The sequence below is a fragment of the Methylocystis suflitae genome (assembly GCF_024448135.1).
GTDB classification, from domain to species: domain Bacteria; phylum Pseudomonadota; class Alphaproteobacteria; order Rhizobiales; family Beijerinckiaceae; genus Methylocystis; species Methylocystis suflitae.
This window is the reverse complement of sequence record NZ_JAMRYX010000041.1, coordinates 1-81,421: the sequence shown is the minus strand read 5'-3', so window position 1 is coordinate 81,421 and position 81,421 is coordinate 1. Positions and strand designations below refer to the sequence as shown.

Sequence of the window (81,421 nt, the reverse complement as noted above, 5' to 3'; positions counted from 1 at the left end):
CTTCCCGCGCGCCGCCGCGGCGCAGAGCCTGGATGAGCGCACTTTCATCGCCTCAATCTGACCCGTTCGTGGGCGCCAGCACGAACGCGTCCTTTGCGCGATCCAGTTGTATTCGTGGCAGGTAATATGATGAACGCGCGGTCTTGCGCCTATCTGTCGATATTGCGCGAATGTGGTAGCGGTTTCGTAGTGAAATGTCGCGCCGCATCGCAGAAGGGCATTCTATAAGTAACTGAAATTTCTATGAAAGATCGTTCGTGGTAGCGGAGGAGGGACTCGAACCCCCGACACAAGGATTATGATTCCTCTGCTCTAGCCGACTGAGCTACTCCGCCCCGACCCGCTTTAGCGGTCTGGAAGAATTTGCGATATAGGTCGGCGTCCCCGCGCAAGTCAAGGCCGCGAATTACAGCGTTACAAATCACATTTGTCGTCCGAGGCAGACTGACGATACGCGTATCGCTCGACCATCACGAAACCGCCGGCCCCATGAAAAATTCGCGGACCCAACTGCTGGAAACCTGCGATCGATGGCCTTCGCTGGCTGGCTTGGAATAATTTTGATCTGACCATCGCTTCGCGCGCCTGGGCGCCGAGATCGAGCGCATCGAGCCCGGCCATCCTCAGCAGAACGGCCGTCCGAGTGGAGCAGACAATGCGTCAGTGGCGGAGAGGGAGGGATTTGAACCCCCGATACGGTTGCCCGTATGCCGCATTTCGAGTGCGGTGCTTTCAACCACTCAGCCACCTCTCCGCAGCGCATGCGTGGCGAGCCGCAGATAGCACGCGCTCGCCCAAGGGATCAAGCGCGCGCCCTATGCGTGGAAGCAACTAAATTCGTCGGCCCGCCGCAGTTTGGCGCGGCGTTATTTTTCGGATTCGCCGTTGGCTTGGCGCGGTCGCCGGGCTCAGACGGGACCCTGAGCGATCCCGTTCAGTGGCGGCTATTCTGTGAAGGGACGTATATACTCAGATTGACAGAATGCGGCCGCCTTGACAGACTGATGTCATGAGCTCCACGCGCATTTTCAAATCGGGCAATAGTCTTGCGGTCAGAATTCCGCGCGGAATCGCTTTCGACGAGGGCGCCGAGGTCGTTGTGCGGCGGCAAGGCGGAAGTCTCGTGGTGACGCCGGCGCGGCTCGATATGGCAGAACTTGTTGCGCGGCTCAAAGCCGCGCCGCCGCCGGCCTCGATCGCGCGCCCCGAGTTCAAGCCGCCCAAGCGGCTGTTCGACGCCCGCTAGCGCATGGCGCGCTACCTCCTCGACACCAATATCGTCATCGCCGCGGCGCTCGGCCTTCCCGGCGTTCTCGATCGGCTCGCCGCGCTCGAGATCGGCGACGTGGCGGTCTCGGCGATCAGTCTCGCCGAAACGCTTGGCGCAGCCGCCGCCGAAAATAACGGACGGCTTGCGGACAATATCGCGCTGCTCTCCGAGAATCTGGATGTGCTGCCCTTCGACCGCGGCGGCGCCGACGCCTATGGCGCGCTGCTTCGAAAAGTGGACCCGAAGCGCCGCCGCACGCTTGATCGAATGATCGCCGCGCAGGCGCTCGATCTCGGCCTTACGCTGGTCGTGGCGAACAGTGAGGATTTCGATGATATTCCCGGCCTGGCGATCGAGAAATGGGCGTGAGCGCAGCTACTCGACGTCCTCAACCTTCTCGGGACCGCCATATATACGCTGCGCCAGAGAGGCCTGCATGAAGTCGTCCAGCTCGCCGTCGAGAACGTCCGAAGGCGTCCCCGAGGTGAAGCCGGAGCGCAGATCCTTCACCAGCTGATAGGGCTGCAGCACATAGCTGCGGATCTGATGGCCCCAGCCGATTTCGGTCTTCGACGCCGCCACCTTATTGGCTTCGGCCTCGCGCTTTTCGAGCTCCAGCTCATAGAGCCGCGCGCGCAGCATGTTCCACGCGGTCGCCCGATTCTTGTGCTGCGAGCGCTCCGCCTGACAGGCGACGACGATGCCGGTCGGAATATGGGTGATGCGGATCGCCGAGTCGGTCGTATTGACGTGCTGGCCGCCGGCCCCTGACGATCTATACGTGTCTATACGGCAATCGGATTCATTAACATTCACCTCGATCCGGTCATCGACCACCGGATAGACCCAGACCGAGGCGAAGCTGGTATGGCGGCGAGCGTTGGAGTCGAACGGCGAAATCCGCACCAAGCGATGCACGCCCGATTCTGTCTTCGCCCAGCCATGAGCATTGTGGCCCTTGACGAGCAGCGTGCCCGACTTGATGCCGGCCTCTTCGCCCGGCGTCTCCTCGATCACCTCGACCTGGAATTTGTGACGCTCGCCCCAGCGCGCATACATGCGAAACAGCATGCGCGCCCAATCCTGGCTCTCGGTGCCGCCAGCGCCCGAATGGACCTCGATATAGGTGTCGTTGGCGTCGGCTTCGCCGGCGAACAGCGCCTCGGTCTGCCGGGCGCGCGCCTGCTTCAGGATGCTTTTGAGCGCGTCGACGCCCTCTTTTTCAGTCGCCGCGTCGCCCTCGGCTTCGCCGAGTTCGACGAGCGTCAGCGCGTCTTCGAGCTCGCGCTCGAGGCTTGAGAGCGCCCCCACCTGATCTTCGAGCTGGGTGCGCTCGCGCATCAGCTTTTGCGCAGTTTCAGGGTCGTTCCAAAGCTCGGGATCTTCCGCCCGGACGTTCAGTTCGGCGAGACGCCGTTGGGAGGCGTCAACGTCAAAGATGCCTCCTCAGCAGTCCGATGGACTGCTCAATGTCGGCTTTCAGCGCAAGCGGTTCGGCGCGCATGGATTTCCCAGGTTGTACTCGGAGGGCGTCTTGCCCCATTCGGCGCGGAAACTAGGCGGCCGCCGCGCGCCTGTAAACCCCGCAACTCACTCGGCCAATGTCAAAAACTTCTGTCGGCTGGCCGGTCGTGCCGACGCTCCGGCGCGGCCGGCCGCTGATCCTCGCTCTCGGGCGCGCCGGCAAGTCCCCAGCGACGCATCAGGAAAAGCGCCGTCGCCGAGGCCAGGACACAGAGAATTGTTGCGTAGAGCGTGCCATTGTCGTCTTCCGCGAACAGCAGATTCTTGGTGTTCATGCCGAAATAGCCGGTGACGAAGGTCGCCGGCAGCAGCAGCATCGTCGTCAACGTCAACACGTAAAGCCGGTCATTGGTCTCCAAGCTCAGAAGCGCGTTGAGTTCATCTTGCAGGAGACGGGCGCGCTCCTGAAGGCTCGTCACGTCCTGCGTCAGCGCGCCGGCGTGTTGAACCAGCCTTGCCGCGGCGTCGCGCAGGTCATTGTCCCGCTGTTCGTCGGCCTCCTCCTCAATCGTTTCGAGGCGCGCGACCGTCGACGACAGGCCGCTGATCTGGCGCGCCAGACGCACGGCGTCGCGCCGTGCGGCGCTAAGCGCCGGCCGCGCCTGGCGGCCATGCTGATCGATGATGCGGTCCTCGACGCGATCGAACGCCGCGCCGAGTTCGGCGGCCTTGCGCGCCAGCCCGTCGATCAGCGCATCGGTCAGCAGTTCGAACAGGTGGATCGGCGAGGTCAGGCGGACGCCGCGATTAATGGCGATGTGCGTCGCCTCGACGCTGTCCATCGGCAGCCGTCGCGCGCTGATGAAAAAGCTCGCCCCCGAAGCGAAGCGGACATAGTCGGTGCGCGAGGTCGGTCCGCCGAGGTCGCGCTCGTAATCGAGCAGCGCGCCGCTGACAATTCCTTCCGAATATTCCAGATGCTGGTGGTCTATGGGGTCGCAGAGCGAGTCGCGCGCGTCTTCGGAAAGCGCCGGGATTCGCGCCAGCAACGGGCGCGAACGCACGTCGGCGAGATCCATGTGCAGCCACAAGAATCCCTCGCGCGGCGCGCCGAGGTTTGCGAAATCTTCGGCCGTTCCGGGCTCGGCTTCGCCGGCGCCGTTGAACCGCACGAACCATAGACATCCGGGAATTCCGGCGGATGGCGGCTGTGCGAGGCGGTCTGGGATCATAGCGGCGCTCACGGGAAGGATCGAAAAGAGAGCCCGGCGAAATATAACAGGCTCACGACAAGCGCGGCGTCAATCCTCGGAGAGCCGGGTCTTTCCCGGCCCGTGCGGTTCGACCAGCGCGCCGAAATCATGCGGCTCCTTGCGGGCGCGTCGCAGCGCCGCGTCGAGAAACGCGGTGAAGGCGTCGATGTCGCGCTCTTCGGTCCGGTGGTTGATGATCGCGGCGCGGATCGCCGGAACCCCGTCGAGAATGGTCAGCGACGGCGCCGCCTCGCCGCGCTCGTGCAGCTCCATGACGATTTCGCGCGCCAGCGAACCGTCCTCATCGTCCTTGACGCCGAAGCAGACGATGTTGAGCGTCACCGGCGCGCGCAGCGCGAAGGCGTCCGATTGCGCGATCCACGCCTCGAGCCGCTTCGCCATGCGGCAGGTCTGCTCGATGCATTGGCCCAAACGCTTGGCGCCGAAGGTTTCGATGGTGAACCAGGCTTTGAGCGCGCGGAAGCTGCGCGACAGGTCGGGGCCGAGATCGCAGGGCCAGGTGTCGCCCGCCGCGAGGCCGCGCGGCGCCCGCGTCAGATAGGCGGCGTTGGCCGCGAAGGCGCGCTTATGGGCCGCCTTGTCGCGCACCAGAAAGAAGCCGGCGTCATAGGGGACGTGCAGCCATTTATGGAAGTCGAAGGCGACGCTGTCGGCGCGCTCCAGTCCCTTGACCAACGGCTTGAGCGCCGGCGAGAGCGCCGCCAGCGCGCCGAAGGCCCCATCGACATGGAACCATAGATCCTCGGTGTGCGCGACGTCGGCGAGCCGGTCGAGCGGATCGATGGCGCCGGTATCGACCGTTCCCGCCGTGCCGACGATCAGAAACGGCCTGAACCCCGCCGCGCGGTCGGCGGCGATGGCGCGACGGAGATCATGCACCTTCATCGCGCGCCGCTCGTCCGAAGGAATGAGGCGCAGATGCCGCGCGCCGAGACCCGCAAGCTCCATCGCCTGGCGCACGCAATTATGCGCCTCTCGCGACGCATAGGCGATGAGCTGGCCCGGAAGCGCGCAGAGCCCGTTAAGCCGAACATCCTTCTCGCCATAGGCCTGGTCGCGCGCGACGAGCAGGCAGAGGAAGTTGGCGATCGACGTTCCGGTGACGAAGACGCCGCTCGCGTCGAGCGGAAAGCCGAAAGCCTGCGCCATCCAGGCGGCGATCTGCCGCTCGACGTCGATGGCGATATGATTGCGTCCGCCGCAGTTGGAGTTCATGCCGGCGGCGAGCATTTCGGCGATCATGCCGGCCGGCGTGCCCGCGCCCTGGGCCCAGCCCATGAACATCGGATGCGTGTTGCCGGTGGCGAACGGCTTGATGTAGCGGTCGAAATCCTCGAGCACGGCGGAGAGGGCGCGGCCCTCTTGCGGAAGGTCGCGTTTGAAGCGCGCCCGCGCCTCGTCGCTTGGCTCGGTCCAGACGGGGCGCTCGCGGATTTCGCGCAGATAATCGAGCATCATGTCGAGCGCGCGATGGCTCTCGGCGCGAAATTCGTCCCAGTCTTCGGGGTCGAGATTTACCGGCATGTCTAGAGCCTCGGGCGCCGGCGGCTCAGTGGAGGCGCAACCACGGTTGCGAAAGATCGCGCGAAGGCGTTTCACGCCTGTGCAAATAGCCGGGTTTCCCTGCTTGGCGCAACCTGGCTTATTTTCCGATGCTTACGGCCACAGACCCGACGCGCTCGACCTCGCCTTCGACCCGGTCGCCGGGAAGGAGCGGTCCAACGCCCGAGGGCGTGCCGGTGAAGATGAGGTCGCCGGGCGCAAGCGCGACATTTCGCGACAGCGCCGCGATGATGTCCGGAACGCTCCAGATAAGATCGCTGAGGTCGCCCGTCTGTCGCAGCACGCCATTGACGGAGAGCGCGATGCGCCCCCGCGTCGGATGGCCGATGGCGGCGACGGGGGTTATCGCGCCGATGGGCGCGGAATGGTCGAAGCCTTTGGACATGTCCCACGGCCAGCCGGCGCTGCGCGCCGCGGTTTGCAGGTCGCGCCGGGTCAGGTCAATGCCGGCGGCATAGCCGAAGACGCAGTCGAGCGCCCGCTCCGCGGGAATGTCTGCGCCCCCCTTGCCCAGCGCCGCAACCAATTCGATCTCGTGGTGAAGATTATGCGTCAGCGTCGGATAGGGAATGGCCGCGCCGCTCTCGACCACCGCGTCGGCGGGCTTGGAGAAGAACACCGGCGGCTCCGCGTCGCCGCCCTTAGCGGGGTCCTTTCCCATTTCCCGGGCGTGCGCGGCGTAGTTCAGCGCAATGCAGAAGATCCGCCGCACGGGAAATCGCCGCGCGTCTTGCGCGATGGCGACGCTTGGGAAGGGCGGCGGCGGAAAAATAAACTCAGCGGACATTCTGTTGGCTTCGCGCTTGGCGGCGGATCAGTCGAAATCGGCGGGATCGAAGCTGCGTAGCGTCCCGCAGAATTCGCAGGTGACGCCAATGTGGCCGTCGTCGCCGATCATATCGCTGCGCTCTTGCGGCGAGAAGCTCCTCAACAGTTTGTCGATGCGCTCGTTCGAACAGCGGCAGAATTCCTCAAGGGCGCGTTCGGTGAAAACCTTGACGCCCCGCTCGTGGAATAGGCGATAGAGCAGTCGCTCGCCCGAAAGCGCCGGATCGACAAGCTCGTGGTCTTCAAGAGTGGCGGCAAGCGCTTGGCCTTCGGTCCAATGATCGCTTTCGTTCTCGGAAGAGTCCTCCGCGCCCTCGGGCGCGTCGCCGGGCGGAAGATCGCGGGCGCGGGCGCCGCCGGGCGGCAAATATTGCAGCAGCAGTCCGCCGGCGCGCCAGCTGGCGCCCTGCGGCGTGACGCTTTCGGCGACGGCGAGTCTGACGAATGACGGGATCTGCTCCGATTGCCGGAAATAGATATGCGCCGCCTCGGCGAGGCTCTCGCCCTCCAGCGGCACCACGCCCTGGTAGCGCGCGGCGTCTTCCTCGCGTTCGATCGTGAGCGCCAGATGACCGCGTCCGAACAGCGCCGCCGGCGAGGCGTCGCGCATTTGGGCGACGCGCTCAGCGTCGAAACGGGCGAAGCCGCGCAGCTTCCCCGGCGCGTCATAGTCGACGACGAGCATATCGACGGGCCCGTCGCTGCGCGTCTGCAGCTGGAAGCGCCCGTGCGATTCGAGAATAGAGCCGAGCAGCGCGGCGAGCGCCACCGCTTCGCCGAGCAGACGCGCGACCTGCGGCGGATAGGCGTAATGGCTCAGGATGGAATCGACCGTGGGTCCGAGACGCACGACGCGGCCGCGCAGGTCGAGCGCTTCGACCGCGAAAGGCAGCACCCGGTCATCCTGGGCATGAAGCGCGACTGGCCGGCTCGGCGCCGAAGCGCCGCCTTGCGGCATTAGAACTGTCCCGGCGCGAGACACCAGCACAGCACGCCTTTTTGGGCGTGAAGGCGGTTCTCCGCTTCGTCGAAAACGACCGACTGCGGTCCGTCGATCACTTCCTCGGTGACCTCCTCGCCGCGATGCGCCGGCAGGCAATGCATGAAGACGGCGTGCTTGGCGGCCGCGCGCATCAGTTTCGAGTCGACCTGATAGGGCGCGAGCGCCGCGCGGCGCTGGTCCTCGTCCGCGTCGCCCATCGACACCCAGCAATCGGTGATGACGGCGTCGGCGCCGGCCACCGCCTCATAGGCGTCGCGGGTCAGATTCATCTTCGCGCCATTGGCTTTCGCCCAGCTGACGAGTTCTTCCGAAGGCGCAAAGTTCGCCGGCGTCGCCACATTGATCGTGAAGCCCAGGCGGGCAGCGGCGTGCACCCAGCTGGTGAGCACATTGTTGGCGTCGCCGCTCCAGGCCACCGTGCGCCCTTCGATCGGACCGAGATGCTCCTCGAAGGTCAGCACGTCCGCCATCACCTGGCAGGGATGCGACTGTTTGGTGAGGCCGTTGATGACCGGCAGATTGCCGAAACGCGCCAGCTCCATGAGATCGGGATGCGACAGAATGCGCACCATGATTGCGTCGAGAAACCGCGCGAGCACGCGCGCCGTGTCGGCGATCGTCTCGCCGCGGCCAAGCTGCATTTCGGCGCCGGTGAGCATGATCGTCTCGCCGCCGAGTTCGCGCATCGCGATGTCGAAGGAGACGCGCGTGCGGGTCGACGGCTTGTCGAACACCATGCCGAGATATTTGCCGGCGAGCGGTCGTTCGGTCGGCGCCACGCCTTTGACGCGGCGCGCCTTGAGCGACGTCGCGAGATTGAGAATGCGGCGCAGCTCTTCGCCGGAGTGATCGGAAAGATCGAGAAAGCTGCGCGGCCGCGTCAGCGAATGGACGGTCATCACGCGGCTCCGAGCTTTTCTGCGGGCGCGGCGAGCCGGGCGCAGGCGTCGGAAAGCCGCGCCGCCGCCGCAGCGATGTCGGCCTCGTCAATGATGAGCGGCGGCAAAAGGCGCACGACATTGTCGCCGGCGAGCACCGTCAACAGCCCTTCGGCGCGGGCGGCGGCGGCGAAGTCGCCGTTCGGAATCCGCGTCTTGACGCCAAACATCAGCCCTTCGCCGCGGATCTCTTCGATGAGCGAGGGATAGCGGTCCTCGATCTCCGCCAGTCGCTGGCGCAACAGCGCGCCAAGCCGCGCGACGCGCGCCATGAAGCCCGCCGCGAGCACGACGTCGAGAACGGCGCCGCCCACGGCCGTGGCCAGCGGATTGCCGCCGAAGGTCGAGCCATGCGCGCCCAGCGTCATGCCTTTGGCCGCCTCGCGCGTCGCGAGGCACGCGCCGATCGGAAAGCCGCCGCCCAGCCCCTTGGCGAGCGCCGCGATATCGGGCGCGACGCCGGCATGTTCGCAGGCGAGGAACTTGCCCGTGCGGCCGACGCCGCATTGGACTTCGTCGAACACCAGCAGCAGCCCGCGCGCGTCGCAAAGCGCGCGCAGCTGCGCAAGGAACGACGGCGAAAAGACTCGCAGCCCGCCTTCTCCCTGAATCGGTTCGAGCAGGACGCCCGCCGTTTCTTGCGTGATCGCCGCCTCGACGGCGTCAAGATCGCCGAACGGGACCTGATCGAAGCCCTCGACGGGCGGGCCGAACCCTTCAAGATATTTCGTATTGCCGCCTGCGGCGATCGTCGCGAGCGTGCGGCCATGGAAGGCGCCTTCGAAAGTGATCAGCCGATAGCGTTCCGGCTGCCCGTTGACCGCATGGAATTTGCGCGCGGTCTTGATCGCGCACTCCACGGCTTCCGCGCCGGAATTGGTGAAAAAGACCAGATCAGCGAATGTGGCGTCGCAGAGCCGCTCGGCGAGCCGCTCGGCTTGCGGGATACGAAAGAGATTGGAGACATGCCACGGTTCTTCCGCCGCGCGCTTTAAGGTCTCGACGAGGTGCGGATGATTGTGGCCGAGCGACAGTACGGCGACGCCCGCGCTGAAATCGAGATAGCGGTCGCCGTTTTCCGCAATCAACCACGCGCCTTCGCCATGTTTGAATGCAAGATCGGCGCGCGGATAGGTCGGATAAAGCGCTGACGTCAAAAGCCCTGCTCCATGCTCCCGTCGCTGGCTCCGGCCAGAGGAAGCTCGAAAAACAAAGCGCCGCCCTTTTCGGGCGGCAGTTCAGGTCGGGATTTTAAGCGCGCCGCCCGACGCGGTCAAATCCATGGCGCGGTTCGATATTGGCGTCAAAACGGCTGGCGGGGGTGCGCAAGGGTGAGTCCTGCGCGCAACAGTCTCGCCGAAAGCCTGTTGAGAACGCCAGCGCGCGCTTGCCAGCGCGACTCGCGCATGATTCAAAGTAAACAGAAAGTTTCTAGTCGGCGCCCGCGTAATTCGTTTGGGCGTGTTCTCTCGAGTGTTGATGCGCAATCACATCGCCGCAGGGCTTCAGGCCTGCGCTGCGGTCGGAAGAAAATCCGACCCGCGCTCGACCCGAAAGAATGGAGAAGCCTAATGTCATGGACCGACGAACGCGTCGAACTGCTCCGCAAGCTTTGGACCGATGGTCTCAGCGCCAGCCAAGTGGCGGCTGAACTTGGACCGGGCATCACCCGCAACGCTGTGATCGGAAAGATCCATCGTCTCGGACTCGCCGAACGCGCCAAGACGGCGAGCGCGCAGCGGCCGCGCGCGGCCAAAGCCCCTCGCCCGACGCACCCGCGCATGAACGGCGTCTCCTCGCACGGCAATCTGGCGCTCGCTTTCGCGCCGCATGCGCTGGCGGCGCCGCGGCTTGCGCCAGAAGAAGAAGTGGTGATCCCGATGTCGGAGCGCGTCACAATCATGGAGCTCCGCGAATCCATGTGCCGCTGGCCGATGGGCGACCCAACGTCGGCGGAGTTCCGCTTCTGCGGCGGCAAGTCATCCGTCGGCGGTGGGCCGTATTGCGCTTATCATGCGCGCGTCGCCTATCAGCCGGCCCAGGATCGCCGCCGCGCCCGCGATCAGTTGCGCACGCAGCGCTACGCATAATCCGCGTTAGCGGACGCGTCACTCGTGTCCGAACGTTTCGTCGAAAGAATAGCCCGCGCCGCGCACCGTGCGGATCGGATCCTTCTCGCGGCCGCGGATCAGCGCCTTGCGGAGTCGCCCGACATGGACGTCGACCGTGCGCTCGTCGATTTCCGCCGACATGCCCCAAACGCTGTCGAGCAGCTGCGCGCGCGTGAACACGCGTCCGGGCTTCTCCATAAAATATTCGAGCAGCCGGAATTCGGTCGGACCGAGGTGGATTTCGCGGGCGGATCGACGCACGCGGCGGGTGTCGCGATCGAGATCGATATCGCCGAGAGTCAGCCGTGAGGCGACGCGCTCGGGGCGCGCCCGGCGCAGCAGCGCGCGGACCCGCGCCATCAGCTCCGGAGTCGAAAACGGCTTGACGACATAATCGTCGGCGCCGACCGAAAGACCGCGCACGCGCTCGCCTTCCTCGCCGCGCGCGGTCAGCATGATCACCGGCATGTCTCTCGCGCTGTCCCGGGCGCGCAGGCGTCGGCAGATTTCAAGTCCGGAAACGCCCGGCAGCATCCAGTCGAGAATGACGAGATCCGGCGGCGACTCCGCGAGCCGCAGCTCGGCTTCATCGCCATTGTCGACATGCTCGACCTGATAGCCTTCGGCTTCGAGATTATACACAAGCAGCGTCGCGAGCGACGTCTCGTCCTCGACGACGAGGATTCGCGGCGCCCGATCGCTTTTCCCGCTGCGCTGTAGGACGGCGGAAGTCACTTCGCTCATTGCGCCGCCTCTTCCTTCCCGAAGTCGGCGACGCGCGATTTTGGCCGCTCCGTAGGCATCGCCTCGCCGGTCACCAGATAGACGACCGTCTCCGATATGTTGGTTGTGTGATCGCCGATCCGCTCAAGGTTCTTGGAGCAGAACAGGAGATGCGTGCAGAAGGATATGTTGCGCGGATCCTCCATCATGAAAGTGAGGAGATCGCGAAATACCGAATCCTCCAGCGCGTCGAGATCGGAATCGTTCTGCCACACCGCGCGCGCCCGTTCGGTGTCGCGCAAGGCGTAGGCGTCCAGCGCGTCCTTAAGCTGCATCGCGGCGATTTCGTGCATCGACTTCAGACCGACGATCGCGCGCGGGACGCGGGCTTCCGACACGATCTTGAGCGTTCGCTTGGCGATGTTCTTGGCGAGATCGCCGACGCGCTCGATGTCGCCGGAAATGCGGATCGCGGCGATGCATTCGCGCAGATCGACCGCGAGCGGCTGTCGGCGCGCGATGGTGAGAATGGCGTTCTCCTCGATTTCCCGCTGCAGCGCGTCGAGCCGCGGATCGCTGGAGACGACCCGATGGGCGAGATCGACGTCGAAGGCCGACAAAGCGTCCATCGCCTCCGCCAGCATTTTCTCGGCGACGCCGCCCATTTCTGCGATGCGACGGCCGAGCGCCTCAAGGTCGCGGTCGTAGGATTTAACAATATGATCGCTCATGAGCGCCGTCCTTGAATCGCTGGTTTAGCCAAAGCGGCCGGTGATGTAATCAAGCGTCCGCTTTTCCTTCGGCTTGTTGAAGACGTCGTCCGTTTCGCCGAATTCGACGAGCTCGCCGAGATACATGAAGGCGGTGTAATCGGAGATGCGCACTGCCTGCTGCATATTGTGGGTGACGATTGCGATCGTGTAGCGGTGGGTGAGCTCGTCGATGAGTTCCTCGACTTTCGCCGTCGAGATCGGATCGAGCGCCGAACACGGCTCGTCGAACAGGATGACTTCCGGCTGCACCGCGACGCTGCGCGCGATGCAGAGGCGCTGCTGCTGTCCGCCCGAGAGGCCGAGACCGCTCGTATGGAGCTTGTCTTTCACCTCGTCCCAAAGGGCTGCGCCGCGGAGCGCGCCTTCGACGCGCGCGTCCATGTCGGCGCGCGACAGCTTCTCATACAGCCGAATGCCGAACGCGATGTTCTCATAGATCGACATCGGGAAAGGCGTCGGCTTCTGGAAAATCATGCCGACGCGCGAGCGCAGGGCGTTGAGATCGATCGCCGGGTCGAGGATGTTCTCGCCGTCGAGCAGCACCTCGCCCTCTGCGCGCTGTCCCGGATAAAGATCGTACATCCGGTTCAACACGCGCAGCAAGGTCGACTTGCCGCAGCCCGAAGGCCCGATAAAGGCCGTCACCTTGTTCGTGCGCAGCGGCAGGCTGATGTTCTTAAGCGAACGATCCGCGCCGTAGTAGAAATCGAGGCTGCGGACTGAAACTTTCGTCGGCGGCTCTTTTGTGGCTTGGACAGCGGCGTTCATTTCGATTTCCTCCGGCCGGCGCTCAATGCGCGCGCGGCGATCGATAGGGCAAGAACAGCGACGGTGATGAGCAGCGCGCCTGTCCAGGCAAGTTGCTGCCAGTCTTTGTAGGGCGATAGCGCGAACTGGAAGATGACGACCGGCAGACTTGCCATCGGCGCGGCAAGATCGGTGCTCCAGAATTGGTTATTGAGCGCCGTGAAAAGCAGCGGCGCCGTCTCGCCAGAGACGCGCGCCACGGCGAGCAGCACGCCGGTGATGAGACCGGCTTTTGCGGCGCGGTAGGCGACCTTCCCGACGACATGCGCACGCGGGGCGCCAAGCGCGGTCGCCGCTTCGCGCATCGAACCCGGCACGAGCAGCAGCATGTCCTCGGTGGTTCGCACGACGACAGGGACAACCAACAGCGCCAGCGCCACGGCGCCGGAGATCGCCGAGAAGTGGCCCATCGGATGCACCAGGATGGTGTAGACGAAGAGGCCGACGACGATCGACGGGGCGCTGAGCAGGATGTCGTTGATGAAGCGCACGACCATGGTCAGCTTCGTATAGCGTCCATATTCCGCCATGTATGTGCCGGCCAGCATGCCGAGCGGCGTGCCGACCGCGACGCCGATTGCGGTCATGACCAGCGAGCCGGCAATGGCGTTGAGCAATCCTCCAGCGCTGCCGGGGGGCGGCGTCATTTCGGAAAAGACCGCCGGCGACAGGCCGCGAACGCCCTCATAAAGAAGCACCCCAAGGATCACAAAAAGCCAAGCCAGCCCGAAAATCGCCGCGACCCAGCAGAGCGTCGTGGCGACGGAGTTGGCGCTGCGTCGAGATGCATAAAGAGACATGAAGCGCCTCCCTTACGCCGACTTCTGTTCGATGCGCATCAGCATGTAACGCGCGATCGCCAGAACGACGAAGGTGATGAAGAAGAGGATGAGGCCGAGTTCGATCAGCGCCGAGGTGTAGAGATCGCCGACCGCCTCGGTGAACTCATTGGCGATCGTCGCCGAAATCGTGGTGCCGGGCGCGAGCAACGACCCGGAAATCTTGTGCGCATTGCCGATGACGAAAGTGACCGCCATCGTCTCGCCCAGCGCGCGTCCCAGTCCAAGCATAACGCCGCCAATCACCCCGACGCGCGTGTAAGGGATCACAACATAGCGCGTCACTTCCCATGTCGTGGCGCCAATGCCCCAAGCGGCTTCTTTCAGCACCAGCGGCACCGTTTCGAAGACGTCGCGCGAGATCGAGGCGATGAAGGGCAGCACCATGATGGCGAGAATGAAGCCCGCGGTCAGCATGCCAATGCCGTAAGGCGGGCCGGCGAAAAGCGTCGAGAACACCGGGATATCGCCAAAGGCGGCGATCAGCGCAGGCTGGACATGCGACTGGAGAAACGGCGCCAGAACGAAGAGGCCCCAGATTCCGTAGATGATCGAAGGGATGCCGGCCAGGAGCTCGATCGCGGTGCCGATCGGCCGACGCAGAACATAGGGGCAAAGCTCCGTGAGGAAAATCGCAATGCCGAGGCCGACGGGCACGGCGATCAGCATGGCGATGATCGAGGTCATCACCGTGCCGTAGATCGCGGGCAGCGCGCCGAAATTCTCTGTGACTGGATTCCACGACTGCGAGAAGAGAAAGCCGAAACCGAAAGCCTTCATCGCCGGCCAGGAGCCGTAAACGAGCGAGACGATGACGCCGCCCAGAATGACCAACACGATCACGGCCGCCGCGCGCGTGACCTGGCGAAACAGACTGTCGACGAGCGCCAGCCGACTGAGAACGCGCGTTCGATCGGCAGCGACTGAGAGCGGCGCCGCCTGCTGCAAGACTACTTCCGACATGTCTGAACCCGCCTCCCCGCCGGCTCCGTTCGCGCTTCGCGGGCTCGGCTCGATCGAGAACATTCGCTCATCTCCCAGCGCCGTTCCTGGCGCCAATGCCAATCACAACCGACGGCCGCACTGAACGGCCGTCGGTTCAACCAAAAGGTCAGTTCGGCCGGGTCGCAAGCGACAGCGGCTTGCCGTCCGCTCCCTTGACGCTCGTCCACGTCTTCTTGATGAGCTCGACGACCGGCTTCGGCATCGGAATATAGTCGAGTTCTTCAGCCATCTTCCCGCCGCTGGCGAAAGCCCAGGAGAAGAATTTCAAGGCCTCGGCCGCGGCGGCTTCGTCCTTGGACTCCTTGGGGAGAAGGATAAAGGTCGCTGCGGTGATCGGCCAGGACTTCGCGCCAGGCTCATTCGTCAGGATCTCATAGAATCCCTCGGCATGGGCCCAATCCGCGCCAGCTGCAGCCGCCTGGAACGACTCCATGTTCGGCGCGACGGTCTTGCCGTCCTTGTTGATCATTTTCGTGTGAGTCAACTTGTTCTGCTTGGCGTAGGCGTATTCGACGTAGCCGATCGATCCCTTGGTGTTGGCGACGTTGTTCGCGACGCCTTCATTCCCTTTGGCGCCGATGCCCACGGGCCATTCGACCGAAGCATTCGCGCCGACTTTGGACGCCCAGTCGGGCGAGACCTTCGAGAGGTAATTGGTGTAGTTGAAGGTCGTTCCAGATCCGTCGGAGCGATGAACGACGACGATCGGCGTCGAAGGAAGCTTCGCCTTCGGATTGAGCTTCTTGATCGCCGGATCGTCCCATTTGGTGATCTCGCCGAGGTAGATTTTGGCCAGCGTCTCGCCACTGAGCGTGAGGTCGCCGCCCGCCATGCCGGGATGGTTGACCACGGGCACGATGCCGCCGATCACCTGCGGCCATTGAATCAGACCCGCCGCCTCGAGCTCTTCGGGTTTCAGCGGCTGGTCGCTGGCGCCGAACGTGACCGTTCGCGCCTTGATCTGCTTGATGCCGCCGCCCGAGCCGATCGATTGATAATTGAGTCCGCTGCCGGTCTCTTTCTTATAGGCCTCGGCCCATTTGGCGTAGATCGGATAGGGGAAGGTCGCGCCGGCGCCGGAAATGTCTATGGCGGCAGCCCCGCCGCACATGACGGCGAGCGCCAACGCCGCGCCAGCGCCGCGCCTGAAAATCGTCGAGATCATTTGAGGGTCTCTTTTGCTCGAGAACGGACTTGCGATGCGCCCCGCGTCATCGCGCCGCGGAAACTACTCGTCCGACAACAGCTTTTTGTGACAAAAAGATTACAGTATGATGACAGTTAATATGCTTGTATTTTAAATACTTACCTATTTTAGGCTGAATCGCTCGCCGGCAGAATGACGCGAAACAGCGTTCCCTCGCCAAGCGCGGATTCAATTCCGAGCCGGCCGCGGTGGCGCAGAACGATATGTTTGACGATGGCGAGGCCAAGTCCGGTGCCGCCTTTGGCGCGGCTCTTGCCGGCGTCGACCCGATAAAAACGCTCCGTTAGACGCGGAATATGCTCCGGCGCGACGCCGGGACCATAGTCGCGCACCGAGAGAATGACGAGCGCCCCCTTGCGGACCAGCGAGATGTCGATGGGCTTGCAGCCGCCGTCGTCGCCGCACCCGTATTTCAGGGCGTTCTCGACGAGATTCTCGATGACCCGGGCAAGCTCGTCCCGATCTCCAGGCGCGACGACGTTCGGCTGCAGATCGAGATTGATGGCGACGCCCCTGTCTTCCGCCATCTGTGACAGCGTGTCGACGATATGCGCGACGAGCAGCGTGAGATCGACGGGCGTGGCGGGCCGCAGATGCATGTGTTGCTCGATGCGCGACAGCGACAGCAGATCATCGACGAGGCGCGCCATCCGCTGCGCCTGCTCGCGCATGATGCCGAGAAATTTGTTGCGGGTGACGGCGTCCTCGCGCGCCGGGCCTTGCAAGGTTTCGACAAAACCCAGCAGCGAGGCAAGCGGCGTGCGCAGCTCGTGGCTGGCGTTGGCGACGAAGTCGACGCGCATGCGCTCGACGCGCCGGGATTCAGTCAGATCGCGCAGGCTCACGACGGCGGCCGGCTCGAACCCTTCGATTTGCATCGGCGCAACATGCGCTTCAAACCAGCATTCCACCGGCAGACGTTCGACCCAGACGGTCTTCTCCGTCTCGCCTCCGGCAAGCACGCGCGACACAGCGTCGAGCATGTCGGGCGAGCGAAGGCTGCGGGAGAGCGGTTCGCCCTGCCGAATGGCCGGCGAGAGCGCCTGCGCCGCGGCATTGACGGCGGCGACATGGGTTTCGGAGTCGATAACGAAGATCGGCTCCGGGAGCGCGTTGATGACTGGCGCCAGGAGATCTATCGCCTGGTCCCGCCATTTGAGCCGCTGCGTCGACAATGTCGTGGCGGCTGGTCCGGCGCCGTTCAATTCGAGCGCTCCTCCACAATGCGCGCGATCGCATCTCGCAACGTCGCCCAGCGGCGCGCGCCCTCATCGGCGCCGAGAAGCGCAAGCGCGACAACGAATGGAATAAAATAATAGATCATGCGAAACAGAAGCAGCGACGCCAGAATGCTTTCATGCGAAGCCGCCGGGATGGCGTGCAGCATCGTCGCCTCGAAGACGCCGATGCCGCCCGGCGCATGGCTGATCACGCCGAGGATGCAGGCGACGACATAGACCGCGACGAATGGCGCAAAGTCCAGCGGGACGCCCTCGGGAAGCAGCACATAGAGCGCGCCTGAGGCGCAGCACAGGTCCGCGACCCCAAGCGCAAACTGCGCAACAGTCGGGATGAAACCCGGCAACTCCAAAGCGTGGCCGCGAAGTCGAATCGTCCGGCGTTCAACCGTCACCCAGGCAAAATAAAAGAGTACGCCTGCAAGTATGAGAACGCCGGGAATGATGTGAAGGAAGGCCGGCAAGCCGTCGAGCGCCTCGAGCGCATCCGCGCCGTAGATAAAGCCTATCCCCATCACCAGCGTCATCCCGAGCCAGAACGTGACGCCGGCGAAAACCGTTATGTTCGCGACTTGCAGCGCGCTCAAGGCGACGCGAGAGTAGATCCAGTAGCGCACGGCCGCGCTGGTGATGATGGGAAATCCAAGGTTAAAAGAAATGGCGTAGCTTGCGAAGGACGCGAGCGCAGCGACCCTGTAGGGCGCGCGCGTTCTCATATGATAGAGGGCGACGACGTCATAACCGGTCAAAAACAGATAGGAGAGCGCGGAGAGGGCCAAGGACGCCAAAATCTGCGCGCCGCTCGTCGCGCGAAAAGCATTCAGCAGATCGGCGTAGCTGAGACTTGAGAGCGTTCGACCCAGAATATAAGCAGCGAGCGCAAAGACGGCGAGACTGGCCGCCACGCCGAGCACGCTGAGCACGCCTCTCGGCAGCCGTTCGCGCAGCGACTCGAAAAATCCGCCGCTTGCTTGTGGCCTCGCGACGGGCAACCCCGGCGTTGTGGCTTCGAATACGTCGTTATCGCGCGGGGTCACGCCACCCTCGCCCAACGCCCGGATCTCGGAGCCTTCAATGCACAACCCTCGTATTCGTCATATCGCTTGAAGCTTGCCTTTGTCTTCTTGCAAGCGCCATCCGCTTCAATCCCTCGATCATGTCATGGCGATGACTGGCGTTGCGACGACTAGCATGGCGATGACTAGCACGATCTCAGTCGCTCGCGCCTCTCAAAAGGTTGGCGCTCGGCGATGCGACGTCAAGTCCGCGCCTGCAGGCATCATGCTCCCCAGAACGTCGAGCACGTGTTTCCAGGCGTCTGGCGCCGAGCGCACGATCGCTGCCGCGTCGACGAGATCGCGCAGCAGGAAATCTCTCCGCTCTTGATGTAATCGACAATGTCGGGGCAGGCTTGCGAAGTTGCGTTGGCCTTGAACCCAAGCCTCACGACGTTACGATACCCGGCCCACCCTACGCGCTCGCTTTGTCTCAAAGGGCGCTGACGTCGGTGGGGTCTGCGGCTCCAATTGGCCCCAGCCCGGCGGCGCTGTCAAAAGGGCGCACGCGACCGCGAATATCGAGAGATTGGCGCTCGTTCTTAAGGGAAAATCAAATAGGGAGTGGACGGCGAGGAGCGCGATCGAGACCGTCGCCGCGCGGGGTAGCAAAACGTCGATCGGGGCGACCCCTCCTTCTATATTCTGGCGCCAGACGTCGACTGAGCGGCGAAAAATCCAGACCAACATGACCCCGACGAGGATGAGGCCGATGACGCCTGTTTCCGCCCAGATCTCTGCAAGGTCGTTATGGGCGTGGTTGATGTAAACATTCGCGATGAGGTCCTTTGGACGCGCGAACATCGCGAACAATGGCACAAAAGCGCCGGCTCCCGCGCCGAGCGGCGCGACCGTCAACCCCGCCGTTATGGTTTTTCCTGCAAGGGCTACACGTTCGAGGACGTGTAGGTTCCCCCCAAAACGGGAAGCCAGCCGACTAATCGCAAAATCGGAGATGAGAAGCGTTGCGATTGCGCCGATGACGGCGACGACTAGGCCAGCGCCCGAGGCTATTCCCGCTGACCGCCTCTCACGCCATAGGAGCAATGAGGCCCCGACCAGAGCGACAAAAGTCAACGCTATACCCGCACGCGAGCGGGCCATGACTTCGGCTATTAACAAGATGATAGAGACGCAAGCGCCAAACATGAGCGCCAAGAACGCGTTCAACTGCCTCTCGGACGACGTTCTTCTCAGGGAACCGTGGCTAAGGCTCAGGACCCAAGCGCCCACGAATGGCACGGAGGCATAAAGCAGGGCCGCGAAGTGATCGCGATTGGCAAAAAATCCTACCGCTTCGGTGCTGTTCCCTTCATAGAATCTCAGCGGACTGTCGGGCCCGCCGCTGATTTGGGCGAGCCCTAAAAGCGCGTTCAACAACGCGCCGGCGAGTGCGACCAGCGTCAGAAGACGACGCTCCTTTGCGCCAAGAGCGAGCGCGCACAGGAAAACCGACAGAGCAGGAATGAGAGAAAGCGCCCCCAGCCATGAGGCGTCCGGCGTCAGGCTAACGCTCTGCCATGCGGATTCGCCTCCAATGAGCTTTAAGGCGGAAACCGCCGCTGCTCTCCCCGGTAGATGGGTCCAAATGATCGCGGGAAGCGGAACCAACTCAAGCAAAGCTAATACGACGACCGCCACGCAGAAAAAGAGAGGCCCTCGGTGGAGTCGAAGGGCATTCCGGTCCAACTGCATCCATAATCCCGCGAAGATTAGGGGTAGGCAGAGAACTTCGAGAATGATTTCGGATAAAAGGCTAGGGCCCGCGCCCCCCCAAGCACCAAACATGCAAAAAGGCCAACGGCGCAAAAATAAAAGAGCGGGCGAACCCGCTCTTTCTCAACTGGATAGGCGACCATTCCAGCAACGGCCATCTTTTACTGACAGATCACGCCCGCGCTGCGGCTCACCGGAATTACCGCTGCGGTGCATCCGTCGCCGCCGCCCGAAAGCGCGACTGCAGCCGCGACGCCGCCGCCAAAGAGCAGCGCCGTGCCGCCGGCCAAGAGGTAAGGATTGGTGTCGCCAGCGCCCCCGTCGTTCCGTTTTATCTACGTAGGCGGCTCGGCGTCTCTGAAGCTCTGGCGGCCCCAAAAATAATTGCCCACGCACAAAAAGCGGCCGCGAACCACATCGCTATGACCGGATGGCCAAGCGCAAAAATCCGCAGAACGATAGCCACTAAAGTCGCAAATGCTGTCGCGACGAAAGCCAGCCTGCCGACTTCCAGCGTCCGACCTCGTGGAAAGGCGGGCCTTGTTGCGAGGAGGAACCTTTCTGCGAGCGCCATTTTCTTCTTTCCTTGTCGGCCTCTTGCGAGCGGCTCCCGCGTCAATCGGCGCATTATACGACCAGCAACTTGTGCCTTGCTGAAAACGCGCGACAGGCCTCAAGGTTCCCGCTGCGCTCCAGGGGCGGGAGACCGATGTCCCTGCCCCTTGCGCGTTTCGTTCGCCCTGTAGCAGGGGCCGTTTCTTAAGAACCATTGCAATCCCGTTATTGCACTGCACTCGGTCCAAGACTCTGGCGTGGAAGCCTAGTCGCTTGCGGATATTGAGCAGATTGGCCGGCCGGCGCCGGGAGAAGCTTTTGAAAATCCGAGGAAATCGCCACTTGGGCAGGACCCGACATGTGTAATTGCGGGGGCAATCCAAGCCCTGCTCCATTTCAAGGAGCGCGGTCCGCTGCCGAGCTCTGTCACCGGCGGCAGCAGCGTTAGCGGTCACGGAAAAACCATTGCTGCGCACCCGAAATAGCTATAGCTTGGCCATTGTCTCCCTTTGCGCTGCGGATGCGGACGGCCGCGTAGCCTCACTTATGGGCGGCGCAACACCGCTAAGGTCACGCCTGTGCCACCCGGAAACGCCGTAGCAATTCCAACCAAGGATGATATCCGCGCGAGATTACAGGATGTAGAAAAGACATTTACCCCAGGAACGCCTGTTTCTTCCCTGACCGAACTGGTTGGCCGCGAAGCCAGCCTGCGTGAACTGCTCAGTGTCGTTGCGAGTCCAGGAAGGCATGCATTTATCGCCGGCGGACGGGGAACCGGTAAAACGTCGATGGTCAGCTGCTTTTTAGACTGCGCGAGCAGAGCAGCCCCTCACATCACATGCGTTCGCACGAACTGTGAAAACTCAAGTTTTAAGGCAATCTGGAGTAAAGTTTTAAGAAGAACCCTAGCACTCTTGGGAATGGCGTCGACGCAATTTGATAACGTAGATCTCTCGTGCCTTGACGTGGAATTCGAACTGGCGCGCATGAAAACGCCTCTATTGATTGTATTCGATAACTTTGAAGAAATATTAAATCCATCAGACATAGTACAGTTTGCTAACTTGATGAAAGTAATATCCGATAATGCTGTGGACACTAAGCTCATATTGGTAGGCTCGCCGGGAGCTGCAACACAATTTAAGAGAGCGCATATATCTGTTCAAAGACATTTGCAGATAATACCTTTAGCCGGTCTTCCCCCGGTGAAAGTACAGGAATTCCTAGTGGGTCGCTGGAGGCGGTGCGGACTCGAGATCATGGACGATGCTCTCTCGCTCGCTATGGAACTAAGCTGCGGGCTCCCTTACTCCTGCCAGGTTGTCGGTAAGCATGCCGCTCTTTTGGCTTTGTCTCAGAAAAGGAGTGTCATAACCGTAGCGGACGTCGCCGAGGCTATGAAGCAGGTGGACGAACATTTCCTTCTGGTGAGCGCAATCAACCCGGCCTTTAACAAGCGTAATGATTAGAGCGATTCATTATAGATCGGCCCGCAACCAGCGTGCGCCGCACAATTATCTAGTAAGCAATGCTGACGCCAATGGCAGCTTCATCCCAATCAAGGCCTGTTCCGGCGACAGCGGGTATATGCAGCTTCATTGCCGGGCGCTTGCGCGAGCCTTGCTATGATTTCGTAGTTGGTCTGCTGTGCGGCATCCGCTCGGCTCACAAAAACGGCCAGCGTTGACAGGAGGATTAGGCTCGTTCGCATGAGAGCTCCGGGACGGCTTTGGACGTCAGCGGATTCCATCCTGTCGAATGTTACAGGGCGCATGATGCTTGCTCATGGCGCCATTAATGGACTCGATACAAAAAGCATTGGGGAAGCGCGCGTTTGATCTGCGGCCGTGTCCCGATGTGACTGGGGCGCACGCGCGAAACATGATGGCCGCGTCGCCGTCTAAGCGCGAGAACCTCGGTGACCATGCGAGACTTTCCTCTCCGCTGTAAGACTGACGTCGTGATGGAGAACGTAGGCTGGGTGCGTAGCCCCTCTGGAAGGGCGCTTGATCCAGGCGCTCGCCGCCCACAGAGCCGCGGCTGTGTAGAAAAGTCCGGCCGGAACCCACATGATCAGGCCGGCGAGTTGTTGGTCTTCGATCGGTGTTAGCTCCCATGCGCCGGCGTTCGCGCTTTGAGCGGGGACCCAAAGACGTTCCGACAACGTCAACAGAACGCCGAGAAAGCCGCTTTGGACGACGGTGAAAAACAAGCAGAAAAGAACCAAACCTTTCTGCGGCGATAGAAGCATCGCGCGCCAGAAAATCAGCGCCGACACGAGCAAGCAGGCATGTTGCCAGAAATGCGTGGTCGGATCGCGAAGCGCCAGCTCGTAGAGGTTGGAAGCGTGCCAAGCCCAAACTGTCAGGGCATGCTGAAATGTTGCAAAGAGCGGCTGCGTCGCCGCCCTCCACGCTGTTTGGAGCCACTGCCGCAGCCCCGTCACAGCCGCCAGCAGTGGACGCGGTAAAGCCCACGCAAAGGCTGCGAAGGGCTTTCCCAAGATAAGCAAGGGCGCGACAATCAGCATCGCCCATTCATGTTCGATCATATGCGCGGCGAATAGGCCGGCCGAAAGTTCGCGCAGGGACGGCAGATAGAGCAAGGCGAGCGCTGCGCAGCCCGCCGCGAACATGATCGCTCGATCGCGGGCAACGCCGCGGATGCAGCCGACGCGCCGCCACAGCAATGTAACCCCGAACGCGTAAATTGCCGCAAACGCCAGCAGAAGAATGAGACTGGAAACCTCTGCGGCATTGTAAACCGCCCCGCTATGCGCGGCTGCGGGCGTGCAAAGCGACACCAAGACCGCAAGCAGACTGGAGCGCTTCAAAGCGCGCATCCAAGCAAGAAGACGGCCGCGCCTTGTAGCAGGATGACCGTTGCGAAGAGCGCGCCAAGGGCGGCCGCCACGCCAGCCAGCAAGGCGTGCGGCGCGCCATCGCGATCAGCGGCGAGCGCTCTGTAAGACAGCGCCGAGACGCCCGCGCCGCAGAGCGCCAAAACGGCGAGCGCCGCCGCCAACCACGACAACGCCGCCGGATAACGGCCGCAGAGCGTGGACACGAGCGCGTAGCCAACCAAGGTGTTAGCGCCCCACGCTCCCGGGCCCAACGCGAGGCCCGCCCAGCTGAACTGTTCCGCAGCGCGCTCGCGCATGCGCTCATCCCTTCTGAAACCAATAGATCACGAAATAGAGCGGGACCCATGCGCCGACGACGAAATACCAATAAAACGCGTTGTCGCTTACGTCGCTGAAGCGTTTGCCGCGCGCGTGTTTGGTGAACATGAGCGCGGTGAGAACGAGCGTCTCGCCAACGTCGGTGATGAGATGCGCCGCATGCAGGCCCAGCAAGAACCATAACATCGAGCCGTAGGCGTTGACGTACCATCTCACGGGCAAGTTGTAGAACTCATAAAAACGAATGCCGATGGCGAGGAGCCCGATGGCGGACATCAGCAACAGCCCTGCTTGCACGGCTTTCAGGTTCTCCGCTCTCGCGAGGCGCTCGATGCGCAGATTTGGCCAAAGACTCGCGAGGAGAAAAATCAACATGAGCGAACCCGGCCAGTGATCGGGGAGAGGGCCAAGCGGCCATCGTTCGGCGAGCGTCGACAGATAAAAATAGCCGCCCACGGCCATGGCGAAGACCGAGCCTTCGATCGACACATAGGCGAGCGTCCCCCACCACGTAAGAGCTTTTGCGCCGAAGCCATATGTCGGCAACGCGCGCAGGCTCAGGGCGAGACGCGTCTTCGTGTCCTCCGAAACTTTTTTCGGCCAGAACCAGCCAATCAGTGGCGCGGCGACAAGCGCGCCGCCCCAGACGACCGCCCAAGGCGTAAATATCGAGCCCACGAATGCGATGGTCACGGCGACGGCGGTGACGAGCGGCCAAATTGAAGGATCGGGCGATCGTTCGCGCAGTTGCGGCGTCGCTTCCGATAGCGACGTGACGGCCAGCTCGCGATAACTGACCGAGAGTCCTGCGGCGACGGGCAAAGGATCGTCGCGCCACAATGGCGTAAGCCGATCAACGACCGGAATGTGATCGAAATTTTGGGGCGGCGGCGGCGAAGCCGACGCCCATTCCAGCGTCGATGCGTTCCAGGGGTTTGCTGGAGCCGGCCCGCGGTTGCGCCAACTCGTCCCGACATTCCACAGAAAGATCAGGAAGCTTATAAAAAATAGCAGCGCGCCGACGCTTGAGAGCTGATTGAGCCCTTCCCACCCAAGTTCGGGTTGATAGGTGTAGATGCGTCTTGGCATTCCGATCAGTCCGAGAATATGCATTGGAAAGAAGGCGACGTTGAAGCCAAAGAAGGCGGTCCAGAAATGCCACCGCGCCAAACGCTCGCTCAGCGTTACGCCGAAGATTTTTGGAGCCCAATAATAGATGCCGCCGAGCAGCGGAAAGACCGCGCCGCCGATGAGCACATAATGGAAATGCGCGACGACGAAATAGGCGTCATGCACTTGCGTGTCGATCGGAACCGATGCGACCATGACGCCCGTCATGCCGCCGATGACGAAAATGAAGAAGAAGCCGAGCACGAACAAAAGCGGCGACGACAGGCGCGGACGGCCAAGCCAGAGCGTCGCGATCCAGCAGAAGATTTGGATTCCATTCGGGATCGCAATCAGCATGCTTGACGCGGTAAAGAAACTTGCGCCGAGCGGCGGCAGGCCCGTCGTGAACATGTGATGGACCCAAAGCCCGAACGACAAAAAGCCGACGGCGATCAGCGACAGCACCAGCGCGAGATAGCCGACCATCGCTCGGCCCGAGAATGTCTCGACGATCGCCGACACCATGCCGGCCGCGGGCAGAAAGATGATGTAAACTTCGGGATGGCCGAAGATCCAAAACAGATGCTGCCAGAGCACCGCGTCGCCGCCACCGTTCGGATCGAAGAAATGCGTTCCGATGAGACGATCCATGATCAGCATGGTCGAGGCCGTCACAACGGCAGGCATTGAGAACAGCACAAGAAAGGACATGACGAGCATCGACCAGACGAACAATGGTATGCGATCGAGCGTCATGCCGGGCGCGCGCTGCTTGAAGACGGTGACGATGATTTCGACGGCCACGGCAAGCGCGGCGACTTCCGTGAAGGTGATCGTCTGCGCCCAGACGTCGCTGCGCTTGCCCGGCGTAAATTGCGGGCCAGAGAGCGGAACGTAAGCGAACCAGCCGACGTCCGGGCCGACATTCATAACAAACGCAATCCAAAGAAAGGCGCCGCCGCCGAGATAGACCCAGTAGCTGAAGGCGTTGAGACGCGGAAAGGCGATGTTGCGCGTGCCGACCATCAGCGGGACGAGGTAGACGGCAAAGGCCTCCATCACCGGCACGGCGAAGAGAAACATCATTGTCGTGCCGTGCATGGTGAAAATTTGATTGTAGGCTTCGGGTCCAATGAAGCCCGCCTCCGCGCGCGATAGCTGCAAGCGGATCAGAACGGCGAGAAGTCCGCCAAGAAACAAAAATGCCAAGGCCGTGATGATGTAGCGCCGCCCGACGATTTTGTGATCAACGGCTGATAGGGCGCCCCATAGACCCTTCGGCGTCGACCAGACCCGCGCAAGACGCGACGTCAGCGCCTCTCCTTCGAGGTCTTCATCGCGCAAGTCGCGTTTTTCCAATTCGGCGAGGCTCACTCCAAGCTCTCCAAATAAGCGACGACGGCGTTGAGCTCCTTCGGCGATAGAGCGAGACGCGGCATATGCGCCCCCGGCTTGAGTTGCTGCGGGTCGGCGATCCAACCCGCGGTCGCGCCCGTCGTTCTCGGCAAAAGCGCGGCGGCGAGCGTCCTGCGGCTCGCGAAATGGGTCAGATCGGGACCCGCCAAGCCGTCGGCCTTGGTCCCGCGGATGGCGTGGCACATGAAGCAGGCGCGGGTCAGAAAGACGTCCTGCCCGAACCTTTGCTCTTCAGTCTGCGGCGCGCGGCCGGAGGTGGCCTGGCCCACGCGCCATTCCTCGAAGCGGTCGGGATTTTCGACGACAACGTCGAGGCCCATATGGGCGTGCTGCAATCCACAAAACTCGGCGCATTGCGCGCGGTAGACGCCCGCCAAAGGCGCGCGAATTTTCAGCTCGTTCACTCGGCCGGGGATCAGGTCTTTTTTCCCCGCAAGGTTTGGCGCCCAGAAGCTATGGATGACGTCGGCGGACTCCAAATTCAAAACAACGTCGCGGCCGGCGGGAAGACGAAGCTCATTCGCCGTGACGAAAGACGAATTTGGACCATCGTCGGCGTAGCGCAACTCCCACCACCACTGATGTCCGATGATGCGGACGAGAAGAGGCGACTCGCGGCGTTGCATCTCGCGCTGTCCAGCGAAGCTTACGACGGTGAGACCGATGACGATGAGACCCGTCAGGCCGGCGCAAATAGAAATGACGACGCTCGCGACGCGCTCACTTGGTTTCGCGTTGTCGTCTCGACGGCGCAACATGGCGATCGCCAATGCGATCATGACGATCAGCCAGATCGCGCCGAGGAGGACGATGAACAACACAGTGAGCCAGAGCAAATCTTGCGCTTCGGCGGCATGGGGCGCGAGCGCCGACTGCCGATCGCTGCAGCCGGCGAGAGCGCCGGATATGCCGACGACAAATAAGCTGCGCGCCGCTGGCATGGCGATATTACCCCAGGCCCATCAAGGCTAAGATCACGCTGGCGCCCATATGGATTCGTCAAAGTGTTATGGTTTGCGAGTGAGTAACGCAGCTGCAACGGCTATGTTCCCGCGTCTGCGGTTGTCATCGGCGCCAATGAAGGGCGACGCTTGCCCCGCTTGTCGCCGGCTCTACCTCCGATACCGTTGCGAATGCGGGGCGAACCATGTCGCCATTGCCTCCCTCAAAGTTTGTGCATCGTCCAACGTGTTATCAGGCGTCTCGGCGTTGGGGCTCTTTGCGCTTCGGATTCTTGCTGTGCCTTTTTGCGCCCCTCGCCGCTTCGGCGCAGCCCAATCTTTCTGAGCTCGCAGCCGATCAAAAGAACTGGCCGATCGCCTCGCGCGACTACGCCAATACGCGTTACAGCGCTCTCGACCAGATCAACGCCGAGAACGTCGCTCAATTGAAACTTGCGTGGTCGTTTTCGGTTGGCGTTGATCGCGGACAGGAGGCGGCGCCGCTTATCATAGATGGCGTTCTCTATGTCGCGGCGCCCTATGACGGCCCGCGTCCCAATCAGGTCTTTGCGCTCGACGCCGCGACGGGCGAACTCAAATGGTCCTATGCGCCGAAGCCTGATCTCGCGGCGAAGGGCGTCGCCTGCTGCGATGTGGTGACGCGCGGCCTCGCCTACGATAATGGCAAGATCTTTCTCAACACGCTCGACAATCACATGGTCGCGCTTGACGCGCGCACGGGCGTCGAATTGTGGGTGACAAAGCTCGGCGACATCAATCTTGGCGAGACGATCACCATGGCGCCGCTCGCGATCAAAGGAAAAGTGCTCGCGGGCAACAGCGGCGGCGAAATGGGCGTTCGAGGTTGGTTGACCGCAATCGATCAGAACACTGGCAAGATCGTCTGGCGCGCCCACTCGACTGGCCCTGATTCCGAGGTGCTGATTGGCCCGGACTTCAAGCCCTTTTACGATTGGATGAAAGGAAAGGATCGCGGCGTCGATACCTGGCCGTCCGATCGGTGGAAGACTGGCGGCGGCACGGTCTGGGGCTGGCTTTCATACGATCCCACCCTCAATCTCGTTTATTACGGCACGGCGAATCCGGGCCCCTGGAACTCCAATCAGCGGCCCGGCGACAATCTCTGGACAAGCACCATTTTCGCACGCGACGCCGACACCGGCATGGCGAAATGGGCTTATCAGGTCAGTCCGCACGATCTTTGGGACCATGACGAGATCAACGAGAATGTGCTTGTCGATTTGGAGATCAATGGCGCGCAGCGTAAAGCGCTCATTCATCCCGGCCGCAACGGCTACATGTATGTCATGGATCGCGAGACCGGCGAGGTTCTCTCAGCCGATCCATACGAGACGATCACGGTCTATAAGGGTGTTGACCTGAAGACAGGCCGCATCGAACCTAACGAGGCGTTCAAACCCGCACTCAACAAGACGATCGAGAATATCTGTCCCGCGCCGCCGGGCGCCAAGGACTGGCAACCCACTGCCTGGTCGCCGCGAACCAAGCTTCTCTATGTGCCGCACCAACATCTTTGCGCGAATTTCAAGACGAGCGAAGTGAGCTACATCGCCGGCACGCCCTTCGTTGGCGCCACGGTCGATATGTACGCGGGCCCTGGAGGCCACCGCGGCGAGTTCATGGCCTGGGACCCGGTCAAACGCGCCAAGGTCTGGTCCATAACGGAAAATCAGCTCGTCTGGAGCGGCGCGCTGGTCACGGCGGGCGACGTCGCCTTCTACGGCACGATGGACAGGATGTTTAAAGCCGTCGATGCGCGATCGGGCAAATTGCTTTGGCAAATTCGCGCGCCGTCAGGCATCATTGGACAGCCGGTCACCTTCGTCGGCAATGACGGCGTCCAATATGTCGCCATCCTTTCTGGCGTCGGCGGCTGGCCTGGGGTCGTCGCCAACGCCGAAGTCGATCCCCGCGTGCGCAATGGCGCATTAGGCTTCACCGGCGCGTCGCAGGATTTGCCGCTCTACACTGTCGGCGGCGGAACGCTGCTGGTTTTCTCTCTCGGCAAAGAGGCGACGCAGCGGTTTGATGGCGTTCCTGCGAAGTCCGGAGGCCCACCGTGAAGCGCCATCCGGCCGGACGCCTCCTCACCCTTGCTTTTGCAGTCTGCGCGGGGCTGGGCGCACGCGCCGATGATCTGCGAGTCTGCGCCGATCCAAACAATTTGCCTTTCTCGGATTCGCAGGAGCGTGGATTTGAAAACAAGCTTGCCCAGCTCGTTGCGCGCGAACTCGGAAAATCGGTTTCCTATTTCTGGTGGGCGCAGCGGCGCGGCTTCGTCCGCAACACGCTAAAGTCTGGCCTTTGTGACGTGATCATCGGCGTGCCTGCGCAATATGACCTCGTCGAAACGACACATCCCTATTACCGATCGAGCTATGTCTTCGTGTCGCGCGCCGACCGGGGCATCGCCATCTCGTCGCTGGAAGACCCCACTCTGCGCACATTGAAGATCGGCGTGCACCTGATTGGCGACGATGGGATGAACACGCCGCCTGCGCATGCGCTTGGCGAGCTCGGCATCGTCGAGAACGTCGTCGGCTTCACGCTCTATGGCGATTATCGCCAGGATTCGCCGCCGGCCCGTCTGATCGAGGCGGTTGCAAAAGGCGATGTCGACGTCGCCGCCGCATGGGGACCCCTCGCCGGCTACGCCGCTCTTAACTCCCCCGTGCCGCTGCGCGTGACTCCGATCGCGGAGACGCGGCAATTTGCGCCTCTCAAATTCACTTTCGCCATCGCCATGGGCGTGCGCAAAGGCGACGATGCGCTCAAGCGGAAACTCGATGAGGTTCTCCAACGCAAAGGCGCTGAGATCGCGGCGCTGCTTGCCAGCTTCGGCGTCCCTTCCGTGCGAGAGCCCGCAGATTAGGACAACGCCGATGCGCTTGCGACCCTACGCCGCCGTTGCGCTAACTCTGACGTTGGGCTGCGTATCGGTCGAATCCGCATTCGCGCGAACGCATCATCCTGTCGGGCGCACAGCGCCGCCGCGAAAGCAACCGGAGCCTGCGCCACCACCATCCGCTCGGCCAGCGCCAACGCCGACGCCGCAATCGCCAGAGATATCCGACACACAATCGACCAAAGAGAAACCCGCGCCCGCGATCGGCTTTTATCCGGCAAGCGAGAAATATCTTCGCGCGCCTGTGACGACGCTCCTGCCCGGCGATCCGCCGGCGCCTCCCGCGATCGTCAATCCTGTCGAGGGAGACCCGCAAGCGCTGCAGCGCGGCATGTCCTATTTCAACACCTTCAACTGCGTCGGCTGCCACGCGGCGAATGGGGGCGGCGGGATGGGTCCCGCGCTGAGCAATCGCATCTTCATTTACGGCGGCGCGCCGGTGAACATTTATCTCAGCATCTATCATGGTCGACCCAATGGCATGCCAGCCTGGGGCGGGACGCTGTCCGACGAAATTATCTGGGACCTCGTCAGCTATATCGAGAGCATCAGTCAGTCGCCGAGCAAAGGTTGGGGGCAAACGATCTCGCGCGACGCGCTGAAGATTGAACAAACCCCCGCCGAATTTGTCGAAACCGCGAAGCCATGGGGCTTCACGCAGCAGTTCAAATTCGGCCAGAAGCCAGGCGGAAATCCCCCATGAGCGCTATGCGCGCGCCAGCGCTCTGTGGCCTTAACAACGCCCCGAAGCCGGCAAACTGAGAACGACAGCCGTCGCGGCCTGATCCACGTTAGTAGCGCGGCAGCAATCGTTGACGGCCTTGAAATTGGGCGTGAAATATGCATATATCGCCTATCTCATGCACAGGACCGTTCCGGGATGCTCAGCGCCTTCCTTGACCAAGTGACTGACCGGCGCGGCGGTTTCATTTCGCCGCAGCGCGTGAGCGAGGCTCTGCATGTGCCGCTCGCCAAGATCGCCCGCTTGGCCAAGGTCCACCGCAACACCCTCGCCCAACATCCCGATTCGCCGGTGGTGCAAGAACGCCTCGGCGACATCGCCCGTATTATTACCACTGCAACCGAACTTCTCGGCGGCGAACAGGGCCGCGCGATCGTCTGGTTCAAGCACCAACCGTTGGCCGGTTTCGATGGGCAAACCGCCGAGGAACTGGTCGCCGCCGGCCATAGCGACGCCGTTCTCACTCATCTCGACCTCTTGCGCGAGGGTGCCTACGCGTGACGGCCAAGCGCGTGCGGACGATTGCGATCGCCCGCCGCTATTGGCGAATGCTCGCGCCTAAATGGGCGCACGACCCCTTGAGCGGCGCCGGAGCGGCATTGCGCGGCGGACGATTCAATTCTCCCGGCATGCCAGCTCTCTATATGTCGGAAGAGTTTTCGACGGCGGTCGCCGAATATGAGCAGGATCTCGGCATCCGACCGGGAACCCTCTGCGCTTACGACGTACAAAGCGAGCGGATCGCCGACCTCGCCGACGCGCGAACCCTTCTAACATTGGGCGTCGACGCCGCAGCCTTGCGCGCGCCATGGCAATATATCGCCTTTGTCGAGAAACGGGCGCCTCCGACATGGGCGATCGCCGAACGCTTGCTGCGAGAAAATGTCGATGGGATTCGCGTTCCCTCAATTCAGGCCGCAGGTTTCAACCTGGTCCTGTGGTGCTGGAATATCGAAGGAAAGACGAGAGTCGCGGCGCTCGATCCGCTTCGTGACCTTCCCGCGGATCAATCCTCGTGGACGTCGTGACGGCTATGGCTCTCGACATTTGGCGCCGTATCCTGGATTGGCGACCGTGTTGAAAGTCATCAAAGCGCTCGGCCTCAAGCTGACGCTGGCGCCGGCGTCACGGATATGTCAATCCTGAAGCTGCTACGTCGCCCCATATCGATCCGCCAATGTTAGCCCGACGGCGTGAACGCATCCGATCGGATGTTCTTCATGCTGACTCCGCGCATGAAGAAATCACGCTTCAACCGTCTCACCAGATTTTCGCCGCCACACAGAAAAATTGCGCAGTCCTTGACGTCTTGCTCGGCGTGCAGGGCTGTCGCCGCAACGTCTCCTCCAGCCGGAGCATCTGGATCAAGCAGGCATGGTCGGTAATCGACATGCGCTAGCGTCCGGCTCAACGCTTTCAGCTCTTCATCGAGATAGAGACCATCACGGCTGCGTGCGCCGTGGTAAAGACGGATTGGACCGAGATGGCCCCGCTTCAGAGCGTCTCGCAACACGCCATAGAGCGGCGCGAGACCCGTCCCGGCGCCGATCAGCAGCAGGCGCTGGTCCGCGTGAACGCCTTCGTAAAAGCATGTCCCGGATGGACCCGCGACATGCAAGCGATCGCCCGGCTTGAATTCTCCAAGCCGTCGGCTCATTCGGCCATTTTCATGTAGTCGGATATGCATCTCGAGAAATGGATCCTCCTCGGGATGGCTCGCGAGCGAGTAATGACGTCTTAAATCGCCATCCACGACAAGTTCGAGAAACTGACCTGGCCGATACGCGAAATCATCCGCATCAACACGCAGTCGGATCACATTCGGCGCAAGCGGCTCAATCGCTCGAATGACGGCGTCCCGACGCGCGCCGACGTTGTCTGGTCGCGTAATCGTCAGCGGCGACGTCGGCAAACAGACACAGGGCAGAAAAAAGCCGAGCGCCTTCTGACCCTGTGTCAATCCAACTTGAGACTCTGGCGGAGGAACGCCTTCCACCGCGCGATGCAGACACGTCTGACAATTGCCGGACCGGCACGACGAAGGCGCGTCGATGCCGGCGCGCTCCAGCGCTTCAAGCACAGTTTCACCCGGCCTGAGTTCGACCAAACGATCCTCGAACTTCAGCATCGGATCAACGGTTCAAGACGTCATCACGAACGGAATGTGCAATCGCCGCGACTTCCTTAACCTCTTTTTCCGGCACGCCAAGGTCACGGAGCGTGTAGTTCAGATTTTCGATGACCGCGTCGACATGGGAATCATTGAGGCCCTTCGCGACGAGACGCTTGTGCGCATTGCGCATGTCGGCTCCCGTGTAATTATTTGGCCCCCCAAACGCCATGGTAAGGAATGATTTCTGTTTGGCGATTTGCTGATCGATGTCGACGCCATCAAAAAACTGCGCGATGCGACCGTCCGCGAGAACCTTGCGATAAAAAAGCTCAACTGCGGCATTAACGGCGTTCTCGCCCCCTAGGCGCTCGTAGAGATTTGACATGCCTTGCGTTCTCCCAGTTGCCGACCTTAGCGAGCCAACTTTTCGGCTCGGACGTCTCTTAGACGCCGCGGCGCGGAGAATCTTACCTCGACCGGCGGGATTTTTTTTGCTTGGGAGAAATGCGCCCCGCGGGAAATTCAAATCATATAAGAAAAGCGTGATGAAATTCGTTCTGTTGCCACTGACTCCACCGATAACCCCGGAACGATCGCGCCCCCTCACGCGCCATCCGCCGCCTTTTCGGCGCGCACTAGCGCCAGCAAGCCGAGATACACCTCTTCGCATTCGGGACATTGATGCATGTGGTGACGAACCTCGGGGAGAGTGGCGGCGGCGTCCAAGCCGGAGGCTTCCAGCTCGACGTAGCGCGGTAGACTATCGAAATAATCCGTGCACGACATCTCTTCCCCGCTTTTGGCGGCGAAGATCGTATCGAGCAGGCGGGCAAATTCCTTTTGTTTCATTCCTAGCTTCCGGACTCAACCGTATTTGAGACGCTCTGAGACGGGAAAATCTTACCATCATCACTGAGATAAGTTTTGCGCCGGGACGAGTCGAACGTAGCTATGATATCCTGATGCGTAACGCCTTCGGAAAGCAGCGCGGCCTTAAGGCGTTTTCGTGCATCATGAATAAGCTTGTATATGCTATTGCGATTGCCGCCGAGCCACTCGGCGACAAGATCAAGCGGCATGCCCTGAAAAGCGTGAGCGACAAGCGCTTTTCGCTGGAGCGGCGTCAAAGAGTTCTCAATAAGGCGGACCAGCAAGGCCCACGCTTCTCGCCGTTCCAGACTGCGCTCGGGTTCTGGAGCATCAGTCGGCCAGACCGGCACATCTTCGCCAAGACGCGCACGATTCACTGCCGCCTTTTGCCAGCGCCGTCGTCGAAGCTCCCCAAGAGTGACGCGAACAGCGATCGAATAGGCCCATGTCGTAAATTTGCTCTCGCCACGAAATTGTTCGAGTTTCGACTGAATGAGGATAATGGCCTCCTGGGCGCAGTCCTCCGCCGTTTGATGCAAATCGTGGCCGAGCGACGAGCCTCCGGGCGTTTCATTTCGCGAAAGAAATTTGATGATCGCACCGAGCACGAGCTCACGCAGCTCAGCCAGCGCAACGGCCTGATTCTGGTCGCCTGCCCTTAGGGCCAATAACCACTCTGAGTTTGATCGTTGTCTCATTTCGCGGTACGGGTGACAGACGGAAAAACGGCTTGCACGCAAAGGTTAGCATCAACATCGAAGCGACGCTATCCATCGGGCCTCCGCGTTTGGAGGGCCCTCTCCGGTCGGAAGAGATTTGGATCGGCGCTAGACAAAAGCGCACAACGGCTGACGCAGTCCAGCACGCCGAGCGGATGAGCCTCGTCTGACTCACGATCAGATCGGCGAGGCCTCCCATATCTTTCCGAAGCGCAAACTTAGCGCGTCTGCGTCGACGATGATTTTGATACGAGTTGTTCCGGTGCTGGAACATCACAATCGGGTTCGTCGGACAGCGCCAGATGGGCGGGCAATTGCGGCTCGCGGTCGATAAGATCGGCGAAATGCGCTTCAAAGGTCCGTCCGGCAAGCGCCGCGTCAAGGCCCGCTAGCGCGGCCGCGATCAGAGCGGCTTCCTCTTCCTCAAGCACGCGCATCGCCGTACCGAGATGGACGAGCACATGCGCGCCGGGAGGCTGCGCGCCGATAAGCAGCATGGAAATGCGCTCAGACCGGCCGGCGCCTTCGCACAGCGCCGACATCTCGTCGCCGTCGATCACGCGCATCGGAACGCCAAGGCACATGGGAATCCGTCCGTCCGATGCCTCAGTCGTCCGCGCGCAAAACCTTGCGGCTCGCATAGGCGACGCCAAGCGCGCCCAACGCGACGATGGAAATCCAGCCGAAAACGACGGCAAGCGCGAGAAGGTGATCAGGCTGCATGGCGATATGCGTGAGGCTCTCGGCGAGCCCATACGGATGCGCGCCCGGATGCGCCTCAGCCATGACAGGCGCGAGCGCCGCCGCGACGACGATCATTCGCAGGAAGCTCATGTCAATCCCGCCATTCGCCGGCGGCGTCCGCGCCTCTACGGCTCTCATAGCTCTGATGATCGATGTCATGCTTTAGCAGCGCCAGTTCCGGCGCCAGCGGTTCGGCGCGCAGGACGCAATCGACGCCCCATTCCAGCAGGATGTCATGCGCCGCCGTAACAGCGGCGGCGATCGCGCCGCGCACCGGCTCGGTGAGCGGACCGCCCCAGTTTTCGAGATCGAGCGGCTGGCACCCGATAAGCGCGAGGCGCGACGGATAATCGCCAAGGAGATCGGCGGCGCTCAGCACTTCTTGGAAGCCGGTCTGATGCAGGCTCATCTTTTTCGAGCCGGTGAATTTCGGCACGTCGCCATCACGCACAATTTTCAGCGTTCCGGGCGCAAGGCCGTAATCGATGGCGTCGAAGACAAGAAGATCGTCAGCCTCGCGCACATATTGCACGAGATAAAGTCCCTGCGTGCCGCCATCGAGCAGGGTGACGTGTTCCGGAAGGGCGTAGCGACGGTGAAACGCCTCTACCGCGCGCACGCCAAAACCTTCGTCGCCCCAAAGGATGTTGCCGATGCCAAGGACAAGCACGCGCCGCGCCACGGATCAGGCTCCATCCTTGAAATGACGTTCGCCCGAGATCATCGAGGAGATGATGCTCTGGCGCGACATGATGTCTTCGCGCACGGCCGCATAGATGTGGATGAGGATGAACGTGACGATCACATACATGCCGAGGTGATGCCAGGTGTGCACTTCCTGGCTGTTGGGCCAGATGTAGAAGACCCAGCCGAAGAGCTTCGCCTCCCAGCTGTCGGCGCCCTCTCCTTCCGAATAAAGCGCGAAACCCGTGATGATCATGAACGCCGACATTAGCGTATACATGACGAACATCGCCGTCTGCGCCAGCGGATTATGGCCGACATATTTCATCGGCGCCTTCTCCAGAAAGGCATACCAGCGGATTTCGTGCGCAAGCTCTTTCCAGAAAGACGCGCGCCAGACCGGCACGTAATAGATCTGCCGCGAATGCTCGTTTCCCATGAAAGCCCAATAGCCGCGCAGCAGAAAGCCGACGGCCATGATCTGGCCGGCAGCGAAATGGGCGAAGCGGATGTAGCCCATGACGAAATGCTGCGACGCCTCGCCGGCGACGGTCGGCAGGGGAGAGCCGATCAGATAGCCGGTGATGATCAGGACGAGGATGGCGAGCGCGTTGACCCAATGCCAGAGCCGCACGGGCGCCTCGTAGACATAGACGGTCGGCTGCGCCACCACCTTCTCGCCGTGAGAATCGGCGACATCGATTCGCGAAATGTCGGTCATGAGCCTCTCCTCAGCGCACCTGCACCGTCGCCATCTCTTGTCCGTCCTCGCTCATCACATGCGTCGAACAGGCGAGACAGGGATCGAAGGAGTGGATCGTGCGCAGGATTTCGAGCGGCTGCGCGGGATCGACCATCGGCGTATTCATCAGCGACGCCTCGAAGGCGCCGATATTGCCGGCGGGATCGCGCGGCGAGCCGTTCCATGTGGTCGGCACGACGCATTGGTAATTATCGATCTTCCCGTCCTTGATTTTGATCCAATGCGCCAACGCGCCACGCGGCGCCTCGGTGAAGCCGACGCCCTTCGTCTCCTTTGGCCAGCTTTTGGGCTCCCACTTCTCGACATTGGCGGTCGCAAGATCGCCGGCCTTGATATTGGCGACGAGCTTGTCGAAGAAATGCCGCATCTGATAGCCGGCCCACTGGCTCTCGAGCGCGCGCGCCGCCGTGCGGCCGAGCGTCGAGAAGAGCGCCGAAGTCGGCAAGCCGAGATCGTGCAGCACTTTCTCCACGGGCTCTTTGAATTGCGGCTTGCCCTGCGCATAGCCGATGACCCAGCGCGCCAGCGGGCCGACCTCCATCGCGTGACCGCGCCAGCGCGGCGCCTTGATCCAGGAATATTTGCCGCCTTCGTCGAGCTCGATGATATTGGTTTTCGTGCCTTTGGCGTTCGGCCCGAGTTCGTAATGCGGCTCGGTGACGCCGTCCCAGGGATGCAGACCCCTGGTTTCATCACCGTATTTATACCAGGAGTGCGTCACGAACTCCTGTATCTCCTCTGGATCGCGATGATCGACGGGATGGATCTCGTCGAGTCTGCCGTTGATGATCGCGCCGCGCGGCAAGAGCAGGTTCTTGTCGGTATAGTCGTTGGCGTGCTCCGGCACGTCGCCATAGGCGAGCACGGATTTCCCGGAGAGGCCGCCGCCATAGAGCCAGTCCTTATATAAGGAGCCGATGGCCATGATGTCGGGGATATAGACCTTGTCGTTGAATTCAATCAGTTGATCGATGATGCTATCGACGAGGTTCAGGCGTTCCATGTTGATGGCGCCGACCGCGCCGGTTCCGTCGATGTTGATCGCGCAAGGAACGCCGCCGACGAGCCAATTGGGATGCGGATTCTTGCCGCCGAAGATCGTGTGGATTTTCACGATCTCCTTTTGGAAGTCGAGCGCCTCGAGATAATGCGCGACCGCCATCAGATTGGCTTCGGGCGGTAGCCGATAGGCCTTGCTGCCCCAATAGCCGTTCTTGAAGGGACCGAGCTGGCCGGACTCGACAAACTTTTTCAGGCGCGTTTGCAAGTCCTTGTAATAGCCGGGGGAGGACAACGGCCAGCTCGAAATCGATTGCGCGAGAGCGGAAGTGGCTTTGGGATCGGCGCTCAGCGCCGAAACCACATCGACCCAGTCGAGCGCGTGAAGATGATAGAAATGCACGATGTGATCATGCACCTGCAGCGCGAGCTGCATGAGATTGCGGATCGAATTGGCGTTCTCCGGGATGGCGATGCCCAGCGCGTCTTCGACGGCGCGCACCGAAGTGAGCGCATGGGTGCCGGTGCAAACGCCGCAAATCCGTTCCGTAAAGGCCCAGGCGTCGCGCGGATCGCGATTCTTCAGGATCACTTCAATGCCGCGCCACATGGTTCCGGTCGATACCGCGTTGCGGATGACGTTGTCGGAGTCGACATTCACTTCGACGCGCAGATGGCCTTCGATGCGCGTCACGGGATCCACGACGACGCGCTTGCCGCTGTTGTCGAGCCTGAAACCGTTGGGCGTGTCGACGCCGGCGGAAGCCGTTGCGGCGACGGCGGGCGCGGCGGCTTGAGCTACTTCGGCCGCGCCATTTTGCAAGATGCGCTGTTGCGTCATGATCGTTGTCCTGGAGATGCGGCGTCAGGCCGAGTGATCGTTATTCTTCGAGACGATGCGCTTGACGGCCGTCGCCGCAGCATGCGTCGCGACCGCCGCGCCGACGACGCCGGCAGCCGCAAGCCCGATCTCGTCCGCGTTCTTCTCGACGCCGAATTGATGGATGTTCGTCAGCCGTTCGTAGAACGGGCCCTTGTCCCAGAACCCCTCTTCCGAGCAGCCTATGCAGCCATGGCCCGACTGGATGGGGAAGGACACGCCGCCGTTCCAGCGCACTGTCGAACAGGCGTTATAGGTCGTCGGCCCCTTACAGCCCATTTTGTAAAGGCAGTGGCCCTTTCGCGCGCTTTCGTCGTCCCATTGCTCGACGAACTGGCCGGCGTCGAAATGCGGTCGGCGGTAGCATTTGTCGTGGATGCGCTGCGAGTAGAACATGTTCGGCCGGCCTTGCCGGTCGAGTTCGGGCAATCTGCCGAAGGTCGTAATATAAGTAACGACGCCGGTCATGACTTCTGCGATAGGCGGGCATCCCGGCACCTTGATGATCGGCTTGTCGTGGATGACCTTGTCGATCGGCGTCGCCTGCGTCGGATTGGGCTTGGCCGCCTGCACGCACCCCCATGAGGCGCAGGCGCCCCAGGCGATGATCGCCATGGCGTCGTCAGCCATCCATTTCAGCTTTTCGACGAAAGGCTTGCCGCCGTCGATGCAGAACATGCCGCCTTCGTTGAGCGGCGGATTGCCCTCGACGGCGAGAATATATTTGCCTTTGTATTTCTCTTTCGTCTCTTGGAGGATCGCTTCGGCCTGATGGCCGGCGGCGGCCATGATCGTATCGTCGTAATCGAGCGAGATCATCGACAGAACGACGTCTTTGACCAGCGGATGCGCCGAGCGGATGAAGCTTTCCGAACAGCAGGTGCATTCGAGCCCATGCATCCAGATGACGGGCGTGCGTTCCTTGGTTTCGAGCGCATTGGCGATCTTCGCGGCGCCGATTGGACCCATGCCGAGACTGGCGGCGGTCAGGCTGCAAAACTTCGTGAAGCTTCTGCGCGTCACCCCCTGTCGGCGGATGACGTCGTAAAAAGTCTCGATTGCGGCCATTCCCGCTCCTCCTGATGGCGTTCTTCGTCCCTTTGTCGCGATCTCGCGTCGCGCTTTGTTTTTAAGGGGTGAGCAAGGTCCGGGCCAAGCGCCGCCCGTTGATTGAAATTGATTTAATTCCAATAAGCTAGGAGAGTTCGAGGAGCGTCTCGATGAGAATTTTCGCGCGCGAGCGGCTAGTCGATTTTCATTCGCCGGAAAGGCGCTTGCCAGCCCTTGGTTCAATGCGCCGTGCAGACCATGCAGGGATCAAAGGAGCGGATCACATGCTGCACGGAAGCGGCGCTCGCGCCATGGCCTTCGAGCGGCGCGCCGACGAGCGCCTGCTCGACCGGACCGGCCACGCCGGAAGCGTCGCGCGGCGAGAAATTCCACGTCGTCGGCGCGATGATCTGATAGGCGCGGATCTTTCCCTTCTGTGCGCCAAGCCAATGGCCGAGCGAGCCGCGAGCGGCTTCGACGAGGCCAACGCCCTCGCCGTCGCCATCGTGCGGCGCCACAACGCAGAAGGGCTCGTTCAACGCCAGCGCCTTCGCCCAGCTTTCCGCCGCCTCCGCCACCATCGCAAGCTCGATGAGGCGCGCGACGACGCGAACGAAAACATTAGAGCCACGCGAACGCTCAAGCAGGGCGCGCACAAGCGGATGGCCATGGACCGCCAACCGCGCGAGCGCGCCAACCTCCGTCGGACGCCCGTGAAAACGTGGCGCCTTGGCAAAAGAATATGCGTTGGGCTTATCGACAAAGGGCTCGGTACGCGCGAGTGACGGCTCTTCCGGGCCGTCACGCATATAGGCGTGCGACACGTCTTCGCGGATCGCACGCGCGTCAAGCGGCGACAGCGCGCTCGCAACGGGATCGAACACGCCCGCGTTCAGAAAGGCGCCTGTCTCGTCGCGATAGGCGCCATAGCTCATCAAAGGATTGGCGGCGCGGCCCAGATTTTCGAGATCGAGCGCGCGCGCGATGCGGCAAAAGGCGGCGAAATCGCCATCCGCGCCCCGCCCTTCGCAAAAGCGTTCCAGCTCCTGCGGCGTCTTGAGGCCAAGCGGCGCCTCAAGCGGGGCCGCGAACACCGCGGATTCAAGAAAGCGGCGAAAGTCGCGCGCGATCGCGACGAGCTGCGCCTTCTGCCCAAGATCGACAGCGCAGGTCGTTCCGCCCGGCTGAAAGGCGAGGCTGTGCGGCCATTTGCCGGCGAGTATCCCCATGATCTCGAGAAGGCGCCGGCGCGCCTGCAGAGCCTCGTTCGCCGCCGCGCCTTCGATTGCCTTGAACCGGCGCGTCGTCGCGTCATGCCAGCTTCGGCCGGCATATTGCGCGCGCGCGAAATCCGGCATGAAGAAAATGTAAAAATGCGTGAGATGATCGGCCATGTTCTCGGCGGCATGCGCGAGATTGGCCGCGATTATCCCATTACGCGCCGGCGCGACGCCATAAAGCGCGCGCAGCGCCGTAGCCGCCGCCAGGGATTGCGAGACCGAGCAAATGCCGCAAATGCGCGGCGCGATGGCGAGCGCGTCCGCCGCCGGCCGGCCGATGAGAATTTGCTCGAAGCCGCGATAGAGCGGCGTCGTCACGCGCGCTGAAGCGACGGCGTCATCTTCGATGTCGAGCGACACTTCGAGATCGCCCTCGACGCGATTGAACGGGCCGACGAGAAGGCGCGTCATTCCTTCGGCTTTCTCGCGCCGCGCGGCGGCACGACGACATGATCGGCCGTGGCGTTCTTACGCACGCGTTGCGGCGTCGCCGATTTCGACAGCGCGGCGAGCGCCATGAACCAGGCCTTTGGCATGTCGAGCGGCAGCCCTATGGGCACGCCGCCGATCTTAGGCGTGCGGTGATAGTCGCGAATATCCTCGAAGCCGGGAGACGTGCAGGCGATGCAGGCGAACCCGCCCTTTGTGCAGGAGCCTGAACCGTTCCAGCCGCGCTGATTGCAGTCGCCTGCAGCCTGCGTCGCCTTGCAGCCAAGATGCTCCATGAGACAGCCGCGCTGCGACAACGTCTCCGCGCTCGCCTTGAATTCATAAAATTCGTTGCGGCTGCATCCGTGATGCGCGAGATGATCGACATAGAATTTCGGCCGGCCGAGCGCGTCGAGATCGTCCGCCGTCAGCACGTCCAGCGCCAGCGCCGCGAGCGTCTCCATGATCCAGCCGGGATGCGGCGCGCAGCCCGCCACATTAATGACGGGCAGGCCGCGCCGCGAACGATAATCGGCGCCGAGCGCGCCGCCCGCCACGCCCTTGCGATATTGCAGACCGACGGCGTCCGTGGGATCGGGATCCGCCGCGGGAACGCCCCCAAATGTCGCGCAGGAGCCAATGGCGACGCAATAATCCGCCTTGGCGGCGAGAGCCCGCGCCCAATCGAGCATGGCGCGTCCCGTGCCGGCGAGACGATTGAAGAAACCCGTTCCGTCGGGTCCGCACAGAATCGCGCCTTCGATGCAAAGCGCGTGAAGCGGCGTTTCCCCGGCCTCGACGCGCTCCAGAACGACGCGCGCTTCCGTTCCGGTCTCCTCACTGACGCTTGGATGCCAGAGGAGGTTGACGCCGAGCGTGCCCAGCTCGCTAAACCATCCGCCCGAGCCATGTTCAAGCATGGACATGGTGCAGCCGCCGCAACTTCCGGCCTGAAGCCATAGTATGTTGAAGGCGCCCGCGCTCATCCGCGTTCATCCGCGCGCAACTGCTGCTGCGCACTATTCATCGGAAACTGCACCGTGAAAATCGCGCCCCCGCCTGGATGATTGGCGACGACAATGGAGCCGCCATGTTCCTTGACGATGGAATAGCTGATCCAAAGGCCAAGGCCCGTCCCTTCGCCTACCACCTTGGTGGTGAAAAAAGGCTCGAACACCTTGTCGAGCACGACATCTGACATTCCGCGCCCATTATCCTCCACGATGATTTCTGCGTGCGCGCTCGTCTTGCGAATCGCGACGCGAATGCGAGGCGTAGCGACATCCCTTGTCGCGTCGAAGGCATTATCGATCAGATTGACGAGCACTTGATGAATCTGCCCCTCATGCGCATCGACAACGACGCTCTCGTCACAATCGAAAACGATTTCCGCGCGCGTCTTCTTGCTGCGCGCCGCCCAATTTGCCGCCGTGCGCGCGATGCGTTCAAGATCGACGCGCTGGGTTTCGGCGGGCCGGCTGAAGGACAGACGCCGCAAATTCCTTACAATGTCGCTGATGCGAACGGCGCCGTCCATCGTCCCTTCGATGAGCGATGGAAGATCGGCAAGAATGGCGTCGATCCTGTAGCGGCGCCGTAACTCGTCATTCTGCGCCTTCACGCTAGACTTCTCGAAATATTCAGCGAGCGCCCCGCGATATTTGTCGAGCGTATGGATATTTCCATAAATGAAACTGATGGGATTGTTGAGCTCATGCGCGACGCCCGCGACGAGCCGACCCAGGCTCGCCATTTTTTCCTGCTCGACGAGTTTGCGCTGCGCCTGCTGCAATTCACGATGCGCGCGGTGCAGCGCCTCATAAGCGCGTTTCAACTCACCGATCGGGCGCCCCGTGAGCACGGCGCCGACGCGCCGACCCGTATGATCGAACCGAGCAGAGCAATTGATCGCCATGAGATCGGACGCGCCGTCCGCCGCCAGAAAACGCAGTTCGCATTCCGTGACCTTGCCAGCGACGCCTTCGGCGATCTTCTGCAACGCGCTCGCGCGGTCCTCCTCGACCAGGAAATCCGCAAGGCTCGCGCCGAGCAAGTCCTTCTGGCTCAAGCCGGTGATGCGCTGAAAGGCGGGATTGACCTGAAGGATGCGGCCCTTCTCGTCGCATACGACAAGAATATCGGAAACGGAGGCGATGACGCTTGAAATGAACTGCTGCGCTTCCTCAAGCTCGGCATTCTTGATTTCGAGATCTGACTCATAACGAATGAGATCTGAATAAACCTCATCGACCCTATGAATGACTTCGAGCCACATATTCTCCGTCTGCGCGTCGTCCGGCAGCCCCGCGCTCTCCGAGAGGAGATCGAGCATATTGGTCGGACGGCAGATTTTACTCTTCGTCATCGCGCAGATCCCGCTCGACGCCATAGCGTTCGATCTTGTTGCGCATTCCGACACGGGAAAGGCCAAGCTCTTCCGACGCGCGGCTGATATTGCCGTCGAAGCGGCGCAACGCGTCCTCGATCATCTCGCGTTCGAGCGCCTCGACGCGGGTCTTGAGCATACGGGCCGCGCTTGCAGCCCCGTTCGTCAGTCGCGGGGAGAGAATGCGCGGCGACAATAGGCTTGCAGGCAGCAGTCCGTCATTTTCCGAGAGCGTCACCATGCGCTGAATTTCATTATGCAACTCGCGCACGTTTCCTGGCCAATCGTAACTTGCAAGACGCGTGAGCGTCTCGACCGTGAAGCCTTTGACGCCGCGCCTGAAGCTGCGATTGACGTCCGCGAGGATGCGCATCGCGATCAATTCGATATCCTGCGGCCGCTCGCAGAGCGGCGGCAGATGGATCGGAAAAGCGGCGACGCGATAATAAAGGTCGCGCCGGAACCGTCCCACCGCGACTTCGTCTTCGAGACTTCGGTTCGTCGCCGCGATCAGGCGCACATTGACCTTGCGCTGCCGTTGCGCGCCGAGCGGGCGAATTTCGCCCTCCTGCAACACGCGCAGCAGTCGCACCTGAAAGGCGGCGGAGGTTTCGCCGATTTCGTCGAGAAAGATCGAACCGCCATTGGCGAGTTCGAACAGACCGACGCGATCCTGATAGGCGCCGGTGTAAGCGCCCTTTTTGCAGCCGAAGAGTTCGCTCTCCAGCAGTTCGTCGGGTAAAGCGCCGCAATTCTGCACGACAAAAGGCTTGTCGGCGCGATCGGAGCCGTAATGGATCGCGCGCGCGAGAAGCTCCTTGCCGGTTCCCGACGCGCCGGTGATGAGCACCGAGATGTCATATTCCGTCGCCTTGCGCGCGAGCGCCACAACGGGCGCCACGGGACTTTCGGGATGGTGAATGATGCGGCTGAATTCAAAGAGCCGCTTCTCCTTGCGACGCCGAGTCGCGATCTGCTCTTTGAGCAACTCCGCAGCGGGCTTATTGTCGAGACCGGCGCCGACCTCCTTCTGGTAGCGATAGAGCTGCGCCGCGTCGCGCACGCTGGCGATCAGCTTCTCCGGCTCCCATGGCTTGGTGATATATTGATAGATGCCAGCTTCATTGACGCCGGCGATGATATCTTCGGACTCGGTATAGCCGGAGATGATGATGCGAATCGGATCGGGCCAGGAGATGCGTGCGCGTTTTAGGAAATCGACGCCTGATTCGCCCGCCATTCTGTGATCGCAGAGAATGACCTGCACGAGTTCCCCGTCGAGGACGCTTTCCGCCTCCTTCGCTCTTGAGACGCAAATCACGTCGAATTCATCGGAAAGGACGCGTTGCAGCGCCTCGCGCGAGCGAAGCTCGTCGTCGATCACCAGCACGGTCGAAGAAAAAGTCATCGCGTCATCCGGTCCGCAGGTCTCGCGGTTTAACATATGCGAGGAAGCTGTTCTCCCGACAGCCAATCGACGATGCGCCCGCCGCCAAAGCGCGTCGTCATCTCGACGAAATTTCGCTCGTCTTCGACGACATGGCCGATCAGCGCGGCTTCGCGTCCGAGCGGATGTGCGCGCATGGCGTCGAGCAGCGCATCAGCGGCCTCAGGCGCGCATATCGCCATGAGTTTTCCCTCATTGGCGACATAGAGGGGATCGAGTCCTAGGAATTCGCAAGCGGCGGCGACCTGCGGCTTCACCGGGACTGATTCCTCGGCGATCGTGAAGCCAACGTTCGACTGATGCGCGATTTCGTTGAGCGCCGCGGCGAGGCCGCCCCGCGTCGGATCGCGCATCACGCGCAAAGCGTCGCCCGCCGCCCCGACCATGGCGGCGGTCAGTCCGTGCAGCGCTGCGGAGTCGGACATGATCTCGACGCTGAATTCGAGATTTTCACGTCGCGACATGATGGCGACGCCATGATCGCCCATGGAGCCGGAGATAAGCACCGCGTCGCCGGGGCGCGCTTTGTCGCTCGACAGCGACAGGCCGTCCGGCAAGACGCCGACGCCCGCGGTCGAGATGAAAACGCCATCCGCCTTGCCGCGCTCGACGACCTTGGTGTCGCCCGTGACGATCGGCACGCCGGCGGCGCGCGAAGCATCGCCCATGCTTTGAGCGATGCGCTTCAAATCGAGGAGCGCAAAACCCTCCTCGATGATGAAACTCGCGGAAAGATATTTCGGCGTCGCGCCAGCCATCGCGATATCGTTGATCGTGCCATGGACGGATAATGAACCGATATCGCCGCCCGGGAAAAACAGCGGCGAAACCACATATCCGTCGGTCGTCATCACGAGACGGCCTTCCTGCGCGTCGAGCGAGGCCTGATCGTCGTTGCGGCGCAGCCAGTCATTGTCGAAGGCGTCGTGAAAAATATCGGCGATGAGCTGCGCCATGGCGCGCCCGCCCGAGCCATGCGAGAGATCGACGCGGCCCTCTCTCATATCGAGTTTTCGTCGAACTGGTTTCATGACGAGACTCATGAGGCCGCCCTTTCGATGCGCGCGCGGCTGCGGTCGCGAAACCGCCCATAGGCGTAATGCGCGGCGCAGGAGCCCTCCGACGACACCATGCAAGACCCCATCGGCGTCTCAGGCGTGCAAAGAGCGCCGAAGAGTTTGCAGTCTGTCGGCTTCTTCGCGCCGCGTAGAATCGCGCCGCATTCGCAAGCGGGATTGTCGGCGGCCGCGACCGTGCGAATATCGAAGCGCTTTTCCGCGTCGAAATCGGCGAACGCCTCGGCAAGGCGCAGCGCGCTTCGCGGGACGAGACCGAGCCCGCGCCACTCGAAGCTTTCGCGCAATGCAAAGACTTCATCCATCTCCTTCTGCGCTCTGAGGTTGCCGTCGTGCGTCACGGCGCGCACATATTGGTTTTCGATGGCGCAGCGGCCCTCATTGATCTGCCGGATCAACATAAGGATCGACTGCATGACGTCGAGCGGCTCGAAGCCGGAAATCACGACGGGCTTGCGATAGTCGCTCGCGACGAATTCATAAGGCCGCGCGCCGATCACGGTGCTGACATGGGCGGGACCGACGATTCCGTCGAGCCGCGTCGCCTCATCCCCTTCGCCCGTCAATATGGCGCGCATGGCGATGGGAGTCAGCACATGATTGCAGAAGACGGAAAAATTGCGCAGCCCTTTCTGCTTCGCTTGTTTGATCGCGAGCGCCGTCGGCGGCGTCGTGGTCTCGAAACCGATGGCGAGAAAAACCACTTCGCGCTCGGGTTCCGCCTCGGCAATGCGCAGAGCGTCGAGCGTCGAATAGACCATGCGGATGTCGGCTCCCGCCGCGCGCGCTTTCAACAGACTCGCGCCGCGAGACGCCGGCACGCGCATCAGATCGGCGTAAGTGCAAAGCGTCACGCGCGGATCGGCCGCGAGCCTGATCGCGTCGTCAATGCGCCCCACCGGCAAAACGCAGACCGGGCATCCAGGACCGTGGATCATCTCCACATTCCGCGGCAGCATGTCTTCGACGCCATAGCGCGAAATCGCATGCGTGTGCCCGCCACAAAATTCCATGAAACGGTAGTTCCTGCCGGGATCGACTTCCGCGGCGATCGTCGCCGCGACGCCCTTCGCGAGTTCGGGATCGCGATATTCGTCCACATATTTCATGACGGCGTCTCCATCGCCGCAAGGTCGCGCAACAGCGCCAAGGTGCGCTCGGCCTCTTCGGCGTCGATCTTCGATAGAGCGTAGCCGACGTGAACGACGACAAAGTCGCCGACCGCGACATCATCCACGAGCGCGACGCTGATCGCCTTGGACACGCCGCCCATGTCGATGCGGGCCATGCCGTCGCCGAGAAGTTTCGTCACTTGAGCGGGGATCGCTAGACACATAGAGCAAGTTCCTTGGGAATTGGAGATTGCGCGAAGGCGCGCGCCATCGCCGCCTGGCCAAGCGAAAGACCGCCGTCGTTGGGCGGCAGCTTTCGTGCGAGCATAGGCCGCAAACCAAGGCTTTTCAGCCGTTCCATCAGCCCTTCGGCAAGAACGCGATTCATCATGCAGCCGCCGCCGAGCACAACGATATCGAGCCGCTGCTCTGTCGCGGCCCTCGCGACGAATTGCGCGAGCCCTTCGATAAGCGCGCCGTGAAAAAGCTCCGCGCCTTCGCGAGGGCTCATGCGCCGGTCGGCGAGCGCGCCAAGAATCGGCAGAAAGTCGAGTTCATCGCCGTTCATGCGAAAGCTGTTTTCCATCGCGCGCGGCGTGACGACCAGCGCTTCCATCTCAATAGCCGCCTGCGCTTCATAATGCTGGCGCGTCGAAAGACCGAGAAGCGCCGCGGCGGCGTCGAAGAGGCGGCCCATGCTGCTCGTAACAGGCGGCGCATATCCTTGCCCAATGAGCCGCGCCATCTCTAACGCGCGCGGCTCATCGGCAAAAAGCTGCGCCGCCGCGTTGAGCCGCCCGAGCTTTGCGAGCGCGCCGACGCCCATTCGCCAGGGCTCGCGCGCGGCGCGGTCGCCACCCGGCGCTGGCAGCGGCGCGAGTCCACCCAATCGTCGCCATGACGCGCCGTCGAGGCGCATCACTTCGCCGCCCCAGGATTGTCCGGCGTCGCCAAGCCCATGTCCGTCGAGCGCGAGGCCGAGCGCCGGCCCCTCGATGCGATGCTCCGCGAGAACGGCGGCAAGATGCGCCGCGTGATGTTGCGCGCGAAAGAGCTGGAGGCCCAGCTCCTCGGCCCAGCGTGTGGAAAAATAGTCGGGGTGGAGATCGCAGGCGACAAGCTCCGGCGTCACGTCGAGAATATCGACGAGCCGTTGCGCCGTCTCGCGATACAAACGCGCGGTCGCGGCGTTTGAGAGATCGCCGATATGTTGCGAGACGAAAGCCTCGCGGCCGCGCGTCACAGTTATCGTCGCCTTGAGATGCGCGCCGGCGGCGACGACGCAAGGGCCGTCCGCCGCAAGCTCGATCGGCTCGGGCGCGAATCCGCGCGCGCGGCGCAAAAAGACCGGCGCGCCGGCGACGACGTTCATCACCGAATCGTCAATACGCGTCACGATCTCGCGATCATGCGTCACGATCAGATCGGCGATGGCGGCGAGGCGCTCCTGCGCCTCCTCATTGTCCTTCACCAGCGGATCGCCGCCGAGATTGGCGCTCGTCGCGACGAGAATCAATTCTTGCGGCGCGTCGCGCCACGCGCGCGCCACGGGCGCGCTCGCCGCCTCCTGAAAGATGAGATGATGGAGCGGCGTATAGGGCAACATGACGCCGATGCGATTCAAGCGCGGCGCGACGGCATCGGCGAGGACGCCTCTACTTTGCGTCAGCACGACGGGCCGCGTCACATCCTGGAGCAGAGCGAGTTCCTGTTCAGTCGCGCGAGCGATCGTGGCGACGGAGGAGATATTGGCCGCCATGACGGCGAAGGGCTTCGCGTCCCGCGCCTTGCGACGGCGTAATTCTTCCACCGCCGCTCGGTTATGCGCATCACACATCAAATGAAAGCCGCCCACGCCCTTCGTCGCGACGATCTTGCCGGCGCGTAGCGCCACCACGATCTCCGCCGGCGAAGACGAGAGCTTTGGTCCGCAGGCCGGACAGCAGAGGGGTTCCGCGTGGAAGCGCCGGTCTGCCGGATCGCGATAGTCGCGCGCGCAATCGGGGCACATGGCGAAGGGCGCCATGGAGGTCCGCGCGCGATCATAAGGGAGCCGCCGCGTAAGCGTATAGCGCGGGCCGCAATGCGTGCAGGTGACGAAGGGATAGAGATAAAAGCGGCTCGTAGGATCGAAGAGGTCGTCGAGACATTCTTCGCAAACGTCCGCATCTGGAATGATGCGGGTCTCGCTCTTGCCGTCAACCGAGTCGAGAATGACAAAGCTCGAAGAGTCGCGCACCACGAGTTCTTCGACCTCGATCGCATCGACGCGCGCGAGCGGCGGCGGATGGCGCGATAGCGCATCGAGGAAAGCGTCGATGCGCTCCCCCTGAACTTCGAGGAGGACGCCAGCCGCATCATTCTTGACGAACCCGCTTAGCCGCATGCGCGTTGCAAGAACATAGATGAAAGGCCGGAAGCCGACGCCCTGCACGGCGCCGCGCACGCGCACCCGCAGACGCTGCGTGGCGGCTTGCACGGCGTCCGCAGGAGCCATCCGCCTTACTCCGCGATCGCCATGCGCGCGGCGCGCGCTTCGATCCAAGCATAGAACGCCTGCATGCCCTCGCCGCTTCGCGCCGAAACGACAAGCGTCTGCAGATCAGGATTAACCGTGAGCGCCGCCGCCATGCAGGCGCCGACATCGAAATCGAGATGCGGCAGAAGATCGGCCTTGTTGAGCAGCATCAGATCGGCGGCGGCGAACATGTCTGGATATTTGAGCGGCTTGTCCTCGCCTTCCGTCACCGACAGCACGACGACCTTATGCGCTTCGCCAAGATCGAAGGCGGACGGACAGACGAGATTTCCGACATTCTCGATGAAGAGCAGCGCATTCTTTTCCGGCGCGAGCGTATCGATCGCATGTCCAACCATATGCGCGTCGAGGTGGCAGCCCTTGCCGGTGTTGATCTGCAGCGCGCGCGCGCCGGTCGCGCGAATGCGCTCCGCGTCGTTCGAGGTCTGCTGGTCGCCCTCGATCACGACGATCTCGCGTCGCGCCTTCAAATCCTCGATCGCGCGCACGAGAAGACTGGTTTTTCCCGAACCGGGACTCGAAACGAAATTCAGCGCGAAATTGCCGTTCGCCACGAGACGATGACGGTTTTCGCGCGCATAGGCGTCGTTCTTCGACAGAATGTCGCGCTCGATCTTGATGATGCGCTCCTGGCTGAGGCCGGGCGCATGAACACCGGCTAATCCTGCGCCGTAATGGATCGAGTCGTCGCCATGGCTCTCCACGCCATGTTGGTGATGATGGTCATGATCGTGATGTTCATGGTCAGGTTGATGATCGTGGTCGTGTCCATGATGATGATGATGGCCATGGCGATGATGACGGCCATGATCGTGGTCATGCCCATGCGCGTCGCGCTTTTGGGCCTTGTCCTTGTCTTCGACGACGCTCATCCCGCAACCGCAGACGGTGCACATCAGGAGACCTCCAGTTCGATGAGGCGAAAATCGTCGCCGCGCGTCATTTGAACGCGATGGCGTCCGCATTCGGGGCAAGCGCCGAAGCGCTCGGCCAACGCGACTTCCTTGCTGCAGTCGAGACACCAGCCGGCGCCCGGAACATCCAGCAAATCCAGGGCGGCGCCCTCGCACATCGAGCCGCGAACCACGGCCTCAAAGCAAAAGCGCAAGGCGTGCGGATCGACATGGCTCAGCGCGCCGACGGCGACGCGCAGGACGGCGACGCGTCGCGCGTCGGCCTTGCGCGCTTCCTCTTCGGCAAGATCGACGAGCGCTTCCATCAGCGACATTTCATGCATGCTGCGCCTCGCGAAGTCTGATATCGCAGGATGCGCAGGGATCGAACAAGGCCGCAAGCGTCGCGACAAACCGCCGGGGCTCGGCGACGTCGAGCTTAGCCGCCGCAAGCGCTTGGGCGAAAGGCCCGGCGGGATGGAAGTTCCACTCCGTCGGCGCGAGAATGTCATAACTCGTCACGACGCCCGATGCGTCGATTTCGACGCGATGGAACAAAAATCCGCGTGGCGAGTCCACCATGGCGAAGCCTTCGCCGCGCCGGCTCGAACGGGCGACAAGGAGATCTTCTTCGCCCGCCAAGGGTTCCCTGCTCGCCAGCACGTCTAATGCGTAAGCGATGTCGCAGAAGCGCGCCTGAAGCCTTGCCGCCAGCAGCCCGATATTGCGACTAAGGCAGGAAAAATGGCGCGCGAAAGCTCCCGTTTCGACGACGCGTCCCGGCAGATGCGGGCGGGCGAGAAAATCAGCGTTTCGCTCACAGAGTGCGCGATGCACGGACTCTATGTCGTCAATCGCCAGAAAGTCGACGCCGCTTAACCAAGGCGCGATCTGCGCATATTGCAAGGCGTCTCGCCATAACTCAGCGAACCAGGCTGTAGGATTCCGACCCGCTTCAAGCGGCGCGCCGACTTCCCATGCCGCCTCCTTCAAAGCAGCGTGGAGAGAATTGTCATTCACTTCGCCAGCCGCGCGGGCGGCCCCCAGCGCCTTGCGCAAGGCCGGCAGATGCGCAAGACGACGGGGATCGCTTTTCTCGCCGGGCCAATCCAGTAGGCTGGCGCGCAAATGTTCGGCGATGCGCTCGGCGTGGAGCATGCGTCTCCAACGCCAATGCAAGCCGTCAGGCGTGGGTCGCGACTGCGCCGCAGCCACCGCCGCTTCGCTTGCGATGCGCTGCGAGCCGGCGCAGAGGGTGAAGACCGAACCGATCAGGCAAGGCGCGTCGCTCGCCGCCTTCCCGTAGAGAATTCGCGTGGCGTCGACTTGTCGTCGCGGCGTGACCTTCGCCTCTTCCACCCTATCCTCGATACGCGTCACCTCGACGCCGATGCTCGACGACATCTCCCGTAACGCGCTCATGACGCGAGATTGGGTGCGTCGCGCTTCGCGCCGAAAGTGAGCGAACGGCGATCCAGCAACGCGGGTCTCCGCGCCGCCGCGGCGCGCGCCTCCGCAAAAGCGGGATCGAATAATTCGTCGAGCGCGGCGACAGCGACGGCGCGCGCCGCGGCGTGATCAGCAAAATCGTCCATCGGAGAAAAGAGCGAGCAGCTGTCGACGCGGCCGAAGCCTTCGAGCCGTCCAACGACAAAGTCCACGCGCCCTGCAGTCAGCGGCCAACAGGCCGTTTCGCCTGGAGCCTTCGGCGGGAGCTCCTCGGCGTCCGCTGCGCAGATCATGAGGTTCATGAACCAGGGCGTGAGAATGACGCCGAGCGCTTGGGCCCCATAGGGCCGAAAGCCGATCGCCTCTATCTCCAGCGCCGGATTGCAGATCGGCAGATCGCGCATCGCTTCATGAACGCGCCGGTAGTGATCGGCGAGCCGCGCGCCGGCGCATGCCGCCGCCGCTTCGCGCGCGGGATCAACCTTCGCGCTCATCGGCGAGCCTCATGAATTTCGCCTGCGGCGCGTCGCAATTCGGACAGCGCCAATCCGCGGGCAATGCGCTGAAGGATACGCCCGGCGGAATCTGCCAGACGTCATCGCCAAGCGCGGGATCATAGACATGCCAGCACACGCCGCATTCCATTTTTGTAGTGGCGCTCACGTCGCGAGGCGCGCTGAAATTCTCGAAGCTCATTGGAAATAGGCCTCGTAGATCTCGCGAAGCCGTTCGCTCGAATCGCGGAAATCCTCGGTCGCCGCCAAGGCGACGACAGGCACGCCGCCGATTTCGAGCGTATCGAGAATGATCTCGTCCATGGCGTTGAAATATTGCACGGACCAGACGTGGCGCGTCGCCGTCGCGTGAATGCGGCACTTGCCGTAGCCGCGCGACAGGAGGCCGACAGGCCCCTCTCCGAGCGACGCCTGCAGGAAGCGCATGTCTTCCGTCGCCATCGGAAACAGCATGAAATTGACCATGTGGGACTTGGCGCCCGGCGCGAAGGCTGCGACGCGCGCGCGAATTTCCGCGAGCAGCGGCATGACGTTCATGGCGCCTTCGGGCGCTTCGCCAAAGGAAACGTCGCGCGCATTGACGATCGACGCGCGCTTAACGATCTCGGGAATGTCGCCGACCTCAAGATAATCGCCGACAAGCCGATCGTCGGCGTCGCTGAAGCGCACGCGCCAAAGGCCGGCCATGGTCGATTCCGCGATTTGCGCCGTGACGCCGTCCGGCAACGCGACGACGCCGCTCACCTCGCCCGCGCCGAGCGCTTGGTCCAGGAGTTCGCGCTCGTCCGCGGTGCGATCGGTAATGTCGAAGAGACGGCCCTGCTCTTCCGCCTGCTGAAGGGCGAGCGCCTCCGCGAGTTCGAGGAGAAGGCTTCCAACGCCGGCGCAACGACGAATGAGGTCTTCCGACTCCTTATGCGCGAGACTGCCGAGACGTAGACTGGCGCCCGCGGCAAAAACGTCGTCGAGGCCAATCGGCGCCACCGGCATCGCCTCATCCGCGCCTTCGGGCGCCGTCCAAAATCCTGCTTTCACGGGTCAGGCTCCCGCGCTGAATGAAATCTCGACCTGCGGCCTTTTCGGTCCGGCGAGCACAGGCGCGCAAGGATCGAGAAAACTCTCGATCTTCGCGATGTAATCGGCCCAGTCCCAGATTTTCGGCATGACGCCGACTGGCTCGCGTCCTCGCATGACGACGAGACTTGGCGACACGTAAGCGTGAAGCCGCGGACGCAGTCTTTCTTCGGCGTCGGGCGCGATCACGGCGCCGCGCAGGCGATCCGAAAAATGCGACAGCAGTTCGGGCAGCACGACCGCGACATCGCCGGTCTCGGGACGATTCGCGCCATCGCCGGAAAGAAATAATAGGGCCTGCGCGCCCTCCTGATGCACGCCATCGAGAAAGGCTTCGAGGCTCAACTCATCCACGAGCGGCAGCTGCGCCCGTTCAATCAGGCGCCGAAGCAAAGGCGACATCGGCAACTCCTCCCAGCTTTCTTTCTGGAGAAATTGCAATGAGGGCGCCAAGGCCGGCGCCCCACCGCATTTATTTATTACACATTGAAATCAATAGATTTCTAAGGATTCTTAATTCATGCGCCGCTATTGGGCTGGAATCTTACTTTCCTTTTTGAGAAGGAAGTTTCCAAGTGAACAAGGTTCAAAAATAGGCGGGCTCGATCAAATATCAGCCCGCCATCGTCGACCCGCCGCCTTCAAGTCGAGTCCGCCCGCCAAGGCGACAATGAAAGGACCCGGTCGTCGGCCGCCCGCTTCCCTTGGCAAAGCTCGACCAGAAAACCCCTTGTGACAGATGGCTCCGCGTCCGCCCCCTCCTATCTTTGATTTCAACTTAAGTCTTCTCCAAGGCAGCCTAGAGCTTGCTCGATCGGAGCCAAATGCGGGTAAATTATGCTGCTTACGCCGTGGCGTCCTTAGCTGTCGGGCTGTCGGCGCTGATGGGATGGTTCGTGCAAGATTGGCTGGTCGAGGGCTTGCCAGTCGTTGCATTTTTGCCAGCGATTGTCGTAGCCGCCGCCCTTGGCGGTTCTGCGCCAGGGCTATTCGCTGTGGCCCTCTCTGCGGCCATAGCTCGGCTGCTGTTTTTAAATTCTCCTTCTCTGCAGGCGTTGGGCCCTCGTGTAGCTGGGTCGTTGCTTTTTTTCGTGCTGGTGTCGCTCGCAATAGTGACGGCTGTCGCCCTACTCAAGATTGCGATTGAACGCGTGGCGGTTGAAGCCCAAAAGGAGCGCTCACTTATTGAGACGGCCCCAAACGGCATAATCGTTGTTGGCAGGGCCGGCAAAATGCTCGCAGCGAATTCGAGCGCGGAGAGGCTTTTTGGGTATCCGCGCGAGGAGCTGCTCGGGCAGTCGGTTGAAATGCTCGTCCCGAAAAGAGCATCAGTGACGCACAAAGGCATGCGGGAGGCGTTTCAACGATCGCCAGAGACTCGCGCCATGGGCGCAGGCCGTGATCTGCGGGCGCGCAGAAAGGACGGAAGCGAATTTCCAGTGGAAATCGGCCTTAACCCTATGGAATGGAACCAAGAGCCGGCCGTGCTGGCGACAATCACAGATATAACTGAGCGGAAGCAGCACGAGGAGAGGCAGAGGATACTTGCAAGGGAGCTCGAGCACCGAGTTGGCAATTTCTTCGCGCTTATTTTAGCTATTATTCGAAGGACCCTGACAACGGACCGGAGCATATCGGAAGCGGAACAAATCCTTACGGGGCGGGTGCAATCCCTGGCAAAGGTTCACGCTGTCGCCTCCGAAGCAATGTTTCAAAAAGTCTCAATGGATAAGTTACTCGAGACGGATATTTCCAGCTTCAAAGATCAGATCGAAACAAAAGGCCCAGATGTTTCGCTGTCCGCAAAAGCCGCTCAAGCATTTGCCCTCGTTGTTAATGAGCTTGTCACCAACGCGGTGAAACATGGCGCGCTCTCGACCCCCAGTGGGCGAGTGCTGATAGACAAGCGAATCGAACTTATCGAAGGAGAGCCGTGCCTAACCTTTGAGTGGAAGGAAAGAGGCGGTCCTCCTGCGACAGCCGCGTCCAGGAAAGGATTTGGCAGCTTCATCATTGAGGAATGGCCGAAGCAATTTGGTGGCAGGACGACCATCACCTACCAACCAAGCGGTCTATCCTACCAGCTCCATCTGCCGCTTGCCTCTGTCACCGACATCGCGGGCGTAGACAGTGCGTAGCTTATACGAGGAGAGAAGCGCACCGCGCGCTTCTAGAGCACCGCTATGTAAGCGTCCTCTGCAGCTTGTGCAGGCTTGCTGATCCGACCCACGCAAGGCGCATGCAGTTGGCGCGCCATGGCGCCGACGTTATCTATACGAACTTGGGCTGCTCCGACGTAAGCAGGCCAATTTGAGCCATGGCGACCATGCACGAGCGCTCCATTGTCGTGTTCGGCGGAACCGGGTTTCTCGGTCGCCGCGTCGTTTGGCGCCTCCGCAAGGCTGGGTTTTCTGTTCGGGTTGCCTCGAGGCATCCGGATCGGGCGCATAGGCTATTTGGTTTTGATGATCCGCAACTTCGCTCGGTCGAGGCCAACATTCACGACGAGCAGTCAATCGCTGATGCGCTTGCTGGCGCTTATGGCGTTGTGAATGCGGTAAGCCTATACGTCGAGCATGGCCGCGAGACTTTTCATTCCGTCCACGTTGAAGCTGCTCGGCGATTAGCAAATCAAGCGCGTCGAGCCCAAGTTGAGCAGTTCGCGCACGTCTCGGGAATCGGCTCCGACGCCGGCTCATCATCGCTTTACATCCGCAAGCGTGGCGAAGGCGAATTGGCGGTTCGCGCCGCCTTCGCAGATACAATTCTCATTCGTCCTGCGGTGATGTTCGGACCTGACGATTCATTTCTCACCTCCATCCTCAAACTCCTCAGGCGGCTTCCAATCTATCCGATGTTTGGGCGCGGCCGCACGAGACTGCAGCCCGCATATGTGGAGGATGTGGCGGAAGCAATCGCCAGGGCGCTGGATCGGAAGGACGTGCATGCGACCACTTTCGAGTTTGGCGGACCTCGCGTCTATTCTTATGAAGAATTGCTCAGGGTCATTGCCCACGAAGCCAACCTTAAGCCTATGTTAGTTCCTATTCCCTTTGCCGTTTGGCGCACGCTGGCGTGGTTCGCGGAAATGCTCCCGAGCCCGCCCATCACTCGCAATCAAGTAGAGCTGATGCAGGTCGACAATGTGTGGTCCCCAGGTATGCCAGGATTTGAAGATCTCGGCATTTCGCCGCACTCGGTCGAGGAAATACTCCAGGAGATATTACGGGATCAGTGATCAAGGAGATTCTTCGGCAGATACGCCTCGAAAACGGTCGTCTGTCTTGCGAGGGCAAAACCGCACGAAGCCGCCGAGGCGGATGGCTAATTGGCCCCTGAAGGAGCGAATGCTAGCCTGGGATATGCAAACGGGCTACTCGGCGAATATAACGATGCGCATTATCAGCTATGGAATGCTCGGAGTGTCTGATGACGGTAGTTGTGAAAGACAGCAATGGCGTAGAACTCAAGGACGGCGATTCCGTGACCTTGATAAAGGACTTGAAAGTTAAGGGCTCGTCCGTCGTCCTGAAACGCGGCGCCCTGATCAAAAATATCCGGCTCACTGATGATCCGGCCGAGATCGATTGCCGCGCTGAGAAAGTAAAAGGGCTCGTGCTGCGGACGGAGTTCGTCAAGAAAGCCTAGCCGCCATCGAATGGCGCGCAGGACGAGCGAACCCCATCGACATCCTCGACCTGCGCACCAGGCGATTTAGCAAGTCCGGTTCGTCAAGAAACTTTGGCCCCGGCAGTTGAACGACGCTCCAACTCGTCTTTCTTGGCGTGCGGGCTATGCCGCGCGCCCTCCGTGATTAGGGGCGTATCCGAAATCACTTCAGTCCTGTCGACGCGTTTCCTCGCCGTGGCCAGCAATATATCGCTCCGCTGGGACATTTGGGTTTGGATTTCCTGCCGTGCTCGATTGGCTGACACCTGAAGGCCCTCACGCCATCGGAGGTTCTGCGCCAGGCTTTCCCGCTGTTCAGATTGATCACGTAACGTTCGAAGTCGCCCATCTCCGCGAATATGAAGGTGAGCACGTCGCCAGATATTTTCGATCTGAATTCGTAGGCGCGCCCGCCTTTCTCCAGCCTCACGGACGGCTCGATAGGAGTGACAGCAACGCCTAAAGAGAAAAGATCGAAAGGCTCGTCCGCTTTACAATCCCAATAAACAAAACGCTCCGCCGCCGCGCAAGGCGACGCGGCCAGCGTAACGAGAGCGACGAGATTGAACAGAAGCGGTTTTGGCATCGAGCGGCGAAGCAGCGGTTTTAGCGAGCATGCACATCCTGGGGCGGGCCGCCGCAAGTCTGCGCCCTATAGGAGGTGTACCAAGAACCGGATATCTCGCCGGTGTCCGGCTCCCGATAGGTGAATTCGACCGAACTTGGGCACCCCGGTTGATGGCTGGCTGCAATAGTGGTCCAGTACCATAGGCCTCCATGGCCGTCACAATTCCCCCAAGTGGTCGAAGATTGTCCCACACGCAAGCATGTGTCACTCACGCTGCGCGGCGCAGCAGCTGACTGCCGATGCAGTCGTGCGCGGGCGCCGGCTTGGTCATCGGAGTTCGTCCTTGCTTGCTGTCGCATGGCCGCAGCTCTCTTTTGCATTCGGTCGACGTCGTAGATGTCGTTATCTGAAGTTCCTTCATATAATTTCGCTGCCTCATTATAGCAGTTAGCGGCGGCGATGTGGTTCGAACTCATTGCAAGGTCATTACACTCGCCTTCTTTTTGATGCGCCCGATCCCACGCTTCAATTACTTCTGGCGGAGGGCTTGGCATGGGCATCGGCGTTAGCGCCAAACTTGAGTCGTCAGACTCGAGCGGCGATGATGCCCCTTCCTGGCGATCGATGTCAGCCAACCCGCTCTTGCCTTGCTGTGTGTCGGTGTCTCTGTTGGTTCGGGGACAGGGAATGATTTTATATGGTTTCGCGCCATTGGCGAGATCGCTATGAGAGATTGTCTGCGAACCGCATTCATTGCTGAAGGTCGCAACGTCTCTCGCGTGATCGATCACGGTATGGACGCGCGTGCCGTCGATGATCTGATCTCCTTCTTCCGCATAAGCGGATGACGCCCACTACGCGAAGGCAAACGCAATCGACACGATTGAAAGCGCCAGGCTTCGCTTATTTGAGAACACGGAATTTCTCCTCGGGGAGAGCTTCAGATAATTTAGCAGGCGCTGCGTCCAGGTGACGAGATGGGACAGGGGCGGCTTCGGCGCGTTCCGTTTTCTCAATTCCCGGTCGGGCCGGGACAGTATTCTCGCAGGACGGCCCAATGCCTCCTGAAATGCGCCTGATTGGGGATCTTGAGGACGTGATCGCCATTCACCCCGAACAGTGTCTGGTTCGGGCGGGCATTCAACGCAGTCCGTTTTTCGGTATAATAACTCTCATATTTCTTACGGCACTTCGTCGCATCGAGGGCATGACCATCAGGCGTTCTCCCTCGGTAAAGGCGAATGCAGATAAGATCGTCCTCCCCATCGATGACGATGCCGGGTACTGGTTCCCCCTCCCCGTATACGGGCACCTTCCGAAACTCCAAGGTTCTCGCCTTGCCGAAGTCGAAGATCGCGTCCTTTCCCCCGCCGTGCCCGGGATGCTCAGGATCCGATTCTGTGTAGTGGTGCACTATGTAACGGCAGTCATCTATCCTCTTGAACGAACTCTCCGAGAAGCAGCCGCTCTTGCCGTTCCTGCATTCCACCGGCTCGCTTTTGAAATATGTCCCGGAGGGTGGCGTAGGCTCGTAATCCCCTTGGTTCCGGAGCAGCGCATACGCCGCTTCGATCGCGGACTCAGCGAATACCGGCGTGCTTTGAGCAAGAAGAGCAAGAAGGGCGACCGCCAATAGCCTCTCCATGTCGATATCCCCTAGGTGAGGCCGAATCCTCGCATCCGAAGAAGTAAATTCGTGACAATCGTAACCTTGATGCGGCCAGACGAACGAGCTCACCGCGGGAAGGCGCGTCATATCTTCTTCTTGATCCTTGCGATAGCCGCGATTGCATCGCTGGCGCCCGGCGTGATTTCGAGTGACTTGCGGTAATCTGCAAGGGCGTTACGTAGCTTGTTTTCGGCTTCGTAGGCCGCTCCGCGATTGTAGTAGGCGTCGAAATTCTGGGGATTGAGCCGGATCGCTTCACTATAGTCCGCGATTGCGCGGTCGCGCTCGCCTCTCGATTGATAGACGAGGCCGCGATTGTAATGGGCCTCTGACTCCATCGGGTTGAGCCGGATCGCTTCGTTGAGGTCTTTGATCGCGCGGTCGAATTGGTTCTTGTCAGCGTAGGCCTTGCCACGGGCGTTATAGAGTTCGGCTCGTGCGGTTGCCGTGAATGGTCGCGCGAGCAGTTCCGTGCATCCGGCAATCACACGGTTCGGGTCGGCTCCAGTGCAATTCGTCAACGCCTGATCGTTGGCGCGGGTGGCCGAAGTGACGCCCGCGAGCAGGACGAGCGAAACAGCGGCTGACTTCCACATTGCCATACCCCCTTCGTCAAAGCGTGCATGTTAGTTCCTCGACCGCCGTCCACGCTTGGTCAGCGCACAATACGGCGGCGATCATTCTTAAGACTTCCTCGGACTCATGGTCGGCGTGACAGATCCGAATTGTCCTCGGACGTGGTTCATCGACATACAAAGCTGTACACTATGCCTGCCGGCGCCGTCGTTCCGAGCGTAAAGTTCTCAAATTTGGCTTTGGGCTTATCAATCTTATAGGTTGGTTTCCCCGCAGCCATTGCCGACCCAAAGTAGACTTCGGTATAGAGGAGTCTTATCTTCTTATTTTTGCAATCGAACTCGCTCCGGCTTGCGTGAGACGAAAGCTTGGCGCCCTCCGACTTGATATCGCTTAAGTGCCACACTTGGACAAGATCGCCCTTTTTAGCGATCGTTCCCGGATCTACGTAAACGTCCACCGTTCCGGATTGTGCGTTAATCCTGTGCAGATGCGTCCAACTGTGTTCCGCCCTGGCATGTCCGCTAACAACTGAAAATGATGCAATGAGTGTGATAGCGGTCGCGATTTCCCGCACGGTCGAACGCTGGCGATTTTTGCTGGAAGCTCTCATCTTGCAGTAGCCTTCTCGAGATAGGTTACAGCGTCTCCGACAGTGCGAATGCGCTTTCCGGCGGCGTCAGGAATTTCGAAATTTACGGAAACTTAAAAGAAGAACGCCCGCATCACCCCATGGGGTGAAATTCACTTCGGCACGCACCTTTTTTCCGAATTGGACCTGTTTGCACGACCCTTTTGCGGCCCCAACGAGGGGGCGTTGATCAGGAACCCGGCTGCGGTTAGGCTTTCGCCAGCGGGAGCCGTTGCGCCCGCGAAGCATTGGGATTGATCTCCTTTTCTCCGGCGAGCCAGAAAGTGAAACCTTCCGGTAATTGTCACCAAATCCACGACGCGGGCCTTCGCGCCGGAGCGGCAGCCGCCGATCTTGGATTCTCTTTCGAAATCGGCCGGCGAGGATGGCGTTAATCCTGTTCGCGTTCCTGGACGGCTCCCAAAACGGGTCGGCCTTAGCGCGAGCCGACGCCGATGCTCGGGAATATGCCACGGAAGGCTATCCAGCAGGCGCCGACCACCCGCAGCGGCTCTTCGCCACGCGCCGCGGTGATGTCCCGCCGATCGAGGGCTGGCCCCGATGACCGACTATGAATCCCTCGTCGACCAGATTTACGAAGCCGCCGCCAACCCCGATCTCTGGCCGCAGGCGCTACGCGATCTCGGCGGCGCGGTGGATGCGGCGGGCGGCATTATCACAACCCGCCGCGCCGACGCCTGGACCGGCTGGCGCTGTTCTGGCGCGCTGGAGCCGGGAGCCGATGCATATTGGCGAAAGGGCAGCCAAGCTAATGTTCGCCTCTTAGCCTTCACCCCAGCAGGTTCCGGCTTTGTCACAGAACAAGACGTGTTGACGGATGAAGAATATCTCGCCGATCCCATTATGACGGATTATTGCACGCCGGCCGGTCTCCACCATGCCGCAGCGACCGTCATTCATGTGCCGAACGGCGACCTCGTCGGCGTGCAAGTGAGCCGTCGCATCGGAGAGCCGCAGTTCGACCGTGAGGACATCGCCCGTCTCGACGCCTTCCGGCCGCATCTCGCGCGCGCCGGATTCTTGGCGGCGCGCTGGCGACTGCAACGGCTGCGCGCCGCGACGGAAGCACTCGCCATGATTGGGCTTCCCGCCGCAATCCTCGACGCGCGCGGCAAGGCGCTAGCGGCAAATGCGCTGATCGACGCGCTGAACGCGCATATTGTCTGGCTGCCAAAAGACCGCATCGCCCTTGTCGATCCCGCCGCCGACGCCCTGTTGCGCCGCGCCGTCGCGGAGATTGCCGACCCGGCCGCGACATCGGTGCGTTCTTTTCCCTCGAAAGGAGCGGCCGCCAATCCCGCGATCGTTCACCTCATCCCCGCCACGGGTGAAGCGCGCGATCTGTTCGGCGGCGGTTTCGGCCTGCTGATCGTGACGGCGGTGACCGCTTCCGCAGCTCCCGACGCCGCGCTCATTCAAGGCCTCTTCGACTTGACGCCGGCCGAGGCGCGCGTCGCGCGCGCTTTCGCGCAGCGGAAAACAATCGACGGAATTGCCGCGGAGTTTGGGGTCTCTCGCGAGACGATCCGCACTCAAGTGAAATCCGTGCTGGCGAAGACGGGATGCGCAAGGCAGTCGGATTTGGCGGCTATCTTGGTAAGAACAACCCTAATAGGTTGAGCAGCGAAGTTCCTTTCACCCTTTAGGGTGATGCAGGCGTTTCTCTGCAGGCATATGTTAATTCGCATCGTTTCCCCGCTCGATGCCGAAGACCCTTCTATTCTATCTTGCCGCAGTTTTTGCGTTGGCGTCGCCGTCGCGCCGCGTCAGACTTTGAGCATGGCGGCAGCGGACTTGAAATGAGACCGAAAATGACTGGCGAACGCATCGACTTCATTTTCATCTAGGCGGGCGACTTCAGTCGCCTAGGGCTGCAGGATGGCCTGCAGGTCAAGGAAATAGTGGCGAGCCGAGCCATGACCATCAACGACGCCACACAAGAAACTACGCTATCCACTTCATCTTCCTCGGCTACGCAAGTGACGCCGATCTGGATCGCGGTTTTGGGAGTTGTCGCGGGTCTCGGCGCGATCCCAGCGTCAATTGTCACGGCGAAAACTCTCGAGAAACCTCAGGCGACGCCAACATCCGCGGTGTCATTTGCGGGCGCATGGACGACTAAGCGTTCGCACTGCGCTGATCGAGAGGACGTCAATCGGCTCGAAATCGACCGCCAGAAACTGCTCTTTTGGGAGTCGACATGCCGCATTGCCTCATCGCGCGCGGCGCTCGCCGAGCAGACCATCGAAACGAAATGCACGGGCGAAGGCGAAAAGTGGCAGGAAACTTTCACGCTTCGAATGGACGGCGACAAGATGATCCTGAGGTCGAGCCGCGACGAGTTTCGCAGCAGCACAACCTACGTCCACTGCCGGTAGACGCACGGCCGAATCCGAACCGGAAAGACGCGTTGCAAATGAAATACATTGGATGGGACGCGCGCATGCTGCGAATCATAGCATTCTGGCTTTGGCTGTTCATTGGCGCAACAGCGGCACTGGCGGGTGCGGCGGAGGATTGCAGCGAGAAGAGTGGCTCGATCGCCATCGAGGGCTGCACCGACCTCATCCGTCGCAATCCAGGGAACGCCGACGCGTACTACAACCGCGGCATTGAGCACCTCATCAAGGGCGATCAGGACCGCGCCCTCGCCGACTACGATAAGGCGATCGCGCTCAATCCGAAGTTTGCCGTCGCCTACAACGGCCGCGGCAACGCCTATCACGACAAGGGGAACCTCGACCGCGCCATCGCTGACTACGATAAGGCGATCGCGCTTAATCCGAAGCTTGCCGTCGCCTACAACGGCCGCGGCAACGCCTACTACGACAAGGGGAGCTTCGACCGCGCTATCGCCGATTACGACAAGGCGATGGCGCTCGATCCGAAATCTGCCCACGCCTACAACGGCCGCGGAAACGCCTACCAAGGCAAGGGGAACTTCGACCGCGCCATCGCCGACTACGACACGGCGATCGCGCTCGATCCAAAATATGCTCAGTGCTACAACGGCCGCGGCAGCGCCTATCACGACAAGGGGAACCTCGACCGCGCCATCGCCGACTACGACACGGCGATTGCGGTCAATCCGAAGTTTGCTTTCGCTTACAACGGCCGCGGCAATGTCTACCACGACAAGGGGAACTTCGACCGCGCCATCGCCGACTACGATAAGGCGATCGCGCTCGATCCAACGTTCGTCTTTCCCTACAACGGCCGCGGCAACACCTACCGCGCCAAGGGGAACTTCGACCGCGCCATCGTCGATTACGACAAGGCGATCGCGCTCGATCCGAAATCCGCCCACGCCTACAACGGCCGCGGCAACGCCTACCGTCGCAAGGGCGACCTCGACCGCGCCATCGCCGACTATGGCAAAGCGATCGCGCTTGATCCCAAGAATTCGGCTTATGCACGCTCGTCTGGAATAGCCAAATACGACCATGCTGATTTCAAGGCCGCGGCCACTGATCTGTTGCGTGCGGTCGAATTGAGCGACGACCTTTACGCCATGCTGTTCCGTTATCTGGCCAGAGCGCGAGTCGGCGAGACCCCAGCAGCCGAGCTCGAGGCGAACGCCAGCCGACTAAAGACTAAAGAATGGCCTTATGCGGTCGCTGAGATTTATCTTGGCAAGCGCTCGCCGGCCGCCGCTCTCGATGCCGCCGACAAGCCGAATAATCGCTGCGAGGCCCAGTTTTACATCGGGCAATGGCAGGTTCTGAAAGGCGCCAAGGCTGAAGCCGAGGCCGCGCTAAAGGCGGCCGTCGACACCTGCCCGAAGGACTTTATCGAATACATGTCAGCAGTCGCGGAACTGAAGCGATTGAAGCCATAACTTGTGCGCCGACACATCAAATCGTGGAGACGTCGTCCACGTTGCAGAAATGGAGCCATTATCGCGCCTATCCGACTCTCTGGAATTTTATAAGGATGCATCATCGCAACCTGTTGGCTAGGACGAGAATGGCGGCATCTCAATTTTTCTTTCGGGGTCCAGTTCGGTTTGCCTCAATCGCAGAGAATTGACGACGACGCTGACTGATGACAGCGCCATCGCCGCGGCGGCGATCGTCGGGGATAAGAGTAGCCCGAAGATCGGATAGAGCGCGCCAGCCGCGATGGGCACGCCCGCGGCGTTATAAATGAATGCAAAGAAAAGATTCTCGCGGATGTTGCGCATCGTTGTCTTGGAGAGGCGTCGGCCACGCACGATGCCTCCAAGATCGCCCTTCAGCAAAGTCACCCCCGCGCTTTCGATCGCGACATCGGTTCCGGTTCCCATGGCGATGCCGACATCGGCGGCGGCCAAGGCAGGGGCGTCATTCACGCCGTCTCCCGCCATGGCGACGATTCGACCCGCCTCACGCAAGCGGGTCACGACTTTGCTCTTGTCCTCGGGGAGGATCTCAGCTTCGATCTCGCCGATCCCCAAGCGTTTGGCGACGGCGCGCGCCGTTGTCCAGTTATCGCCGGTGAGCATCACCACGGCGACGCCGTCGTCGCGCAGCGATTGCAGCGCGGCTTCGGTCGTCGCTTTGATGGGGTCGGCGATGCCGATGACGCCGGAAAGTTTTCCGTCTATGGCGACAAAGATAGCTGTCGCGCCGTCTTCCCGCAGGCGTTCGGCCTCGCTATCGAGCGGCGCCGCATCGACGCCGAGCTCCACGAGATATCGACGATTGCCGATCGCGACCGCATTGCCGTCGACCCGGCCGATGACGCCCTTGCCCACGGGGGAATCGAAATCCGTCGCGCCCTCGAGCGTGAGCCCGCGCTCGGCTGCCGCCTGAACGATCGCCAGCGCCAGCGGATGCTCGCTGGCGCGTTCAAGACTCGCCGCCGTCGCCAATAGATCGTTCTCTGCGACGCCCGCAACGACGCGGATGGCCGTGACGCGCGGCTTGCCTTCGGTGAGCGTCCCGGTCTTGTCCACAACGAGCGTGTCTATTTTTTCCAAGCGCTCCAGCGCCTCAGCGCTTTTTATCAGCACGCCCGACTGCGCGCCGCGTCCGACGCCGACCATGATCGACATCGGCGTCGCCAGACCGAGCGCGCAAGGGCAGGCGATGATGAGAACGGAGACCGCCGCAACAAGGCCATAAGTCATGCGTGGTTCCGGTCCCCAGATCGCCCAGGCCAGAAATGCGAGAACGGCGATGAGAATGACGACGGGCACGAACCATCCCGCCACCTGGTCGGCGAGGCGTTGTATTGGCGCGCGGCTTCTCTGCGCCGATGCGACCATCTCGACAATCCTTGAGAGCACGGTGTCGTGGCCAACCTTCTGCGCGCGCATCACAAAGCCGCCAGTCTGATTGAGCGTGCCGCCAATCACGTTGTCGCCTGCAGTCTTGGTCACCGGCATGGATTCGCCGGTGACCATGGACTCGTCGAGTGAACTGCGGCCCTCGACGAGTTCGCCGTCCACCGGAACCTTTTCTCCTGGACGGACGCGCAGGCGCTCGCCGACCTTCACAAGATCCAGCGCCACTTCTTCGTCGGATCCGTCGGCGTTAATTCGAGTCGCCATTTTTGGCGCGAGATCGAGAAGCGCGCGTATGGCGCCGCCGGTCTGTTCCCGCGCGCGCAGTTCAAGAACTTGTCCAAGCAGAACGAGGACGGTGATCACCGCCGCCGCCTCGAAATAGATCGGGACAGAGCCGTCGACGTTGCGAAATGCAGGTGGAAAAAGAGACGGCGCGATTGTTGCGGCGACGCTGTAAATCCAAGCGACGCCAGTCCCCATGGCGATGAGGGTGAACATATTCAAATTGCGTGTCACGAGCGACTGCGCGCCGCGAACAAAAAACGGCCAGCCGGCCCAGAGTACGACCGGGGTCGCCAAAATGAGCTGAAGCCAGTTCGACGCCTGCGGCGCTAGCAAGTGATGCAGATTGAATAAATGGCCGCCCATCTCCAAGACGAGCACCGGCGCCGCCAACGCCAGCCCGATCCAGAACCGCCTGGTCATGTCGATGAGTTCGGCGTTCGGTTCGGCTTCATTTGAAGCGACCAACGGCTCGAGCGTCATGCCGCAGATCGGACAATTGCCGGGACCGATCTGGCGAATCTGCGGATGCATCGGGCATGTGTAGATGACGTTTGACGCGTGCGTATCGCCTTGAGACGAATGTTCGGTCGCGCCGCCGGCGCGGGCGGATCTCGATTCCTCATGGGAGGCGTGATCATGCCGATGCTCGTGGGCCACGCGAGTCATCCTTCCTTTGCGCCGTCAGAACGGCATCCTAATTGATCTAGGCGACCCTTGCGCAAACGTCGATCATGGTCGCTCGCTAGGTCGCCGCGCGCGTAAGCATGCGACGCTCGAAGACCAATCCGGATCGCTCGGGCGGGGTCGGCGTCCAGTCGCATTAGCATTGACGGATGCGCTGGCTTGGCCGCATGGCGCGCCCGCGGATTTGATTTCTCCGCGCCTCAAGATTGCAGCGACGACGATCGAAGCCCAAGGCCGAAACTTGACTGTCGGTCTTGCTTCTTCGTCACAAATCTTGACCAGCGAGGCGGGCGAACTAGCTGCCTGCGTGGCGGCGAGGCGACGGCCTTTAAGAGGAAACGATCCATCATGCACATGATCCCGAAGGAAATGCAGGCCTGCATCGACGCCTGCCTGAACTGCTATCAGATGTGCTTCGGCATGGCGATGACCCATTGCCTTGAGAAAGGCGGCGAGCATGTGAAGCCCAAACATTTCCGGGCGATGATCGCCTGCGCCGATATGTGCCGCAACAGCACGCAAATGATGCTGATGAATTCGCCGCTGGCGAAACAGATGTGCGCGCTCTGCGCCGAGGCTTGCGAAACCTGCGCCAAGGAGTGCGATCCGATTCCGGACATGAAGGAATGCGCCGACGAATGCCGTCGCTGCGCCGAGGAATGCCGCAGGATGTCCGGACGCAAGATGGCCGCATAAATTTACCGCGCGGAACGGCTTTCAATCCAGCTTGGCGGCTATTTGCCGCCAAGCGCCAAAATGTAGCTTGCCAGCGAGTCGATCTCTTCGCGGGCGAGAATGATATTGGGCATGTTCTTGTGCGAAGAGCGCAGGAAAACTTTGAGCGACAGTTCGGTCGTCGAAGGCATCTTCGCCACATCGACAAAGCGCGGCGCCTTGGGATCCGGGCTCTTGGCCTCTGCGTCGGATCCAACGGCATGGCATGAGGCGCATTCGGCTTTGGCGATTTGCGCGCCGGTCGTCGGATCCGCGCTCGCGGCCATCGCCGGCGCCGCAATGAAGACCAAGCCTAAAGACAGCGCTATCCTCATTGCCTTACTCCTCGCCGTTGAGATCCTCGGGACGCGGTTGCAACATGATATTATAGCCGGCGTCGACAAGATGGACTTCGCCCGTCACGCCGCCCGAAAGCTCCGACAGCAAATAAAGCGCCGAGCCGCCGATTTCATCAAGCGTGATCATCCGACGCAAGGGACAATGCTTTTTTTGAAACGCGCCCATCGCCCGCGCGCCCGTGATGCCGGCGCCCGCCATGGTGCGCACCGGGCCGGGCGACAGCGCATTGACGCGAATGCCGCGATCGCCGAAATCGGCGGCAAGATAGCGCACCGATGAATCGAGCGCCGCCTTCGCGACGCCCATGACGTTGTAATTCGGCATGACATGCGTGCCGCCGCCGAAGCTGACCGTCAGCAGCGATCCGCCGTTCTTCATCAGCCTGGCGGCGCGACGCGCGGCTTCGGTGAAGGAAAAACAGGAAATGACAAGCGTGCGAATGAAATTCTCGCGCGAGGTGTCGGCGTAGAGTCCCTTCAATTCGCTCTTGTCGGAATAGGCGATGGAGTGGACGAGAAAATCCATATCGCCCCAGTCGTGTTCGAGACGCGCGAACACTTGATCCACCGTTGAAATATCCTCGGCGTCGCATGGCAGCACAAGGTTCGACCCGAGCTCCTGCGCGAGCGGCTTGACGCGCTTGCCGAGCGCCTCGCCCTGATAGGTGAATGCGAGCGTCGCGCCATGGCGCGCGAGAACGCGCGCGATGCCATAGGCGATGGAATGATCATTGGCGACCCCCATGATGAGACCGCGCTTACCCTGCAGGAGACCGGTTGAAACTGTCATATGGCGATTGTCATCGTAGGAGAGATGGAAAGGTTGGGCCTAAGCCCTATCGAAGACGCAGACAGCAAAGAAGAACGACGCTGTGGGCCGTGTCGGCGATACCTCTGTTCACGAGCGCCGCTGGCGTCGTTCGCAACTGGAAGAATCGCCTTCTCCTAAACGCCGGCTGCATGTCTCGACGTCCATGGCCGGAACAAGCCCGGCCATGACCTATCGCGAGGAATCGGCGTCACGCGTCTGGATGCTTGAACACCAATGTCGCATTGGTGCCGCCGAAGCCGAACGAGTTGGACAGCACCGCGCCAAGCTTCACATTGTCGCGGCGCGCCCGCATGATGGGCATATCGGCGAAATCCGGATCGAGCTCTTCGATATTGGCGCTTTCGCAGATGAAGCCGTTCTGCATCATCAACAAGGAATAGATCGCCTCCTGCACGCCCGTCGCGCCGAGCGAATGGCCGGTCAGGGATTTGGTCGCGGCGATCGGCGGGCATTTGTCGCCGACGCCGAACACTTCGCGCAGCGCCTCGATTTCCTTGGCGTCGCCAACCGGGGTCGCCGTGGCGTGGGGGTTGATGTAGTCGATCGGGCACTTCACCGTCGCGAGCGCCTGCTGCATGCAGCGCACCGCGCCCTCGCCCGAGGGCGCCACCATGTCATGGCCGTCGGAGGTCGCCCCATAGCCGGCGACTTCGGCGTAGATCTTCGCGCCGCGCGCCTTGGCGTGTTCGAGTTCTTCGAGCACCAGCACGCCGGCGCCGCCGGCGATGACGAATCCGTCGCGATTCTTGTCATAGGCGCGCGAGGCCGTCGCCGGACGATCATTATAGGAGGAGGACATGGCGCCCATCGCGTCGAAGAGGACCGACAGCTCCCATTCCAGCTCCTCGCAGCCGCCCGCGAACATCATGTCCTGCTTGCCATATTGAATCAGTTCGTAGGCGTTGCCGATGCAGTGATTGGACGTGGCGCAGGCCGACGAGATCGAATAGTTGACTCCCTTGATCTTGAACCAGACGGCCAGGGTCGCCGAAGCGGTCGACGACATGCATTTGGGCACGGCGAAGGGACCGACGCGCTTGGGTCCCTTGGTGCGGGTGATATCGGCGGATTCGACAAGCGTGTGGGTCGACGGGCCGCCGGACCCCATGATGATTCCGGTGCGCGCGTTGGAGATTTCCGCTTCGGTCAGGCCGGCGTCGGCGATCGCCTGATCCATGGCGACATGGTTCCACGCCGTGCCTGTCGCATGGAAGCGCATGGCGCGGCGGTCGACGATCGTCGAGGGGTCGAGCGACGGCATGCCGTACACCTGCGAACGGAAGCCGAGTTCGGCGTATTTCTCCGCGCGTGCGATGCCAGACTTCGCCTCGCGCAGCGAAGCGATCACTTCCTGGGTAGTGTTGCCGATCGACGACACAATCCCCATGCCGGTGACGACGACTCGTCTCATTGGTCCAACTCCTTGGCGGCGCGCTCCCGCGCCTTTGGTGCGCTTCAGGGGGCGGCCGGCGCCTCGGCCTTGGCGAGCCCAACCTTCAGATCCTTCGCCTCATAGATGCGCTCGCCGTCCGCCGCGACCCAGCCGTCGGCGATGCCGAGCACAAGCTTGCCCTTGAAGACGCGCTTGAAGTCGATGCCGTAGGTCACCTTTTTGACGGTCGGGCGAACTTGCCCGCTGAATTTCACCTCGCCGACGCCCAGCGCCATGCCGCGTCCCGGATTGTCGAGCCAGGCGAGATAGAAGCCGACCATCTGCCACAGCGCATCGAGGCCAAGGCAGCCTGGCATCACGGGATTGCCCTTGAAATGGCAGTCGAAGAACCAAAGGCTCGGCTTAATGTCGAGTTCGGCGCGCATATAGCCTTTGCCGTGCTCGCCGCCGTCTTCGAAGATCTCGGTGATCCGGTCGAACATCAACATTGGCGGCAGCGGCAGCTGGGCATTGCCCGGGCCGAACAGCTTCTCCTCGCCGCATGCCAGTAAATCCTCGTAGCCGAATGAGGAGCGCCTCTCGCCCATCGTCCTTTATTCCTCGCGTTAGAGCCTTTCGGCCCGTTCTCCCAAGCGCCCCTTAAAGGCGCGTCTTAATCTTTATGAGCGCCGGCCGCGGCGCCGCTCTTAGCAGCTCTTGGCCGCTCCCGGGCGAAGCGATCCGTAACATAGCCTCGCCCGGGCCGGAAGCGCCCTCGCAAGCGGGCTCGCAACAGCCGGGCGGCGTTGAATTTCCCGCCGTTCCCCCTATGATGCCAAGGAGAAAACCGCGAGAGTAGAAAACCGCGAGCCGCTGCAATGGACGCCGAGCCAAATTCGACTGTTCCGCCAGACTGTGCGCCGCGCAAGCGCGTCGCAGAGTTGCTGGCCGACGCCGGGCTGCGGCCGACCCGACAGCGGCTGTCGCTCGGCGAGTTGCTGTTTGGACAGAGCGGCGATCGTCACGTGACGGCGGAGCGGCTCTATGAAGAGGCGCTCGCCGCCAATCTCTCCGTATCCCTCGCGACCGTGTATAATGCGCTCCACCAGTTCACCCAGGCAGGCTTGCTGCGGGAGATCGCCGTCGACGGCGCCCGGGTGTATTTCGACACCAATACCGCCGACCACCATCATTTTCTTCTCGAAGACGACGGAGAGCTTTACGACATCGCTGGCGCGAATGTCTCGGTCTCCGATCTTCCTCAGCCGCCCGACGGGTTGCGCGTCGCACGCGTAGATGTCGTCGTGCGTCTTCGCCGCGCCTAAGCCCGCCCTATATTCTGCCAGACGACAAGTTTCGAAGCGGCTCGGCGGCGCCGCTGGGCCGCCGAGACCTCTTCAAAACCGAGGCGGGGCGGGAGCAATGTCGCAACGGGCGACCGAAAAGGAATCCGAGATCACCTACGCGCAGTTCAAGGCGCTCGCCAATTCCATACCAAATCTTGCCTGGATGGCGCGACCGGACGGCTGGGTGTTTTGGTACAATGACCGGTGGTACGAATATACCGGCACGACTCCCGAGGACATGGCGGGCTGGGGCTGGCAATCGGTGCATCATCCGGACGTTCTGCCCAAGATGCTGGAACGCTGGACCCATGCGATCCAGCACGGCGAATTTTTCCAAATGATCTTTCCGCTCAGAGGCGCCGACGGGCTCTACCGGCCATTTCTGACGCGCATCGAACCGCTGCGCGAAAACGGCGCCGTGGTCGGCTGGTTCGGCACGAACACCGACGTCACCGAACAGGAACGCGACCGCGAACGCCTGCAGCTTCTGATCCACGAGCTCAACCATCGCGTCAAGAATACGCTTGCGACGGTTCATTCGATCGCTTTGCATTCGTTGCGCGAGTTGAAGCAGAATTCGGTGGAGCTCTTTGAGAATCGTCTGCTGGCGCTCGCCGCCGTGCATGACGTGCTGACCCGCGAAAACTGGACGAAGGCGCAGGTCGGCGAACTCGTACGTACCGCGATCGCCCCGGCGGGCCAGGAGAATTTCGACGTTTCAGGACCGCCTGTCGACGTCTGCCCGCGCATCGCTGCGCCCCTGGCGATGACGCTGCACGAATTGTGCACGAACGCCGTCAAACACGGATCGCTCTCGGCGCCGAACGGACGAGTCGCCGTCGAGTGGAGCATTGACGCCAAAGGACGCGCGCGTAAGCTCCATCTGGTCTGGCGCGAATATGGCGGACCGCCGATCTCGCCCCCGGCGGTCAAAGGATTTGGCATGCGCCTGATCGAGAAGACGCTGTCGTCCGACGCGGGCGCGCGGATCGTGGTCGAATTCCCCGCCGAAGGATTTCGCTGCGAGATGGATATTCCTCTTGGCGTGGAAGTGCTCAAATGAACGCGCCTCGCGTGCTGATCGTCGAAGACGAGGCCGTGATCGCCATGGCGCTCGAAATGTTTCTCGAGGAGCTTGGCGCGCAAGTCGTCGCCACCGCGGGCAATGTGCAGGACGCGCTGCAAAAGGCGACGAGCGAAGATTTCGATCTCGCCTTTCTCGACATCAACCTCAATGGCCAGAAGGCTCATGTTCTCCCCGGCGTCCTGGAACGCCGGGAGAAGCCCTTCGCCTTCGTGACGGGTTACGGCGAACAGGGCGTGCTTGAGGCGCATGCCGATGCGCCGGTCGTCGCCAAGCCCTTCAGTCGGGACGCCGTTTCGACGGCGTTGGAGAAACTCAAGAGCCGCATGCCGGGCGGTCCATCCGGCTGACTATTCGAATTTCTCGCCCGGATAGACGCCCCAGAGATTTTCTTGCGCCATATAGCCGTCAAAGCCCTTGCCGGCGATGCGGCACCATTTGCCGTCGCAGCTGCGCAAATTGCCGATGACGCCGGGGCCGAGCTTGGCCGCAGGCGTCGAATGATCGGCGGCGACGAGCAGTTGCGGCTCCTTTTTCCACGGCGCAACCAAGGCGGTGCGCCGTCCAGAGAGCAGCGAGTGCAGCACCCAGCCTTCGGCGCCTTCGGAATCGCGGATCTTGCGCCAGGTTTCGAATTCGGCGGTGATCTCGACGGGGAGCGCGGCGCGTTCGTAGATCCATAAAGTCGGATGTTCCTTGCTCGGCCCCTCGCGAACATTGACCCGATCCGATTTGAGGCTGACGTAGCGGGGCAAGGGCAGGCCGCTCACCGGGCCTTTCTGCGGCTCCTGAGCGTCGGCGTGCGCTGCGCAAAAAAACGCGCAGACGAGCGCGGCGAAAAGCGCGCGGCGACGCCTTTGGAAAAGTTCCTGAGCGTTTGAGAAGGCGGCCGAAATTGGCGCAGATTCTGTATGTATTGGCGACATGATGGAGTGATCGCTCGCTTGTCTTTGGCCCGTCATCTGCTAGGAAGTCGAATGCGTCCGCCGAGGAGGCGTATTGGTTTTGTCGCTGACCGTCGTTAAGACCCGGTTGAAGCCGGCGAAACTCGCCGGCGTCTTTTCATCCGCTGCGGCGGCGCAGCGAAGATCATAGCGCAATCGCAGAAACGCTGCTGCAACACAACATGAACGCGGAGGCACGACCAGGGATATGCCGAAAAAGAAGCCGCTCGTTATCGTGTCGCGCCGGCTGCCCGAGGTCATCGAAACCCGCATGTGCGAGTTGTTCGACACGCGCCTCAACGAAAGCGACAAGCCGCTCACGCATGACGAACTCGTCGAGGCCATGCGCACGGCCGACGTGCTGGTGCCGACCATCACCGACCGTATCGATTCCCATCTGATCGCCCAGGCCGGCGAGCAAATGAAGCTGATCGCCAATTTTGGCAATGGCGTCGACAATATCGACGTCGCCTCGGCGCTCGATCGCTCCATCACGGTCACCAACACGCCCGGCGTTCTGACCGAAGACACGGCAGACATGACGATGGCGCTGATCCTTTCGGTGGCGCGCCGTCTCGTCGAAGGCGCGAGCGCCATTCCCGACGGCGCTTGGGCGGGCTGGTCGCCGACCTGGATGCTCGGCCACCGGATCACCGGCAAGAGGCTCGGCATCGTCGGCATGGGCCGGATCGGCCAAGCTTTGGCGCGGCGGGCGAAAAGTTTCGGACTTTCAATTCATTACCATAATCGTCGGCGAGTCTCGGCCGATCTCGAGGAGCAATTGGAGGCGACCTATTGGGAGTCGCTCGATCAGATGCTGGCGCGGGTCGACGTCGTGTCGATCCACTGTCCGCATACGCCGGCGACCTATCATCTTCTCTCCGCCCGCAGACTGGCGCATTTGCGTCCCCACGCCATTCTGATCAATACCGCGCGCGGCGAAATCGTCGACGAGAACGCGTTGGTGCGCATGCTTGAGGCGGATGAGATGGCCGGCGCCGGCCTCGACGTCTTCGAGCATGAACCCGCCGTTTCTCCCAAATTATTGAAGCTCGCCAAGGCCGGGAAGGTCACGCTGCTCCCGCATATGGGCTCGGCGACCATCGAAAGCCGCATCGATATGGGCGAGAAAGTGATCATCAACATCAAAACCTTCATGGACGGCCACCGCCCGCCTGACCGCGTCCTGCCGAGCATGCTATAAGGCGCTGCGCCGCGGGCCCGGGACCGACTGGCGCGGGTCGCCTTATGGGGAGGATGATTGACGCGATGAACAGGATTTTGCTCGCCTTAGCCGCCTCGCTCTGCGCCATCGCGCTCGCCGCCGCGCCAGCCGACGCCAAGAGCGCGAAGAGCGCAAAGTCGCCTCAGGGCGCGGAGCAGAAGCAGCCGGAAGACGAAAACAAGGAGACGGGCGGCATTCCGCGCTATCAGCCGTTCCCGCACAACCAGAACTTCGTGCTCAAGGAGATCAACGGCAAAGCGCCGCCGGTGGAGATGTGGATCTCGATCGACTCAACCGGCCGCGCCAACGGTTTTTCGGGCTGCAAAAACTGGTCCGGCATCTTCATCATCGGCCCCAACCGGCTCGGACCGCGCACCATGCCGGCGGTCAACGAACGCAAATGTGAAGGCCCGCTTGCCAGCTTCGAGCGCGACTTTTGGGCGGTCCTGCTCTCGGGCCCCTATTGGGACACCAAGGGCGACGACCTCATCCTGAAGGGCGCGCAGGGCGGCGTGCTGCATTTCCAGCGCTCGCTCTAAAACCGGCGAGACGAGCCCGACTCTCGCGCGTTGAGCGAGATTTTCCGGATCGGCTCTCAAGATTCGGACCGCGACTCTGGCGTCCCGATCAGGCCTTCGGCCTGTCGGGAATGAGCGGCGATGCGTCGGCGACTATTTCACCGGCGACGCGAGCAGCGGACAGGGCGCCTCGTGCAGCACGCGCGCCGTCGTTGAACCGCGCAGCGCCTCCAGCAGGCCCTTTCGACTACGCGTCGGCATGGCGATCAGGTCGGCCTTGATCTCCTGCGCATAGGCGAGAATGGTTTCGACGACCGGGCCGCGGCGCAACTCGATATGCGGCAGCAGCCCTTCAAAAATCGGCAGATCATCGCCGACATGCAGCATCATGACGTCGGCGGCCGGGTTAAGACAATGCGCGAGTGCGGCGACGTGGCGGAAGGCGTCGAGCGGCGAGACCGTCGCTTCAACCGGCATCAGCACCGTATTGAGCGAGACGGCGCCCGTCTCCCGGTCGACGAAGCCTTTCTGGTCCTCGCGCAGGAACAGCGCCGGCACATGCGTCTCGCGCGCCGTTTCCTCGGCGACCGAGCTGGCGAGCAGACGCTCCAGAGCGCTGCGCGGGCGGGTCATCATCACAAGCAGATCGCATAGGTGCCGCTCGACGTAGGCGGTGACGCCGGCGACCGGCGATTCCGATTCGACCGACGCCTTGACGATTTTGACGCCGAGCTGTTCGACCGCCTCGGCGCGCGTCGCGGTCGACGAGATCATCTTCCAGCGCGCCAGCATTTCGCGCACCTGCGGAAAGCGATCCCAATCGTCCTCGTCGGTCTCGGGCGCTTCGATATGCAGAATGTGCAACATGCTCTTACAGGCCACGGCGATGCGCAGCGCATGTGCGAAGGCGTCCTGGCTTGCGAAGGAGAGATCGGTGGGATGGACGATTGATTTGGGCGTGTCGCCATTCATCTGCGTTTGCTCCTCTATCCCTTCGCAAAACTATACGCGCCCGCGCGCGTGGCAATGATCTGCTTCGCCGCAGGTTAAATTTGTTCCTTAAGCGCCTTTTGGACCTCTTCGACCAGTTCGGCTTCCGGCACGGCGAATTGGGCGGGACGAAGCGCCTTCCATTGCTCGTTGGTGGCGATATTGGCGGCGGCCTTTGCGCCGGCGACGAGATCCTTGATGGTGACCTCGCCGCGCGCTTTTTCGTCGGAGCCCTGGATGATCGCGAGCGGGCTGTTGCGCCGGTCGGCGTATTTCATCTGCGCCTTCATCCCCGAAGCGCCGAGATAGATTTCGGCGGCGATCCCGGCGCCCCGCAGCTGCGCCGCCATCCGCTGATAGTCGGCGAGCCTCTCGCGATCGAGGACCAGCACGACGACCGGGCCGACATGCGGACGCGCCGAGACGATCGGGCTGCCGATCAGCTTCAAGGCCGCGAAGAGCCTCGAGACGCCGATCGAGAAGCCTGTCGCCGGCGTATTTTCCGATCTGAAACGCCCAACGAGACCGTCGTAACGGCCCCCGCCCCCCACGGAGCCGAAGCGCACGGGATTTCCCTTCTCGTCTTTGGTTTCGAAGGTGAGGTCGGCCTCGAAAACAGGCCCTGTGTAATATTCAAGGCCACGCACGACGGAAGGGTCGATGCGGATGCGATCCGGGCCAAAGCCCGCGTCGCGCGCGAGATCCTCGATTTCCAGAAGCTCCTCCGCGCCCTGGGCGCCGACCTCGCTCTTGCCGAGCAGGCCGAAGAGATCGAAAGCCGGCGCGCCGTCCCGATATTGTCCCCCGAGGCTGAAGGACAGGATCGTGTCGATCGCTGGCAGAGGGAGCCCCGCGCCCTTGGTGAAATCCCCGCTCTCGTCCTTGCGACCTTCGCCCAGCAATTGCCGGACGCCGTCGGGGCCCAGCCGGTCGAGCTTGTCGATGGCGCGCAGCACGACGAGGCGGCGGCCCGCGTTCTCCTCGCCGGCAAGGCCGATCGACTGCATCACCCCGTCGAGCACCTTGCGGCTGTTGATCTTGATGACGTAGTCGCCGCGCGCGATCCCCAGCCGCTCCATGGCGTCCGCCGCCATCATGCAGATCTCGGCGTCGGCGGCCGGCGAGGCGGAGCCAACCGTATCGGCGTCGAACTGCATGAACTGCCGAAACCGCCCCGGTCCCGGCTTCTCGTTCCGGTAGACGTGGCCAACGCGATAGGACCGATAGGGCTTCGGCAGCCGGTCGAAATTCTGCGCGACGAAACGCGCCAGCGGCGCGGTTAGGTCGTAGCGCAGCGACAGCCACTGCTCGTCGTCGTCCTGAAAGGAGAAGACGCCCTCATTCGGGCGATCCTGGTCGGGCAGGAACTTGCCGAGCGCGTCCGTGTATTCGATCGCCGGCGTCTCGAGCGCCTCGAAGCCGTAGAGGTCGTAGACCTCGCGGATGACGTCGAGCATCCGGGCCGTGGCGGCGAGTTCGCCGGCCTCGCGGTCAGCGAGCCCGCGCGGCGTGCGCGCTTCAACTTTGGTTCTGATTTCGTCTTTGGACATAAGCCTGATTGGCCGCGGGATTGGTGGCCCGCGCCTCTAGCGAGAGTTCGGCCGCTCTCTGCGACTCGCTCTTAGGTAAAACGTGCCGCCTTCCTAGCATTTTCCCACCGGGAAGGAAGGGCCGCGCCTTCCGGCCAGAATCGCAAATGCGCGGCGCAGCGGCGGCAATCTGAACTGCCGAAGCCGGGGATGGGGATTGGCAGATCGGCGAGCGCGGCGCTGAGGGCGCATTCGTCGCCCTGTTCCTCGACAAAGGCGCCGAGCAGGCGCGCCTCAGCCGTGACCTGGTCGATATGCCAATGGACCCGCTTGTGCGGCCGCATGTGCCGCGCCAATCGCGCCCGCAATCCGCCGGGGCCGTTAGCGGAGCCGCAATAGAGATAATCGCCGGTGGGAAGCAGGCCCTTGCGCTTCCCCGCCTGAACCTCGAGCGGACCCTCGAGGCGCAGCCAGAGCGCATAGGCGCCAAGGGCCGCGGGAGCCTCGAAGGCGGAAGCGCAGAAAATCATCGGCGCATTCAATGAACAATCCCGGGCGGCCACCCTCAGGGTGGCTGCGAAGCTGTGGAGTCACGCAAGCGCGGCGCGCGCGCCTTAGGCGAACATCACCCGCGCCGCGGCCTTTTCGTCGCCCAGGAGCTCGAGCGCCTTCCCGACGATCGCTTTGCTGTCGAGCATCGCCTTGGCGATCATCAGCTCATGCTTGTCGTGATCGATGTAGGCGTCCGGCAACGTCATGCTGCGGAACTTGAACGCGCCGCGCACGCCGTCCAGCATCCCCTCTTCGGAGAGCGCCTGAAAGACCTGGGAGCCGAAACCGCCGATGGATCCTTCTTCGACGACGATCAGCGCCTCGTGGTTGGCGGCGAGCCGGCGCAGCAGGTCGCGGTCGATGGGCTTGGCGAAGCGGGCGTCCGCGACGGTGGTCGACACGCCGTAATTTTCCAGCTCCGCCGCCGCCTTCAGCGAGTCGGCGAGCCGCGTGCCGAGCGAGAGGATCGCGACCTTCGAACCCTCGCGCAAGATACGGCCCTTGCCGATCTCGAGAATTTCGCCGCGTTCCGGCAGTTCGACGCCGAGCCCCTCGCCGCGCGGATAGCGGAAGGCGCTCGGGCCGTCATCATAGGCCGACGCCGTCGCCACCATATGCATCAACTCGCCCTCGTCAGAGGGCGCCATGATGACGAACCCCGGCAGGCAGCCGAGATAGGCGAGATCGAAAGCGCCGGCGTGCGTCGGACCGTCGGCGCCAACGAGACCGGCGCGGTCGATGGCGAAGCGCACCGGCAGGTTCTGGATCGCCACGTCGTGAACGACCTGATCGTAGCCGCGCTGCAGGAAAGTCGAATACAGCGCGCAGAAGGGCTTATAGCCCTCGCAGGCGAGGCCGGCCGCGAAGGTGACGGCGTGCTGCTCGGCGATGGCGACGTCGAAGGTGCGATGCGGGAAGGCCTTGCCGAAAATGTCGAGGCCGGTGCCCGATGGCATCGCCGCCGTAATGGCGACGATCTTGTCGTCATGTTCGGCTTCGGCGACCAGCGCCTTGGCGAAAACATTTGTATAGGTCGGCGCATTGGCCTTGGGCTTGATCTGGATGCCGGTCGCGACGTCGAATTTATTGACGGCGTGGCATTTGTCGGCCGATTCCTCCGCCGGCCCAAATCCCTTGCCCTTCTGCGTGACGACGTGAACCAGGACGGGCCCGTCGTCCTTGTCGCGGACGTTCTTGAGCACGGGCAGCAAATGGTCGAGATTGTGCCCGTCGATCGGCCCGACATAATAGAAGCCGAGCTCCTCGAACATCGTGCCGCCGGTGATAAAGCTGCGCGAGAACTCCTCGGCCTTGCGGGCTTTGTCGTAGATGAAGCGCGGCAAATGGCTGGCGAGCTGTTTGGCGGCCTCGCGGATCGAGCGGTAGGCGCCGCCCGAAACCAGGCGGGCGAGATAGGCGGACATGGCGCCCGTGGGCGGGGCGATCGACATGTCATTGTCGTTCAGAATGACGATGAGGCGAGAGTGCAGCGCCCCGGCGTTGTTCAGCGCCTCATAGGCCATGCCGGCCGACATGGAGCTGTCGCCGATCACCGCCACGACGTGATTGTCGCCGTCGGCGAGATCGCGCGCGACGGCCATGCCGAGGCCGGCTGAAATGGAGGTCGACGAATGGCCGGCGCCGAAGGCGTCATATTCGCTTTCGGCGCGCTTGGTGAAGCCGGACAGGCCCCCGCCCATGCGCAACGTGCGGATGCGGTCGCGCCGGCCGGTGAGGATCTTGTGCGGATAGGTCTGGTGGCCGACGTCCCAAATCACCTTGTCCCGCGGCGTGTCGAAAACATAGTGCAGGGCGACCGTCAGCTCGACGACGCCAAGGCCCGCGCCAAGATGGCCGCCGGTCACGGACACGGCGTCGATCGTCTCGCGCCGCAAATTCTCCGCGACCTGCTTGAGCTCGTGGGGACGTAGCTTGCGCAGATCTTCGGGGGAGGCGATGCGATCGAGAAGGGGGGTTTTGGATGTCGTCAAGGTCTCTACTCTGCTCGTCAACAACAAGCGCCAGAAATCCGAGCATTACCCGTTAATAAGAAGCCCGGCAAACGCGCCGCCGCATCCACGTCGATTCAGTCCGTGAGTGTTGCCCAGATGCAACGCCGGACGCCGCGGGATCCGGCAGACCTAGTAAGGGGAGAAGCTCTCCAGGCCGAAGCCGAAGGAGGGCTCTTCATAAATCGGGCGCGGTCGCCGCGTCATGGGTGGGCGCTCGGCCTCCTGGCGCTCCGCTTCCTGGCGACCGGCCGCGCGGCGGGCGCCGCCGGTGATTTCGATTGTCGCCCCATGCTTTTCCACCCAATCGAAGAGTTGCCGCGCGTTCGGAACCGCGAGCCGCACGCAGCCGTGGGAGAGCGGACGGCCTAAACCGCGCTCATAGCTCCCGTGAATGGCGAGGCCGCGGGGGGAAAAGAAGATCGCGTAGGGCATCGGCGCCTGATCATATTCGTCGGAATGATGATCGGCCTCCATGCGCATGACGCTGTAATTTCCCGTGGGTGTTTCGTAACCCCGGCGGCCGCTGGAGATTTTCCAGGTGACCGTCTCGCCCTGCGGCGTGACCGCCTCGAGCCTTTGCGCCGCAAGGTCGATGCGGACGCGCACCGCGGCGCCTGCAGGGACCGCCGTGAATAAAACAGCCGCGGCAAGAGCTGCGAATAAACGCGGAACGCTGACCATGCTTGACCTAAACACGCAGACGCCAAATCGTAAAGGCGCGCCGATGGAAAGCCCGGCTTTTGGGGCTTTTCGGTTAATTTGGCTCCTTCGAGCGCCGCGTCCAGCGCAGCTGAGTTGTGGGCGCGTCGACGGCAATCATTAACTCCGCGCCCCGTTCGAT

The 81,421-nt window shown here is 61.9% G+C and carries 80 protein-coding genes, 2 tRNA genes and 1 pseudogene; 21 read left to right on the top strand and 62 right to left on the bottom strand.

The genetic code is table 11. The features are described from left to right. Positions 1-258 precede the first annotated feature (258 nt). From NEI07_RS03490 to NEI07_RS03480, 3 genes are all read right to left on the bottom strand, one after another. Positions 259-335: transfer RNA gene (locus NEI07_RS03490), tRNA-Met, on the bottom strand. A 79-nt stretch (positions 336-414) separates the two neighbouring features. Beyond that, positions 415-621: a hypothetical protein gene (locus NEI07_RS03485; RefSeq protein WP_256032727.1), complete on the bottom strand. Its 207-nt coding sequence runs from the start codon at positions 619-621 to the stop codon at positions 415-417. 43 nt (positions 622-664) lie between these two features. Continuing rightward, positions 665-754, bottom strand: a tRNA-Ser gene (locus NEI07_RS03480). A 255-nt stretch (positions 755-1,009) separates the two neighbouring features. Between NEI07_RS03480 and NEI07_RS03475 the strand changes: the two genes are divergently transcribed. Then, entirely contained in the window at positions 1,010-1,246 is a 237-nt protein-coding gene (locus NEI07_RS03475) for an antitoxin (protein ID WP_196399402.1), read from the top strand. 3 nt (positions 1,247-1,249) lie between these two features. Continuing rightward, positions 1,250-1,639: a PIN domain-containing protein gene (locus tag NEI07_RS03470; protein WP_256032725.1), complete on the top strand. Its 390-nt coding sequence runs from the start codon at positions 1,250-1,252 to the stop codon at positions 1,637-1,639. 6 nt (positions 1,640-1,645) lie between these two features. Here NEI07_RS03470 and prfB read toward each other — a convergent pair. The 7 genes from prfB to NEI07_RS03435 all read right to left on the bottom strand — a co-directional run bounded on the left by prfB (position 1,646) and on the right by NEI07_RS03435 (position 9,497). Next, positions 1,646-2,774, bottom strand: a protein-coding gene (gene prfB / locus NEI07_RS03465) for a peptide chain release factor 2 (protein ID WP_256032724.1) whose coding sequence is annotated in 2 segments (ribosomal slippage) — positions 1,646-2,704 and positions 2,706-2,774 — 1,128 coding nt in all. Because the reading frame shifts where the segments join, the coding sequence is not laid out codon by codon here. A gap of 100 nt (positions 2,775-2,874) precedes the next feature. Beyond that, complete coding sequence (locus NEI07_RS03460) at positions 2,875-3,966, bottom strand: CorA family divalent cation transporter (protein ID WP_256032721.1); 1,092 nt, start codon at positions 3,964-3,966, stop codon at positions 2,875-2,877. A 69-nt stretch (positions 3,967-4,035) separates the two neighbouring features. Beyond that, the gene (locus NEI07_RS03455) at positions 4,036-5,532 is read right to left on the bottom strand and encodes a pyridoxal phosphate-dependent decarboxylase family protein (RefSeq protein WP_256032719.1); all 1,497 of its coding nucleotides are present in this window, start codon (positions 5,530-5,532) and stop codon (positions 4,036-4,038) included. 118 nt (positions 5,533-5,650) lie between these two features. After that, entirely contained in the window at positions 5,651-6,358 is a 708-nt protein-coding gene (locus NEI07_RS03450; RefSeq protein ID WP_256032718.1) for a fumarylacetoacetate hydrolase family protein, read from the bottom strand. A gap of 27 nt (positions 6,359-6,385) precedes the next feature. Further along, positions 6,386-7,357 (bottom strand): Hsp33 family molecular chaperone, encoded by a 972-nt coding sequence (locus tag NEI07_RS03445; RefSeq protein ID WP_256032716.1) that lies wholly within the window; start codon positions 7,355-7,357, stop codon positions 6,386-6,388. Next, positions 7,357-8,301, bottom strand: a complete 945-nt coding sequence (gene argF, locus NEI07_RS03440; RefSeq protein ID WP_256032715.1) for an ornithine carbamoyltransferase — start codon at positions 8,299-8,301, stop codon at positions 7,357-7,359. The genes NEI07_RS03445 and argF overlap by 1 nt, the downstream gene beginning before the upstream one ends. Continuing rightward, entirely contained in the window at positions 8,301-9,497 is a 1,197-nt protein-coding gene (locus NEI07_RS03435) for an aspartate aminotransferase family protein (RefSeq protein WP_256032714.1), read from the bottom strand. Before NEI07_RS03435 ends, argF begins: the two co-directional genes overlap by 1 nt. A 414-nt stretch (positions 9,498-9,911) precedes the next feature. On the opposite strand from NEI07_RS03435, the gene NEI07_RS03430 reads away from it, so the two are divergent. Then, entirely contained in the window at positions 9,912-10,430 is a 519-nt protein-coding gene (locus NEI07_RS03430; RefSeq protein WP_256032713.1) for a GcrA family cell cycle regulator, read from the top strand. An 18-nt stretch (positions 10,431-10,448) separates the two neighbouring features. Here NEI07_RS03430 and phoB read toward each other — a convergent pair whose 3' ends face one another. From phoB to NEI07_RS03385, 9 genes are all read right to left on the bottom strand, one after another. After that, on the bottom strand, positions 10,449-11,195 hold the full coding sequence (gene phoB / locus NEI07_RS03425) for a phosphate regulon transcriptional regulator PhoB (RefSeq protein WP_175095680.1): 747 nt from the start codon (positions 11,193-11,195) through the stop codon (positions 10,449-10,451). Then, entirely contained in the window at positions 11,192-11,905 is a 714-nt protein-coding gene (phoU, locus tag NEI07_RS03420; protein WP_256032712.1) for a phosphate signaling complex protein PhoU, read from the bottom strand. Before phoU ends, phoB begins: the two co-directional genes overlap by 4 nt. A gap of 24 nt (positions 11,906-11,929) precedes the next feature. Further along, the gene (gene pstB / locus NEI07_RS03415) at positions 11,930-12,715 is read right to left on the bottom strand and encodes a phosphate ABC transporter ATP-binding protein PstB (protein WP_123174697.1); all 786 of its coding nucleotides are present in this window, start codon (positions 12,713-12,715) and stop codon (positions 11,930-11,932) included. Next, positions 12,712-13,554 carry a phosphate ABC transporter permease PstA gene (gene pstA, locus NEI07_RS03410; protein ID WP_256032711.1) on the bottom strand — a complete coding sequence of 281 codons (843 nt, stop codon included), beginning with the start codon at positions 13,552-13,554 and terminating at the stop codon, positions 12,712-12,714. Before pstA ends, pstB begins: the two co-directional genes overlap by 4 nt. A gap of 12 nt (positions 13,555-13,566) precedes the next feature. Then, positions 13,567-14,556, bottom strand: coding sequence for a phosphate ABC transporter permease subunit PstC (gene pstC / locus NEI07_RS03405; RefSeq protein WP_256032710.1), 990 nt, complete (start codon positions 14,554-14,556; stop codon positions 13,567-13,569). Between the two features lie 148 nt (positions 14,557-14,704). Then, positions 14,705-15,763 (bottom strand): phosphate ABC transporter substrate-binding protein PstS, encoded by a 1,059-nt coding sequence (gene pstS, locus NEI07_RS03400; RefSeq protein ID WP_256032709.1) that lies wholly within the window; start codon positions 15,761-15,763, stop codon positions 14,705-14,707. A gap of 149 nt (positions 15,764-15,912) precedes the next feature. Continuing rightward, positions 15,913-17,010 carry an ATP-binding protein gene (locus NEI07_RS03395; RefSeq protein ID WP_256032707.1) on the bottom strand — a complete coding sequence of 366 codons (1,098 nt, stop codon included), beginning with the start codon at positions 17,008-17,010 and terminating at the stop codon, positions 15,913-15,915. Further along, positions 17,007-18,080 (bottom strand): lysylphosphatidylglycerol synthase domain-containing protein, encoded by a 1,074-nt coding sequence (locus tag NEI07_RS03390; RefSeq protein WP_256032705.1) that lies wholly within the window; start codon positions 18,078-18,080, stop codon positions 17,007-17,009. Before NEI07_RS03390 ends, NEI07_RS03395 begins: the two co-directional genes overlap by 4 nt. Before the next feature lie 414 nt (positions 18,081-18,494). Beyond that, positions 18,495-19,247, bottom strand: a complete 753-nt coding sequence (locus NEI07_RS03385) for an O-antigen ligase family protein (protein ID WP_256032732.1) — start codon at positions 19,245-19,247, stop codon at positions 18,495-18,497. Between the two features lie 1,700 nt (positions 19,248-20,947). Here NEI07_RS03385 and NEI07_RS03380 point away from each other — a divergent pair. Further along, positions 20,948-21,841: an ATP-binding protein gene (locus NEI07_RS03380; protein WP_256032704.1), complete on the top strand. Its 894-nt coding sequence runs from the start codon at positions 20,948-20,950 to the stop codon at positions 21,839-21,841. A gap of 431 nt (positions 21,842-22,272) precedes the next feature. Here the strand turns inward: NEI07_RS03380 and NEI07_RS03375 are convergent, their stop codons facing one another. From NEI07_RS03375 to coxB, 4 genes and pseudogenes are all read right to left on the bottom strand, one after another. Beyond that, positions 22,273-23,205: a cytochrome c oxidase assembly protein gene (locus NEI07_RS03375; RefSeq protein ID WP_256032703.1), complete on the bottom strand. Its 933-nt coding sequence runs from the start codon at positions 23,203-23,205 to the stop codon at positions 22,273-22,275. Then, positions 23,202-23,531 (bottom strand): hypothetical protein, encoded by a 330-nt coding sequence (locus tag NEI07_RS03370; RefSeq protein WP_256032702.1) that lies wholly within the window; start codon positions 23,529-23,531, stop codon positions 23,202-23,204. Before NEI07_RS03370 ends, NEI07_RS03375 begins: the two co-directional genes overlap by 4 nt. Before the next feature lie 601 nt (positions 23,532-24,132). Beyond that, positions 24,133-26,037: pseudogene (ctaD, locus tag NEI07_RS03365) on the bottom strand (cytochrome c oxidase subunit I); the annotation flags it as partial. Further along, complete coding sequence (coxB, locus tag NEI07_RS03360) at positions 26,034-27,020, bottom strand: cytochrome c oxidase subunit II (RefSeq protein ID WP_256032701.1); 987 nt, start codon at positions 27,018-27,020, stop codon at positions 26,034-26,036. The pseudogene ctaD and the gene coxB, both read right to left, overlap by 4 nt. 206 nt (positions 27,021-27,226) lie before the next feature. On the opposite strand from coxB, the gene NEI07_RS03355 reads away from it, so the two are divergent. The 5 genes from NEI07_RS03355 (at position 27,227) to NEI07_RS03335 (ending at position 31,737) form a co-directional block, all read left to right on the top strand. After that, complete coding sequence (locus NEI07_RS03355; protein WP_407659840.1) at positions 27,227-29,125, top strand: PQQ-dependent dehydrogenase, methanol/ethanol family; 1,899 nt, start codon at positions 27,227-27,229, stop codon at positions 29,123-29,125. Continuing rightward, a complete protein-coding gene (locus NEI07_RS03350; RefSeq protein WP_328516953.1) occupies positions 29,122-29,934 on the top strand; it encodes a substrate-binding domain-containing protein in 813 nt (270 codons plus the stop codon). Before NEI07_RS03355 ends, NEI07_RS03350 begins: the two co-directional genes overlap by 4 nt. Before the next feature lie 10 nt (positions 29,935-29,944). Further along, positions 29,945-30,670 carry a c-type cytochrome gene (locus NEI07_RS03345; protein WP_256032700.1) on the top strand — a complete coding sequence of 242 codons (726 nt, stop codon included), beginning with the start codon at positions 29,945-29,947 and terminating at the stop codon, positions 30,668-30,670. A 177-nt stretch (positions 30,671-30,847) separates the two neighbouring features. Then, positions 30,848-31,210 carry a DUF2384 domain-containing protein gene (locus NEI07_RS03340; RefSeq protein ID WP_256032698.1) on the top strand — a complete coding sequence of 121 codons (363 nt, stop codon included), beginning with the start codon at positions 30,848-30,850 and terminating at the stop codon, positions 31,208-31,210. Then, the gene (locus NEI07_RS03335; RefSeq protein WP_256032697.1) at positions 31,207-31,737 is read left to right on the top strand and encodes an RES family NAD+ phosphorylase; all 531 of its coding nucleotides are present in this window, start codon (positions 31,207-31,209) and stop codon (positions 31,735-31,737) included. Before NEI07_RS03340 ends, NEI07_RS03335 begins: the two co-directional genes overlap by 4 nt. Before the next feature lie 152 nt (positions 31,738-31,889). Here NEI07_RS03335 and NEI07_RS03330 read toward each other — a convergent pair whose 3' ends face one another. The 25 genes from NEI07_RS03330 to NEI07_RS03210 form a co-directional block, all read right to left on the bottom strand. After that, a complete protein-coding gene (locus tag NEI07_RS03330; RefSeq protein ID WP_256032695.1) occupies positions 31,890-32,837 on the bottom strand; it encodes a 2Fe-2S iron-sulfur cluster-binding protein in 948 nt (315 codons plus the stop codon). A 4-nt stretch (positions 32,838-32,841) separates the two neighbouring features. After that, the gene (locus NEI07_RS03325) at positions 32,842-33,207 is read right to left on the bottom strand and encodes a group I truncated hemoglobin (RefSeq protein ID WP_256032694.1); all 366 of its coding nucleotides are present in this window, start codon (positions 33,205-33,207) and stop codon (positions 32,842-32,844) included. Positions 33,208-33,425: 218 nt separating this feature from the next. Continuing rightward, positions 33,426-33,671 (bottom strand): anti-sigma factor, encoded by a 246-nt coding sequence (locus NEI07_RS03320; RefSeq protein ID WP_256032693.1) that lies wholly within the window; start codon positions 33,669-33,671, stop codon positions 33,426-33,428. 2 nt (positions 33,672-33,673) lie between these two features. After that, positions 33,674-34,360, bottom strand: coding sequence for an RNA polymerase sigma factor (locus NEI07_RS03315; protein ID WP_256032692.1), 687 nt, complete (start codon positions 34,358-34,360; stop codon positions 33,674-33,676). A gap of 269 nt (positions 34,361-34,629) precedes the next feature. Continuing rightward, positions 34,630-34,995, bottom strand: a complete 366-nt coding sequence (locus tag NEI07_RS03310) for a HypC/HybG/HupF family hydrogenase formation chaperone (protein WP_256032690.1) — start codon at positions 34,993-34,995, stop codon at positions 34,630-34,632. A 22-nt stretch (positions 34,996-35,017) separates the two neighbouring features. Then, complete coding sequence (locus NEI07_RS03305) at positions 35,018-35,245, bottom strand: hypothetical protein (RefSeq protein ID WP_256032689.1); 228 nt, start codon at positions 35,243-35,245, stop codon at positions 35,018-35,020. 1 nt (position 35,246) lies between these two features. After that, the gene (locus NEI07_RS03300; RefSeq protein WP_256032688.1) at positions 35,247-35,837 is read right to left on the bottom strand and encodes a HyaD/HybD family hydrogenase maturation endopeptidase; all 591 of its coding nucleotides are present in this window, start codon (positions 35,835-35,837) and stop codon (positions 35,247-35,249) included. Positions 35,838-35,840: 3 nt separating this feature from the next. Further along, complete coding sequence (gene cybH, locus NEI07_RS03295) at positions 35,841-36,560, bottom strand: Ni/Fe-hydrogenase, b-type cytochrome subunit (protein WP_256032687.1); 720 nt, start codon at positions 36,558-36,560, stop codon at positions 35,841-35,843. Positions 36,561-36,570: 10 nt separating this feature from the next. Then, complete coding sequence (locus tag NEI07_RS03290) at positions 36,571-38,442, bottom strand: nickel-dependent hydrogenase large subunit (RefSeq protein ID WP_256032685.1); 1,872 nt, start codon at positions 38,440-38,442, stop codon at positions 36,571-36,573. 24 nt (positions 38,443-38,466) lie between these two features. Next, positions 38,467-39,549 carry a hydrogenase small subunit gene (locus tag NEI07_RS03285; RefSeq protein WP_256032684.1) on the bottom strand — a complete coding sequence of 361 codons (1,083 nt, stop codon included), beginning with the start codon at positions 39,547-39,549 and terminating at the stop codon, positions 38,467-38,469. 221 nt (positions 39,550-39,770) lie between these two features. After that, positions 39,771-41,222: a nickel-dependent hydrogenase large subunit gene (locus NEI07_RS03280; protein ID WP_256032682.1), complete on the bottom strand. Its 1,452-nt coding sequence runs from the start codon at positions 41,220-41,222 to the stop codon at positions 39,771-39,773. Then, entirely contained in the window at positions 41,219-42,226 is a 1,008-nt protein-coding gene (locus tag NEI07_RS03275) for an NADH-quinone oxidoreductase subunit B family protein (protein WP_256032680.1), read from the bottom strand. Before NEI07_RS03275 ends, NEI07_RS03280 begins: the two co-directional genes overlap by 4 nt. Continuing rightward, positions 42,223-43,605 (bottom strand): sensor histidine kinase, encoded by a 1,383-nt coding sequence (locus tag NEI07_RS03270; RefSeq protein ID WP_256032677.1) that lies wholly within the window; start codon positions 43,603-43,605, stop codon positions 42,223-42,225. The genes NEI07_RS03275 and NEI07_RS03270 overlap by 4 nt, the downstream gene beginning before the upstream one ends. Continuing rightward, positions 43,592-45,034, bottom strand: a complete 1,443-nt coding sequence (locus NEI07_RS03265) for a sigma-54-dependent transcriptional regulator (protein WP_256032675.1) — start codon at positions 45,032-45,034, stop codon at positions 43,592-43,594. Before NEI07_RS03265 ends, NEI07_RS03270 begins: the two co-directional genes overlap by 14 nt. Before the next feature lie 29 nt (positions 45,035-45,063). After that, the gene (gene hypE, locus NEI07_RS03260) at positions 45,064-46,116 is read right to left on the bottom strand and encodes a hydrogenase expression/formation protein HypE (protein ID WP_256032673.1); all 1,053 of its coding nucleotides are present in this window, start codon (positions 46,114-46,116) and stop codon (positions 45,064-45,066) included. Continuing rightward, a complete protein-coding gene (hypD, locus tag NEI07_RS03255; RefSeq protein ID WP_256032672.1) occupies positions 46,113-47,258 on the bottom strand; it encodes a hydrogenase formation protein HypD in 1,146 nt (381 codons plus the stop codon). Before hypD ends, hypE begins: the two co-directional genes overlap by 4 nt. Further along, positions 47,255-47,485: a HypC/HybG/HupF family hydrogenase formation chaperone gene (locus NEI07_RS03250; protein ID WP_256032671.1), complete on the bottom strand. Its 231-nt coding sequence runs from the start codon at positions 47,483-47,485 to the stop codon at positions 47,255-47,257. The genes hypD and NEI07_RS03250 overlap by 4 nt, the downstream gene beginning before the upstream one ends. After that, positions 47,476-49,758 (bottom strand): carbamoyltransferase HypF, encoded by a 2,283-nt coding sequence (gene hypF / locus NEI07_RS03245; protein ID WP_256032670.1) that lies wholly within the window; start codon positions 49,756-49,758, stop codon positions 47,476-47,478. Before hypF ends, NEI07_RS03250 begins: the two co-directional genes overlap by 10 nt. Positions 49,759-49,763: 5 nt before the next feature. Next, positions 49,764-50,696 carry a hydrogenase nickel incorporation protein HypB gene (gene hypB, locus NEI07_RS03240; RefSeq protein WP_256032669.1) on the bottom strand — a complete coding sequence of 311 codons (933 nt, stop codon included), beginning with the start codon at positions 50,694-50,696 and terminating at the stop codon, positions 49,764-49,766. Next, positions 50,696-51,037 carry a hydrogenase maturation nickel metallochaperone HypA gene (hypA, locus tag NEI07_RS03235; protein WP_256032668.1) on the bottom strand — a complete coding sequence of 114 codons (342 nt, stop codon included), beginning with the start codon at positions 51,035-51,037 and terminating at the stop codon, positions 50,696-50,698. The genes hypB and hypA overlap by 1 nt, the downstream gene beginning before the upstream one ends. Continuing rightward, positions 51,030-52,097, bottom strand: a complete 1,068-nt coding sequence (locus tag NEI07_RS03230) for a nickel-dependent hydrogenase large subunit (protein ID WP_256032667.1) — start codon at positions 52,095-52,097, stop codon at positions 51,030-51,032. The genes hypA and NEI07_RS03230 overlap by 8 nt, the downstream gene beginning before the upstream one ends. Before the next feature lie 14 nt (positions 52,098-52,111). After that, a complete protein-coding gene (gene hybE, locus NEI07_RS03225; protein ID WP_256032666.1) occupies positions 52,112-52,636 on the bottom strand; it encodes a [NiFe]-hydrogenase assembly chaperone HybE in 525 nt (174 codons plus the stop codon). Beyond that, positions 52,620-52,838 carry a rubredoxin gene (locus NEI07_RS03220; RefSeq protein ID WP_256032664.1) on the bottom strand — a complete coding sequence of 73 codons (219 nt, stop codon included), beginning with the start codon at positions 52,836-52,838 and terminating at the stop codon, positions 52,620-52,622. The genes hybE and NEI07_RS03220 overlap by 17 nt, the downstream gene beginning before the upstream one ends. Beyond that, the gene (locus NEI07_RS03215) at positions 52,835-53,692 is read right to left on the bottom strand and encodes a hydrogenase expression/formation protein (RefSeq protein WP_256032663.1); all 858 of its coding nucleotides are present in this window, start codon (positions 53,690-53,692) and stop codon (positions 52,835-52,837) included. Before NEI07_RS03215 ends, NEI07_RS03220 begins: the two co-directional genes overlap by 4 nt. A 3-nt stretch (positions 53,693-53,695) precedes the next feature. Further along, on the bottom strand, positions 53,696-54,133 hold the full coding sequence (locus tag NEI07_RS03210; protein WP_256032661.1) for a thioredoxin domain-containing protein: 438 nt from the start codon (positions 54,131-54,133) through the stop codon (positions 53,696-53,698). A gap of 422 nt (positions 54,134-54,555) precedes the next feature. On the opposite strand from NEI07_RS03210, the gene NEI07_RS03205 reads away from it, so the two are divergent. From NEI07_RS03205 to NEI07_RS03195, 3 genes are all read left to right on the top strand, one after another. Continuing rightward, the gene (locus NEI07_RS03205; protein ID WP_256032660.1) at positions 54,556-55,869 is read left to right on the top strand and encodes a sensor histidine kinase; all 1,314 of its coding nucleotides are present in this window, start codon (positions 54,556-54,558) and stop codon (positions 55,867-55,869) included. Between the two features lie 179 nt (positions 55,870-56,048). Continuing rightward, a complete protein-coding gene (locus tag NEI07_RS03200) occupies positions 56,049-56,969 on the top strand; it encodes a complex I NDUFA9 subunit family protein (protein ID WP_256032659.1) in 921 nt (306 codons plus the stop codon). A gap of 191 nt (positions 56,970-57,160) precedes the next feature. Beyond that, positions 57,161-57,379, top strand: coding sequence for an alkylphosphonate utilization protein (locus NEI07_RS03195; RefSeq protein WP_256032658.1), 219 nt, complete (start codon positions 57,161-57,163; stop codon positions 57,377-57,379). A gap of 1,601 nt (positions 57,380-58,980) precedes the next feature. Here NEI07_RS03195 and NEI07_RS03190 read toward each other — a convergent pair. The 3 genes from NEI07_RS03190 to NEI07_RS03180 form a co-directional block, all read right to left on the bottom strand. Next, positions 58,981-59,601 (bottom strand): hypothetical protein, encoded by a 621-nt coding sequence (locus NEI07_RS03190; RefSeq protein ID WP_256032657.1) that lies wholly within the window; start codon positions 59,599-59,601, stop codon positions 58,981-58,983. A 119-nt stretch (positions 59,602-59,720) separates the two neighbouring features. Further along, positions 59,721-60,233, bottom strand: a complete 513-nt coding sequence (locus NEI07_RS03185) for a tetratricopeptide repeat protein (RefSeq protein WP_256032655.1) — start codon at positions 60,231-60,233, stop codon at positions 59,721-59,723. A 146-nt stretch (positions 60,234-60,379) separates the two neighbouring features. Then, positions 60,380-60,826, bottom strand: a complete 447-nt coding sequence (locus NEI07_RS03180) for a surface-adhesin E family protein (RefSeq protein WP_256032654.1) — start codon at positions 60,824-60,826, stop codon at positions 60,380-60,382. Between the two features lie 579 nt (positions 60,827-61,405). Here NEI07_RS03180 and NEI07_RS03175 point away from each other — a divergent pair. The 3 genes from NEI07_RS03175 (at position 61,406) to NEI07_RS03165 (ending at position 64,703) form a co-directional block, all read left to right on the top strand. Beyond that, the gene (locus tag NEI07_RS03175; RefSeq protein WP_256032653.1) at positions 61,406-62,485 is read left to right on the top strand and encodes a helix-turn-helix transcriptional regulator; all 1,080 of its coding nucleotides are present in this window, start codon (positions 61,406-61,408) and stop codon (positions 62,483-62,485) included. A 296-nt stretch (positions 62,486-62,781) separates the two neighbouring features. Beyond that, the gene (locus tag NEI07_RS03170; RefSeq protein ID WP_256032652.1) at positions 62,782-63,243 is read left to right on the top strand and encodes a hypothetical protein; all 462 of its coding nucleotides are present in this window, start codon (positions 62,782-62,784) and stop codon (positions 63,241-63,243) included. A 65-nt stretch (positions 63,244-63,308) separates the two neighbouring features. Continuing rightward, entirely contained in the window at positions 63,309-64,703 is a 1,395-nt protein-coding gene (locus NEI07_RS03165) for a tetratricopeptide repeat protein (RefSeq protein ID WP_256032650.1), read from the top strand. 117 nt (positions 64,704-64,820) lie between these two features. Here the strand turns inward: NEI07_RS03165 and NEI07_RS03160 are convergent, their stop codons facing one another. Next, positions 64,821-67,085: a copper-transporting P-type ATPase gene (locus NEI07_RS03160; protein ID WP_256032649.1), complete on the bottom strand. Its 2,265-nt coding sequence runs from the start codon at positions 67,083-67,085 to the stop codon at positions 64,821-64,823. Positions 67,086-67,451: 366 nt separating this feature from the next. Between NEI07_RS03160 and NEI07_RS03155 the strand changes: the two genes are divergently transcribed. After that, positions 67,452-67,799, top strand: coding sequence for a four-helix bundle copper-binding protein (locus tag NEI07_RS03155; protein ID WP_123174614.1), 348 nt, complete (start codon positions 67,452-67,454; stop codon positions 67,797-67,799). Between the two features lie 38 nt (positions 67,800-67,837). Here NEI07_RS03155 and NEI07_RS03150 read toward each other — a convergent pair whose 3' ends face one another. The 4 genes from NEI07_RS03150 to fabA all read right to left on the bottom strand — a co-directional run bounded on the left by NEI07_RS03150 (position 67,838) and on the right by fabA (position 70,988). After that, entirely contained in the window at positions 67,838-68,152 is a 315-nt protein-coding gene (locus NEI07_RS03150; RefSeq protein ID WP_256032647.1) for a c-type cytochrome, read from the bottom strand. 4 nt (positions 68,153-68,156) lie between these two features. Next, the gene (gene fabI, locus NEI07_RS03145) at positions 68,157-68,966 is read right to left on the bottom strand and encodes an enoyl-ACP reductase FabI (protein ID WP_256032645.1); all 810 of its coding nucleotides are present in this window, start codon (positions 68,964-68,966) and stop codon (positions 68,157-68,159) included. 229 nt (positions 68,967-69,195) lie between these two features. Next, entirely contained in the window at positions 69,196-70,419 is a 1,224-nt protein-coding gene (gene fabB, locus NEI07_RS03140) for a beta-ketoacyl-ACP synthase I (protein ID WP_256032644.1), read from the bottom strand. 44 nt (positions 70,420-70,463) lie between these two features. Further along, on the bottom strand, positions 70,464-70,988 hold the full coding sequence (gene fabA, locus NEI07_RS03135) for a 3-hydroxyacyl-[acyl-carrier-protein] dehydratase FabA (protein ID WP_256032643.1): 525 nt from the start codon (positions 70,986-70,988) through the stop codon (positions 70,464-70,466). A gap of 270 nt (positions 70,989-71,258) precedes the next feature. Between fabA and irrA the strand changes: the two genes are divergently transcribed. The 3 genes from irrA (at position 71,259) to NEI07_RS03120 (ending at position 73,160) form a co-directional block, all read left to right on the top strand. After that, positions 71,259-71,705, top strand: coding sequence for an iron response transcriptional regulator IrrA (irrA, locus tag NEI07_RS03130; protein WP_014891798.1), 447 nt, complete (start codon positions 71,259-71,261; stop codon positions 71,703-71,705). 97 nt (positions 71,706-71,802) lie between these two features. Next, complete coding sequence (locus NEI07_RS03125) at positions 71,803-72,789, top strand: sensor histidine kinase (protein ID WP_256032642.1); 987 nt, start codon at positions 71,803-71,805, stop codon at positions 72,787-72,789. Then, positions 72,786-73,160, top strand: a complete 375-nt coding sequence (locus tag NEI07_RS03120; RefSeq protein ID WP_256032641.1) for a response regulator — start codon at positions 72,786-72,788, stop codon at positions 73,158-73,160. Before NEI07_RS03125 ends, NEI07_RS03120 begins: the two co-directional genes overlap by 4 nt. On the opposite strand, the gene NEI07_RS03115 is transcribed toward NEI07_RS03120, so the two are convergent. Next, the gene (locus NEI07_RS03115; protein WP_256032640.1) at positions 73,161-73,736 is read right to left on the bottom strand and encodes an SH3 domain-containing protein; all 576 of its coding nucleotides are present in this window, start codon (positions 73,734-73,736) and stop codon (positions 73,161-73,163) included. It abuts the gene before it with no gap. Between the two features lie 226 nt (positions 73,737-73,962). On the opposite strand from NEI07_RS03115, the gene NEI07_RS03110 reads away from it, so the two are divergent. Beyond that, a complete protein-coding gene (locus tag NEI07_RS03110) occupies positions 73,963-74,958 on the top strand; it encodes a 2-hydroxyacid dehydrogenase (protein WP_256032636.1) in 996 nt (331 codons plus the stop codon). Between the two features lie 65 nt (positions 74,959-75,023). Continuing rightward, positions 75,024-75,518, top strand: coding sequence for an META domain-containing protein (locus NEI07_RS03105; RefSeq protein ID WP_256032634.1), 495 nt, complete (start codon positions 75,024-75,026; stop codon positions 75,516-75,518). A 132-nt stretch (positions 75,519-75,650) separates the two neighbouring features. Here the strand turns inward: NEI07_RS03105 and NEI07_RS03100 are convergent, their stop codons facing one another. The 5 genes from NEI07_RS03100 to NEI07_RS03080 form a co-directional block, all read right to left on the bottom strand. Next, positions 75,651-76,469, bottom strand: a complete 819-nt coding sequence (locus NEI07_RS03100) for a universal stress protein (RefSeq protein ID WP_256032631.1) — start codon at positions 76,467-76,469, stop codon at positions 75,651-75,653. A gap of 74 nt (positions 76,470-76,543) precedes the next feature. Continuing rightward, positions 76,544-78,037: a histidine--tRNA ligase gene (gene hisS / locus NEI07_RS03095; protein ID WP_256032629.1), complete on the bottom strand. Its 1,494-nt coding sequence runs from the start codon at positions 78,035-78,037 to the stop codon at positions 76,544-76,546. Between the two features lie 71 nt (positions 78,038-78,108). Continuing rightward, on the bottom strand, positions 78,109-78,558 hold the full coding sequence (locus NEI07_RS03090) for a GIY-YIG nuclease family protein (RefSeq protein ID WP_256032627.1): 450 nt from the start codon (positions 78,556-78,558) through the stop codon (positions 78,109-78,111). Between the two features lie 72 nt (positions 78,559-78,630). After that, the gene (dxs, locus tag NEI07_RS03085) at positions 78,631-80,559 is read right to left on the bottom strand and encodes a 1-deoxy-D-xylulose-5-phosphate synthase (RefSeq protein WP_256032626.1); all 1,929 of its coding nucleotides are present in this window, start codon (positions 80,557-80,559) and stop codon (positions 78,631-78,633) included. A gap of 150 nt (positions 80,560-80,709) precedes the next feature. Continuing rightward, entirely contained in the window at positions 80,710-81,186 is a 477-nt protein-coding gene (locus tag NEI07_RS03080; protein ID WP_256032625.1) for a L,D-transpeptidase, read from the bottom strand. Between the last annotated feature and the right edge of the window lie 235 nt (positions 81,187-81,421).

Excerpts from the sequence above, each read along its gene's own strand:
- NEI07_RS03485 (WP_256032727.1), bottom strand. The coding sequence starts at position 621 with ATGGCCGGGCTCGATGCGCTCGATCTCGGCGCCCAGGCGCGCGAAGCG.
- NEI07_RS03475 (WP_196399402.1), top strand. The coding sequence starts at position 1,010 with ATGAGCTCCACGCGCATTTTCAAATCGGGCAATAGTCTTGCGGTCAGA.
- NEI07_RS03470 (WP_256032725.1), top strand. The coding sequence starts at position 1,250 with ATGGCGCGCTACCTCCTCGACACCAATATCGTCATCGCCGCGGCGCTC.
- NEI07_RS03460 (WP_256032721.1), bottom strand. The coding sequence starts at position 3,966 with ATGATCCCAGACCGCCTCGCACAGCCGCCATCCGCCGGAATTCCCGGA.
- NEI07_RS03455 (WP_256032719.1), bottom strand. The coding sequence starts at position 5,532 with ATGCCGGTAAATCTCGACCCCGAAGACTGGGACGAATTTCGCGCCGAG.
- NEI07_RS03450 (WP_256032718.1), bottom strand. The coding sequence starts at position 6,358 with ATGTCCGCTGAGTTTATTTTTCCGCCGCCGCCCTTCCCAAGCGTCGCC.
- NEI07_RS03445 (WP_256032716.1), bottom strand. The coding sequence starts at position 7,357 with ATGCCGCAAGGCGGCGCTTCGGCGCCGAGCCGGCCAGTCGCGCTTCAT.
- argF (WP_256032715.1), bottom strand. The coding sequence starts at position 8,301 with ATGACCGTCCATTCGCTGACGCGGCCGCGCAGCTTTCTCGATCTTTCC.
- NEI07_RS03430 (WP_256032713.1), top strand. The coding sequence starts at position 9,912 with ATGTCATGGACCGACGAACGCGTCGAACTGCTCCGCAAGCTTTGGACC.
- phoB (WP_175095680.1), bottom strand. The coding sequence starts at position 11,195 with ATGAGCGAAGTGACTTCCGCCGTCCTACAGCGCAGCGGGAAAAGCGAT.
- phoU (WP_256032712.1), bottom strand. The coding sequence starts at position 11,905 with ATGAGCGATCATATTGTTAAATCCTACGACCGCGACCTTGAGGCGCTC.
- pstB (WP_123174697.1), bottom strand. The coding sequence starts at position 12,715 with ATGAACGCCGCTGTCCAAGCCACAAAAGAGCCGCCGACGAAAGTTTCA.
- pstA (WP_256032711.1), bottom strand. The coding sequence starts at position 13,554 with ATGTCTCTTTATGCATCTCGACGCAGCGCCAACTCCGTCGCCACGACG.
- pstC (WP_256032710.1), bottom strand. The coding sequence starts at position 14,556 with ATGTCGGAAGTAGTCTTGCAGCAGGCGGCGCCGCTCTCAGTCGCTGCC.
- pstS (WP_256032709.1), bottom strand. The coding sequence starts at position 15,763 with ATGATCTCGACGATTTTCAGGCGCGGCGCTGGCGCGGCGTTGGCGCTC.
- NEI07_RS03385 (WP_256032732.1), bottom strand. The coding sequence starts at position 19,247 with ATGTTTGGCGCTTGCGTCTCTATCATCTTGTTAATAGCCGAAGTCATG.
- NEI07_RS03370 (WP_256032702.1), bottom strand. The coding sequence starts at position 23,531 with ATGCGCGAGCGCGCTGCGGAACAGTTCAGCTGGGCGGGCCTCGCGTTG.
- coxB (WP_256032701.1), bottom strand. The coding sequence starts at position 27,020 with ATGCCAGCGGCGCGCAGCTTATTTGTCGTCGGCATATCCGGCGCTCTC.
- NEI07_RS03355 (WP_407659840.1), top strand. The coding sequence starts at position 27,227 with ATGTCGCCATTGCCTCCCTCAAAGTTTGTGCATCGTCCAACGTGTTAT.
- NEI07_RS03345 (WP_256032700.1), top strand. The coding sequence starts at position 29,945 with ATGCGCTTGCGACCCTACGCCGCCGTTGCGCTAACTCTGACGTTGGGC.
- NEI07_RS03340 (WP_256032698.1), top strand. The coding sequence starts at position 30,848 with ATGCTCAGCGCCTTCCTTGACCAAGTGACTGACCGGCGCGGCGGTTTC.
- NEI07_RS03330 (WP_256032695.1), bottom strand. The coding sequence starts at position 32,837 with ATGCTGAAGTTCGAGGATCGTTTGGTCGAACTCAGGCCGGGTGAAACT.
- NEI07_RS03325 (WP_256032694.1), bottom strand. The coding sequence starts at position 33,207 with ATGTCAAATCTCTACGAGCGCCTAGGGGGCGAGAACGCCGTTAATGCC.
- NEI07_RS03320 (WP_256032693.1), bottom strand. The coding sequence starts at position 33,671 with ATGAAACAAAAGGAATTTGCCCGCCTGCTCGATACGATCTTCGCCGCC.
- NEI07_RS03310 (WP_256032690.1), bottom strand. The coding sequence starts at position 34,995 with ATGTGCCTTGGCGTTCCGATGCGCGTGATCGACGGCGACGAGATGTCG.
- NEI07_RS03305 (WP_256032689.1), bottom strand. The coding sequence starts at position 35,245 with ATGAGCTTCCTGCGAATGATCGTCGTCGCGGCGGCGCTCGCGCCTGTC.
- cybH (WP_256032687.1), bottom strand. The coding sequence starts at position 36,560 with ATGACCGACATTTCGCGAATCGATGTCGCCGATTCTCACGGCGAGAAG.
- NEI07_RS03290 (WP_256032685.1), bottom strand. The coding sequence starts at position 38,442 with ATGACGCAACAGCGCATCTTGCAAAATGGCGCGGCCGAAGTAGCTCAA.
- NEI07_RS03285 (WP_256032684.1), bottom strand. The coding sequence starts at position 39,549 with ATGGCCGCAATCGAGACTTTTTACGACGTCATCCGCCGACAGGGGGTG.
- NEI07_RS03280 (WP_256032682.1), bottom strand. The coding sequence starts at position 41,222 with ATGACGCGCCTTCTCGTCGGCCCGTTCAATCGCGTCGAGGGCGATCTC.
- NEI07_RS03275 (WP_256032680.1), bottom strand. The coding sequence starts at position 42,226 with ATGAGCGCGGGCGCCTTCAACATACTATGGCTTCAGGCCGGAAGTTGC.
- NEI07_RS03270 (WP_256032677.1), bottom strand. The coding sequence starts at position 43,605 with ATGACGAAGAGTAAAATCTGCCGTCCGACCAATATGCTCGATCTCCTC.
- NEI07_RS03265 (WP_256032675.1), bottom strand. The coding sequence starts at position 45,034 with ATGACTTTTTCTTCGACCGTGCTGGTGATCGACGACGAGCTTCGCTCG.
- hypE (WP_256032673.1), bottom strand. The coding sequence starts at position 46,116 with ATGAGTCTCGTCATGAAACCAGTTCGACGAAAACTCGATATGAGAGAG.
- hypD (WP_256032672.1), bottom strand. The coding sequence starts at position 47,258 with ATGAAATATGTGGACGAATATCGCGATCCCGAACTCGCGAAGGGCGTC.
- NEI07_RS03250 (WP_256032671.1), bottom strand. The coding sequence starts at position 47,485 with ATGTGTCTAGCGATCCCCGCTCAAGTGACGAAACTTCTCGGCGACGGC.
- hypF (WP_256032670.1), bottom strand. The coding sequence starts at position 49,758 with ATGGCTCCTGCGGACGCCGTGCAAGCCGCCACGCAGCGTCTGCGGGTG.
- hypB (WP_256032669.1), bottom strand. The coding sequence starts at position 50,696 with ATGTGCACCGTCTGCGGTTGCGGGATGAGCGTCGTCGAAGACAAGGAC.
- hypA (WP_256032668.1), bottom strand. The coding sequence starts at position 51,037 with ATGCATGAAATGTCGCTGATGGAAGCGCTCGTCGATCTTGCCGAAGAG.
- NEI07_RS03230 (WP_256032667.1), bottom strand. The coding sequence starts at position 52,097 with ATGTCGTCGAGCATCGGCGTCGAGGTGACGCGTATCGAGGATAGGGTG.
- hybE (WP_256032666.1), bottom strand. The coding sequence starts at position 52,636 with ATGAGCGCGAAGGTTGATCCCGCGCGCGAAGCGGCGGCGGCATGCGCC.
- NEI07_RS03220 (WP_256032664.1), bottom strand. The coding sequence starts at position 52,838 with ATGAGCTTCGAGAATTTCAGCGCGCCTCGCGACGTGAGCGCCACTACA.
- NEI07_RS03210 (WP_256032661.1), bottom strand. The coding sequence starts at position 54,133 with ATGTCGCCTTTGCTTCGGCGCCTGATTGAACGGGCGCAGCTGCCGCTC.
- NEI07_RS03205 (WP_256032660.1), top strand. The coding sequence starts at position 54,556 with ATGCGGGTAAATTATGCTGCTTACGCCGTGGCGTCCTTAGCTGTCGGG.
- NEI07_RS03200 (WP_256032659.1), top strand. The coding sequence starts at position 56,049 with ATGGCGACCATGCACGAGCGCTCCATTGTCGTGTTCGGCGGAACCGGG.
- NEI07_RS03195 (WP_256032658.1), top strand. The coding sequence starts at position 57,161 with ATGACGGTAGTTGTGAAAGACAGCAATGGCGTAGAACTCAAGGACGGC.
- NEI07_RS03185 (WP_256032655.1), bottom strand. The coding sequence starts at position 60,233 with ATGTGGAAGTCAGCCGCTGTTTCGCTCGTCCTGCTCGCGGGCGTCACT.
- NEI07_RS03180 (WP_256032654.1), bottom strand. The coding sequence starts at position 60,826 with ATGAGAGCTTCCAGCAAAAATCGCCAGCGTTCGACCGTGCGGGAAATC.
- NEI07_RS03175 (WP_256032653.1), top strand. The coding sequence starts at position 61,406 with ATGACCGACTATGAATCCCTCGTCGACCAGATTTACGAAGCCGCCGCC.
- NEI07_RS03170 (WP_256032652.1), top strand. The coding sequence starts at position 62,782 with ATGACCATCAACGACGCCACACAAGAAACTACGCTATCCACTTCATCT.
- NEI07_RS03165 (WP_256032650.1), top strand. The coding sequence starts at position 63,309 with ATGCTGCGAATCATAGCATTCTGGCTTTGGCTGTTCATTGGCGCAACA.
- NEI07_RS03160 (WP_256032649.1), bottom strand. The coding sequence starts at position 67,085 with ATGACTCGCGTGGCCCACGAGCATCGGCATGATCACGCCTCCCATGAG.
- NEI07_RS03155 (WP_123174614.1), top strand. The coding sequence starts at position 67,452 with ATGCACATGATCCCGAAGGAAATGCAGGCCTGCATCGACGCCTGCCTG.
- NEI07_RS03150 (WP_256032647.1), bottom strand. The coding sequence starts at position 68,152 with ATGAGGATAGCGCTGTCTTTAGGCTTGGTCTTCATTGCGGCGCCGGCG.
- fabI (WP_256032645.1), bottom strand. The coding sequence starts at position 68,966 with ATGACAGTTTCAACCGGTCTCCTGCAGGGTAAGCGCGGTCTCATCATG.
- fabB (WP_256032644.1), bottom strand. The coding sequence starts at position 70,419 with ATGAGACGAGTCGTCGTCACCGGCATGGGGATTGTGTCGTCGATCGGC.
- fabA (WP_256032643.1), bottom strand. The coding sequence starts at position 70,988 with ATGGGCGAGAGGCGCTCCTCATTCGGCTACGAGGATTTACTGGCATGC.
- irrA (WP_014891798.1), top strand. The coding sequence starts at position 71,259 with ATGGACGCCGAGCCAAATTCGACTGTTCCGCCAGACTGTGCGCCGCGC.
- NEI07_RS03125 (WP_256032642.1), top strand. The coding sequence starts at position 71,803 with ATGTCGCAACGGGCGACCGAAAAGGAATCCGAGATCACCTACGCGCAG.
- NEI07_RS03120 (WP_256032641.1), top strand. The coding sequence starts at position 72,786 with ATGAACGCGCCTCGCGTGCTGATCGTCGAAGACGAGGCCGTGATCGCC.
- NEI07_RS03115 (WP_256032640.1), bottom strand. The coding sequence starts at position 73,736 with ATGTCGCCAATACATACAGAATCTGCGCCAATTTCGGCCGCCTTCTCA.
- NEI07_RS03110 (WP_256032636.1), top strand. The coding sequence starts at position 73,963 with ATGCCGAAAAAGAAGCCGCTCGTTATCGTGTCGCGCCGGCTGCCCGAG.
- NEI07_RS03105 (WP_256032634.1), top strand. The coding sequence starts at position 75,024 with ATGAACAGGATTTTGCTCGCCTTAGCCGCCTCGCTCTGCGCCATCGCG.
- NEI07_RS03100 (WP_256032631.1), bottom strand. The coding sequence starts at position 76,469 with ATGAATGGCGACACGCCCAAATCAATCGTCCATCCCACCGATCTCTCC.
- hisS (WP_256032629.1), bottom strand. The coding sequence starts at position 78,037 with ATGTCCAAAGACGAAATCAGAACCAAAGTTGAAGCGCGCACGCCGCGC.